This window comes from Aquabacterium commune, assembly GCF_004362855.1.
GTDB lineage: Bacteria > Pseudomonadota > Gammaproteobacteria > Burkholderiales > Burkholderiaceae_C > Aquabacterium > Aquabacterium commune.
Window position 1 is genome coordinate 692,143 of sequence record NZ_SNXW01000001.1, and the last position, 115,343, is coordinate 807,485.

Here is a 115,343-nt window from a genome sequence, read left to right on the forward strand (position 1 = left end):
GTGGGCCGCGGCGTGCAGGTCAACCGCGAACTGCGCACCAGCGTGCCGCACGTCCACGCCATCGGCGATTGCGCCGAGGTGGACGGCCACCTGCTGCCCTATGTGCTGCCCCTGATGGCCCAGGCCCGTGCCCTGGCCGCCACGCTGGCTGGCAAGCCCACGCCCGTGAGCTACCCGGCCATGCCCGTCGTCGTGAAGACGCCGGCCTGGCCCACCGTGGTCTGCCCGCCACCCGCCGAGGCTCAGGGCCAATGGCAGGTCAGCGAAACCGACGAAGCCGTGGAAGCGCGCTTCGTGGGCACCGCCGCCGATGGCAGCGGGCTGCTGCTGGGTTTTGCCTTGCAAGGCAAGGCCGTGTCACAGCGTCAGGCCCTGGCCGCGCAGGTGCCGGCCCTGCTGGCTTGAATGGCAGGCCCGAACTGCGGGCCTGAACTGCCAGCCTGAGCACCACCCCAGCGCCAAGGCCTCAGCCCGACTGGCTTTGGACCTTGACGCGGATTGCGGTAACCTTGAGCCCACTGTCGGCCAGCGCCATCGCCAAGCGAGGCTGAAGCTGGCGCAATTTGGCCGACACGGCCGCATTGGCCGCCAGCAAGGTCCAACCTTCTTCGTCCAGCGGGCCCGCTTTGACGTGCGCTGCCAGCGCAGGTGGCAGGCATCGCTTGACCGCCGCCAGACAGGCCTGTGAAGCCTGCAGGCGTTGCAACAGGCCCGCCAGTGGCGCGGCGCGGTCGAGGGCGCGGGCCAGCGGTGGCACGTCGGGCACCATCGGCTTCAAGGTGGCCGTGGGCGCGATGTAGATGTGGCGGCGATCGGGCCGCGGCGGGTCGCTGGCGCTCATGGTGTCATTTCAGCAAGGACGAGCTGCATGCAGATTCTCATCACGACCAGCGTGCTGTCCAGGCCCCGGGTCGTGCAATTCACCCCCTGGCGCCTGGCCCTGGCCCTCTTGGCCCTCACCCTGCCGCTCATGGTGGTGAGCCTGTTGTTGTACCACGCGCTGCTGCTCAAGGCAGCGCACGAGCACTGGCCCATCATTTCGGAAGCGGTGCGCTTCGTGGAGCGCCAGGAGTTGGCCCAGCGCGACCGCTACATGCGCGAAAACCTCGACGCCATGGCCGTGAAGGTGGGCGAAATGCAGGCCCGCATGATGCGGCTGGAGGCGGTCAGCGAGCGGGTCGCCGGCATGGCCGGCCTCAAGCCGGACGAGCTGAAGAAAATCGAGGCTGAAACGGGCGCAGCAGCCGGTGGCCCCCTGGTCAGCCTGGCCGAGGCCAACCGCGATGAGCGCCGCACCTCCAACCAGCTGCTGCAGGATCTGAACACCCAGATGGACAGCTTGCAGGGCCTGGGCGACCGCCATGGCGACGTGCTCACGCTGATCGAATCCCACCTGTTCGAGAAGCGCCTGGACGCCCTGATGGTGCCCAGCATCGCGCCGGTCGATGGCCCGGTGGGCTCGGGTTTCGGCTTCCGTGCCGACCCTTTCACCCACCGCGCGGCCCTGCACACCGGCCTGGACTTCCCCGCCGAACCTGGCACCCCCATCCTGGCCGCGGCCGGCGGTGTCGTGCTGTCGGCCGAGCCGCATCCGCAGTACGGCCTGCTGGTCGAGCTGGACCATGGCAACGGCCTGGTGACGCGCTACGCACACACGTCGAAGATGCTGGTCAAGCCGGGCGACCTGGTCAAGCGCGGCCAGGCCATCGCGGCGGTGGGCAACACCGGGCGTTCCACAGGCCCGCACTTGCACTTCGAGGTGCTGGTGGAGGGCGTGCAGCAGAACCCCGCGCGCTTCCTGAACGCGGCTTTGGCGGCACCCGCCGCGCCGACTTCACAAAAGAGCAACGCACGTGGGGTAAATTGACGCGATGTTGTTCTCTGGCATGCGCTCATGGCTGTCGCGACGCGGTGCATCCGGTGCACGCGTCTGGCTGCTGCATGCCCTGGCCGCGCTGGTGCTGCTCACGCAGCAAGCCGGTGTGCTGCACAGCATCCAGCACGAGCGGCGCGACGAGGGCGCAGCCACCCACAGCGTCTGCAAAATCTGTCTGGCCTTCCACGCGGCCGACCACACGGTCGCCACGCAGCCCACCACCTGGGTGGGCGCACAGGCCGATCACCTCCTTTCGGAGCACCACGGGCAAGCGCAATGCGCCACCGGGATTTTTGCGGGCTTTCAGCCCCGTGCACCGCCGCACGGCCTGAGCTGAGACACCCGCCTTGAGCACGCTGTGCGGCGCGATGCGCCCACAGCATCCGTGCTCGCCCGTCTGACCTGGCCATCCCCGCTTGTCGCCACGCCCCAGTAGCTTGGCGCGTTTGGCATGGGGGCCAGTGCCCATCCTGAGAGTTTCCGAATGTCCTTCCTCCGACACCCCACCCGGCTGGCGCTCGCCGCCGGCTTGCTGCTGAGCACCACGGCGCATGCCCAGGGCAAAGCACCCACGCTGGACGCCAACGGCCTGCAGCAGTTGCGCCAGCAAATCGACGAACTCAAGCGCAGCTACGACAGCCGCATCCAGGCCCTGGAGTCCCAGTTGCAGCAAGCGCAGCAGCAGCTCACGCAACAGGCTGCGCAACAGCAAAGCACCGCGGCGGCCGTGGCAGCAGCCACGACGTCACTGGCTGCGCCAAACACCACCATCGCCGCAGATGGGGCTGGTGCGGCTTCCGGCGGCGCCAACCGCTTCAACCCGGCGGTCTCGCTCATCCTCACGGGCGGCTATGCGGGCCTGTCCAAGAGCCCCGACACCTGGCAGCTCAGCGGCTTCCTGCCCAACGGCGGCGAGATCGGTCCCGGCAAGCGCGGCTTCGGCCTGGGCGAGTCAGAGCTGACGCTGAGCGCCAACATCGACCACCTGTTCTACGGCGCCGTCACCCTGGCGGTGTCGGGCGAAAACACCATCTCGGCCGAAGAGGCCTTCCTGCAGACCACCGCGCTGCCGGCAGGCCTCAAGCTCAAGGCGGGCCGCTTCTTCGCGGGCCTGGGCTACCTCAACCAGCAGCATGCCCACAACTGGGACTTCATCGACGCACCGCTGGCGCAGCAAGCCTTCCTGGGCGGACGTCTCCAGCAAGAAGGCGTGCAAGCCCGTTGGGTGCTGCCGCTGGAGCGCTACGTGGAGTTGGGCCTGGAGCTGGGCAACAGCAATGGCTTCCCAGGCAGCGAGCGTGACCGCAACGGCACCGGCGCCACACTGCTGTCCGCCCACACCGGCGGCGACATCGGCTTCAGCCACAGCTGGCGCGCAGGCGCGTCCTGGCTGCAGACGCGCGCAGATGGCCGCGAGTGGACCAGCACCGACCCGATCGACTCCGCCACCACGTACACCAACACCTTCAGTGGCCGCAGCCGCATCTGGGCGCTGGACGGCGTCTGGAAGTGGGCGCCCAATGGCAACGGCCGGGTCACCAACTTCAAGCTGCAGGGCGAGTACTTCCGCCGCACCGAGAGCGGCCAGGTCGCGTTCGACACCGCCAGCCTCAACAGCATCGACAGTTACCGCTCGGCGCAATCCGGCTGGCACCTGCAAGGCGTCTATCAGTTCATGCCGCAATGGCGCGTGGGCCTGCGCCACGACCGCCTGGACAGCGGCCGCAACGACTTTGGCGTCAACGCCCTGAGCCTGGCCCTGCCCTCGCACAAGCCCCAGCGCGACACCCTGATGGTGGACTGGTCGCCCAGCGAGTACAGCCGCTGGCGCCTGCAGTTCAGCGACGACCGCGCCCGCCAGGGTGTCACCGACCACCAGATCTTCCTGCAATACCAGATGAGCCTGGGCGCCCACGGCGCGCACAGCTACTGACCGCACACGAAGGACACACCACCATGATGAACAAGACCTCGCTGCTGGGCATGAGCCTCACCGCTGCCCTCGTCAGCATCGCCCTGCCCGCCCGCGCCCTCAAGGTCGTGGCCTGCGAACCCGAGTGGGGTGCGCTGACGCAAGAGCTGGCCGGCGAGCACGCCAGCATCTACGTGGCCACCTCGGCCCTGCAGGACCCGCACCACATCCAGGCCCGCCCCAGCCTGATCGCCGCCGTGCGCAACGCCGAACTGCTGGTGTGCACCGGCGCCGAACTGGAGGCGGGCTGGCTGCCTGTGCTGCTGCGCCAGGCCGGCAACGGTGCCGTGCAAGTTGGCCAGCCCGGCATGTTCTACGCCGCCGATTTCGTGCGCAAGCTGGAAGTGCCCACCCGCCTGGACCGGGCCGACGGCGACGTGCACGCCTCGGGCAACCCACACATCCACACCGACCCGCGCAACATCGCCGCCGTGGCCCCGGCCTTGGCCAGGCGCCTGAGCGAGCTGGACCCGGCCCACGCGGCCGACTACGCCAAGCGCCTGGCCGACTTCCAGGCCCGCTGGGGCCAGGCCACACAGCGCTGGACCCAGGCCGCAGCGCCGCTCAAGGGCCTGCCCATCGTGGTGCAGCACAAAGGCTTCCCCTACCTGGAGAACTGGCTGGGCCTGCAGCAGGTCGCCACGCTGGAGCCCAAACCGGGCGTCGAGCCCAGCAGCAGCCACCTGTCCTCGGCGCTCGGCAAGCTGCAGCTGCAGCCGGCCAAGCTCATCGTGCGGGCGGCCTACAACGATGGTCGCAGCGCCCAGTGGCTGGCCGAGCGCACCCAGCTGCCCGTGGCCGTGTTGCCTTTCACCGTGGGCGGCAGCGAGCGCGCCAAAGACCTCTTCGGCCTGTTCGATGACACCGTGGACACCCTCCTGAAAGCCGCGAAGTGACCCTTGGCATCGATTGGGGCATCGTCGGCCCCGCCCTCATCGCCGGCCTGCTCGTGCTCGCCACCCACGTGCCCCTGGGCCTGCAGGTGCTGCGCAAGGGCATCGTCTTCATCGACCTGGCCATTGCACAAATCGCAGGGCTGGGCGTGATCGCGGCCGACGCGCTGGGCTGGGAGCCGCAAGGCTGGGCGGTGCAAGCCTCGGCCATGACGGCGGCGGTGGCCGGCGCCCTGCTGATGACCTGGATGGAGCGCCGCTGGCCCGACATCCAGGAAGCCCTGATCGGTGCCTTGTTTGTGCTGGCCTCCAGCGTGGGCATTCTGCTGCTGGCCGGCAACCCGCATGGCGGCGAGCACCTGAAAGACTTGCTGGTGGGGCAGATCCTGTGGGTGACGCCCGGTCAGCTCTGGACCGAGGCCGGCCTGACCGCCGTGCTGCTGGCGCTGTGGTTTGGCCTGGGGCCCCGGCTGGGCCGCGTGGGCTTTTACCTCTTGTTCGCCGTGGCCGTCACGGCTTCCGTTCAACTGGTGGGCGTCTTCCTCGTCTTCAGCAGCCTGATCATGCCGGCGCTGGCCGTGCGCCACGCCACCGCACGCTGGCAACTGCCCCTGGCCTGGCTGGGCGGTGCCCTGGCCTACGCCCTGGGCCTGGCCCTGTCTGCCGTGCTCGATCTGCCCTCCGGTGCGGTGGTGGTGCTGGTGATGGCCGGCGTCTGCAGCGGGGTCGCGGTCGGCCTGTCCCTGCGGCGCGCGGCCGCCTGACCCCTGCCCCCAGAAACCCCGTAACCCCCGGAACCGAGGGCTGGCCAACCCTGCCACGCTCTGGTCACCCCCCGGTGCTACACTTTTTGGCTTTGGTTGACTGGGCCACGTGCGTGCCCGCGTCAACCGCGCAGCTTGCCTGCGCACCCCCGACCCGCACCGCACGACCGGATTGACCGCTCCATGTTGCCCAAGCTTCTCACCTCGATTTTCGGTAGCCGTAACGAACGCCTGCTCAAGGAATACCGTCGCACGGTCACCAAGATCAACGCGCTGGAGTCCAGCTTCGAGCCGCTGACCGACGAGCAATTGCGCGGCAAGACCGAAGAATTCAAGCAGCGCATCGCCCAGGGCGAAGCACTCGACGCCATCCTGCCCGAGGCCTTCGCCGTGGTGCGCGAGGGCTCCAAGCGCGTCTTCAAAATGCGCCACTTCGACGTCCAGATGCTGGGCGGCCTGGCCCTGCACAACGGCAAGATCGCCGAGATGCGCACCGGCGAAGGCAAGACCCTGACCGCCACCCTGCCCGTGTACCTGAACGCCCTGACCGGCAAGGGCGTGCACCTGGTGACGGTGAACGACTACCTCGCGCGCCGTGACGCCGAGTGGATGGGCAAGCTCTACACCTTCCTGGGCCTGAGCGTGGGCATCAACCTGCCCCAGATGCCCCGCGAAGACAAGCAAGCCGCCTACGCCGCCGACATCACCTACGGCACCAACAACGAGTACGGCTTCGACTACCTGCGCGACAACATGGTCTATGAAGTGGCCGACCGCGTGCAGCGCGGCCTGAACTTCGCCATCGTGGACGAGGTGGACTCCATCCTGATCGACGAGGCCCGCACGCCGCTGATCATCTCCGGCCAGGCCGAAGACCACACCGAGATGTACGTGAGCATCAACGCCGTGGTGCCGCGCCTGAAGAAGCAGATCGGCGAGGCCGACCCGCGCACCGGCGAGGGCGTGATCGAACCCGGTGACTTCACCGCCGATGAAAAATCCCGCCAGGTCTTCCTGACCGAAGCCGGCCACGAGAACGCCGAAGCCCTGTTGCTGGAAGCCGGCCTGCTGGTCGAAGGCGCGTCGCTGTACGACGCGGCCAACATCACGCTGATGCACCACCTGTACGCGGCCCTGCGTGCACACCACCTGTTCAACAAGGACCAGCATTACGTGGTCCAGCAGGGCGAAGTCGTCATCGTGGACGAATTCACCGGCCGCCTGATGTCGGGCCGCCGCTGGTCGGATGGCCTGCACCAGGCCGTCGAAGCCAAGGAAGGCGTGCAGATCCAGGCCGAGAACCAGACCCTGGCCTCGATCACCTTCCAGAACTACTTCCGCATGTACGGCAAGCTCGCCGGCATGACCGGCACGGCCGACACCGAAGCCTACGAATTCCAGGAAATCTACGGCCTGGAAACCATCGTCATCCCGCCCAACCGCATCCTGGCGCGCAAAGACCAGCTCGACCTGGTCTATAAGACCGCACAAGAGAAGTTCAACGCCATCGTCGGTGACATCCGCGACTGCCACGAGCGCGGCCAGCCGGTGCTGGTGGGCACGACCTCCATCGAGAACTCCGAGCTCATTGCCCAGCTGCTCACCCGCGAGAAGCTGCCGCACCAGGTGCTCAACGCCAAGCAGCACGCCCGCGAGGCCGACATCGTCGCCCAGGCCGGCCGCCCAGGCATGATCACCATCGCGACCAACATGGCCGGCCGCGGCACCGACATCGTGCTGGGCGGCAACGTCGAGAACGACATCAAGCTGATCGAGGCCGACGCGTCCCTGGACGACGCCGCCAAGGAAGCCAAGATCACGGCGCTGAAGGCCGAGCAACAGGTGCTCAACGCCAAGGTCAAGGAACTGGGCGGTCTGCGCATCATCGCCACCGAGCGCCACGAATCCCGCCGCATCGACAACCAGCTGCGTGGCCGTGCCGGCCGCCAGGGCGACCCCGGCTCCTCGCGCTTTTACCTGTCGCTGGACGACACGCTGATGCGCATCTTCGCCGGTGACCGCGTGCGCGCCATCATGGACCGCCTGAAGATGCCCGAGGGCGAGGCCATCGAGGCCGGCATCGTCACGCGCAGCATCGAGAGCGCGCAACGCAAGGTCGAAGGCCACAACTTCGACATGCGCAAGCAGCTGCTGGAGTACGACGACGTCTCCAACGACCAACGCAAGGTCATCTACCAGCAGCGCAACGAGATCCTGGAAACGGTGGATGTGACCGAGTCCATCGTCAACCTGCGCAAGGGCGCCATGACCGACGTCGTGCGCACCTTCGTGCCCGCCGACAGCCTGGAAGAGCAGTGGGACCTGCCCTCGCTGGAGAAGACGCTGGCCGACGAATGGCAGCTCGACGTGGACCTGGTCAAGTGGATCGACGCCCAGCAGGCCGCCGAAGCCGACGACGTGCTGGAGCGCGTGGTCAAGGCCGCCGACGCGGCTTACCAGGCCAAGGTCGAGGCCGTCGGCCGCGAGCAGTTTGTCTCCTTCGAGCGCATGGTGCTGCTGCAGTCCATCGACACCCACTGGCGCGAGCACCTGGCCGCCCTCGACTACCTGCGTCAGGGCATCCACCTGCGCGGCTACGCCCAGAAGAACCCCAAGCAGGAGTACAAGCGCGAGGCCTTCGAGCTGTTCGGACAGCTGCTGGACGTGGTCAAGATGGACGTCACCCGCAAGCTGCTGACCGTGCGCGTCCAGAGCCGAGAAGAGGTCGAAGCCGCTGCCCAGGCCATCGAGCAACGCGGCGAAAGCTTCATCAACGTCACCTACACCCATCCCAACGAGGATGGCTCGGTGGCCACCGAGACCGACCCGGCCACCGCCGCCCAGCCGGTGGCGCGCGTGGGCCGCAACGATCCCTGCCCTTGCGGCAGCGGCCAGAAGTACAAGAACTGTCACGGCAAGCTGGGCTGAGCACGGCGCCTGACGCCCTCGGCTCACACCCACCGACAAGGCCCTCCGCGGGCCTTGTTGTCTTTTCGGGCCGGAACGTGTCGAACCCTGTCGCATTTTCAACCACATGACAAGAGGCGCCAAGACGCGCCCTGACTGGAGCCACCTTGAGCACATCGCGCCCCACCCACCCGCTGGGTTCCTCCTGGCTGAGCCGCCTGACCACCCTGGCCACGCTGGCGTTGCTGCTCCTGACCCTGGTCATCAGCACCGGCGAGATGGTCCACGGCCAATTGCTCAAAGTGGGCGAAATGGTGTTCAACGACCCCGCCCACCAGGTCCAGTACTTCCTGCTGAGGGCCGACCCCGAGAAACCCGCCTGTGACCCGACCGTCAACGTCGATCGGGAGATCGCCCGCCAGGCCGCAGCAGCCGCCAGTGGCGCCACCACCAGCCCCAAGCCGGACGACCTCGACGACCTGCTGGGCGCCAAGACCTTCGACGAGGCCGCGACGCGCGCCTCCTTGTCGGCCACCGTGCAGAACTGCATCGAGCGCCACGCCCTGCACAACAGCCTCGTCGCCCACATCACGCCGCAGCTGAAGGCCTTCCGCGCCCTGGAGACCAGCTTTTTCGGTCTGTTCCAGTTCGGCAGCGACAACCGTCCCCTGATCCTGCTGCTGCTCATGGGCGTGACCATCCTGGCCACCACCGTGGGATACCACCACATCAGCCTGGTCGCGCCCCGCCACCCGCGCGACTTCAAGGTGCAGGCCTGGACCATGCTGGCCGCCTCGTCGCTGTCCATGTGGTCAGCGGTGCGCTACTACCAGATCTCCGGAGACTCCGGCGTGCCCATCGAGGACCCGCACATCCACTTCGGCTGGATGCTGATGTTCGGCTCGCTCATGCTCGTCAGTGCCTGGCAAACCCTGCGCCCCCACCGGCCTGACAACAGCCAGCAACTGGGCGAAGGCAGCTGGCTGAACGCCCTCAAAGCCGTGCCCCTGGCCGGCCTGATGACCTTGAGCTCGGCGCACTACTTCTTCAGCACCGACCACCCCTCAGGCCTGGCCATCTACACCAACGCGCTGATGGAGTTCCCGAACCTCCCGCTGCAGCTGGCCTTGTTCATCTGGGGCGGCATGTTGTTCAAGCAAAGCCGCATGGTGGACGTCTTCATGAACTTGTTGCGGCCGTGGAAGCTCTCGCCCGAGGCCCTGACTTACATCATCTTGCTGGCAGCCGCCATCCCGACGGCCTACACGGGCGGCTCAGGTGCCTTCGTGATGGCCGCAGGCGCCATCACTTACCACGAGATCCGCGCGGTGGGCGGCAGCAGCCAGTACGCCCTGGCGGCCACCGCCATGTCCGGCTCGCTGGGTGTGGTGCTGCGCCCCAGCCTGCTGGTGGTGGCCATCGTCGCGGTCAACAAGGAAGTCACCAGCGACGAGCTGTTCCACTGGGGCTTGTACGTCTTCTTCCTGACCTCGACGCTGTTCTTCGTGGCCTCGCAAATGCGCCGCGAACGCCACACCATCGAGGTCGCTCCCGCACGCCAGGCCCTGCCGGCCATGCTGCGCCAGGTCCCCACGCTGCTGCCCTACATCGCCGTGGTGGCGGCGGTCATCGCTTTCTACGATGGGGTGCTGGACGCTTCACTCAACGAAATCACCGCGCCCATCATCATGCCGGTGATGATGATCTTCATCGTCGTCTTCGACAAACTGCTGCTGGCCCGCGGCTTCGGCCCCAAGTCCGAGCACCTGGCCTTCGCCATGCACCGCGAGAAGGGTGTGAGGTCGTCGCTGGGCGTGGCCACCGTGGAAACGGTGGAGCACCTCGGCGGCTACATGTTCCTGATCCTGCTGTCCCAGGCTGCTGGCGGTGTCATCGAGCGGTCGGGCATCATCCACCTCGCCCCCGACGTCTTTGACAGCGCCTGGACCGCCATGACCTTCATGTCGATCAGCCTGGTCGTGCTGGGCATGTTCATGGAGCCGCTGGGCGCCATCTTCCTGGTCTCGGGCACCCTGGCGCCGCTGGCCTACAAGAGCGGCATCGACCCGGTTCACTTCTGGGTGATGGTGCTGGTGGCGTTCGAACTCGGCTACCTGATGCCACCGGTCGCCCTCAACCAGCTGCTGGCCCGTCAGGTGGTGGGCGACGACCTGATGGCGGCCGCCGACAAAGAGGTGGCCTCGCAATCGTTTTACCGCCGCTACGAGCGCTGGATCCTGCCCTGTGCAGTGATGACGTTGGGGCTGGTCATCGTGTCGTTCGCACCGCTGGCCGTGACGTCCGTCCCCGAGCTGCAGGCATGGTTCAAAGGCTGGATGCTGCCCTCACAACCCTGAGCGCCCGCGCGCCGGGACGGCAGGGGGCCACGCCATGCTGCACAATCGGGTTTCCCCTCCGCAGCACGCCTTGAAGCCCGCACACCATGCCTGTCAACCTGACCGCCCCGAACCCCTCTGACCTGCACCCTGTGCCCGGCGTGAAGCTGGGCATCGCGATGGCCGGCGTGCGCAAGGCCAACCGCCGTGACCTGACCGTCGTCACCCTCGACGAAGGCAGCGCCGTGGCCGGTGTGTTCACCCAAAACCGCTTCTGTGCCGCGCCCGTGCAGCTGTGCCGCGAGCGCCTGGCCGGCCGCACCGACATCCGTGCCCTGCTGATCAACACCGGCAACGCCAACGCCGGCACCGGCGAAGACGGCCTGGTGCGCGCCCGCGCAAGCACCATCGCCCTGGCGCGCCAGCTGCACCTCTCGCCCGAACAGATCCTGCCGTTTTCCACCGGCGTCATCATGGAAACGCTGCCGGTCGAGCGCATCGAAGCCGGCTTGCCCGCCGCCATCGCCGACCTGAAAGCCGACAACTGGGCCGTGGCCGCCGAAGGCATCATGACGACGGACACCCTGCCCAAGGCCGCGTCCCGCCAGATCACGATCGGCGGTGCCACCGTCACCATCACCGGCATCAGCAAGGGCGCCGGCATGATCAAGCCCAACATGGCGACCATGCTGGGCTACGTGGCCACCGACGCCAAGGTCGCGCCCGGCCTGCTGCAGGCCATGGTGACCGAAGCCGCCGACGCGTCCTTCAACCGCATCACCATCGACGGCGACACCTCGACCAACGACAGCTTCGTGCTGATCGCCACCCGCCAGGCCGCCCACGCCGAAATCACCGACCTGAACAGCGCCGAGGGCCAAGCCCTGCGCGCCGCCATCGTGGCCGTGTCGCAGCAACTGGCCCAGGCCATCGTGCGCGACGGCGAAGGCGCCACCAAGTTCATCACCATCACCATCGAGGGTGGCCGCGACAAGGCCGAGTGCGCCAAGGCCGCCTACGCCATCGCCCACTCGCCGCTGGTCAAGACCGCTTTCTTTGCCTCCGACCCCAACCTGGGCCGCATCCTGGCCGCCGTGGGCTACGCCGGCATCGACGACCTCGACCAGAGCCTCATCGAGCTGCACCTGGACGACGTCCACGTGGTCACGAAAGGCGGCCGCCGCCCCGAATACACCGAAGCAGACGGCCAGCGCGTGATGAAGCAATCGGAAATCACCATCCGCGTCGGCCTGAGCCGCGGCACCGCCTCGGCCACCGTCTGGACCTGTGACCTGTCCCACGACTACGTCACGATCAACGCCGATTACCGCAGCTGATGGGCCGCTGACACCGCCGTCCTCAGGGTAAAGCCGCTCAAGCCCGGGCGGCGCGGGCCGATATCCTCGACACGCCATGCTGTGGCGCACCAGGAGACCCCATGTCCCTAGCCCTGACCGACGGCGGTTTCCAGACTGCCAACCCCCACGCCCTGGCCATCATCCTGGAGGCCAGCGAAACCCGGTCGATCATCGCTGCGCGCGACATCTTCGACATCCACGGGATGAAGCTGTGGGCGCGCGACCAGCCGGTCTCCCGCGAGCTGCAGCGCAGGCTGATGGACCGTGCCCTTCAGCATCCGCTGGAGACCTGCCTGATCGCCGAGAACGGCGTCACCGCCGAAGCCCTGCGCCTGGCCGTGCGGCAGCTCATCGAAGAAGAAGGCCCGCTGGCACCGCTGCTGCGCCAACACGCCGCGGCCTTGCAACACGGCGCCGAGGCCGTGCGCCTGCACCCGGTGGCCCAGCTGCTGCTGAGCGCCAGCCAGAGCGCCCGCCCGCAAGCCTTTGCCCACGCCGTGGAGGCCATGGCGGTCGCTGGCGCCCTGATGCATGCCCAGACGCTGACGCGTGGCGCCGACGCCCGCCTGGTCGTGCTGGCCATGACGGCCGGCTTGCTCCATGACATCGGCGAGATGTACATCGCCCCCGAATTCGGCGAAGCCGATGCCGGCAAGGCGCTGGACGTGGCCACCTACCGGCAACTCGTCGTTCACCCGCACATCGGTCAGCTGCTGCTGTCCCAGCTGACCGACTACCCGAAAGACATCGTCCGCGCCATTGCAGAGCACCACGAGCACCTCGACGGCTCGGGCTACCCCCACCGCCTGCAGGGCGATCAGATCTCACCCCTGGGCCGCCTGCTGGCCGCCACCGAGATGGCCCTGGCCGCCTTGCGCCAGCCCGGCGCCAACCTGCACCACGCCAGCGTGGCCCTGCGCGTCGTGCCCGGCGAGTTCGACGAGCACCTGGCCGGACCGCTGGCCGCGGCCGCGCGCATCGTCACGCCCCTGGTGACGCGGCACTCCACCGAAGACCTGCTGCACCACATGGCCCAGCTCGACTTCGCGCTGCAAGGCGCCCTCAATCGCCTGGACACCGCCCTGCCCCCGGACCCCAGCCCCGGCTTGCAACGCGCCGCCGACCTCAGCCGCCACCTGCTGCACAAGCTGCGCCAAGGCTGGAACGAGAGCGGCCTGTGGAGCCCGGGCGCCATCGGCGTGGACCAGATCGCCGAAGCCGAGGCCGTGCAAGACGCCTTGCGCGCCCGCCTGCACACCATCGAACGCATGGCGCGCCTGAGTGCCGGCGAGCTGTCTGCCGACGACGAGGAGGTGCTCGACCAGCTGTGCCGCAGCCTGACCGCCGATGTGAAGGCCGATGCGAGCTGACGCCCCTTGAAAAGCCTCCGCGGCACCCCAGATGACAGATATGTCAGCGGCGGCGGGTCATACCGCCTACAATGGCACTCTCTCCCTGGGGCCGACCTGGTTTCGACGTTGGTGCGGATTCGGGACAGGGCATGTCGAGCACCAGTCAGCTCGTAAATCCATCTGGAAAAAAACCAAACGCCAACGATCAATCGTTCGCACTCGCCGCTTAATACCGGTGAGCCTCGCAACAGTCGGCCCATGGGCTGGGTCTGAGCCGCAAGGCAAGGACTGCGAGGTCACTTTCATGGGCTGGGTCTGCACCGGGTCACTCGGTACAGGTCGAGATTCAGTGACTGGCTGGACTGGTAGCGTGCTGCTGCGCGATCAGGACGGTGAGAATCAAATCAGACAGCTAAACATGTAGATCTGCTCGTTGATGGCTGACGGACGGGGGTTCAATTCCCCCCGGCTCCACCATACACCCGCCTCAAGCACCCCTCTTGAGGCCCAAAAAGCCCTGAGTCACACCGACTTGGGGCTTTTTTCTTGTGGCAAACGCCGCATTGAAATTTCACATCGTGCGCAAATAACGCCTCGCATTACGCGCGTTTCACGAAGAAACACTCCGAAAGATTCGCTTACCGGTCTGCAACACGTTGTTTCCAAATCCACCCCTCAGGACGACCCCATCCCGCACGCAAGTCAAGGCAACTCGGTACAAAGTCTCCCAAAGGCCGCGAATTCGACGGCCTGCATCACGGAGGAAGCCCCATGACCCAGCCCCACTTCTACGAGCTCGTCCGCTCGGTGCTGATTTTCCTGCACCTGGCCTGCCTGATCGCCGCCGGCATCTCGATCGCCTTCGGTGACTACGCCATCCTGAGGCACCGCCCCGTGAACCGGGAACTGATGCTCAAGGCCAGCCGCGCGGTCGCCTGGTCACTGTTGGCCTTGTGGCTGACGGGGCTGTCCGTCATCGCGCTGGACATGTCCACCGTCGCGCTCTCGCTGGCCAAAGCGCCCAAATTGCAGGCCAAGCTGACGGTCGTGGCCATCCTCAGCCTCAACGGCTTCCTGCTGCACCGCTACACCCTGCACGCCCTCGGTGAGACGAAGATGCCCACCGAGTCCGACGTCCGCCTGGCAGCCATCCTGGGAGCCGTGAGCGCCGCCTCCTGGGGCTATGCGGTTTTCCTGGGCATGGCCAAGGCCTGGACGCCCATCCTGGGCTACAACGGCTTCATGGCCCTGTACGTGCTGGCCGTGCTGGCGGGCATCGCAGTGTCGCTGCGCTGGGTGCGTCCCCTGTTGCTGGAACAGACCCCGCTGGGCACCACGAGCGCCCGCACCCACGCACGGAACAAGGGCCTGGCAGCCGAAGACCTCAACGCGGCCATGGGCTGAAGCACCTCGACGAGCATCGACCACCGCACAAGATCCTTCGCTTTTTCCTGCCTTTTGGGCCGTTGGCCTGTCACGCTTGTCATGCCAGAATCAAGGGCATACACAAGACAACAGCCAGGCCATGGACGTTTACCTTGACCGCACGGTGGAGCTGGGGCAGCAACGGCCCTATGGCCCGCCCGACTTCGGCATCGAGCTGGGCGACCACGTCTTCCATGTGGCCGAACCTGGCTCGGCCTGCCGCACCTTGCCCGTGCGGCTGTCGGCGGCGGTCTATTGCGGCATGACCGATGTGCTGTACTTCGTGGCCCAACCCCTGGACGAGGCCCTGGCGGCACGCTGGGTGCAGCTGGCCGACCTCCTGCATGGCCCCTTGGGCGAGCTGCCCCGGCTGGCCTTCGACCCGGAGCGCATCGAGCGGATCGCGCAAGCCAATGCCGAGGCGGCCATCGGCCCGGAGCACGCGCGGCTGCGCGGCTTGTCGGTGACCTCTGGCACCGACGGCCGGCAACACCTGCAGCGCGACCCTCTGGCCCAACCTCGGCTGTTGAGTGGTGTGCGCTCACACGACCAACAGGTGCGCCTGACCGCTGCCAACGCGCAAGGTTTGCCCACGGCCGAGCTGAGCGTCAGCCTGGACGAGCTCACGCCCGACGCCCGCCAGACAGCGCTGGAGTGGATGTCGGCGCGCCACGCGGCTCTGGCCGACATCGACGCCCTGCACGCCTTGCAGCCCGCGCTGCGCGCCATCAGCCGCGCACGGCGCCAACGCAAGGAGCGTGGCAACCCTGACACCGTGACGCACACGATCCGGGAGCACCGCGCTCGCGCGCACGAGGACCTCTCCCGGCTGCTAGACAGCCTGCGCGAGCCTTCGCAGGACTGAGCCCTGGGCCGATCGGCCTGCGCCCGCATCACGGCACCGTCAAACGCCCCGCGCACAGTCCGGACGATCCATCGTCATCGGAGTGCACACCATGGGCCGTCCCAGCCACGTCAAACCGCAACGCACCGGCACCAGCCGCCGCGACTTCTTCAAGCGCTCTGCTGGCGGTGCCGCCATGGTCGTGGCCGCCACGCCGCTCGTGCCCATGGGCGGCCTGTCGGCGGCATCGGCCGACCGCAGCGGCGCCAGCGCCAACCCCGTGTTCCAGCATGGCGTGGCCAGCGGTGACCCGCTGCAAGACCGCGTGATCCTCTGGACCCGCGTGACGCCCCGTCTGGACGCCACCGAGCCGGCGCCGGCAGGGCGCGAGGACGATGAGCGCGAGGACGACGACGTCCGCCGCGACGGCAAAGTCATGGTGCACTTCGTGGTCGCCCTGGACCCTCGTTTCAAGCGCCTGGTCGCCCGCGGCAAATTCAAGACCGGCCCCGAGCGCGACCACACGGTCAAGATTGACGTCACCGGCCTGCGCCCTGACACGACCTATTACTACCAGTTCCGCGCCCAGGGTGTCATCTCGGCCATCGGCCGCACCAAGACCCTGCCAAAGGGCAACGGCAAGGGCGAGGCCCAGCACCTGCGCATGGCCGTGGTGAGCTGCTCCAACTTCGCCTACGGCTACTTCAACGCCTACCGCCAGATCGCCGAGCGCGCCGACCTGGACATGGTCGTGCACCTGGGCGACTACATCTACGAATACGGCGATGGTCAGTATGGCGATGTGCGCCCCTGCGAGCCGGCGCACGAAATCGTCACCCTGGCCGATTACCGGATGCGCCACGCGCAGTACAAGCGCGACGCCGACTCCCAGGCCATGCACCGCCAGCACCCGCTGATCGCCATCTGGGACGACCACGAAACGGCCAACAACGCCTGGCTGGACGGCGCCGAAAACCACCAGGGCGACACCGAAGGTGCCTGGCCCGAGCGCGTCAAGGCCGCTCTGCAGGCTTACTACGAATGGATGCCCGTGCGCGTGGTGGACCCGGCCAACCTGCGCCGCAACAGCCGCAGCTTCGCCTTCGGCAACCTGGTGGACCTGATCATGCTGGAGGAGCGCCTGGCCGGCCGTGCCCAGCAACTCGACGGCAGCATCCCCACGCCGCTGGGCCTGGCCTTCACGCAGACCGGCGCCTTCGCCGACCCGGCCCGGCAGCTGCTGGGTGCCACAGACGAGGCCTGGCTGTTCGACAAACTGCGCACCAGCACCGCGAAATGGAAGGTGCTGGGCCAGGGCGTCATGTTCGCCCAGCTCAAGGTGCGCGGTGCGCCCAATGCCCTGGGCGGCGGCATCTTCTTCAACTCGGACCAGTGGGACGGCTACCAGCCCGCCCGTAACCGCGTCTATGACGTCATCAAGGGTGTGAACGGTGCTAACAACGGTGCCAAGCCCGTGAACAACGTGGTGGTGCTGACGGGCGACATCCACAGCGCCTGGGCCGCCGACCTGACGCAAGACCCGAACAACCCCGAGCCCTCGTTGGGCGGCTACAACCCGCTGACGGGCGAAGGCTCGCTGGCCGTGGAGTTCGTGGGCACCTCGGTGAGCTCGCCCGGCGTGAACGACCCGACCGGCGCCGTGGCCAACAGCCTCAAGCCGGCCAACCCGCACTTCAAGCACATCGACCTGGACAAGCGCGGCTACATGCTGATCGACGCCAACGCCCAACGCTGCGTGTGCGAGTTCTGGCAGGTGGACACCGCCGCAGCCATCAGCAACGTGCAAACGCTGGGGGCGGCCCTCGAGGTACGCGACGGCCTCAACCGCCTGCAGGTGTCGTCGATCACCGCGCCGAAGGCCAACCCGGCCAAGCTGGCGCCCTGAACGAGCCGGCGAGCCGGGGGCGCCGCGCGCGCTCAGGTCTGGTTCAGGCCTTCCACGGGAGCGGCGGTGCCTGCAAGCGGTGGCCGCCGTCACCCGGGACCCGGCCGAACCGGGGCGCGCCGGACTCCCAGTCGGCCTGCGCCCGGACGATGTGCGCCTGGCTGGGTCCGACGAAGTTCCACCACATCACCATGGGATGCGGCCAGGGCTCGCCGCCGATGAGCAGGACGCGGCTGCCCGGAGCCAGCGTCAGGCGAGCCTGATGGGCGCCGGGCGCCAGATGGGCGAATTCGCCCGCCACCAAGCGCTGCGGGCCCTCGGCACCGTCGATGTGCACTTCGCCCTCCAGCGGCAAGAGGCCGTGCTCGAAGTCCGGCCGCAGTGGCAGGTCGATGGGCACGTTCATGGGCGCATTCAGCCCCGAGGCTGGCGGGCCGGCGATGTCCAGCCCGACCAGAGGCGAATGGACCCGCGTGGGCGCCGTGTGCCCGCCCCAGTGGCCCACCAGCAGGGTGACATCGCAGCCGTCCTGCGTCCAGCGGGGCAACTCGGCGTGGTGCTCGAACGCCGGATCGCCCTCGGCGGCTTCCGGGGGCAGCGCGATCCAGAGCTGTGCGGCGTGCATGCGCTGGCCAGGCGCCACCGAGTCTTCCGTGTGCACGATGCCCCGTCCCGCGGTCATGAGGTTGACCTGTCCTGGCCGGATGACCTGGTCGCTGCCCAGGCTGTCGCGGTGCCATATCTCGCCTTCGATCATCCAGGTGAAAGTCTGCAGGCAGGTGTGCGGGTGCGCGCCCACGTGCAGGCCTTGCCCGGGCCCGAAAGCGATGGGGCCAATGTGGTCGAGGAAGCACCAGGCACCGACCATGCGGCGCTCCCGGGTGGGCAGGGCCCGTCGGATGCGCAGGCCCTCGCCCAAGGTCGATTCGCGTGCGGCGATCCGCGCGATGATGGGGTTGTCCATGGCAACTCTCGGGGTGGCGACACCCCATTTTGCATGCCAAGCCGGCACCGGCTCCGGCACCATCCAGCAGCCGCACCTCCCATCCACATCCCGACATGAACGTGCCAAAGCCTTCCCGTCGCCGCACCGGCCCACCCCTGACCCGCCTGCTGGCCGCCTGCGCGCTGGGCCTGATCACGGCCTGCACCTCGGCACCCGAAAACACCCCGCGCAACCGCGGCCTGACCGAGTCCACGCCCCCCGCAGTCGCACGCCTGGACCCCAGCGACACCCTGACGGAGACCTCGGTGATGCTGTCCTTCTCGGGCGGCGGCGCACGGGCAGCGGCCTTCGCCCTGGGCGCCTTGCAGGGGCTGGATGATCTGCCCAACGGCGAGGGCGGCAGCCTGCTGGACCAGGTGCGCTTCATCACCAGCGTCTCCGGGGGCTCCATGACGGCGGCCTACTTCGGCCTGCATGGCAAGGCCGGCCTGCCCGAGTTCCGCCGACTGGCGCTGCTGGGCGACAGCGAGCGCACCCTGCGCACCAGCCTCTTCAACCCGCGCAACATCTGGCGACTGCTCTCCGGCGGCCTCAACGACCGCAGCACGCTGCCGACCTGGCTGGACCAGACGGTGTTCAAGGGCGCCACCTTTGCCCAGATGAGCCAGCAGGGGCGCCCGGTGGTCTGGATCAACGCCACCAACCTGCGCCAGCGCATCGCCTTCCCCTTCCACCAGCGGGCCTTCGACGCGCTGTGCAGCGACCTCTCCAGCTTCCCCGTGTCGGAAGCCGTCGCGGCCTCGATGGCCGTGCCCGTCGTCTTCACCCCGATCGTGCTGGAGAAGCACCCTGAGCGCTGCCAGGCGCCCTTGCCCGACTGGGTGGACGGCTACGGCCTGGCCTTCGGAGAGTCCATGCTGGCCAGGTCGCTGCTGCAGACCCTGCACGATTTCCGCGACCTCGGCACGGGCCGCTACGTCAAGCTGGTCGATGGCGGCCTGAGCGACAACTTCGGCCTCAGCAGCATCCAGCAATCGCGCCTGTTGATGGGCACGCCCCATGCCCCCTGGTCGGAGCGCGATGCCACCCGCATCCGCCACCTGCTCTTCGTGGTGGTCGATGGCGGACAGCAACCGGGCGGGAACCTGAACCAGGCCCTCGACGGCCCCAGCGGCATCGACCTGGCCATGGCCGCCATCGACGCGGCCATCGACACCAATGTGCGCCTGAGCCACGACAACTTCGTGCAACTGGTTCGCCGTTGGCAGGACGACACCGTCCGCTACCGCTGCAAGCTGTCCGAGGAAGAGCAGCGCCACATCCGAACCCAGCAACCCGGCTGGCGCTGCGACGACGTGCAGTTCACTGTGACACGGCTCTCTTTCGGCGACCTGGCGCCTGCGCGCGCGCAAGCCCTCAACGCCATCCCCACGCGGCTGAAGCTGCCTGAGCAGGACATCGACGCCCTCGTCGCGGCCGGCCGCGAGGCCATGGCCCACAGCCTGACGGTGCGCTACTTCACGGCCCGGGCGCAAGGCGTGACGGACAGCTTCTGGCGGCCCGCTCAGGCCACCACGGCACCCACTTCCGCACCACCGATCACAAACGACAACGCCGCGAGATGATCCCCGTGGGGACACCTTCGCGGCGTGACCATGTGCAATCCTGGTCGGGGTGAGAGGATTCGAACCTCCGGCCTCTACGTCCCGAACGTAGCGCTCTACCAGGCTAAGCTACACCCCGATGTCGATCTGCTTGCATTGCATTCCAGCAAACGCACCCGCAGCCGTCAGCTGGAGCGGTGGATCGAATCAAACGACAATTGTAGCAGAGCTTCGCGCCATTCGGACGATGGCAGCGCGCTCAGGCTGCGCTGGGCCTGGTCCACCTGGGCCTGGGCGGCCTCGCGGGTGGCGTCCAGCGCGCCCGTGGCTTTCACGATCTCGACGATCTGGGCCATGCGCTCGACCTCGCCGTGCTCGATGGCGTGGCGGATCAGCGCGGCCTGCTCGGGCGTGCCGCGCTGCATGGCCACCAGCAGCGGCAGCGTCGGCTTGCCCTCGCGCAGGTCGTCGCCGATGTTCTTGCCCAGTTCGGCCGTTGAGCCTTCGTAGTCGAGCAGGTCGTCGATGAGCTGGAAGGCCGTGCCGAGCGCGCGGCCGTAGTCGGCGCAGGCGGCTTCCACCTCGGCAGGGGCGTCGGTGATGACAGCGCCCAGGCGGGCCGAGGCCTCGAACAGCTTGGCGGTTTTGTACTCGATGACGCGCAGGTAGTCGTCCACCGAGATGTCGGGGTCGTGCATGTTGATGAGCTGCAGGACCTCGCCCTCGGCGATCACGTTGGTGGCCTCGGCCAGGATCTCCATCACCCGCATGCGGTTGGTGGAGACCATCATCTGGAAGGCGCGCGAGTAAAGGAAGTCGCCCACCAGCACGCTGGCCGCGTTGCCGAACAGGGCGTTGGCCGTCTTGCGGCCGCGGCGCAGGTCGGACTCATCGACCACGTCGTCGTGCAGCAGCGTGGCGGTGTGGATGAACTCGACCACGGCGGCCAGCTCATGCCGTTCGCTGGAACGGTTGCCCAGCGCCCCGGAAATCAGCAGCAGCAGCATGGGGCGCACGCGCTTGCCACCGGCACTGACGATGTAGTGGGAGATCTGGTTGACCAGCACAACCTGGGATGCCAAGCGACGGTGGATGACCTGATCGACCTCGGCCATGTCGGCGGCGGCAAGGGTGCGGTAGCTGGCGGGGGAGGGGGTGGAGGTCACGCGGTCGGCAAGCGGTAAGCGCCCTGAGAACGCCTCAGCAGCGTCGTCCCGGAGGGGGGACAAGTGCGGATTATAGAAAGCAGCGCCATCCCGACTGTGTCAGTGTCCTCAAAGCACCTCACAATGTGTGGTGCGTGCGACCCGCTGGGGCCCTGGCGCCTGCGTTCGGCGCCCAGCCAGTCGCCCCATGACGCCCCATGACGCTCCATTTGCCCGAGACCTCGCCATGCCCGCCGCCCAGCCCGAACTTCCGCCAGATGCCAGCGCCCCGCGCGCGCCGGCCTCGCCGCCCTTGCGCCTGGCCATCGTCGGCGCCGGCCCTGCGGGCCTGAGCCTGGCCTTGCAGGCCGCGCGCGCCCTGCCCGAGGCCCACATCACGGTGTTCGATGCCCGCCCGGCCGATGTTGACGTCTCCGCCGACGCGCGCACCCTGGCGCTGTCGCAAGGCACGGTGCAAGAGCTGAGCCGCATCGGCGTGTGGGATGCCATCGAGCGCGGCGGCCGCCAGGCACCGATCCGCGCGGTGCACGTGTCGCAGCAACAACCCACCGTGCTGTGGCCGGGCGCCAAACAGCCCGAAGTGCGCATCTCGGCCGCCGAGCAAGGCGTGCCGCAACTGGGCGCGGTGGTCAGCTACGGCACGCTGGTCGCGCCGCTGCAAGCCGCCTGGGTGCAGGCCGTGGCACAAGACGAGCACCGCCTGGCCATGCGCTTTGGCACGCCGGTCAAGGGCCTCAAGCCGGTGGCAGATGGCGTCGAGGTGGACGCCGACATCGCCGAGTGCCATGACCTGGTCGTGGTGGCCGAGGGCGGCGTGTTCGCGCACCAGCCCAAGCTGAGCTGGCCCGACGGCCTGAGCCACGATTACGCACAGACCGCCTGGGTGGGCCAGGTGCTTCTGGCAGATGGCACCTCAGACGCCGCAGACACCGCAGATGACGGCACCGCCTATGAGCGCTTCACCCCGTCAGGCCCGGCCGCCTTGCTGCCCCTGCCCCCCGGCCCGGTCGTGGCAGGGGGCGCCAGCGGTCGCCGTGCGGCCTTGGTGTGGTGCGTGCAATCCGATGACGACCCGGTGCGGGACCTCGACGAGGCCCAGCGTCTGACCCTGCTCAACACGATCTTCCACCCGCGCGTGGGCCGCATCCTGCAGACCTCGCCGCTCCAGGCCTTCCCGCTGGGCCTCAACGCCCACCGGCGCCTGGTGAGCGAGGGCGCGGTGGTGCGCATCGGCAACGCGGCGCAAACATTGCACCCGGTGGCGGGCCAAGGCTTCAACCTGGCGATGCGGGATGTGCATGAGCTCCTGGCCGCGCTGAAAGCCGAGGCCTGGCACACCGAGGCCGATGTCCAGCCACAGGTGCGGCGTGCCTTGAACCGTTTCGAGCGCCGCCGCCAGCCGGACCGGCTGGCCCTGCTGGCCACGACCGATTTCCTGGCGCGCAGCTTCACCTGGCCTGCGCCCATCCTGGCGACGGCGCGCGGGCTGGGGCTGGGCGTGGTGCAGCAATTGGGGCCGCTCAAGCGCCTGGTGGCGCGCAGCATGATGTTCGGCTGGCGCTGAGTGGCGCTCAGCCAGAGGCCTGAGCAGATTCCGGCAGGCCTCAGCGCATCGCCATGGTCTGGGCCGCGAAGGGCCCGGCGGTGAACGCGGTGTCCGCCGAACTGGGGCCGTGCGCCAGGTGCATCGCCCAGACAGCGACGGCCACCAACAGGGTGTGTTGCAGCAGCTTCTTGCGCATGGGGCCTCCTCGGGGTGTCGTGGCTGGGTCGGTGAGGCCATCGTAGGCAAAGCGGCCTGGCGCCATCGCCGGAACAAGCCCTGCGACAGGCCTCATTTCGTGCCGGATTCCGCCCCATTGGCGGGCGCAGCATGGTCTGGCTGCGTGAGCACGTCCAGGCTGGCATCGCAGCCGCTGCCCGCAGAGATCAAGCGGCGCACCCAGGCCAGCCAGACACGGCGCCACCACGGCCCCGCCCGCCAGTCCGGCGCGCCTGGGCCGACCGCACGCAACACCAGGCCGCACTGGTAGCGCGCAGGGGCAGCGCCACTCGCCTCGGACCACACCAACGCATCGCACGCCCCATGCCGCTTGCGGCTGACCAGCATGCCCGCGGGGCAAGGCTCGGCCAGGCAGCACACACCGCAGCCATTGCAAGGCGCGCCCAGCGTCGGCTTGGGCGGGGCCTCGGGGTGGATGTAGATGACTTGGTGGTCGCGGGGCATCAGGGCATCAGGGCATCAGGGCATCAAGGCGGCGTGACGGCGAGGCGAGACAGGACGCCACCGCAGCATAGCGGGTGCAGGGTTGGCCGGGGTTTGAGACAATCGCGGCATGAACACCGCCGCATCCACCTCCGCCTCTGGCTCTGCCTCCGTGGCTTGGTCCGAAGGCCAGCCCCAGTCCGAGTCCCAGTCCATCCCCGACTACATGGACGCCGTGGGCCGTGCCGCCCGCACCGCCGCCACGGCCATGGCCGCCGCCAGCACCGCCGCGCGCAACAACGCCCTGCTGGCCCTGGCCCAGCAGATCCGCACGCACGCTGGCGAGCTCAAGGCGCGCAACGCCAGCGACATCGCGGCCGCACAAGCCCATGGCCTGGCCGCCCCGATGGTGGACCGCCTGCGCCTGACCGACAAGGTCATCGCCACCATGGCCGAGAGCTGCGAGCAGGTCGCCGCACTGCCCGACCCGGTCGGCGAAATCACCCACATGCGCCGCCGCCCCACCGGCATCAGCGTGGGCCAGATGCGCGTGCCCATCGGCGTGTTCGGCATGATCTACGAGTCGCGCCCGAACGTGACGCTCGAAGCCGCATCGCTGGCCATCAAGAGCGGCAATGCCTGCGTACTGCGCGGAGGCTCCGAGGCCATCCACTCCAACCTCGCGCTGTGGAAGCTGGTGCAAGCCGCCTTGGCCGACGCCGGCCTGCCGACCAACGCCGTGCAGTTGGTGCAGACCACCGACCGCGCCGCGGTGGGCCAACTCATCGCCATGCCGCAGCACGTGGACGTCATCATCCCGCGCGGCGGCAAGGGCCTGATCGAACGCATCAGCGCCGAGGCGAAGGTGCCCGTCATCAAGCACCTGGACGGCAATTGCCACACCTACATCGACAGCGAGGTGGACCTGGCCCTGGCCGTGACGGTCACGGACAACGCCAAAACGCAGAAATACAGCCCCTGCAACGCCACCGAGTCGCTGCTGGTGCACAGTGCGCAGGCCGCGGCTTTCCTGCCGCTGATCGGCCGCGTGTTCGCCGACAAAGGCGTGGAGATGCGCTGTGACGCCCGCGCCAAGGCCATCCTGTCGGACGTGGCTGGCGCGCAGGTGGTCGAGGCCACCGAGCAGGACTGGTTCGAGGAATACCTCGCCCCGGTCATCGCGGTGAAGGTGGTGGACTCGCTGGACGAAGCGATTGCGCACATCAACCGCTACGGCTCGCACCACACCGACGCCATCCTGACGACCAACCACCCCAATGGCATGCGCTTCGTGCGCGAGGTCGATTCGTCCAGCGTGATGATCAACGCCTCGACCCGTTTCGCCGACGGCTTCGAGTACGGCCTGGGCGCGGAAATCGGCATCAGCACGGACAAGTTCCACGCGCGCGGCCCGGTGGGCCTGGAGGGCCTGACCTCGCTGAAGTACGTGGTGCTGGGCCAGGGTGAAATCCGCAGCTGACCTGCCTGCGCTTTGCTGGAGCTGACCCCCGCGAACATCGGCCTGATGCTGCTGGCCTCGGCCAGCGCCGGGCTGGTGGACGCCATCGTGGGCGGCGGCGGGCTCATCATGGTGCCCTCGCTGTTCGGGCTGTTCCCGCAGGCGGTGCCGGCCACGCTGCTGGGCACGAACAAGGCCGCTTCGGTGTGGGGCACGGGCTGGTCGGCCTGGCAGTTCGCACAGCGCGTGCGCTTGCCATCGGCCCGCCTGTGGGGCGCCATGGTGGCCGCCCTGATCGGGGCGCTGCTGGGCGCCTGGCTGGCCACGCGCGTGCCTGCGGCGCACTTCCGCCTGGCCCTGCCGCCCGTGCTGGTGGCCGTGTGGGCCTACACCCTGTGGCGCAAGGACCTGGGCCATGCCCACGCCCCGCACCTGTCACACCGGCAGGAGGCGCTGGCGGCCACGGCGCTGGGCGCGGGCATTGGTTTTTACGACGGGGTGTTCGGCCCGGGCACGGGCAGCTTCTTCGTGTTCGCGCTGGTGCGCGGCCTGGGCTGGGATTTCCTGCACGCCAGCGCCGCTGCCAAGCGCCTGAACTTCGCCACCAACGTGGCCGCGCTGGCCTGGTTCATCCCCCACGGGCACGTGGTGTGGGCGCTGGCACTGCCCATGGCCGTGGCCAATGTGGCTGGCAGCGCCCTGGGCACGCGCCTGGCGCTGCGGCACGGTGCCGGCTTCGTGCGCCTGGCTTTCCTGGTGGTGGTGGGGGCGCTGATCCTCAAAACGGGCTGGGACGCAGGCGCACACTGGCTGGCGCCCTGAGTGGCTCACCCAGGAACTCACTTCGGCGGGTAAGCCATCCAGCCCACGCTGTGCGCATGCAGGCTCTGCACGAAGAGCTTGCCATCGGCCTCGGTGGCCGCGGTGGTTTCGGGATAGGCGCCTTGCGGGTCTTGCAAGTCGGCCAGCACCCGGCCGTTGTCATCGAAAGCGATCAGGTGGCCGTAGGCCTTGGGCACGGGCCACAGCGCGCGAGGCAGGCGCAGGGTGATGCTGCGCAGCATCGGGTGCTTGGCCGCGGCGTCGATCACCGGGCTGCGCGGCTTGGTCAGGCCCACCCAGATGCGCCCGCCCTCGCCCCGCGTGAGGTTGTCCGGGTAGCCTGGCAGGTTGTCCAGCAAAACGGTGGCCGCGCCCTGCTGCATGGCCTGGGCCAGCGTGGGCACGCCGGTGTGGCCCGACGCGGTGCGCACCAGCGAGAGCTTGGCCAGATCCAGCTTGAGGATGCGGTAGGTGCCGGTCTCGGACAGCAGCATCTGCTTGCCATCGGCCGTGAAGGCGATGCCATTGGGGAAGCACAGGCCGTCCAGCGCCACGCGGGCTTGCAGGGTGACCGGGTCTTGCGCGATGAGCCGGCCGGTGCAGCTGTGCTCCAGGATGTCGAGCACGCTGGCCTCGAAGGTGCCGCCCAGGTCCTTGGCGCCAAAGCGGCGCGTGGCGTCGGTGAGCCACAGGGTGCCGTCGGGGCCCACTTTGATGGCATCGGCGTAGCGCACCGGGTCGTTGGGCACGGGGTGGGACACGGTGGCCAGCAGCGTTTCGGTCCGGGCCTCGGCGCCCTGGCCGGTCACGCGCAACAGGCCCTTCATGGCGTCGGCCACCAGCAGGCGGCCTTGCGCATCGACGTCCAAGCCCAGTGGGCGACCGCCGGTGTTGACGACCACGCTCTGGCGCTCGCCGCGGGTGTCCAGGCGCAGCACGTCGCCATTGGACAGGCCGCTGTACAGCCAGCCGCCATGCGCGAGGATGTGCTCCGGCCCTGCCTGCCCGGCCCCCAGCGGGATCTGCTGCAGCGGCGTCAGGCGGGTGTTGGCGGCATGAGCCCCGCTGTGGCCCAGGTTGGTGGGCGCGTCCCAGGCCACGGGGGTGACGGGTGTGGGCCAGAAGAGCAGGTAGGCCGCCGCCGCGATCAGGGGCGTGAACCAGGAGGCCAGCCAGTGGATCCGGCCTGAAGCGGCTGAAGTTGGGGTCGGGCGCGCGAAGGCGCTGGGGAACACAGGCATGGATGGACTCCGTTGGACCATGAAGTATTCAACAAAGCCGCGCCGCTGCCATGGGCACGACCCCGAACAGGGGGGCCGATGGCCTGCGCCTATCGGGGTGATGCAGACGCTTGCCTTGCGAAGTGGCCCGCCATCAAGATAATGAGAATCATTCTTGATTGAGAAACAACCCGGAAAGGAGCTCCCCATGGCCAAGACCGCAACTTTCGGCGCCCTCCACGTGGGCACGTCCTTCGGGGTGACCTATGCCCTCACGGGCAACCTCGCGGTGGCGGGGGCCGTGACCTTCGTCGAGCCCCTCGTCAACACCGTCATGCACTACTTCTTCGACACCTACTGGGACCACCCGAAGGTGGCCGCCATGCGGCGTCACTTCTCGACGAAAGCCCGCTCGATGACGTAGTCGCCGGCCTCACCCTGCGAGGGCGAGATCTTGAAGCCGCGGGCGTCCAGGATCTTGCACAGGTCGGTCAGCATGGAGGGGCTGCCGCACATCATGGCGCGGTCGGTGTGCGGGTTCAGGGGCTGCAGCCCCAAGTCGGCGGCCATCTTGCCGTTCTCGATCAGGTCGGTCAGGCGGCCCTGGTTGCGGAATTCCTCGCGGGTGACCAGCGGGTAGTAAAGCAGCTTGTCGCGCACCAGCTCGCCCAGCAGCTCGTGGTCGGGCAGCTCTTGCGAGATGAAGTCGTGGTAAGCCAGCTCGCTGACCGTGCGCACACCATGGACCAGCACCACCTTGTCGAATTTCTCGTAGGTGTAGGGGTCCTGGATGATGCTCATGAAGGGCGCCAGGCCAGTGCCGGTGCCGAACAGGTAGAGGTTGGGCGCGGGCTTGAGGTCATCGACCACCAGCGTGCCCACGGCCTTGCGGCTGACCAAAATCTTGTCTCCCACCTTCAGGTGCTGCAGGCGCGAGGTCAGCGGGCCGTTCTGCACCTTGATCGACAGGAATTCCAGGTGCTCTTCGTAGTTCGCACTGGCGATGGAGTAGGCGCGCATCAGCGGCTTGCCATCGACTTCCAGCCCGATCATCACGAAATGACCACTGGCAAAGCGCAGCGCCGGGTCGCGCGTGGTCTTGAAGCTGAACAGGGTGTCGTTCCAGTGGTGGACGTGGGTGACGGATTCTTGGTTGAACGCGGCCATGGTGTCGGGAGCGCCTGGTGACGGCTTTGGGCTGGGAGGAAACCCTCTATTGTCGCGCAGAACCGGCGCCCACGGTGCGCAGGGACATGCCCCGGATCGCGGTGGGCCCGACGGCCCTCGGCCATGGACTATGCTCTGGCCCATGCTTCCCCCTGTCGCAGCCCCATCCCTGTCGCACCTCGACCCGCGCACCGCCCTGGTGGTGTTTTCCGGTGGGCAGGACTCGACCGTGTGCCTGGCCTGGGCCCTGAGCCGCTACGCACGCGTCGAAACCATCGGCTTCGACTACGGCCAGCGCCACCAGGTGGAGCTGGATTGCCGACCGACCGTGCGCGCGGCCCTGAGCGCGCAATTCCCGCACTGGGCGGCCCGCCTGGGCGATGACCACCTGCTCGACCTGCGTCTGCTGGGGCAGATTTCCGACACCGCCCTGACCGAGGCGCGCGCCATCGAGATGCAGGCCAATGGCCTGCCCAACACCTTCGTGCCCGGGCGCAACCTGCTGTTTTTGACCTTCGCCGCGGCCGTGGCCTACCGCCGCGGTGCCTCGGTGCTGGTGGGCGGCATGTGCGAAACCGACTTCTCCGGCTACCCCGATTGCCGCGACAACACCCTCAAAGCGCTGCAAGTGGCCGTCAGCCTGGGCCTGGACAGCCCCATGACGGTGGAAACCCCGCTGATGTGGTTGACCAAGGCGCAGACCTGGGCCCTGAGCGCGCAGCTCGGGGGCGAGGCGCTCAACGCGCTCATCGCCGAACACACCCACACCTGCTACCTGGGCGACCGCAGCCAGCGCCATGCCTGGGGATACGGCTGCGGCAGCTGCCCGGCCTGCGTGCTGCGGCGCGATGGTTTCGCAGCGTTCAGCCAAACGGTCACAGAAACCGCGGCCAAGCTCTGAAAAAATAGCCTGATCTGCACAAAGAAATTCCGGGAGACACCTTTGGACACCACCATGCTGCTGTTGCTGGGCGCCGTCGCTTTCACGGTGGTCTGGGCCACCGGCGCCTACAACCGCCTCGTGCGCCTGCGCAACGACATCGCCAACGCCTTCGCCCTCATCGACGTGCAGCTCAAGCGCCGCCATGACCTGATCCCCAACCTCGTGGAGGTGGCACGCAAGTACATGGAGCACGAACGTGACACGCTGGAGCGCGTCACGGCCGCACGCGCGCAGGCCATCGCCGCCAACGACCTGGCGCGCAGCAAGCCGCTGGAATCGGGCGCGATCAAGAGCCTGACCATGGCCGAGTCCTCCCTGGCCAGCGCGCTGGGCCGCTTCCAGGTCGTGGCCGAGTCCTACCCCGAGCTGAAGGCCGATGCGCAGATGCGCGACCTCTCCGAAGAACTCACGCACACCGAAAACAAGGTGGCGTTCTCACGGCAGTACTTCAACGACGCCACCCTGCTCTACAACAACGCCGCCGAGGCCTTCCCCACGCGCATCGTCTCTGGCCTGTTCGGCTTCAAGAGCGCCGCCATGCTGCAAGCGACCTCGTCCGAGGCCGAGCGCGAGCCGGTCAAAGTCAGCTTCTGAGCCCTGAGCCCTCCTCGCCATGCAGTTCCGCGAGCACCAGCAACAAGCCCAGGCGCGCACCGTGCGCCTGTTCGCCTGCTTTGCCCTGCTGCTGCTGGCCCTCACCGCTTTCATCAACCTCTTCCTGGCCCTGGCCTGGCGCCTGCTGACGCCGTTCGGCCATGGCTATCCGGCCTTGTTTTTCGAGGCCAACACCGCGGTGGTGATGCTGTTCGTGCTGGGCGGCTGCTGGGTCGAATCGCAGCGGTTGAAGTCTGGTGGTGGCCCGCGCGTGGCGCGCTGGCTGGGCGGCCGGCCCGTGCAGGACGAGGGTGACGCGCTGTCGCGGCGCCTGCTCAATGTGGTGGACGAGATGGCGATCGCCAGCGGCCAGCCCGTGCCCCAGGTCTTCGTGCTGCCCCGCGAAGACGCCATCAACGCCTTCGTGGCCGGCTGGGGCCCGCAAGACACGGTGCTGTGCGTGACCCGCGGCGCACTGGAACGCCTGCAACGCGCCGAGCTGCAAGGCCTGGTCGCCCACGAGTTCGGCCACCTGCAGGAAGACGACCTGCCCCTGACCATGCGCATGCTGGCGCTGGTGTGGGGCCTGTCGCTGGTGCACGGCTGGGGCCAGAGCCTGATGGACACCGACGACGCTGGCCACGTCACCCCCCTGCGCTGGCTGGCCGGCGTGGTGTTTGCCGGCGTGGGCTGGCTGGGCTGGCTGGCCGGGCGCCTGCTGCAGGCCGCGGTCACGCGCCAACGCGAATTCCTCGCCGACGCCTGTGCCGTGCAGTTCACCCGCACGCGCGACGGCCTGGGCGGTGTGCTGCGCAAGGTCTGGTACGACCAGGAAGTGCTGGCCGGCCGCATGCGCCACCCGGCGGCCGACATGGTCTCGGCCCTGCTGCTGCACAACACCGGCGGCAGCCCCTGGCTGGCCACCCACCCGCCCTTGCCGGAGCGCATCCGCCGCATCTGCGGCTCGGCCCTGCCGCCGCTGCCCGCGCCGCTGATCCGACTGGAGGCCACCGAGCCGCGCCGGGTGGTGGTGACATCGCCCGTGCCCGAAGGCGCCCTCGCTGCCGCCACGCCGTTTGCCGCGCAGGCCAGCCTCTCCCCGGGCGAGTTGCGCCGCCAGCAGCTCGCGGCCGACCGCGAAGCCCTGGAGCGCCTGCGGCTGCTGGGAGGCCCGACCGAATTGCGCCTGCTGGTGCTGGCCCTGATGATGGACCCCGACAATGGCCGCGAGTGCAAACTCTGGCGCCAGCTGGCCGATGGCGTCCACCAGAGCGAGCGCATCCTGGCCGATGTCGCCATGCTGCTGCCGGCGCGGCACGTGCCGGAGTTCGAGCGCGTGACAGACCAGGTGCGCGAGGCGCCCATCGAACAGCGCCGCACCCTGGTCGAGCACGCCCGCGACCTGCTGCGCGCCGATGGCAAGGTCAGCCCGCGCGACCGCCTCTGGTGGCTGGCCCTGCGCCACCGCGTGGGCGAGCACCGCCCCACACCGGGACAGATCCTTCGGCCCATCGCGAACCAGGGAGAGGCCCTCAGCGAGCTCAACGCCGAGCAACGCCACCACGCCGCCGCGCTGACGGCCTACCTGGCGCGGCTCGTTCCGTGCGACTCGGCGGAGGCCACACTCCCTGCGGCGAACACCGCCTGGTTCGCCGCCGTGATGAAACGCTGCGGCGCGCTGCACCAGCCCGGGGCCGACCAGCAGATGCCCGACGCCGACGCCCTGGCCCACGCCCTGTCGGCCATCCAGGAGCTCTCGTGGATGCTGCGGCCGCAGCTGCTCAAGGCCTGGGTGGAAGAAGCCTTCAACCACAGCCCGCACGGGGTGCTGTCAGACGCGAGCGCGGACGCACTCAGGTTGACCGCGCGCTTGCTGGACGCGCCCTTGCCACCGATGCTGGAAGCGCATTACCCGCGGGCCTGATCGGCGGATAGGCCATTCAAGCGGCCACTCCAGCAGCCGATCAGTCGCCCGCGCGCGGCAGCCGGGTCAGGCCCAGCAATCCGTTGCGCAAGTCTTCCGGCGCGTTCTGCCCGATGTACATGCGCAAATAGACCTGGAAAGCCAGTTCATCGTTGATGGACAGCGTGTTGCCACCATCGCCCGTGAGGGACTTGCCGTTGTGCGTGGCCATCCAGCCCACGCCGGGCACCCAGTCGAGGTTGACGACGTCGCCCTTGCTGACGCGCTTGACGTTGGCATAAGCCGCGCCGATCTGGCCGATGGGGCCGATCAGGCGCTTGAACTCTTCCTCGGTGGCCGACTGCTTGAAGTCCGCCAGGAAGATCCGCGTGATGGTGGACGAGGTGAACTCGCGCAGGATGTTGAGCTGGATGCGGCGGATGCCGTTGAGCTTGTAGATGGCGTCCGGCGTGGTGCGCTTCTCGGGCAGGTACAGGGCCGTGACGTCGGCCTTGAAGTAGCCGCGCTTGCGCACGCCGGCGCCATTGAGCACCAGCTTCTGGCCGTAGGCCGTCGTGGTCTCGGGCAGCTCCACACCTTCGAGCTCCACCGCGGGCGGCGCAGCCTGAACACTCGACGCCCAGGGCAACAGCGCCGAAGTGGCCGCCGCGCCCAGCAGATCGCGTCGGCTGACACTGGGTGGGGTCAACGTCACATTCAAAGGGTCTTGCTCGGATGGATCCAACATCTTCCAACCTCCTGCCACCATCAAGGCGACATCACAGGGGCTTGGACACGGTCAGCCAGAAGGCCTGACCCTCGGTGCGGTTGCGGGCGCCGAACTCGCGCAGGAACTTGCCCTCGACCATCATCTCACCGCCGTTCATCAGCCAGCCCACGGCCGGGCCGATGGCGTTCACGCTGCTCTTGTTGCCCGAGGTGATTTCCTTGCGCAGGTTGCGCTGCGCGATCTCGGTGCCGGTGAAGCCGCTCAGGTCCTGGGTGTCGCGCGAGAGCTGGCGCACGAAGTAGCCTTGCAGGCCCACACGCCAGTTGTCGCTGACAAAGGCCATGGCCTGCCAGTCGAGGTTGAACATGTTGCCCGAGTAGTAGCCGTTGTCCTTGTTGCGGGTGTTGAAGGACAACACCGTGCGGGCGCCCACGTCCCAGCCATCGCCCACGAAGCTGTACTGCACCGAGGGACGGAAGGTGTAGAAGTTGCCGTAGCCGGTGTTCACGCGGCGGCTGACGTTGTAATTGCCGGTGGGCAACACGACCGTGGGCGCGAAGGTGACGGCCTGGTGGTCGCCGATTTCCCAGTGCAGCACGGGCGAGATTTCGAGGTCGCCGAGGCCGGTCTGGTCGCCGTCCTGGGTGGCATCGACACGGGCGTTGATGCCGGCGGTGACCAGGGGCTGGAAGCCTGCGGCAGAACCCGCGTAAGGCGTGCCGGCGTAATTTGGCGCAGCCGTGAAGTTGGCTCGGCGGTTCATCACCGGCAGCATCACCGTGAAGCCGACATTGGCCCCCAGCAGGCGGTGCGCGCTCAGGTAGGTGAGGCGCGGCAGGAGCGCGTAGGTGTCGGCAGCGATGTCGATGTTCGAGCGCAAACCCGGCTGCGCCGGCACGGGGCCTTGCGCATCGACTGGCGTGGCGCTGGTGGCCTGCTTGCCGTCGTTGCCCTTGATTTTGCTGGCGTGGTAAGCCACCAGCGGCACCTGCACGTACCAGCCAGGCACCAGGGGCGCGGTCATGTCGCTGCCGCCCACGCCAGGGGAATAGCGCTGCAGGCCGTTTTCAGCCGCACCCACCTGCGCGCTGGCCAGGGCCAGGGCAAATGTCAGGGGCAGGGCGATCACCGAGGCGAGGCCGGGGGCGCTGAGGCGCAGGGACGGATGCGAGGAAAGGCGCGGGTGAACCATCTTGGACTCCTGAATGCGTGGCGGCCACCTTGATGCACATCCAACGCTCATCGCGCATCGTGTCCGGCAACCTTGGGGTCAGACTGTGCCAATTTCGCGCAGACCGTGGCGGCGCGCTGTGGCCTGTTCACGACAAACGCGGCACTTTTTGCGGAAGATGACCGCGTTTCACGCCTGAATGAAGGGGGTGGTTGCCCGAGATCGGGCTCACTCGCCTTCGCCGAACTTGTCGTTGATGAGGGCGATCAAGGCCTTCATGGCGTCGTCTTCGCGCTCGCCCTCGCACTCCAGCTCGACGCTGCTGCCCAGGCCGGCGGCCAGCATCATCACGCCCATGATGCTTTTGGCATTGACGCGGCGGTCATTGCGGCTCATGTGCACCTGGCAGGGATAGCTGCTGGCGAGTTTGGTGAGCTTGGCCGAGGCACGGGCGTGCAGGCCCAGCTTATTGCTGATGGTGACGGTGGTCTTGATCATGGGTGGGCTGACTGGCCTGGTTCTGGGGCCGGCTGGTGGCGATCTGCATGACGCCCTGGACGCCACCTGCCACCGCCCGGGTGATGAGGATGTCCAGCGTTTCGGAAGAATAGTTCAGCGCGCGCCACAGCATGGGCAGGTTGACGCCGGTGACCACCTTGGCGTGCACGCCATCGGCCAGGCGCTGCACGGTGTTGCAAGGGGTGGCGCCAAACACGTCGGTGAGGATGAGCACCTCGCCGCGGCTGTCACCGCTGCGGGCGGTCTCCAACATGATGCGGGCCTGGGCCTCCAGCTCTTCGGGCGTCTGCTGGGCGTGCACGTCCAGCGCCTGCAGGCTGGCGGCGGCCTCGGGGAAGCAATGCTGGGCGGCCATTTTCAGGGCGGAGGCCAGCGGCGCGTGCGCGATGATGATGAGGCCGGACATAGGTGCGCGATTATCGGCGCCTCAGCCAGGAAAGTGGAAGCCCCGCAGGAAGGTGGTGACCCCTTCCCGCCCGGAATGCGCACTCGCGGCCTCGCCCGGCTGCCAGACCGAGGCCTGGAAGACCGTGAGTCCGTGGGAAAAATGCGACGCCGTGACGGTCAGGGGCACGCTCGCGCCACCGCCTTCCCCTGGGCGGCGAGCTTCGAAACGCCAGGTGCGGGAGTCCGATTGGGGCGTCATGCGGGGCACGGCGGCGGGCGGCAGCTCGCTGGCACGCACGGCCGGCTGGGCCAGGGGCTCTGAGCCTGCTTGGGCCGAGGCGGCCTGGGCTTGCCTGGCGGCCTCGCGCGAGGCCGCCTCCAGGTTGCCCCGGGTGGCCGCGGCCAGCGCGCGCAGGGCGACGGGCACCAGGCTGGCATCTGGCACGCTCAGGTGGCTCAGCGCCCAGCGGCTGCCGTCGGCCTCGCAGCTCAGCAGGTGGACGGTGACGACATCCGGCAGGCCGGGCAGCGGAACCTGGCGCTGCGCTTCCTGCGGCTTGCAGGGGAAGGTGGCGAGCAGGCCCTCGGCGCCGGCCGGGCGCACCTCGCGCCAGTTCAGGGCCGGAGCGCAGGCCGAGAGCCCGACGGCGCACAGCACCAGCCAGCGGCGGGGCCGGATCGGGGGGATCGGGGGCGTGGGCACGGTGATCCAGGCGCTCAGGCCGAGGCCGGCGCCGCCAGCAACTTCGCCAGCAACGCGTGGAGGGCCTCGAAGTCGGGCTCGCCGACGTAGCGCTTGGCGATCCGGCCCTGTCGGTCGATGACGAAGGTCGTGGGCGTGAGCTGCACGTCGCCAAAGCCCTTGGCGATGCCGCCGTCGTGGTCGATGGCCACGCGGAAGGGCAGCTGGCGCGTCTGGGCGAACTGCATGACGTAGGCCGGCGGGTCGTAGGACATGGCCACCGCGAGGAATTCGAGGCCCTGGGCCGCGAAGCGGCGGTGGGTCGCGACCATCTGGGGCATCTCTTTGACGCAGGTGGTGCAGCTGGTGGCCCAGAAGTTGACGATGGCGACCCGGCCCTTGAACTCCGTGGTGCGGTGCGCGCTGCCATCGAGCTGGGTGAAAGGCAGATCGGGCAACTGGCTGCTGGCCTGGTCAGCGCAGCCGCTCAGCCAGGCGGGTGCCGTGACCAGGCCGCCCAAGCCGCCCCAGGCGATGGCAGCGGGCAGCGCGGGGGCGGACTGGAGCAGGCGGCGGCGGGTGAGCGTCATGGCAAGGCGGCAGCGGGGCGGCAGAGCGGTTCAGGAAGCCCCATTGTCGGTCAGGGCGAAGACCCTTGCGCGGGCTCGGGGCTGGCGTCCGGGCGCGGGCCACCGCCCTTGGCCACCTGCGGGTCGGCCCAGGGGCCAGTGACCCAGAATTCGCGCGTGGCGGCCTCCGACACCTGCTTGCGCAACAGCATCTGCGCCAGGAAGGTGCCCAAGCCGACCACGGGGTTGATGGCGGCATAGGCCAGCGAGGCGGTGCCGGCGTTGATCTCGGGCACCACGAAGACGTGCAGGTTCTGCGTTTCCTTGACCAGGTCGGCCTGGCCCTCCATCAGCACGATGGCCTGGACGCCGCGCATGCGCAGGTTGCGGGTGGTGGCCACGCCCTGGGCGATCTTGACGTCGCCATCGATGCTGTCGAAGGCGAACCCTTGCTGGAAGAGGTCGCGGAAATCCAGCACCAGGCGGCGCGGCAGGGCCTGCAAGCTGAGCACACCCAGCAGCTTGGCCATGCCGGGGTCGGCCTTGAGGAACTGCCCCTCGTTAATCAGCACCTTGACGTCGCCACCCATGCTGCGGATGTCGAGGTCCAGCGGCGAGCCCAACCAGCTGATCTGCCCGGTGAGCGTGCCCTTGCCGCCCTTGACGGCCTGCGGCATGCCCAGGCGGGCCAGCAGGGCGCCGCTGTTGTGCAGGTCCAGCGTGAACGCGAAGGCCGAGCGCGGCTTGCTGCGTGGCACCGCGGCTTGGGCAGACACGGGGCTCTGCGCCGAGGCATTGGGCGTCGCCTGGGCGCCGAGCGCCGTCCAGTTGCCGGTGGCGTCGAGCTGGGCATCGGCATTGCTCAGGCGCAGGCGGGTCATGCGCCACTCGGGCAAGGCCGGGCCGTTGGCCACGGGCACCTGGCGGTTGACGGCCTCGACCTCGATGCGCCCCAGGTTCAGGCCACGCCATTCGAAGCGGTCGATGACGATGTCGAGCGCAGGCAGGGTGGTGGCCTCGCTGCCCATCATTTGCGCCGACGCCTGCTCTGCCAGCGCCTGGGCTTCGGAGGGCGGCACCGACAGGCGCGACAGGCGTGCGACCAGGCGGCTGGCCGCGCCACCGCCGGCCACGGGCGTGCGGTCGGGCAACCACTCGACCTGCCCGGCCAACTGGGGCGACTCGACCTGGGCGCGCCAGATGCCCGGCCCCGGGTGGGCCACGGTCAGCGAGATGTCCTTGAGGGTGCGCTGGCGCCAGTTCAGCGCCGAGCTGCTGATGGCGATGGTGTCGGGCACGTAGCTGTCATCGGCGCTGGTGTCGGCCACTGCGGCGGGGTTGGCGCGCAAGGCGGCGGCCTTCGCGGTGCGCGCAGCGGGCGATGGCGCCAGGTCGAACACCGCGGTCAGGGCCTCGCGCCAGGCATCGACGTCCAGAGGTCCACTGGCCACCTGCACCGCCATGCCTTTGGCCGGCAAGGGCTGCAAGGCCGTGGCGCCGCCCAGCCCGGGCTGCACGAGGCTGACCACGCCGCGCTGCAGGCGGGAGGCCTCGGTGCGGGTGTCGCGGCGCAGGTCCACGCGCAACCAGGGCAAGGTGCTCGACGTCATCTGCGCGACCTGGGGGTTGCCCAGGTCCACCAGCACGGCATCGCTGTGGCCCTCGTCGTCTTCCAGGCGGTAGGTGAGCTTGAACGGCCAGTTGGCCTGCGCCGGTTTGTTCAACGGCACGGGCAGCGCCGCGGCCACCCCGCGCAGGTTGGACACCACGGTGACCTCGGTGCGCGCCGGCTGGCCATTGGGCTGCTTGCCGCCCGCGCTCACGGACACCGTCACCGGCGCCTCGCCGCTCAGGCGCGGCGCCAGGCGGGCGACGAAGGGGTATTCCTCGGCCTGGCGCAGCGCTTCGGCGGTGATGCTGCCTTGCGCACTGAAGCGCAGCAGCCCCTCGGCATTGCGCTGGCCTTCGACGGCCATCTCCTGGCCCCACACCTTGGTGCGTGCCGACACATTGAGCAGGCTCTCGGTGAAGGTGATGCGGCCGCGCACCGCCGTCATGGGCGGGATGGTGGCGCCCAGCTTGAGCGTGGCGCGGTCCTTGTCCTTGAGGTTGACCTCGCCTTTGAGGCGGGTCTCGGCGCTGCGGTTGAGCGGGATCTCCAGCGCCAACTGCATCGCACCACGGCCCTGGCCCTGCGCCTTGGTCAGGACGCTGCCCAGGCGGCTGGACAAGGGCGAGGCGGACAGGTAACTCAACACGTCCTGCAAAGGGCCCTCGCCCTGGCCACTGATTTTGAGCAGCGGGTCTGGGTCGCCCAGGTCGTCGATGCGGCCTTCGACGTTGACCAGCTCGAACTTGCCGCTGGCCACCGTGCCCAGGCGGGCGCGGCCCCGGTGGATGAGCAGGCGCTGTCCTTCGAACACCAGGTCGCCATCGAGCGCGGTGAAAGGCGGCCAACGCAGCTGGGCGTTGTCGCTGCCCATGAGGCCGGCCGGGGCGTAGTCCAGGGCGACGTCGCGCAGCGGCACCTTCACGCGGAAGCGGCCGCCCTTGTCGTCCTTGAAGGGGAATTCGGCGAGCTCGCCCTCGGCCTCGAAGGTGGCGCCCTCGGAACGCCCGCCCTGGATGGCCAGGCGCACGTACTCGCGGGCTGGCGCTCCGATCATCAAGGGCAGGTAGCGCCACACGCGCGAGGCCTCCACCCGCTTGAAGCCACCTTTGAGCGTGAGCATGCCGGGCAGGCGCGCCACCGGGGCCGTGCCGGTGCGCCAGGTCGCTTCCAGCTGACCCGCCACATCTGCATTGGCAAAACGGGCTTGTTTGACATCCACCTTCCACTGCGAGGGCTCGCCCGGCTGGCGGCCCGGCTGCACCGTCCAGTTCACCTTGGCGGCCAGTTCGTCCAGCTCCAGGCGGGGCACCTCGAACACGCCAGGCAGGGCCAACCAGCCGCGCTGGATCTGCAACTCGGCCTTGCCACCGGCCTCGTTGGCGCTGATGGTGACATCGGCCCCCGACAGGCCCGGCCGGCCTTCGGCGGGCGATTCGGCCAGGCTCAGCCCCTTGACGCGGCCTGCCAGCTTGTAGGCCGTGGGCGCGCCCGCCGGGCCATCCCACTGCCAGGACAGCCCTTCGACCACGCCGTGCGGTGAGAGCTCGGCCAGGCGCGCGCGGGCCTGTGCCGCCAGGGGCAGGCGATCGGCCAGGGCGGCCAGCAAGGCGAGGTCCAGGCGGTCGGCGCGCAGGCTGCCGGCCAGGGTGTCCGACCAGGTGCCCGCGGGCCAGCCCTGCGGCCACGGCGGGTGCTGCCAGGACAGGCTGCCGCTGCTGGCCGGCCAGCTCACGCCGTCGTCCAGCGTGAAGGCCAGGCGCGTGTAGGACAGGCTGGCCTTGCGGTCCTCGTTGGCGGCCGACACCTCACCGCTGAGGCGCCGGAACGCCAGCGGCTGCACATCGGGCGCCAGGCGCAGGCGCACGGCCTGCAGGTCGGTTTGCAGGCGCACGCTGTCGATGCGGCCGCTGCGCAGGGCCAGCGAAGCGCTCAAGGCGCCGTGGCCGCTGTCCACCTCGATGGGCAGGCGCACGTGCTGGCGCAGGCGCTGCACATCCACCCTCGGGAAGGTCGCGGCCACCTGGCCCGACCAGGTCTGCCAGTCGGACGGGCGGGTGCTGTCCACGCCCCAGTGCCGCGCCCAGAACACGGCGCGGTCCAGCGCATGCTCCAGCCAGGCCACCGGTGCGGCGGCGGCCATCGCCAAGGCCTGCGGCTCGGCCGGAGCACGCCCCACCAGCCACAGCGGCTGGGACACCGCCCCGTGCAGCTCGAAGCGCTGGCCAAAAGCCTCCGGCGGCGTGGCGGCCACGTCCAGTTCGTGCACGCGCCCGCGCAGGCTGGGCCGGCTGCGCAGCTTCACGTCCACATCGCGCAAGGCCAGGGTCGGCGCGCGCATCCAGTCGTCGCTCCAGCGCACGGTGCCCTGGCGGATCTCGATGCGCGACTGCGACAGCACCCAGTCCAGCCCACCGCCGCTGTCGGCCGATGTCGCCGAGGCCGCCGGCAATTTCAGCCCGGCGATGTGGATGTCACCGGCCGCATCGCGGCGGATGTCCAACGCGGGGCGCACCAGGGTCAGGCGGTCCAGGCGCAACTCGCCATCGAGCAAGGCCTGCGGGCTCAGGGTGGTCAACGACAGGCGCGCATCCACCTCGGGCAGGCTGAGCGCCACACGCCCATCGGCGTCGAGCAGGCGCACGTCTTGCAAGGCCAGGGTGGGCCAGATCCCATCGGCGCGGCCCCGCACCTGGCCGATCTCGACCTTCAGCCCCAATGCCTTTGTGGCTTGCTGCGCCAAGTCAGCACGCCAGCCATCCACACGCGGCAGAATCGCCCACAACAGGACAGCCCAGGCCACCACCATGAGCATGACCAGCCCGCCCAAGCCCCAGGCCACCGCCTTGAACAGGCCGCTGCCTGCCCGGCCCAGCCACCGCGCGGAAGGTTGGCGCGGCGTGGCCGACGGGCTTGGCGATGCGGCCCCGTCGCCGGGAGAAGAAAACTTGTCTGACATGAAATGCGGTGGCGTCCGTCTATTCCCCGACTCGCAGGCACCAGGTGGTGCACTAACATCGGCGCATGGGATTGGCCCATGGGCTCGCAGGCAGCGGGGTTTGACCAGCGCGAACCCTAGCACAGACCTGCCGTCGCACCTTCTGAACGCATGATGGATTCCCTCCCCGACGCCGCTTCCCGCGCACACCCGTCCACCGTCACAGCGGCGCACTCCCGCTACGTCCAGCGCATCCGTCGCCGCTACGAGAGCGAGCTCGCCGATTTCGCTGTGGCCACGCCTGGTCTGCCGCGCAGCGCCGACATCGCCGCCCTGATCGCCCGCCTGCAAACCGGGGGCCGCGACCTGACCAGCGCCCTGCGCGTGGCCCGCCAGCTCGTCATGGAACGCCTGGCCGTGCTCGACGTCGAGCAATCCGCGCCCATGCAGGACGTCACCACGGTGATGACCGAACTGGCCGAAGTCACGCTCGACCACGCCCTCGCCGCCGCCAAGGCCGAGCTCGACCTCAAGCACGGCGCCCCGCTGAACGAACAGGGCCAGCGCATCGACTTCTGGGTCATCGGCATGGGCAAGCTGGGCGGACGCGAGCTCAACGTCTCGTCCGACATCGACCTCATCTACGTCTATGAGGAAGACGGCCTCACCGCCGGCGTCAACGGCCAGCCCCACACCCAGGTGACGGCGCACGAGTACTTCGCCCTGGTGGCGCGCAAGCTCAGCACCCTGATCGCCGACACCACCGAGGACGGCTTCGTCTTCCGCGTGGACCTGGCGCTGCGGCCCAACGGCAACTCCGGCCCGCCGGTGGTCAGCATGGGCATGCTGGAAGAGTATTTCCTCGTGCAAGGCCGCGAATGGGAGCGCTTCGCCTGGCTCAAGAGCCGCATCGTCGCGCCGCGCCACTGCATGCCGGGTGGCGCGCACCACGCCCGCGCCCTGGCCCTGCGCGACCTGGTCATGCCCTTCGTCTATCGCCGCTACCTCGACTACGGCGTCTTCGAAGGCCTGCGCCAGCTGCACCGCAAGATCCGCGACGAGGCCACGCGCCGCGCCGCCGGTCGCGCCGACCGCGCCAACGACGTCAAGCTCTCGCGCGGTGGCATCCGCGAAATCGAGTTCACCGTGCAGCTGCTGCAGGTGGTGCGGGGCGGGCAATTCCCCGAGATCCGAACCCGTTCCACGCTCAAGGCCCTGCCCCGGCTGGTGGCGCGCGGCCTCATCCCCGAGGCCACGGCCACGCGCCTGGCCGAGTGCTACATCTTCCTGCGCCGCGTGGAGCACCGCATCCAGTTCCTCGACGACCAGCAAACCCACATGGTGCCCACGCAGGACGCCGACGTGGACTGGATCGCGCGCAGCCTGGGCCTGCAGCAAGGTGGCACCCACGAAGCCCAAGCCGCCTCGACCGCCGGACACGGCGACTGCCTGACCGCCGCCTGCCAGCTGCTGCACACCCTGTGCGAGGTGCGCGAATTCGTCGCCATGGAATTCGACGCCCTGCTGCACGACGGCCGCGAAGGCGGCAGTGGCAGCAACGGCGGTTGCAAAGGCTGCAATGGCCCCGCCCTGCCGGTGGACCACGAAGATTTCGCCGCGCGCCTGCCCGCCGAGCTGGCCCCGCACGTCACCGAGTTCGCCCGCCAGCCCAAAGTGGCCATGCTCTCTGACACCGCCAAGCTGCGCCTGGCCAAGCTGATCGGCCGCGCCACCAAGCTGGCCCTGAGCACCCCCGAAGACGCCGATGGCGACGCCACCGAGCCCCTGGGCTTGGACGCCGTGCGCCACTTCATCGACTGGCTCAACCCGCTGCTGCGCCGCGACAGCTACCTCTCGCTGCTGGCCGAACGCCAGGAAGTGCTGCGCCGCCTGCTGCGCCTGCTCGGCCTGGCCAAGTGGCCGATGCGCTACCTGCTGCGCCACCCGGGCGTGATCGACGAACTCGCCGACCCGCGCCTGCTCGAAGGACGCTTCGACGCCACCGCCTACCAGCGCGAACTCAACGAGCGCCACACCGCCTGGGCGCGCGCCGGCCAGGCCGACGAAGAAGCCCTGATGGACACGCTGCGGCGCGCCCACCACGCCGAAATCTTCCGCACCCTGGTGCGCGACATCGAAGGCCTGCTCACCGTCGAGCAGGTCGCCGACGACCTCTCCGCCCTCGCCGATGCCACGCTGGAAACCACGTTGCGCTGGTCCTGGCGCGAGCTGCAGCAGCGCCCCGGCAAACAAGGCAAATGGGCGGTGGGCCGCGAGCCGCACTTCGCCGTCATCGCCTACGGCAAGCTGGGCGGCAAGGAGCTGGGCTACGGCAGCGACCTCGACGTCGTCTTCGTCTTTGACGACCAGCAAGACGCCCTCGACGCCGACGGCCAGGCCGACGCGGGCCCCGACACCCCCAGCCCCATCGACGCCTACCTGCTGTTCGCGCGCAAGCTCATCAACTGGCTGACGCTGCGCACCGCCGCCGGCGAGCTCTTCGACATCGACACCGCGCTGCGCCCCAACGGCAACTCCGGCCTGCTGGTGACCTCGTACCACGCCTTCGACGACTACCAGCGCCAGCGCGGCAGCAACACCGCCTGGACCTGGGAACACCAGGCCCTGACGCGGGCACGCTGGTGCGCGGGCGACGCGGGCCTGGCCGAGCGCTTCGAAAACACACGCCGCGGCGTGCTGTCCTCAGGGCGTGACGTGGCCGCGCTGCACGAAGAAGTGGTCGCCATGCGCCAGCGCCTGCGCGACGCCCACCCCTGCCCTCCCGAGCACTTCGACATCAAGCACAGCCCTGGCGGCATGATCGACGTCGAGTTCGCTGTGCAGTTCCTGGTGCTGGCCCACAGCCACGCCCACCCCGCCCTGATGGACAACCTGGGCAACATCGCCCTGCTGGTGCGCGCCGCACAGGCCGGCCTCATCCCTGCCGATGTGGCCGAGGCCGCCGGCCAGGCCTACCGCGAACTGCGCCGCATCCAGCACAGGGCGCGCCTCAACGAAGCACCCACCGTGCTGTCGGGTGACGCCCTGCAAACCGCGCTGCACCATCGGGACGCCGTGTGCACGCTGTGGCGGGCCGTCTTCGGTGATTCAGCGCACTGAACGTTCAGGCCTTCGCCTGTGGTGGGCGCTGTGCCTGGCGCTGGCCCTGCCCACCTTGCTGCTCAACGCCGCACTGCGCACCTGGCTGCCGCAGGGCAGCGTGCCGCTGGACATGGCCGTCACAGGCTGGCCGCCACTGGCCCAGGCCCTGGTGATGCGTCCGGACGCCGGCCTGGCACAGCCCGTCTGGGTCTGGTGGACCACAGCCTGGCTGCACGGCAGCCCCCCGCACCTGCTGCGCAACCTCGCGGGCCTGGCCCTGATGGCCGCACTCGGCACGCTGCTGCGGCCCTCTCGCCCAGCGGCACTGGCCGGGTGGCTGGCCTGGCCGCTCACCCAACTGGGCATGCTGATGCAACCGTCCCTGGGCAGCTACGTCGGACTCTCTGGCGTGCTGCACGCGGGTGTGACCGTGCTGGCACTGCATGCCGCGATGGCACCGTCGCGTCAGCCGATGCCGCGCACCCTGTTGCACCCCTTGCCGCGCACATTGTCGCCATTGGCCCCCTCGGTCACGGGCCTCCGCCTGGGTGGCCTCGCCTTGTTGTCAGCGCTGGCAGCGAAAATCCTCATGGAAAACCCCTGGGGTCAGGCGCTGGTGGCGTCCACTTCGTCGGCTATAAACGTGGCCCCTTGGGCCCATTTGAGTGGCTGCGCGGCAGGCGCGCTGGTCACCGGGCTGCTCTGGGTGCTGGCCGCAGGGAGCCGGTTGGCGCGCCGATGTCACTGAACGACAACGTTGCATGAGCTGACATCTGCGCTGCGTACACTCGTTTGAGTGTCCATGTGTGTTCCGCGGGAACTTCATGGCCGCTTCATGAATCTCGCACAGAAGCCGATAAACCCGGCAACTTTGCATCCTCACCGACCAACCTCCTCAAACCCGACCATGCAACACCGCCTGCACGCCCTTGCCCAACCCCGCGCCCTGCGCCTCCTGGCCCTGCTGCCAGTGGTCGTGGCCGCCACCCTGGCCGCCGGTTGCGGCGACAAGTCCAAGTCCGAGGGCAAGGCCAGCCAGGCAGCTGCCCGCGTCGATGGTTCCGAGATCACCGTCCACCAGATCAACCAGGTGCTGGAGCGCCAGCAAGGCCTGCGTCCCGAGCAGGCAGACGCCGCCGGTCGCCAGGTCCTGGAAGGCCTGATCGACCAGCAACTCGCCGTGGCCAAGGCCGAAGAGCAAAAGCTCGACCGCGACCCGCAAGTGCTGGCCGTCCTGGAAGCCACCCGCCGCAACATCCTGGCGCGCACCTACATCGAGAAGGCCTCGGTCGCCGGCACCACCGCGCCCACCGGCGACGAAATCCGCAAGTACTTCGACGCCAAGCCCGCCCTGTTCTCGCAGCGCAAGGTCTATGCCCTGCAAGAGTTCACGGTGCCCTGCACACCCGCACAGTCCAAGGAGCTGATCGAAAAGCTCAAGACCGTGCGCACCCCGAGCGAGTACGCCCAGGCCATACAGGCTGCCGGCCTGAAGTTCACCACCAACCAGGTGACCCAGGGCGCCGAAGGCCTGCCGATGCCCATCATCGAGCCCCTCTCCAAGGTCTCCAACGGCGAGTCCCTGTTCCTGACCGCCAAGGACGGCTTCAAGGCCCTGCTCGTGATCGCCAGCAAGGACCAGCCCGTGACCTTCGAACAGGCCAAGCCCGCCATCGAGCAATTCCTGACCGTTGAGCGTCGTCGTGAATTCGCCCAAAAGACGGTGAAGGACATGCGCGCCGCCGCCAAGATCGAGTACATCGGCAAGTTCGCCGAGAAGGCCGCTTCGGGCGCAGCCTCGGGCGCCGAAGCTGGTGCAAGCGCTGTCTCGCCGCTGGCACCCATCGCGCCGTCGGCACCTGCAGAAGGTGCCAGCACGGCGCTGGATGCAAACACCCTCAGCAAAGGCCTGAACGGGCTGAAGTAAGCTAAGCCACCCCAGACTGATTGACCAGCCTGGGGTGCAATCACTGCACAACATGAGCTTTACCGACTTCCTTCGCGTCATCCGCGCTCGCTGGGTTCTGGCAACCAGCATCTTTGCCGTTCTCACGCTGGTGGCCTTGATCGGCAGCCTCGTGTGGCCGAAGAAGTACACGGCACAAGCCACGCTCATGATTGACCTCAAGGTCGATCCTGTGGCTGGAACATCTGCAACAGGCGTGATGCCGTCGGCAGCGTTCCTGACCACCCAGGTGGACATCATCGAAAGTCAACACGTCGCGCAGAAGGTCATCGCCAACCTGAAATTGGCAGACGACGACGGCTTCCGCCGCAATTGGGACAAGCAAGGGCGCAAAGGCGATTACGCCTCGTGGCTCGCCGATGCCATCCTGGCAAATCTGAAGGTGGAGGCTGCGCGGGAGTCCAACATCGTCAACATCAGTTACTCGCACACCGACGCCAAGCTCGCGCAAGCCATGGCCAACAGTTTTGCCAAGGCGTACATCGACTCCACCGTCCAGTTCAAGACGAATCCCGCAAGGCAATACTCGGAATTTTTCGAGGAACGCGCCAACCTGGCTCGCCAGAAGCTCGAAAAGGCGCAGGTACGTTTGTCAGAGGCCCAACAAGCCAAAGGCATCCTGGTCACCGACGAGCGGCTGGACGCTGAAACGGTCAAGTTCAACGAACTCTCCAGCCAACTGACCAGCCTTCGTGGACTCCTCGCCGATTCCGGCAGCCGCAGTCGCCAGGCAGTGCGTGCAGGTGACATCGCGCCTGACGCCATGTCGAACTCCCTCGTCACTTCGCTGCGCACCGAGCTTTCCCGCCAGCAGGCCAAACTCGATGAAGCCCTGGAGCGCTACGGCGACAACCATCCCAGCATCTTGGAGACCCGAGCCAACATCGCCTCGATCCAAGACAAGCTGGGTCAGGAAACATCCCGTGTGACCCGCAGTCTGGGCGCAACAGACCAGATCAACCAAGGGCGTCTGGCCGCCATCCAGGCCGCCTTCGACGCTCAGAGGGACAAGCTGCTGAAGCTCAAGGAAGACCGCAACGAGTTGATGGTCATCGAGCGCGAGGTGGGCGCAGCCCAGCGTGTATATGACGCCATCCAGGCACGTCAAAGTCAAATGAGCCTTGAAGGCAGCAATAACCAGAACAATGTGGTCGTTTTGAGCACCGCCACCGAACCCGTGACGCCCTCGGCGCCGCGCGTCGGGGTCAACACCGTGATCGGCGCACTGCTCGGCACGGTGCTGGCTGCTTTCGTGACAATTCTGATTGAGCTGGGAGATCGGACTGTGCGCAGCACCTCCGACATGGTCAACTTGCTGCAGACCCCAGTCATCGGCTACCTGTCAGCACGCCAAACCCGCAGGCGCTGGTGGCATGGTCGAGACGAAGCCGTTCTCTACCCACTTGAGCGCAATGCATATCCTGGCTTGGAAACAGCCAGTTCCCCAACGCCCGGTCGCCTGAGCTGAACCATGGACAACGCCAAGAAGTTTCTCAATTCGGGCTACGTTGCGGGCGACGCCCCCTTCCCCGACACGGCGCAGATGGATCACAGCGAGTCCAGCATCGGCGAAATCATCAGCAAAGCCAACAACCTGTCGCCGGATCAGCTCGAGTCCATCCTCCAGTACCAGCGCGAACACAAGGTTCGGTTCGGCGAAGCCGCCGTCGCCATGGGGCTGGCCAATGCCGACGATGTCATGTGGGCGCTGGCGCAACAGTTCCACTACCCCTACAGCGGCGAGAAAGAAGACACCTGCAGCAAAGAGCTGGTGGTCGCCACGAGCCCTTTCTCAGCCCAGGCCGAGGCGTTTCGCACGACCCGCAGCCACCTCATCATGAAGATGTACAGCGGCAGCACGCCTCGCAAGGCACTCGCTGTGCTGAGTGCCGACACTGGTGATGGCAAAAGCTATTTCGCGGCCAATCTGGCTGCAGCGTTTTCACAGCTTTCCGGACGGACGCTGCTGATCGACGCCAACATGCGCAACCCGCGTCTGCATGAAATCTTCAAGCTGAACAACGCTTCTGCGGGCCTGTCCAGCATCCTCACGGGGCGCGCTGTCAACAACGTCATCAAATCGGTGAAGTCGATGCCAAGCCTGTTTGTGATGCCCGTTGGCACGGTACCGCCCAACCCGCTCGAACTGGCCGAGCGCCCTGCTTTTGGCTTGTTGGTCCGTGAGTTGCTGACCAAGTTCGACCACGTCATCGTGGACACACCCGCACTTTCGCACGGCATGGACGGTGCAGTGATCGCCTCCAGATGTGGGGCTGCGGTGATTCTGGCTCGACAGAACATCACCCGCGTCAACAAATTGCAAGCGGTGGTGGGTGCCTTGCGAATGTCTGAAACCAGCATTGTCGGCAGCATCGTCGTCGATCACTGACATGCGACGGAGCGCTGCGCTGCTGCTGCTGGCTGTGGGCTTTGCGAATGCGGCGCAGCCAGGGCAAGCGCAAGGCGCAGGCAAGGTGGGCGCTCCCACGGCTTTCTCAGGTTGCCCCCCTGGGGCCAGTCAACGCCCTGCTGGCCAGCTCAGTCATCACATTCAGCAAGCCATTCGCAAGGCAGGTCCTGGCGGCATGGTCCGGCTCTCTGGCGAATACACCATTGAACAGACGCTGGAGCTTCTGGACGGCAGCACCTTGTGCTCCGACGAGGGCGCGACGCTGACCTGGGCGGACAGGGGCCGTGGCGGCATGATGATCAGCGCAACGAGCGCGCAAGGCACACGCATACGCAGCCTCGTTCTGGATGGAAGAGGAATTGCCATCAAGGGAGATGGTCACGCCATCGAGGGCAACCTCATACGCAACGTCCAGGCCGACAGCCCTGCCAACAACCGATGGGGTGAACGGCACGGCGTCTTCATCGTGGATCGCGGAACGCACCTGATCATCCGCAACAACATCTTCACGCAGATCGTTGACACGGGGATCATCGGCCACAACGTGCATCGAAGCCAGATTGAGGCCAATGGCTTTGTGGACATGCACGAAGGCATCCATCTGTTTTCGGTTGCGAACACGCAGATCCGTGACAACACAGGATCACGTTTGCGCGCCATGTGCATCGAAATCCAGGGAGACAACCTTCCCGGTCTGCTGGTGGAGCGCAACCGATTCAGCAAGTGGCATCCAGCGCACAGCAGCAAGGCCTACGTGATGTCGGTTGTCGCAGGGCTGGGGGCTGTGATCAGAGGCAACGTCATCGAGGGCAGTCCGGACATGTCGGCAGGCTTGGAGGTCGGCGGCGATGGTCCTCAGGTCATGGACAACACCTTGTGGGATGCAAACTTGGTCATCGCCGATGCACCGGACGCGCTCATCAAGGGCAACAAACTTGTGCGGGCCTCCATCCTCAAGGACGTGAATCGCGTCACTCGCGGCAGCCTTCTGATCGAGGGCAACACCATTGAGGACGCGCCGCGGGTCGCCCTGTTCGCTGATGAATGGGGGGGCTATGAGCAGGTGACGATCAGAGGCAACCTCATCCGCAAGAAACTGACGGAAAGCACCATCGATTTCGCGGCCATCGTCGCCTCACCGTTCCGCAAACGACCCGTGGTCATTGCCGACAATGTGATCCGGTTCGAGCTCGCTGGACGCAAGCGCCCGGTTCGTGCTGTGTGCATTGCGAACGCGGGTTATCAAGGCAACTTGCAAGGCATGCAAGTCAACGGCAACACCTGCGACGGCGCAGGCGTGGCCCTTTTTGGTGACAGCAACTCCTTGGGCGGGCACATCGGCGTGCGCTACCAGCGCAACAAGTTGATGAACCTGCAGAACACCATCACAGGCCACACAGATGGCTTGCAAGCCACTGGCAATGAATTGTCGGGAGTGGCAGCAGACCATGGCAAATTGAAAAATCCATGAACACTGCTCACTCGGTTGCACCGCCTCGCCACCCCGTTGGCCGCCACACGCACCACCTCGTCATTCTGTGCTTGCTGGCGTGGCTGTGCCTGCATGGCGTCGCATTCACGGATTTCCGCGAATTCAAGCTGCTGCTGGCCCCCTGGAGCCAAGTGACCCTGCCACCGGAAAAGCAGTACCTTTATTCATCGCCTTGGCTTGCAGGCCTCGGTCGCCTTGTTTCCACCTTGCTGAGCCCTTCTCTGTCCTACGCGGCGCTGTGCGCCCTGGGCCTGCTGCTGCTCGCCTCGGTGCTCCACAAGAGCTTCTTGCGCGAACACGGTGAAAACGAGGCATGGATCGCATGGCTCTTGCTGATGGCCACGCCCTTGCCCATGGTGTGGCTGCAATGGATTGGTAAAAGCGACACGTATCTGCTGTCCGCATGGTTGCTCATGCGCCTGACGAACAGGCCCGTCATTCACGCAGCACTGGCAATGGTCATGGTGCTCTGCCACCGTGAACTGGCATTGCTCATCCTGATGATGGATGTCTTGCTGTCACGACGTCTCCGCCCCGGAACACTCGTGGGTGCGTTGACAGGCATCGGATTGATGGCGTTGTATCACCACGTCGTGCTGGAAGCGGCACCGATGGGGCGCATTGCGTATGCCACTCAGGACCGGTGGTCCATCCCTCTGGGCAACCTCTCTGTGTGGCCCGCCATGCTGGCGTGCAGCATGTCCTGGTTCTGGATCACGGCGATCGCTTTTTGCCGGCCGGGCTGGCGTGACGCCATCGTCCTGCTGGCCTGCATGGCGGTGGCAGCCATGACGCTCGATTTCACCCGCGTCTTTGGCTTGCTGAGCATGCCCTGGATACTCGACCTTCTCCAGCGAGGTGTGCCCGCAGCGGCCCACGCTGCACGCACGTCTCGTCTTTGGCATGCCGGCATCATCCTGCTGGCCATCATGCCCTCTGCACAGCTGATCAACTTCGAGGTCAAAGGCTCTCGCAGCCTGGACAACATCACGATGATGTTGGGCGCCGTTCACAAGACACCTTGACCCCTCAACGCAGCGACCACGTTTGACCGGATCCGACGACTTCCGAAACATCTTCCAGCGTTCGCACCCTGCGGTCTGCCCGCTCCATCACACCAGCGCCCAACCACGCCAAGAGCAGACCCAGGCTCAATGAAACAGGCACGTAATAGGCAAGCTTGGGGAACCAGCTGTCGGTGGGCATGGTCGCTGCGCTCATCAGCCGAACATCGGCACGAGGTGCCTCCCGGTTCAGTACTGCAATTTCTGCGTTGGTAAGCGCCTCCTCGTACCGTTCGCCTGCGCTCTCGACACCTTGCCGAGATGCTTCGTAGGACAGTCGACGTTGTTCACGCTCCAGCAGTGTCGATCTTGTGTCCATGTCGTTGCCACTCACCGAGCGGGCCACATCGCCACGAATCTGCACGCCCAGCGCCGACGCTGCCCTCCGTTTTCTCTCATGCGCCTCAATGGTCGCCTCTACGGCTCGGATAGAGGCGTCCAGCGCCTTGACCACGGGATGACCATCGCCCATGTTGCTCTTGGCCTCGGCACGCTGCCCCGTCAGCACGGTCAATTTCTGACGTTGGGTGTTGAGAAAACCATCGTCCAGCAAACTGCCAGGATCACGCCCTTGATCAAGCACCCGTTGCTGCGCCTGGCCCTCCAGGTGCGAGCGGACGAAGGCCGATGTTTGCCGACTGCCACTGAGGAAGGCCCTGATGCCTGGATCGGTCAAGCCCTCACCCAACAACTCTGCGCTGCCACGCTGCCTCAGCGCCTCTTGAGCTGCCTTCAGTTCCACGCGCGATCTGGCCTGTGCCGACGCAAAAGCCTGATCGGCAAAACGGTCGGACCCCTTGTTCAAGAGATCGGAAACGCGGATCAAAGCATCGGCGTAGGCATTCGCCAGGGCCTTCGCTGGCTCAGGCGTTGTGGCTGCATACCCAATCTTCAAAACCATGGAGCCCCGAGAGCCATCCGGGACGATCCCGGCCATCACAACGCTCTGAAGCCACTGCTCATAAGACATTCCCGCTGGCGCACCGGTCTCCCAGTTCTCCCGCATCACATCGCTGCGGTCCAGCCCAGTGGTCCTGATCACCTCCTCGGCAACCAGGCTGCTGGTCAGCAAGCTCACTTTGGCGGCCAGGACATTGGCACGCTCATCGTTCGCCACCAGGCGTGTGGGCGATGGCCCTGGATCCAGCAGCACCACCGCTTGCGACAAGTACTGATGCGGCAGCATGAACCAGCAGGCCACGGCCATCCATTGAGAAAAGAAAAAAATGAAACCGGCCAACCAGCGCCGGTGCTGCAAGGCCTGCCAACTCATCAATGCCGTCTTCGAATGCTTCATGACCGCCCCTGCATGGTTGCCTTGGTCGCTGCCACACCCTGCCGCAGAGCCTGCCACACGCCATCGGCACAGCGCTCCCAAGACAGGTCCGATGTGATGCGATGGTGCGCTTGCGAACTCAATGCCTCGCGCTGCGAAAGCGTCCAAGGAGCATCGCAAAGGCGATGCATGGATTGCCCAACCTCGTCAGAGGATTGGGGCGCGACATGGTGCGCCAAACCTCCCGTGACCTCCTTCAACACACCGAGGTTTGAGCAAAGAACCTGTGTACCCACACGCAATGCCTCAATGGGCGGGTAGCCGAATCCTTCCATCAAGGAAAGGAACACAAAGAGGTCTGCGTGCCGGTACAAGGCCAGCAATGCTTTCTCAGACACCCGGCCCACCGGCAGCACACCGCTCTGGCGGACATCACTGGCGCCGCACAGAACCAATGGCAAGGCACGGGCACCCGCCAACCGGCAATAAGCCGCATAAGCCGCGAGCACACCTTGCTGATTTTTGTGCGGCAGCCCTGATGCCATGGCAAAAATGAAGCGCCCCTCAACGCCCGCGGGCAAGTCTGAACGCACGGCCTCCACCGCCTCGGCAGCGTCAACGCCATTGAGCACCACGCTCACGCGTCGAGACGGAACACCGTGCTCAGCCAGTGCACGGCCGGTCTCTTCGGAAATGGCGATCAGGCGGTCGGCACGCCGGAAAGCGTGCTCAAACGCACCTGACACCAGCCAGCTTTCCAGGCGACCGAAGTACCCGGGCCACTGTTTGAAATACCAGAAAGGAATGAGATCGTGGATCACAGCGACTCGCGCCACCCCGCGTGGCCATGCCGTGCTCCTGGGGATGAAGCCTTTGGGAGACAGATAGACATCGGCACCCATGCGACGCAGGCACAGCGCTGCGCCCAGCCTCATCCACCACTGACGCCAGATGTGCCCTGGCATGCGCGGCTGAATGCACACCACGGAGCCCTGCCCAGGCACCACCCGCCTCTGGAAATCAGCCAGGTTGTCGCCGTTGCAGACCAACACCACGTGATCGTCGGGACCACACCGCCTCACCAGCTCAGAGAAAAGACCCAAGGCATAACGGTAAATGCCCACGCTCTTGGCGGAAACCGGGGTCAACTCACTGGCGTCAAACAGGAGTTTCATACCCTCCTCCGCTGAGCAAGCGGCTGCAAAGGCACCGTCAACTTGCCAGTCACCACCATGAACTCCACCAGGGCCATGCCAGCCACGAAGTAGTACATCGATGCAATCGAGGGCGTTTCGAAAATGGGCTCCGAGAGGCTGGTCAGCAGGTACATGCCCATCAAGATGACGCTCCAAGTGGCCACACCTCTGTAGTGGCCGTTGTCGGATTCGCTGACCGGCGCACGCTTGGCCCCCCTCGCAGCTGCAAAAAACGGTATCAGCACGATGTACGCCCACAGGCAGAAGTACACCAGCCCCCCTCGGGACAAGCTTGAAACAGCGCTGTTGTGAGGTTCACGAACAGCCACACCTTCCCCGTAATCGCCACCAGGTGAAGAGAAATTGGTCAGTGCCTGGCCGTAGCCTACGCCGAACAGGATCGTTTCAGGGGATGCGCTCCACTTGTCAAGAGACGACATCCACCAATCGAGACGCTGGTTCACGCCGTGCGCACCCGCCTCGTCACCATGCTTGCCTGACAACGTCATGGCCCGATCGATCATGGCCGACAAGGTCACCTCGTTGATGCGCCCGGGGATCTTGATCCCGAAAACCTCCACCACACCCAGCCCAGCCACCAACAGCACCACCCCCACCATCGTGGACACGAAAGCCTTGCGGTAGCCGAAGTACGCGAGCACCAATGGCAGCCCAAGGAAAATGGCGTAGTAATTGCGAGACTGCGACACGGCCACCATGATCAATGCGTTCAACATGAGCAGCACCACAAACGGGTACTTGAGCCAGGCACGCTGGGGGAAGAGATGCGGCAAGGCGAACCAGGCCGCAACGGCAACGGCCGAATTGAATGCTGCGGTCAGCATGTGGCCGAGAACCGGCACCGTTTGTTGGTAACTCTGAAAACCCGGGGACAGCGCACGGATGTAGGGCGAGATCGGACTGAGCAGGCCATAAACCACACCCATCACGATCCACAGGGTCAACAGCCGGTTGCGCCAGGACACCCACTTGCCTTGCGACAGGCCATACACCGTGACCGCCAAGCCACCCATGAAATAAATCAGATCAACCACAGACAAGATGTCGCGCACCGCAGACATGCCATGGCGCTGCATGTCGCCATACAGATGCACCGCAATGGGCACGGCCATGGCAACCAAACAGACCCAGAAGGCCGGTATCTTTTTGAGCACGTGGATTGTCTTGGGCAACAGGAAAAGCAGCCCCAGGAACACCGACAGTTCGGCCACCGTGACTTTGGCGCCGCCCGCACCAACCACCATGTTGGAGAACCCGTAGTTGAGGATCGCCTGCCCCAGGATCACGCTCATCACGGCGCGCACGTACCACGGCGCATCGGTGCTCACGAAATGGAAAGCGGCCAACAGCACCACGCCGACAACGATGAAGCGCAACACCATCAGCACCGTGAAGGGGCTGCTCACCATCCAGAAATTCACCAGCAAGGGAATCAGCACACCCAGCACGAGGGTCAATGAGATTCCCAGCAGGTTTGCTCTGAGCCACATGAGTCGCTGGAGGGCAAACGAACCGGCGCGGACAGTCAAAGTTCCCATCTCACCTCCTGGGCATGAAGCGACGACCGAATTTCACCCCCGGCATCTCGACGGTACGGTGCAGAAACGCAGACACCGCCAAGACGATCACCGTGCAAACCGGCGCGGCGATCGCAAAGCGCTGTGCAGGGCTGAAAGCAGAGAGCCTCCAGTGCTGCTCAAGCCACCACAAGACAGGAAACACCAGGAATATATGGACGAGGTAAATGCCATAGCTCCAGTCCCCCAGTTTTCCGAACACGCGGCGTGAAAAAAACGCAGCCAGTTTGGAGTTCGGTGAACTCAAAAGGTACATGAACAAGGCCAAGAACATCCACACCTGCGGCCGCGAAGTGAGCAAAGAGACCGCCACCAACACCACAGTTGACAGCGCAGCCCCATCCCAACGCGCCCCGCGCACATGCCACGCTGCCACCAGCATGCCCGCCACAAACACATTGAGCTTGAACAGGATCATGCTTGGCTGAACGAAGTGGTACCAGGCGCCAGGCTCGGCATAACGGCCAAAGTAGGCAGGAACCACCCAAGATAGCACTGCGCTGGTCACAACCAATGCGACACGGCCGACGGGATGCTGCCAGGCCCAGGGTGCCATCAAGGGGAAGAGCAGGTAGAACTGCATCTCCAGTGAGAGGCTCCAGTCCGGCAAGGGCACCGAATTGACCAGCGACGGGATCAAACCAAAGGCGAAGGTCAGGTGCGCGACGACCCCAGGCCAGCTGGCCAGCCCCGTCATTTCCTCGTAGGCAACGGCATGGGGGCCGTGCAGGGCCTGGTGCCACTGTGTGCGCAGCTGGTCCCACTCCGCGGCCACCGGTGCACAAGCAAGCAGCGTCAGGTAGTAGAGGGGCGCGATCCTGAAAAATCGCCCCAGATAAAAAATCCAGGCGTTGCGCACAGTGCTTGCTGCGCCCAGTGTCTTGCGGGTCGTGTAAACCATCAAGAAACCCGATACCAGCATGAAGCAGTCCACAGCCGAACCTGGGGTGGCCAGCACAGGTACATGCCAATCGCAGAAACCCGACAGGTGCCCCAAGAACACCCACATGGCCAGTCCAGCGCGCAGGGCGTCCAGGTATGCCAGCTTGGCGTTTTCACCGCTCATGCAATGCCTCATAAACAGCTGTCACTTGTCGATCCCAGGTCAAACGGCTCGCTTGATCCAAAGCAGCACGGAACATGGTGCTGCGGTCCGCATCGCTTTTGGCGGCATGAGCCACGATCGCATCAGCCAGTGCACTCACCAGATCAGCCCGGCTTTTACCTTGGGAATGCACGATCACACCACATTGGTCATTCACGAAACAGGCTGGCCCCCCCAGGTCCAGACAGATCACCGGCAAGCCGCGAGACAGAGACTCCAACACCACATTGCCACTCGAGTCGTGCAGGCTCGGGAACAAAAACGCATCGGCTTCTTGGTAGAGCTGCATCAACTCTGACTGGGGCACGCGGGCGCGCAACTCGAACCGATCGCCCAACCCGTTCCTGGCCGCTTGTGCGAGGATCACCTCGCGCAGAGGCCCGTCCCCCACCGCCAGCAACGCCACATCCGCCCCGCGTCTGACTGCCTCGGCCAAAGCATCCACGGCGAGATGCAGCCCCTTGAATGGGATGAGACGACCTGCGAAAAGAAAGCGCGTGCGTGCTTGCGCTGGGCGCGTTGGACGCTCCACAACAGCAGGGGCGCCGATCTCCATGCAGACCTTGGCCTTGCGCGCCAAGTGGGGCGGCAAGAACTCTGCCGTGTCCTGGGTCTTGCAAAAGATGTGCTCAGCGCGCGCGAGGGCAAACTGGGTGAGCGGATCCACCTTGAATGACCAGAGCACCAAATCTCTCAGTGTTTCCTTCAGGCGCTGCTTGACGGGCAAACCGGAGAAAAAGCGGGCAGGCGCCCGTTCACCGCCGCCCAAGGGCCCGACGATGAAGCGCGCACCCAGCATGCCCAGCCAGCTGGGATATCGGATCGTGCCCCAAGTCAAATGGTGAACCACATCAAAACGCTCGCGCCGGTGCAGTGCTTTTGCGAACGCAAGCACCTTCCATTGCCACCAAGCGTAGTAAATCTGACTGTCCAGGTGCGCTCGCGTGAAGGTGCCAGCAAGCGGGTCAACACCGAAATAAACCACCTTCAAGTTCGGCTGAGGGCATGAAGCCAAAGCCCGCTCCACATCGTCTTTGAACCAGGCATGGGTGAGCACGGTCACATCGTGGTGCTTTGCCAAGATCTGTGCCCAATGCCAGCCCACGCCGCATTCAGAGCCAAGGATGGGAGAGTAGGCAAATGCAGACAAAAGGATTTTCATGCTCGCTGCTCCTTGGCGACGCAGCGCAGGTCTCGGCGAAACGCCACAACATGCCACAGCGCTGGCACCAAAACGCCAATGTTGGAAAGCCAGACCGCGCCCAGCAATCCCCACTGAGGGATCATCACAGGCGCCAATGAAAACGAGAGGACGGTTCCCACGACATAGGCCCAGAAAACCTGTTCAGTGCGCCGAATGACCAAAGCGCCAGCCTGCGACACCAGAGTGAACATCGTCAGCAACTGCCCCACCGCTGCATGAGGCAACAGCGCCACCGCTTCACCAAAGCGCGCCCCAAACAACAGGTCCACAAGCACCTGACCAAACCCCACGAGCACCACCATGATCAACACAGACAAGCCCAGAATCCAGGAGGCGGACTTCCACAGATACGCCTGCAATGCCTCGGCGCCACCCTCTTGAAACTTGCGCGCAGCCGCGATGGGCAGATGGTTGCCCAACGCCTGTCGGATGACATTGAGTCCATTGAGGATGGACCCTGCTGCGTTGTACTGAGCCACCCAGATCGGCTTGCCCCACTCCGCAATCTGGAAGGGCACGAGCATGAACGAGCCAAACATGAACAGCTGACTGAAGCACACCCAACGGGACTCCCGCCAATGCTCCGTAGCGGCGCTTCGCGTTGCGGGCCAATTGGGCCAATGGGCATGGCGAGCCCCGAGAGGAAGGCTGACATAGACCAGCCAGGCCGACACGAAGAAGGGGACGGAGGCAAGCAGCAACAGCAAGGCGAGCGGTGCCGTCTCATCGGCGAACCAACCCCACCAAGCCGCCACCATCAGTTGCCCGCCATAGGCCAGACCGTCCAGCGCACTCACTCGCCGCATTCGGCCCAACACAAAGAGCATCCGCCTCATGGTTTCCTGCAGCAAGAAGGCAGACGTGAAGACCGATGCTGCCACTGCCACAGCCATCGACGGCAAGTATCGCAAAGCCACGCCCATGAAGAGCAAGGCCACCACAGGCCAGCCAAGAAACTGCAACAGCAGCACCTTCTTGAGGCGCGCGCCCCACGCCTCTGCGGATTCACCGACCGCCGCAATGGCCAGAGGTTGCGTCAGGTACGACCGGTGGATGGCGCTGACGAACCACAACAGGATGGTTGTCAACCCATAGGCAGAGAAATCGTCCAGCGTGACGCAGCGCGCAACGAGCAACGTCATCGTGAAATTCCCCGCCGACACCAGGACCTGGTCGCCCAGAGCCCAAATCGCAGGCGACCTGAGCACGCGCACCCAGCTCACTCGTGGTAGTCGTAGGCTTGAAACCCGGCCTGCTTGACCAGGTTGTCGCGCTTGGCCGAGGTGTAGTCGCTGATGACCATCTCCTTGACCAGCTCGGCCAGGGTGGTCTTGGGCGTCCAGCCCAGCTTGGCCTTGGCCTTGCTCGGGTCGCCCAGCAAGGTCTCCACCTCGGTCGGGCGGTAGTAGCGCGGGTCCACCTTGACGATCACATCGCCCACCTGGCACTTGGCCAAGATTTCGGCTTCGCCCTTGGCGTTGGTGATGGGCTCGATCTTCGTGACGCGGCCCACTTCGGCCTCGCCTTCGCCTTCGAAGCTCACCGTCACGCCCAGCTCTTTCGCTGCGAACTCCACGAACTGGCGCACGCTGTACTGCACGCCGGTGGCGATGACGAAGTCTTCGGCGTGGTCCTGCTGCAGCATCAGCCACTGCATTTCCACGTAGTCACGCGCGTGACCCCAGTCGCGCAGCGCGCTCATGTTGCCCAGGTACAGGCAGTCCTGCAGGCCCAGCGCAATGCGGCTGATGGCGCGGGTGATTTTGCGGGTGACGAAGGTCTCGCCGCGCACCGGGCTCTCGTGGTTGAACAAGATGCCGTTGCAGGCGTACATGCCGTAGGCCTCGCGGTAGTTCACCGTGATCCAGTAGGCGTACATCTTGGCCACGGCGTAGGGGCTGCGCGGGTAGAAGGGCGTGGTCTCCTTCTGCGGGATTTCCTGCACCAGGCCGTAGAGCTCGGAGGTGGAGGCTTGGTAGAAGCGCGTCTTCTTCTCCAGGCCCAGGATGCGGATGGCTTCGAGCAGGCGCAGCGCGCCCAGGCCATCGGCGTTGGCGGTGTACTCGGGCTCTTCGAAGCTGACGCCGACGTGGCTTTGCGCGGCCAGGTTGTAGATCTCGTCAGGCTGGACTTTCTGGACGATGCGCACCAGGGAGGTGGAGTCGGTCAGGTCACCGTAGTGCAGCACGAAGTTGCGGTTGTTGACGTGCGGGTCCTGGTAGAGGTGGTCGATGCGGTCGGTGTTGAACAGCGAGGAGCGGCGCTTGATGCCATGCACCTCATAGCCCTTGCCCAGCAGGAACTCTGCGAGGTAAGCGCCGTCCTGCCCTGTCACGCCCGTGATCAGGGCCACTTTATTTTTCTGATTCATGGTGAGTTACATCAGCTCCGGCCGAAGAGGCGCGGACGTTGCTCAGGAGACATCGCACGCTCAAGGTCGCGCATGAACTCCTGCTGGAGGTTGAACTGCTCGGCCTCGTCTGCACCGAACGATGAGATGCGAACCAGGAATCCGTCCACGATCATGCCTTGCAGTCCATAACGAATCTGCTGGAGCTTGCGGCTCAGTCCTGGCGTCGCCGCAGAGTCGTGCAGCGTCACCCAGTAAGTGATCGGCTCATGGAGGCCACCCCGGTCAGCAGCCAAACGAATCACTTCGATGCCATGACCATTCAACTCCAACCGCCCCTTGCCGCGCTCATTCACAACGAATCCTTGCGCCCGGTAGCAGAACTCGGGGCGATGCGCCGCGGTGTTCCATGAGTTCTGGTTCTTGCCGTACGCCAAGGCCAGCATCATGGATTGGCCCTTGCTGTTCGTGTAAGTCGCATTCAAGGTTTGTGAATAAACCTGCTTGAGGGTCGCTTCCACGGTGGGGTCAAAGATCACCGCGGGTCCAGACCGATTGACGCGCCAATCTCCGAACTGCTCCGGCAGCAAGGTTGGCATGGCGATGGGTGAGAGCTCCTCGGCGACAACGCGACGGGGCTTCATCCATTCGGACAGACCGAGCGCGCACAGCATCAATGCTGCAGCAACCAGCACCGCCACAGGCAGCTTGAATCGGTGAAGTGTTCGATCAGCGATGGCCACGAGCGCCTCCTTCGTCATCAACGAAACGTGCGAGCACCCTGTCAAAACCGTAGGTCAAAACCAGCGCCACCATGAACAGCACCATCCCTGCAAAGTCATGCGCAAAGCCTTGCCCCGCCTCATCGCCGTAGTAGTAGGTGATCAACACCAGAACGATGACCCGCGTGATGTTCGAAATGAATGAGATCGGCACGATCATGATGGCCAGCGCGATGTTGCGCGCACGGGACTTGTAAGCCATCAGGTTCATGTACAGCAGACCGAGCGCTTCCAACGTGAACAGGGAGTTCAAACCCGAACAGGCGTCCGCGACAAGCAGCTGGTACTGGCCGATCGTGAGCGTGACGCCCGTGCGCGCAATGGGGTAGCCCAATTGGTGAAGGATTTCCTCGGCAACCACGGACACTGCGCTCTTGAGAGGCATCGTGATGGCTTGAACAAGCGAGCCGGGCAGCGGCACAACAAACAACAAGAATGCCAGCGGAAACCATGCAAGCTTCAATGCACGCTCGCCCTGGAGCAAAACCAAGCCACCAGCCAGCACAAGGATCTGACTGAACGTCTCAATTTCGATGACCGACTGCGACCGGCCCACAACGAACATGGTCAGCGCCGATCCGATGAGGGCGAAACCGAGCCATGGCGCAGGTTGCGGATTGCCGTCAAAGATCTCGTCCTTCTTTGTCCAAAGCAGCCATGCAGATGCCGCCAGGATGAGCGGCCCGTGACCTTGCTCATCGGTGGACCAGACGGTGTGGGCCAGCTGGATGTAGGTGCCGGCGTACAGCGCAACAAACGCCAGCATGAACACAACGATGGCAGGCAGCGCCTGGAACATGCCAGCAGCGCGGTGGACGCGATCGCGGTCAGAGTCAGGTGGGTGTGCAGGGACGGTCATCGGAGGCAATAGGCGAGGGGAAGGCAAGGCAAGGGCGGACAGTCAATCCGTCCCCCTGCGCCTGTAGAACGCCTTTCATTGTGGCGCATACCGCCCATAAGTTCCGTGCAACGGCAGCAATTGGGGAAGAACGCCAGCCGCACCCCTGCACCCACGGGGTGCCGCACAACCTCGCACCGAGTGCGCCCCCTCCAACGTCACCGGGCCTCGGTGCGTTTTGCCCGAACCAGGGGAACTCCCGCAGCCCCAAAGTGCGCTCACTGACGCTTTGTGACATTTCACACCGCGCTTGGGGGGATCATCCGACGGACCGAGCGCTTTCCCTGAACTTTGGCGAATAACGCGACTCGTAAACTTGCTTCCATGGCTCGTCGGTCCGGTGACCGATGGCAACACCAGCATCCCCGAGGTGGGTGGTATGAGACATCCTGATCCCAATTTTGGTTACCCGACACTGTCTCTGACCGAACGCGAACGTATGCTCGCGGGCGTCAAACAGACCACTCCTAGCAAGGCCTTCATGCGTCGCGGCGCAAACGTTCTCGACTCGCACATCGATGCTGCCTCCTGGGAGGAAGCCATCTCGCGCATCGCGGGATGGGCTGCGCATCGTCAGTCGCGTTTCGTGGCGCTGTGCAATGTGCACTCTGTCGTCACGGCCAGCCAGGAAGCCGAGTTCAACCACGTGATCGCACAGGCCGACCTCGCGCTGCCCGATGGCGCGCCGGTGGCCTGGGCCCTGCGCCGCGAAGGCTTCCCCAACCAGCAACGCATCAACGGGCCCGACCTGATGTGGCGCTACCTGGGTGTGGCGGAGCAGCTGGGCCAGTCGGTGTTCTTCTACGGCAGCAGCAACGACACCCTGGACCGCCTGATGGTCCGCATCAAAGCCGCATTCCCGAAACTGAAAATCGTCGGCCTGGAGTCGCCCCCCTTCCGCGCGCTGACGGCCGAAGAGGACCAAGCCTACGTTGACCAGATCAACAAATCAGGCGCCCATGTGGTGTTCGTCGGCCTGGGTTGCCCCAAGCAGGAAGGCTGGATGGCCAGCCACCGCGGTCGCATCAAAGCCGTGATGCTGGGCGTCGGTGCCGCTTTCGATTACCACGCAGGCACCATCGAGCGCGCCCCGCTGTGGATGCAAAAGATCGGCATGGAATGGCTGCACCGCCTGATCAGCGAGCCGCGTCGGCTGGCCAAACGCTACGCCGTGACCAACAGCGTGTTCATCTACCGCATGGCGAAATCCATGTTGTTGGGTCACAGCACTTCGCAGCACGAAGAAACACGCTGACACGCAGGGCTTCCGGCACGCGCCGGGCTTGCCGCCACACAACGCCGCTCGATGAGCGGCGTTTTTCATGGCACGTTGAACTGCACCACCCCGCTTGAGGGCGCCGAGATCGGGGCCTCTGCATCCCGCGCAGGGCAGTCGAAGTGTCATCTTCCGTCGATACACTCGCCGCCAGAGTCCTTTCGGACTATCCTGAGACCCGCCCATCCAAGGGGTAACCCGGGAACCTCGCCGGGTTTTCGGGCTCAGAGAGGGGCCCTTCAGGATTCAACCGCAAACGCAGACATGCTCCCAAATTCCAAGATTTTCGTGGCCGGGCACAAAGGCATGGTGGGTTCAGCCATCGTGCGCCGACTCCAGGCCGCCGGCTTTGCGCAGGTCATCACACGCGATCGCAGCGAACTCGACTTGCTCGACCAGCGCGCCGTGCACGACTTCATCCGCGCCGAGCGCCCCGACCACGTCTTCATCGCCGCAGCGAAGGTGGGTGGCATCCAGGCCAACAACGTCTATCGCGCCGACTTCCTCTACCAGAACCTCGTCATCGAGGCCAACCTGATCCACGCCTGCCATGTGGCTGACGTGCAGCGCCTGATGTTCCTGGGCTCCAGTTGCATCTACCCGAAGATGGCGCCGCAGCCGCTCAAGGAAGACTACCTGCTGACCGGCCCGCTGGAGCCCACCAACGAGCCCTATGCCATCGCCAAGATCGCCGGCATCAAGCTCTGCGAGGCCTTCAACGCCCAGCACGGTCGCCAGTACATCAGCGTGATGCCGACCAACCTCTACGGCGTCAACGACAACTACGACCTGAACAACAGCCACGTGCTGCCAGCGCTCATCCGCAAGGCCCACGAAGCCAAGCATCGCGGCGACAAGAGCCTGGTCGTCTGGGGCACGGGCACGCCCATGCGCGAGTTCCTGTATGCCGATGACCTCGCCGATGCCTGCGTGTTCCTCATGCAGCAAGGCTACGACGGCCCGCTCGTCAACATCGGCACGGGCACCGACGTGACCATCCGCGAACTCGCCGAAACGGTGGTCAAGGTGGTCGGCTTCCAGGGCGACCTCAGCTTCGATGCCAGCAAGCCCGACGGCACGCCACGCAAGCTGATGGACGTCTCCCGGCTGCATGGCCTGGGCTGGCAGGCCCGCACCGGGCTGGAAGATGGCATCGCGCTGGCCTACCAGGACTTCCTGGCGCGCCACCCCGATTCGCACTGATCTCATTCGATCGCACTGAAGCAGGACCCCCCATGTCGCTTGAATATGTGTTTGCCGTGCTGCGGGCACGCTGGCTGATCGCCACCATCACCCTGGTGGCCGTGTTCGGCGCAGTGGCTGCCTATACCTGGATGATGCCGCGCAAGTACATCGCCACCTCCTCGGTGGTGCTGGACATCAAGAACCCCGACCCGATCGCCGGCGCGGCTCAGGCAGCCATGGGCTCGCCCACCTACATGCTCACGCAGATCGAGGTGATCACCAGCACGCGGGTGGCCGAGAAGGCCGCGCGCATCCTCAAGCTGGACCAGGTGCCCGAGTTGCGCGCCAACTGGCAGAAGTCCACGGGCGGCATCGGCAGCTTCGAAGCCTGGGTGGCCAACGTCATCAAGGCGGGCCTGGAAGCACGTCCGCTGCGTGGCTCCAACATCATCACCTTCATCTACACCTCGGAAGATCCGAAGTTCGCGGCGGCCGCGGCCAACGCCTTCATGCAGGCCTACCTGACCACGGCGGTCGAGTTGCGGACCAACCCGGCCAAGCAGTTCAACGAAGAGTTCGACGCCAAGGCCAAGGAACTGCGAGAGAAGTACGAAGCCGCACAACGCCGCTTGTCGGCGTTCCAGCAGGAGCAAGGCCTGGTGGTGACCGATGAACGCGTGGACATCGAAACCAACCGCCTGAGCGCCCTGTCGGCCGACTACCTGCAAATGCAAGGCGTCATGGCCGATTCGAACAGCCGCCAGAGTGCTGCTCGCTCCAGCCCCGACCAGTCGCCCGACGTGATCTCCAACAGCACAGTGTCTGGCATCCGCAGCGACATCATCCGCCAGGAAGCCGCGCTGGAACAGCTCAGCTCGCGCCTGGGTGACCAGCACCCGCAGGTCATCGAACTGAAAACCAACCTCGCCGAACTGCGACGCAAGCTGGACACCGAATCCAAGCGCATCGTGGGCAGCGTCTCGGTGGCCAACAACGTGACCTCCGCCCGCCTGGCCCTGATGAAGGCCGCGCTGGACGAGCAGCGCACCAAGGTGCTCAAGCTCAAGTCCATCCGCGACGAGGCCTCCATGATCCAGCGCGATGTGGAACTCGCCCAGCGCTCGCTGGACGCCGTGACCGTGCGCATGCAAAACGCCACCCTGGAAAGCCAGGCACCGCAGGCCAGCGTGGCGCCGCTGGAATACGCCACGCCGCCAGGTGGCCCGAGCAGCCCGCGCGTGGGCTCCAACCTGGCACTGGGCGGCGTGCTGGGCCTGGTCATGGCCATCGCCCTGGCCTTCCTGATCGAGCTCTTCGACCGCCGTCTGCGCACCGCCACCGACATCGAGGCCCTGCTTCTGCTGCACAGCATGGGTTCGGTGCCTCGCTTCAAGAACAAGCCCGCCAAGGCCGGTGGCCTGGGCAGCCGCCTCCGTTTGGGCAAGCCGGCCCTCAACGCCCCCGCCCCGTGAGTGGAGCCCGCATGAACCCAGCATCCCAAGCCAACGAAGTCGCACACGCCCTGGAAGTGGCCCGCCAACACACGCAGGGCGGCTCGGGCAAGGCCGATGTCAACGCGTCCATGGGCGACATCCTGCGCCGCACCAAAGGCCTGTCGGCCGAGCAGGTCAACCAAGCGCTCGAGTACCAGACCAGCAAAGGCGTGCGCTTCGGTGAAGCCGTCGTGGCGCTTGGTCTGGCCAAGCCGGAGGACGTGTTGTGGGCTCTGGCCCAGCAGTTCCACTACCCCTACAACCCGCAGCAGGCCGAGCACCGCCTGAACGAAGAGTTGGTCGTGGCCAACGACCCGTTCAGCCCCCAGGTTGAAGCCTTCCGCGACCTGCGCACCCAACTCATCCCCTTGATGATGGGCGACGAGCAGCAACGCCACGCCATCGCAGTGGTCAGCGCCGAAGTGGGTGACGGCAAGACCTTCATCACCGCCAACCTCGCAGCCGCATTCAGCCAGTTGCCGGGGCGCACCCTGCTGGTGGACGCAGACCTGCGCACACCGCGCATGCACGAGCTGTTCGGCGTTGAGCCGGGCACGGGCCTGTCGGGCATCCTGGCCGGTCGCGCCGAGCCCAACGTCATCAAGCCGGTCGAGCACCTGCCCAACCTCTACATGCTGCCGGCCGGCATCGTGCCGCCCAACCCGGCAGAGCTGCTGCAGCGCGCCTCGTTCAGCCTGCTGATGAAAGAGCTGCTGGAGAAGTTCGATTACGTGTTGGTGGACACCCCTGCTGCCTCGCTGGGCTCAGACGCGCGCGTCATCGCTGGGCACTGCGGTGCTTGCATGGTCGTGGGTCGCAAGAACAAGAGCCGCACGCCCGCTGTGCAAAGCCTTGTCAAACAGCTGACCAAATCGACCGTCAAGATCAGCGGTTTCCTGATGAACGACTACTGAGCGCCACACCATGCAAACACCAAAGAAGGTCGCCCTGATCACGGGCGTGACCGGCCAAGACGGCGCCTACCTCGCCGAGTTCCTGCTGGGCAAGGGCTATGAGGTGCATGGCATCAAGCGCCGCTCCTCGCTGTTCAACACCGACCGCATCGACCACCTCTACCAGGACCCGCACGTCAACAACCGCAACTTCGTGCTGCACTACGGTGATCTGACCGACTCCACCTCCCTGGTGCGCATCGTGCAGAAGGTCCAGCCTGACGAGATCTACAACCTGGCCGCGCAAAGCCATGTGGGCGTGAGCTTCGAAGAGCCCGAGTACACCGCCAACGCCGACGGCCTGGGCGCGCTGCGCCTGCTCGAAGCCATCCGCATCCTGGGCCTGGAGAAGAAGACGCGCTTCTACCAAGCCTCGACCTCCGAGCTCTACGGCCTGGTGCAAGAGATCCCGCAGAAGGAGACCACGCCTTTTTACCCGCGCAGCCCGTATGCCGTGGCCAAGATGTACGCCTACTGGATCACGGTGAACTACCGCGAGGCCTATGGCATGTACGCCTGCAACGGCATCTTGTTCAACCACGAGAGCCCGGTGCGCGGCGAGACCTTCGTCACCCGCAAAATCACCCGCGCCATCAGCCGCATTGCGCTGGGCCTGCAGGACTGCCTGTACCTGGGCAACATGAGCGCGCTGCGCGACTGGGGCCACGCCCGCGACTACGTGGAAATGCAGTGGCTGATGCTGCAGCAGGACCACGCCGATGACTTCGTCATCGCCACCGGCGTGCAGTACAGCGTGCGCCAGTTCGTGGAGTTCGCAGCGAAAGAGCTGGGCGTGACGGTGACCTTCGAAGGCGAAGGCGAGGCCGAAGTGGGCCGCGTCACGAAGATCGAGCCCATCACCAACGCCAAGGGCGAAGCTGAAATCCTGGCCAAGTGCCAGGTGGGCGACGTCATCGTCAAGGTGGACCCGCGCTACTACCGCCCCACCGAGGTCGAGACGCTGCTGGGCGACCCGAGCAAGGCCAAGGCCAAGCTGGGCTGGACGCCCAAAACCACCCTGGCCGAGCTGGTCAAGGAGATGGTCATCAGCGACTACACCTCGGCCAAGCGTGACAACCTGGTCAAGCAAGCAGGGTTCCAAGCCTATGACTACCACGAGTGATGTGAGCGGCGTGCCCGCCACCAAGCCCGCCCCCCAGTTGCTGCCCCTGGCCAGCAATGTGGTGGTGCTGATGCTGGGCCTGTTCGGCATGTTCGCGCTGACGCTCCATGACCTGTTCTTCAGCGTCGATGCCGGCCTGTGGAACAAAGACGAGCACAGCCACGGCCCCATCATGCTGGGCCTGGCCATGTGGCTGATGTACCAGCGCTGGCAAGAGTTCGACGGCAAGACCGATGGCACCGCCCCCGGCGCCTGGCTGGCCTGGGTGATGTTCACCATCGGTGTCGTTTTCTACGTGCCGGGCCGTGCGCTCAACATCATCTACTTTGAAGTCTTCGCCTTCCTGCCCATGATCATCGGCGTGGTCGCCCTCATCGGCGGCTGGCCCTTGCTGAACAAGCTGAAGTTTCCGCTGTTCTTCCTGGTCTTCATGGTGCCCATCCCTGGCTTCGTGCTCGACCCCATCAGCCACTTCGTCAAGCTGCACATCTCGGTCACCGTCTCCGAGATCCTGTGGTGGCTGGGCTACCCCATCTCCCACACGGGCGTGGTGCTGAGCATTGGCCAATACCAGCTGCTGGTGGCCGATGCCTGCGCCGGCATGCGCACCCTGTTCATGCTCGAAGCCATGGGCATCTTCTACCTCAACGTGGTGCGCCACAGCTCGATGCTGCGCAACGTCATGCTCGCGCTGCTGATCGTGCCCATTTCCTTCCTGGCCAACATGCTGCGCGTGCTGTTCCTGGCACTGCTGACCTACCACTTCGGTGACGAGGTCGGCCAGGGCTACCTGCACGGCTTCGCCGGCATCGTGCTGTTCGTCATCGCGTTGGTGCTGACCATCTCCACCGACGGCCTGCTGCGCTGGATCTCTGACAAGCGCAGCACGCCTGCACCCCAAGGAGCCGCATCGTGATCTTCAAGCCCCTGACGCTGAAGCCCGCCGTGCTGCTGGTCAGCCTGGCCATCATGTTGGGCTCGGTGGCCGTTGCACAGCACCTCAAGCCCAGCAAGTACTGGGCAGACCACACGGGCGAGCCCGACTACGAGAAGCTCATCCCCCACCGCTTCGGCGAATGGGAAGAGGTGCCCTACGCCAACCGCGGCGTGGTCAACCCTGTGCAGGAAGAGAACCTGCGCCGCATCTACAGCCAGACCTTCGCGCGCACCTTCGTGCACAAGCCCACGGGCCGCGGCATGATGCTGTCGATCGCGTACGGCCGCGACCAGACCAACGACACGCAGCTGCACACGCCCGACCAGTGCTACCCCTCGCAGGGCTTCCGCGTGGAAAAGCGCGAAGACATCGATCTGGCCTCGCCGGTCGGCCCGCTCAAGGCGGTGCGCCTGGTCACCATGCTGGGCACCGAGCGCAAAGAGCCGCTGACGTACTTCATCCGCGTGGGTGATGCCGTGACGCGCGGCTCCAAGGAACGCAACCTGGAGCGCATCAAGCTGGCCCTGCGCGGCTATCTGGTCGATGGCACGCTGTTCCGCGTGTCCGAAGTGACCCGCCGCGAAGACCCGTTCCCGCTGCAAGACCAGTTCATCAACGACCTGCTCAAGGCCATGCCCGCGAACGACCGTGGCTACATCGTCGGCCAGCGTGAAAGCTGAGCCAAAGGCCGTCACGACCATGAGAGTTGTCCTGTCGGTGATCGGCAAGTTCCACACCTTCGACCTGGCCCGATCCCTGCACGAGGCTGGCAACCTGGCCGCCATCTACACCGGCTACCCGCGCTTCAAGTTGCGCGACGAGGCCCTGCCGGCATCCCTGGTGCACACCTACCCGTGGCTTCACACGCCTTTCATGGCGATGTCGAACAAGCCGTGGATGACGCGCCGCGTGGCGGACGAATGGCAGCACCTGTCACGCGTGCTGTTCGACCGGCACGTGGCCGCACACATGCCGCCCTGCGACGTGTTCGTGGGCCTGTCCAGCTGCGCCACCCGCAGCGGTCAGCAAGCGCATCGCCAGGGCGCCAAGTACGTTTGTGACCGGGGCTCCACCCACATCCGAGAGCAGAACGCTCTGCTGCAGGAAGAGCACGACCGCTGGGGCGTGCCCTACACCGCCATCGACCCGCGCACGGTGGAGCGAGAAGAAGCCGAGTACGCCGAGGCCGACGTCATCACAGTGCCCTCCCAGTTCAACAAGGCCAGCTTCGTCAAGCACGGCGTGCCCTCTGAGCGCGTCCGTGTGCTGCCCTACGGCGTCAACCTCGGCCGCTTCCATCCGAGCGGCACACCCGACCCGAAGCACTTCGACGTGATCTTCGTGGGTGGCATGAGCGTGCGCAAAGGCGTGCCGGACCTCGTCAAGGCCTTCATGGACTTCCGCCACCCCGGCAAGCGCCTGAGCTTCGTCGGTTCGCCCTCCCCCGAGCTGATCGAAGACCTGCGCGCACGCGGCCTGTGGTCCGACGATTTCCGCGTGCTGGGCCACATCCCGCAAGAGCGCCTCAAGGACATCATGAGCCGCGCCCACGTGATGGTGCTGCCCAGCATCGAAGAGGGCTTGGCCCTGGTGCAAGCCCAGGCCATGGCCTGCGGTTGCCCCATCATCGCCACCACCAACACGGGCGCGCAAGACCTGTTCGAAGACGGCGTACAAGGCCACATCCTGCCCATCCGCCGCCCCGACCTGATCACCGAACGCCTGCAAGCCCTGGCCGATCAACCCGAGGTGCGGGACGCCATGGGCCAACGCGCGCTGGCACGGGTGCAGCAAGCCGGCGGCTGGAAGCAGTACGGCGAAGCGGCCATCAGCCTCTATCGCTCGCTGCTGGCCCAGCCCGCGAAGGCGTGACATGGCGCAGTCCAGCCCTCTGCGCGTGACCCTGTCGGTCGTCGGCAAATTCCACACCTTCGACCTGGCGCAGGAACTGAACCAACGCGGCCACCTCGCGGCCATCTTCTCGGGCTACCCGCGCTTCAAGCTCGCGGACAACAACGTGCCCAAGCACAAGGTTCACACCTTCCCCTGGTTGCGCGTGCCCTACATGCTGCTGTCGCAGTCGGGTGCGCTCTCGCACCAGCAACAGGGCTACCTGGACTTCCTCTGCTACAGCACGCTGGACCGCTACACCGCCTGGCAGATGCCCCCCTGTGATGTGTTCGTGGGCCTGTCTGGCGCCGGCTTCCTCTCCGGGAAAAAGGCCCATCAACTCGGTGCCCGCTATGTCTGCGACACCGGCTCCAGCCACATCCGCACGCAGAACGAGTTGCTGACCCAGGAGCGCGACACCTGGGGCGGCGACAGCGAGGCCGCGCATCCGCGCGTCATGGCGCGCGCCGAAGCCGAGTACGCCGAGGCCGACATGATCACCGTGCCCTCGTCCTTCAGCGCACAAAGCTTCGTGGCAAAAGGTGTGTCGGCCGCCAAGTTGCGCATCCTGCCGTATGGCGTCAGCCTCGGCGCCTTCCACCCGGACGGCACCCCCGACGCCGATCACTTCGACGTGCTGTTCGCCGGTGGCGCCTGCCTGCGCAAAGGCGTGCCCTACCTGCTGAAAGCCTTCCAGAAACTGCAACACCCGCGCAAGCGCCTGTGGTTCGCAGGCGCCTTCCCCAAGGACCTGATCGTGCAGATGCGCCGCGCCGGCCTGTGGTCTGACAACATCCACTTGCTGGGCCACCTCAACCTGAGCCAACTGCGCCAGCGCATGAGCCGCAGCCATGTGCTCGTGCTGCCCAGCATCGAAGACGGCTTTGGCCTGGTGATGGCGCAAGCCATGGCCTGCGGCTGCCCCGTCATCGCCACCGAGCACACCGGAGCCGCCGACCTGTTCCAGCATGGCGAGGCCGGGTTCATCGTGCCCATCCGCCGCGCCGACCTGCTGGCCGAACGCATGCAGCAACTCATGGACGAGCCCGCCACGCGACAGCAGATGTCACAGCATGCCCTCGCACGCGTCAGCGCCCTGGGCGGCTGGCAAGACTACGGCGACCGTGCCGTGCGCGCCTATGCTGCACTGACCCAGGACACCCCATGAGCCAGCGCATCCTCTACGTGGGAGACGACTCGCCGGCCAGCACCTCCCGGCACCGTGCCGACGCCCTGCGCCGCCTGGGCCACGAGGTCACCCACATCAACCCCTACCGCGACCTGCGCAAGCACCTCACGGGCTGGCGCATCATCATTCACTACCGCACGGGCTACCTGTTCATGCAGGGCGCCGTCCAGCGCTGGCAGCAGGCCCAGCAGGCCCGACTGGCGCCAACGGGTCGTTTCGATGTGTGCTGGGTCGATGGCGGCGAGTTGCTGGGCCGCCAGGTCACCGACGGGTTCCGCCAGATGGCCGGCAAACTGGTGCTGTTCAACCACGACGACCCCACCGGCCACCGCGACGGCAACCGCTTCCTGACCATGCTGCGCACCATTCCCCGCTACGACCTGTGCGTGGTGGTGCGGCCCTTCAACGTCGATGAATACCGCCAGCGCGGTGCCCGCGACGTGCTGCGCGTGTTCATGAGCTACGACGAGGTCCGCCATGCCGCTCCGCCGGACGATGGCAGCGTGCCACCGCAGTTCGACACCGACATCGCCTTCATCGGTCGCAACATTCCCGGCGAAGGGCGCGATGTGTTCCTGCACGAACTGGTGAAGGCCGGCCTGAAGCCTGCCATCTGGGGCGACAACTGGCAGACCTCACCGGTCTGGGCCGCGCTGCAGCCCTTCTGGAAGGGCCCATCGATTTCAGGCACAGACTACGTCAACGCCATGCGGCACGCGCGCATCTGCCTGGGCATGCTGTCCAAGGGCAACCGCGACGAGCACACCACCCGCAGCATGGAAATTCCCTACGCGGGCGGCCTGCTGTGCGCAGAGCGCACCAACGAGCACATGGCGCTTTACCGCGAGGGTGAAGAAGCTGTGTTCTGGCGTGATGCCGCCGAGTGCGCAGACGTCTGCCGCGCGTTGCTGGCCGACCCCGAGCGCATTGCGCGCATCAAGGCGGCAGGGCACCAGCGTGTGCGTGCCAACCAGGTGGGCGCGGAGGATGTGGGGCGTGCGGCGCTGCAGCGGCTTCTGGCTGACGGAAAGGCATTGACATGACCAAGGCACCCAGCATCAGCCCTCCGGCCATGGCGCTGCTTGCGCTGACCATGGGCGTGATCCAGCTCATGGGGCATGCCTATGCGTGGCCTTTCTGGGGCTCGATGATGGTGTTGACCGTGATCGGCTTCTGGGGCCTGGCGCGGCTGATTTTCGTACCTTCCTTTGTCACCGCGTGGACGGTGTATGGCGTGAGCCTGGCGCTGGCCTACGGCTTTGGCACACTCAACACCATGACCAGTGGCTATGTGGATGGCTCGGCCATGTACATGGTGAACTACGCGGGTCCCAGTGCGCTTGGGCGCGCTGAAGGTCTGATGCTGCTGATCGTGGCAGCCATGCTCTACATCGGCCACATTGACCCGAACAAGACGATCCCCACCGAACCCTTCACAGACACTGAACGATCCGCAACGCTGGTGCTGCTCATCGTGGTTTGCGCAGGTACGTTCATTGCATTGGCTACTGGACAGCTAGGGTTCCAGGGTGTGCAGAACGGTGCAGGCGACTCGGCCTTGGTATCCCCGCTGGCATCGCTGGTCACGTCCTGCCTGACCCCTGCCACTGCGCTGGCCATCCTTGCTTATGGAACCCAACCTGGTTCACGCACGCGTTCGTTGGTCATCTTCCTTTGCCTGCTGCTGGCACTCACGCAAATGACCCAAGGGCGTCGCCTGCTGATGTTCAATGTGCTGACTCTGCTCATGGCCTTTTTCGCTGTGCGGAGTGCCAAGGGCTTCTTCTCACCCAAGGTCATCGTGGCACTACTGGTGACCGTGGCTGTCGTGGCCGGTGCATCTCGCTTCTTCGTGTCCATGCGCATCGCGAGTTACTCACTGCCGGTCGATGCAACTTTGGCCGAACGCGTCGAGGGCGCTGTGGACGTCATCACCCGCCCTGAGCAGTCTGGCCTGAACGAACATCTGGAGCAAAACCAGAGCACCCGCACCTTCGTCTTGGGCTATGTGGGGGAGCTCATTGAGGCCTACGACAAGACCGGCCGCACCACACAAGGTGACCTGCTCACACTCAACGTTGCAGCAGCCATGCCCACGGCCATCTGGCCGGGTAAATGGCGCATCATCAGCCAAATTGGCTCCGATGAAACCGCCTGCCACGCCAAGCTGGGCATGCCTGCCTGGGATGCAGCCAACACGGTCATCACCGAAGGACTGTGCGATTTCGGCTGGACGGGCATGCTGCTGTATCCCATCGCCATGGCTGGCTTGATGACGCTGGCCGTCGTTGCCGTGCGACGCACCAACATCCTCATCCGCGCTTTGGTCGGGTTCGCCACCATCAAATCCCTGCTGGGCGTAGAGGGCGTGCTGACGGGCTACATCGTGGACCTGCGCAACACGGCGGTACTGGCCATTGCTGCGGCTTTGCTGGTTGCCATCTTCAACTGGTACCAAAAGCAGCCCCTTGTGATTCACCACCGAGAACAACGTGCCTTGCGCAAACAGCGCCTGGCCGAACTGCGCGCAGGCAGGCCGTGACAGCGCCCGAAACACATTCTTGACACATCGCGGCCACACAATCTGTCACTTCTTTGCCCGACCAGCCCACCATGACCCCCGTCTCGGTCCTCATCCTGACCAAGAACGAAGCCCAAGACCTGCCCGGGTGCCTGGACAGCGTCGCGTGGTCGGACGACGTGCACGTGCTGGACTCGGGCAGCACGGACGAAACGGCAGCGATTGCCACCGCCCGCGGCGCCAAGGTGTCGGTTCGGCCTTTTGACGGCTACGCCTCGCAGCGCAACGCGGGGTTGAAGCTGCCCTTCCTGCACCCATGGGTGCTGGTGCTGGATGCCGACGAGCGCATCCCGCCTGAGTTGGCCCGTGAAATGGGCGGGTTTGTCGCCAAGGCGCCCGCGAACGTGGCGGGTGGTCGCATCCGCCGCCGCGACATCTGGTGGGGCACCTGGCTCAAGCACGCGCAGATTTCGCCCTTCTATGTGCGCCTGGTGCGCGTGGGCCGCGCCCACTACGAGCGCGAGATCAACGAGGTCATGGTCGTCGATGGCGACATCCTCGACCTGGGGCAGAGCTTCGACCACCACCCCTTCTCCAAGGGCCTGGACCACTGGATCGCCAAACACAACGTTTACTCGCGCATGGAGGCGCAGGTCATTGCCAGCGGCCAGCGCGGCCAGCCTTCATGGCGCGAAGCCTTCTTCAACCCGGACTTCAACGAGCGCCGGGTGCACCAGAAAGGCTTGTTCTACGCCATGCCGGGCCGCCCCTTCATCAAGTTCGCCTACATGGTGCTGGCGCGCCGGGCCTTTCTGGATGGCTGGGCCGGCATCCGTTACGCCATCCTGCAATCCATCTACGAATACTTCATCGTCCTCAAGACCAAAGAGATGCGTGAAGGCCAGGGGTCCGGCTCATGAAGATCGTCCTCTACAGCGCCAACTTCGCACCCGAGCCCACGGGCATCGGCAAGTACTCGGGCGAGATGGCCCGCTGGCTGGTGAGCCAGGGCCACCAGGTGCGCGTCATCTGCGCGCCGCCCTACTACCCGAACTGGAAGCTGGCCGAGGGCTATGAATCGCCCACCTGGCGCCGCGAGTCCTGGCAGGGTGTGGACGTCTGGCGCGCACCGCTGTGGGTGCCGGCCAACCCGGGCGGCCTCAAGCGCGTGCTGCACCTGCTGAGCTTTGCCATCACCTCGCTGCCCGTGGCCCTGTGGCAGGTGCTGTGGCGCCCCGACGTGGTGGTGTGCGTGGCCCCGGCCCTGGTCAATGCGCCGGCCGCGCACGCCGTGGCGCGCCTGTCGGGTGCCCGCGCCTGGCTGCACATCCAGGACTTCGAGGTCGATGTCGCCTTCAACATGGGCCTGCTCAAAGGCGCCCGCCAGCGCCGCGTGGTGACCTGGCTGGAGCAACGCCTGCTGCGCCGCTTCGACGTGGTCTCGTCCATCTCGGAGCGCATGGTCGAAGGCCTGCGCCTCAAGGGCGTGCACGAAGACCGCATCCGCCACTTCCCCAACTGGGTGGACATCGGCCACATCCAGACGCTGAGCCGGCCCAGCACCTACCGGGCCGAGCTGGACATCGCGCCCGACACCCAGGTCGTGCTGTTCTCCGGCACGCTGGGCGGCAAGCAGGGCCTGAGCGTCATCCCCCAGGTGGCTCGCCTGCTGGCCCACCGCAGCGACATCCTCTTCGTCATCGGTGGCGACGGCGTCATGAAGCCGCAGCTGCAAGCCGAGGCCGAGGGCCTGGCCAATGTGCGCTTCCTGCCCCTGCAGCCGGCCGAGCGCCTGGGCGAATGGCTGGGCCTGGCCGACATCCACTTGCTGCCGCAAAGCCCCGAGGCCGAAGACCTCGTGCTGCCCTCCAAGCTGGCCGGCATGCTGGCCAGCGGCCGCCCGGTGATCGCCACATGCCGCGCCGGCACCGAGCTGGCCAAGGTGGTGTCGCAGTGCGGCGCCGTCGTGCCACCCGAAGACGCCCCCCGCCTGGCCGAGGCTGTTCTGGCCCTGGTGGACGATGCCGAGCGCCGCAGCCGCCTGGGCGCCCTGGGCCGCCGCCACGCCGAAGACCACCTGGCCCTGGAAGGCGTGCTGGGCCAGTTCGAACAAAACTGCCAGGAACTGCTGCCCACACCCGCCGTCACCCGCGTGCGGCAGTGAGGGGCGCGCCGTGACCGTGAGTGCCCACGCCGACCATGGCGCCACCCTGCGCCGCCTGCGCCGGGTGTTCTCGGTCGGCATGATCGGCAACGGCCTGACGCTGCTGACCAACTTCCTCATCCCGCCGCTGTTCATCGCCGCGCTCGGCACCGAGCGCTATGGCGCCTGGCTCTACCTGTTCACCATCCCCACCTCGCTGGCGATGTTCGACCTGGGCGTGTCGGCGGCGTTCTCCACCGACGTTTACAAGCACCACGCCTCGGGCGACAACGCCCTGGCCGCACGCTCCTTCAAAACGGGCGTGAAGGTCATCGGCGGGCTCATGGGCCTGGTGTTGCTGGTGGCCGCAGGCCTGGTGGGTTGGCGCTATGCCGCGGGGCCACAGGGCCCGGTCGATGTCGAGTTCCACGTCACGATGCTCCTGCTGTGTGCCTACGTGCTGTCGGGCTTCTTCTCGGAGCTGATGTCATCGAGCTACAAGATCGCGGGCCGCTACGACCAGTTCCAGCTGTTTGGCCTGGTCAGCAAGGCGGTGGAAATCGGCGTGCTGCTGGCGCTGATCCCGCTCAATGACTTCCGCCTGATGGCCCTGGCCATGCTGGGCGTGCGCGCCCTGACCATGTGCGCCACCACCGTGCAGGCCTTGCGCCTGACGCCAGAGCTGGCGCGCGGCCCGTGGCGCGGCCACATGCCTTTCAAGCACCTGGTGCTGCCCTCTCTGATGTACGCGGTCAACCCGCTGATCATGTTCATCGCGCTGCAAGTGCCCCTGCTGGTGATCGCGCCCTCGGCGGGCCTGACGGCGGTGGTGGCCTACACCACGGTGCGCACCCTGTCGCGCCTGCCTCTGCAAGTCAGCTCACAGATCAGCTTCTCGCTCTACACCGAGTACACGCGCCTGCAGGCCGCAGGCGAGCACACCACCGTGGCGCGCCTCTACCGCAAGGGCCAGTGGATGATCGCAGCGCTGTTCGCCGCCTACGCCCTGGGCGGCATGCTGCTGGGCCCCACCGTTTACTCGCTGTGGCTGAAGCACCTGCCACCGGAATTTCACATCCTGTTCGCGATCCTGCTCTTGGATGCGGTGTTCGAGTCCTTCATGCGCCACCGCATCTGCCTGAGCTCGTCCACCAACCAGCACAGCCGCGACACCAGCTTCCAGCTGTTCGCCGTGGGCCTGGCAGTGGCGTCCATGTGGGCGGTGTCGCACTGGACGCAGCAACTCAGTCACCTGCTCCTGCCCGCTTCGGTCGTCACCCTGTGCGCCCTGCTCTGGAGCCTGTGGCGTGACCGCCGTGCCCTGCCCTCGACCTGAACACACCATGCCTTTCCAGCCCCAAGACCTGCAGGTCGTCTTCATCACCTACAACCGCTCGCACCTGCTGGCGCAGTCGCTGGAGCGCATCCGCCAGCAGCCCCAACTGCAGGGCGTGAAGGTGATCTGCTCGGACGACTGCAGCACCGAAGAGCACCAGGCCGCCATCGCCCGCATGGGCTTTGACCGGGTGGTGAGCGCCCCCAAGAACGGTGGCCTGGGCCGCAACAACAACAAGGGCCTGCGCGCCTGCGACAGCAAGTACCAACTGATGGTGCAGGACGACTGCATGCTGCTCAACGTGCAGGCTGTGCTGGACTCGGTCGCCATCCTGGAAGCCGACCCCAGCGTGGGCATGGTGCGGCTGCATGGCAACCCTTCCCACTTTCCTCTGATTGAGCGCGAAGTCCATGGCGTACGCTACTGGGTTGCCGATCACACAGCACCTGCGTACGAAGCACAGAAAGGCACGTTGCCACGACGCCGCGTGTACTCGGACCAGCCGCATGTGCGTCGTCGCGAACTGCACGAGCGCGTGGTGGGTTACTACGCCGAAGGCATCCAGATGGAGCGGACCGAGCGCGATTACGAAGACCGCATGGACGCCCAATCGGAGCTGTTCGTGGCCTTCCTGCACCCCACCGAAATCAACACCTTCGACCACCTGCAGCATGGCGAAAGCATCCGGCTGGCGTCGGCCAAGAACCGCATGGATCGGATGATCCTGAATGTGCTGGAGCCGCTCAAACTGCGCGACACCTGGCTGTACAAAGGCCTACGCAGCCTTTACCGCAAGGTACAGGACGCACTGGAAAACGCTGGCTTGTTGAGATGAGCATGGACGTTCCGCACCTCATCACCAAAATGGCAACCCTGCAGCGCGGCGCTGCGCTGTTCGTGCTGGCCTGGTTGTTGGTGCAAGTGCTGGCGCGCACCCCGTTCCTGAACGCACCGCTGCAACGCTTCTCGCGCGCCGTCACACCCATGTTGCCCTGGTGGCTGCTGGCCTGTGCAGTGCTGTATGCCGGGGCCTACCTGGCCTACCCCACCCATGCAGACCACGTTGAAGCCTCGGTGCTGGTGCTGGGCGAGCACGTGCGGCGCGGCCTGCCCCTGTACCCCACCGACCTGGGCTACACCATGGACGGGCTGCTCTATGGCCCCCTGCTGGCCGTGCTCAATGCCTTGGTGCTGAGTCTGTCCATCGATGCCTTCCTGGGCAGCAAGCTGCTGGCCCTGGCCAGCACCGTGGTGGCCGTGGGCCTGTGCGCCACGCAACTGCGTGACCGATGCGCCCTGCTGTACCTCGGCTTCCTGGGCGCGTTCGACCTGCTGTTTTTCAACCGGGCAGAGCCTCATCTGTTGTTGCTCACCGCCCTGGCTTGCCGCTGCATGGGCATGAGCGACGCAGGCCGGCGTGCCTGGCTGCTGGGCTTGCTGGCCGGCCTGGCCGCCTCGCTGAAGGTGCATGGGGTGCTGTACATCGCCGCGGTGTACCTGTGGGCGCAGCCTGATGGCCTGCGCCGACCGGCCCTGCTGCTGCGCGTGGCTGCGGGCGCCCTGGTCACAGCCCTGCCCTGGTTCCTGCTGCCCGGCATCAGCCTGCCCGGCTACCTGCACTTCCTGAAGCTGGCCAGCCTGCACGGCATCGAGCCGCGCATCCTGCTGGACAACGGCATCTTCCTGCTCGCCTTGTGGCTGCCGCTGCTGGTGCTGCGTTGCCCCTGGCGCAGCGTGCTCGGCATTGCCGCGCTGGAGTTGCTGGTGGCGGTGTTGGGTGCCAAGAAAGGGGCGGGCTGCTGGCACCTGCTGCCCTTCGTGGTGCTGCATGCCCACATGCTCGACGCCTTGCTCAGCCAACGCAGCCCAGCCAACCGCCACCCTCGCGCCGAACTCATGGCCTTGCTGCCCATGCTCAGCCTGGCAATGAGCACCGCCTTCGCCTTGGCGCCCGGCATCCGCCACCACCTGCAGCAGCGCGACGACATCGCCCAGGCGAGGGTGGCGTTGCGCGAACTTGCAAGCAGCCACCCCGGCCTGGTGCTGGCCACGGGCGCTGAACAAGGCTATGAACTCAGCTACCTGCGCATCGACCTGGAGCAGCTGGGCGTGCGGCAAATCGATGTGCCCGCTTTCATCGACCTGCAATGGGCTGGCGTTCAGGATGCCCCCCTGGCGGAGGCCCTGGGCCAATGCCGCATCCCTCACCTCGCTGTGCCGAGGGGCGAGCCGGCTTTCGCCAACCTCAGCGGCTACAGCGGGCGCCCCTTGTTCAGTGATGCCGTTCGCCTGGCCTTCGCTGCCCGCTTCGTGCGTGTGGTGCAGACCGCTCATTTCGACCTTTACCGCTGCCAGGCACCCACATGAACGCCCCTGCCACACCCCGCCTCCACCTCCAGGCGCTCGACATCCTGCGCGGCATGTCGGCCCTGGCCGTGTACGTGGCTCACCTCACACAGCAGTTCCTGCACCCCGACGCCATGGGCTGGGCCGGCCAGGCGCTGGAGCTGCTCGGCGTGGTGGGTGTCGCCGTGTTCTTCGTGCTCAGTGGCTTCCTGATCCACATGGGCGGGCTGCGCGAGCGCGAACGCTCGGGGCAGCAGGACTGGGCCCAGTACGCGCGCCGCCGTTTCCTGCGCATCGTGCCGGCCTATGTGCTGGCGCTGGTGGTGTACGCCCTGGCCAGCCCGCATGTGCACTCCAACATGATCACCGAAGCCACCTGGCGGGGCTTCGTGTCGCACCTGTTCTTCGTCAGCAGCTTCGTGCCGGGTGAGTACCAGTCCATCAACGCCATCTTCTGGACGGTGGTGGTCGAGCTGCACTTCTACGCCCTGTACCCGCTGCTGCTGCGCCTCACACGCGGGTGGCAGCCTTGGGCGGTGTTTGGCAGCACTTGGCTGCTGGGCATGGTGTTCTTCTTCGGAGCATCTGCGCTCACACAGGCCGGCGACGTGCGGGTGATGTGGCAGCACATGGCGCCCGGCCTGTTCTGGAAGTGGACGCTGGGCATGTTGCTGGCCGAGATGGCTGTGCGCAGCCATGCACCGTGGCTGCGCACCTTGCTGTCGCGCACATGGCTGCTGCCCGCCGTGCTGCTGGGCATCTGGGCAGGCACCTTCCTGTGGCAACAGCCTGCGCTGGCCTTGAACTACAAGCGCTTCGTGCTGCCTTTCTTCTGCGCAGCGCTGGTGGGCCTGTTCCTGTTCTCAGGCCTGCGGCACTGGCGTTCGGCCCTGGGTGAATGGCTGGGCGACATCTCGTACTCGGTTTACTTGTGGCACCCGCTGGCGCTGGCCGCAGCCGCCGCACTGCCGCTGCCCAACTTCGGCACACAGGTGTTGGTTTCGCTGGGGCTCACGCTGCTGGTGTCCCACCTCAGCTTCAAGTGGGTTGAGCAACCCATGATGCGGCTGGCACGCACAGCCCCACCCGCCGTTTCGCACACACGTCCCAACCTTTCTGAGACCCGGTCATGACACACCGCGCTTTGCTTGCCAAATTCAAGGGCCCCCTGCTGGCCCTCAGCCTGCTTTGGGTCGCCGGCTGGCTCTGGTTCACCTGGGGTTACTGGGAAGACGACGCCTACATCCACCTGGAGTACGCGCGAAACTTCCACGATGGCCGAGGCTTCATGTTCAACGGCCTGGTCAGCAATGGCGACACCTCACCCCTTTGGGTCGTGCTGCTGGCGGCTGCCCTGGGCACCGGCCTGGCCTGGCTGGTGGCGGGCAAAGTCCTGACCATCTTGTGCGCGGCCTTCACCATGATCATGCTGTGGCGCTTTGCCAGCCGCCTGCGCGAAGACGCTGAACTGGATGCCAACAGCCTGCCGGCCTGGATGCTGCTGATCTTCGTGGCCAGCCCCTACTTCTGCTACTGGGCCTTCTCGGGCATGGAGGCCGTGGGCGCAGCGGGCTGGCTGATGATGCAGTCCATGCTGCTGATGCCGCGTCGCGCGAGCCTGGGCACCCTGATGGCCGCGGCTCTGAGCATCGGTTTGGGCCCCGTGATCCGACCGGAAATGGTGCTGATGTTCGCCGCCGGCGGCCCCTTCCTGCTCTACCAGTGGTGGCAGGTCACGCAAGGCATGTCGGCCGCGCGCCGCGGTGCCGTGTTCCTCACTGCGGCAGTGCTGCTGGCACTGCCTCTGGCGGTATGGAGCGCTTACGCCCTCCAGGCTTTCGGCTACGTCATGCCCAACACCAACGCCGCAAAGCGGGCTGCGCCTGACAGCTCGGTCGTGCTGCGCATGCTCAATGTGTTCGGCTTGGGCTTCCCCGGCGTGCTGCTGGCACTGGCTGGCTTGGCAGCAGCGCTCGGTGTGCCCGCATTGCGTGCAGCCACCGCCGGTACACCGTCGCGCACCCGCATGCTGCTGGGCATCCCAGCCAGCGCGGCGCCCATGGCTGCCTGGCTGGCCTTGGTCACGCTGTTCTATGTGTTCAACCAAACCTATGTGCAGACGCGCTATGCGCTCGTCATGGCGCCAGGCCTGACCTGCCTGCTGTGGGTGCTCGCGCTTCGCCACATGCGCAGCGGGCTGGTCAATGCGCTGTCGGTGACCACGGTGGCCTTGTGTGTGGCTGGCAGCCTGTGGATGGCACGCCCTCACCTTCGCAACAAGATGGAAGTGATCTCAGCCATCGACCAGATGGCGCGCCACATCCAGGCCACCGTGCCGGCAGGCCAGGGCATTGCCGTGTACTCCATCGGGCAATACGGCTTCCAACTGCGCCAACACCCCCTGATCGACATCGGTGGCATCACCCGGCCCGAAGCCAGCAAATACCTTTTCGAAGGCGGCGACAAGATGCTGGCCTGGGCCAAGCGCGAAGGTGCTCGCTACTACATTTCTGGCGAATCGCCAGAACCTGGCGCAACCCTGCTGTACGAAACACAAGGTCGTGTGACGGGTTGGTACTTCCAAACAGGGGCTTACGACGCGCCGGCCATGCACCGGCTATGGCTGCTACCAGCCACCGCGCCTTGACTTGACCCAGGTGGCGGCACCCTGTCAGCGGGGCAGGCTTTGCAAGGGCCGCCCCAGTGCCTGTTCATAAGCCGTGTCATAGAGCACGCGCGGCCCGATGTGCACCGCGCCATGCTGCGTCAGATGCACCCGATCAGGTGTCAGCAGGTGGCCTTGGGCATCCGTGATGGGCATGCGCCATTCGCCCACCATCACCCGATCGTAGATTGACACGAAGTGGCTGGGGGGCACCTTGCCCTTCAACGCCAACTCCTCATCGCGCGCCACTTTGACCACCGCGTTCGATTGATTGGCTCGCTCTGCCGCCGGCAAGCGCACCACCCAGTTCAGGTTGTAGCCAAAGTGCTTGCCCCCCATGTAAAAAATGGCCTTGCCAGCTTTGTGAGCCGCCGCGATGTTCTCGGTGACGCACCGGATGCGGGCCCCGCCACTGGCATAGACGATGACGTCTGCCTGCCGCAACAAGGTGGCGTGCACCCCCGTGACCTCGCCCAGGCACTCGGGGAAATCGTCGCGGTACACGAACTCAAGCTTGGCCTGTTCGAAGGCCTCCAGGTTCATGTTGACGAAGTCGCGGGCATAGCTGTTGCCCTGCACCAGCACCTTGCGCACACCGGGCACATCGCTGCGCGGGAAGGCATCCAGCTTGCGCTGAAAGATGCGCTGGTTGTAGCCGATGTACATGCCGGGCTGCTGGGCCACTGAGGCATCGAACATGCGCTCCGGCATGCCCTGGCGCAGTTGCACGTAGCCGCCCACGGCCACGAAGCACAACGAACCCACCAGCGCACCGCCGAACACCATGGCCCGGCTGACCCGGCCCTTGGCCCGGAAAGGGGCCTCGATGAAACGCCAGCTCAGGTAAGCCAGCAGCAAGGACAGCACGCTGAGGGCAAGCATCAAGCTGGGCGTTGGCGCCTCTGCCTCAAGGATGCGCGCGAACGCGAACAAGGGCTGGTGCCAGAGGTAGGCGCTGTAGCTGATCAGCCCGATGGTGACAGGCACCTTGCTCGCCAGCAGGCGCTGCACCCAGGTGCCCGGCGTGGCACACACGATGATCAGCACCGCCCCCAGCGTGGGCAACAAGATGAGCAAGCTGGGCGATGGCACGGACTCGTCGAACGTGAGAACAGACACCACGATCATGGCCAGGCCCGCCAGGCTCAGGCCTTGGCGCAACCCGGCAGACAGCACCGGCTGCGGGCGCAGCAAAGGAAGGGCCGCGGCCATCGAGCCCATCAACAGTTCCCAGGCACGGGTGGGCAGCAGGTAGAAGGCCGCATTGGGCCAGGCGCGTGAACCCCACTCTGCCGCCACCAGGCTGCACAGCGCCAGCAACGCGAACAGGGCCATGAGCGCCGCGGGGCGCCAGCGCCGGCACAGCATCAGCAACAAGGGGAAGAGGATGTAGAACTGCTCCTCCACGCCCAGGCTCCATGTGTGCAGCAGGGGCTTGAACTCGGACGCCAGCGACCAGTAACCCGAGGTCACCATCAACAGCACGTTGTTGGCAAACAGCGAGGTCGCCACCAGGGACTGCCCGAAGTTCTTGAACTCGTTGGGCAGCATGCCCCAGTAGGCGACGGGCAGGCACGCGGCCATGACCACGAACAGCGCAGGCAGGATGCGCCGGGCCCGGCGCTCGTAAAACGTCAGCAGGCTGAAGCGCCCTTGCGATGTCTCGGCCAGCAGGATGGAGGTGATCAGGAAGCCGCTGATCACGAAGAACACGTCAACGCCCACGAAACCACCGTGGAAGATCTTGAAGCCAGCGTGCGAGAGGATCACGGGCAACACGGCCACCGACCTGAGGCCATCGATTTCGGGGCGGTACTGCATGTGTGAGGTGTGAGGGGCTTGCATGGACAGGTCGCGCAGGAGATCACCCAACGGTGTGCGGCTCAGAAGCCGGCCAGTGTGTCAGGAAGTGACGGCAATCCCATGACGCACCGCCCTTGATCTCGGGGATCCTCGCCCGACACACACACCCTTCAGTGGGATGCATGCCCGCCATGGTTTGGCTAAGGTGCCCCCGACCGCCCGGCAAGGGGCCGCGGCGGCCACCCACGCAGTACAACGAAAGACAGAGATGAGCCAAAACTTGATCCAACTGACCCTCACCGCAGAGGACTACGCCGCCATCGACGGCGCACTGACGACCCTGGAAACCCGCCTGGCGACCCTGATCGACCTGAGCGTTGAAGAGCGCCGCGGCCTGGTCCGCATGGGCGAGAAGTCCGAAGCCTTCTGCCGCCAGACGCTGATGGCCATGAACGAGAACCGCAACTTCATCCCCGCCAGCGTGGGCCTCGACGACGCCCAGGCCGACCTGGACCAACTCGACGCCCTGCGCCGCCGCACCCTGCGCCTGCAACGCCTGGCGGGCCGCTGCGAAGACACCACCACCGCCCTGGGCAGTGACGTCATGAGCACCTCGCTGGAGGGCTACAGCCTGTTGAAGATGCTGGGCAAGGGCAGCGGCCTCGCACCGCTGCGCGAAACCATCGCCAGCCGCTTCAGTCGCCGCAGCCGCAGCGCCACCGATGACACCGCCACCGCGGAAGGTGGCTCGTCCGGAGCGATCTCTGCGCCAGCCAGCGCTGGCAACGCCGCGTAAAGCGCGAGCCTTGGCGCGCGCAAGGGTCAAAGTCGTCGCTTTTCACGACAAGCCTGGCCCCAGGCGACGCGATTTTTGAGTCGCTTCGCGCAAACGACGCCCCTTTTTGGGGCGTCGTTGTCGTTCAGGCTGGGCAACTTCGGCGCACAAAGCGCGAACAGAGGCGCAGGGCGACAAAAAAGATCGCTTGCGGAGGGGGAAAGACGGCACTTAAAGCGCCACGGCATCCAAGCCTCAGTCTCGCGGCACCTTGTAGATCAAAGCTTCGACACCGCCGTGAAGAAGCGCTCGAACGGCTCGCGGGAGGAGCCCACGTAATGGTCAGCTTCTGGCGCCCTCGTTCTCGGCGTCTGGTTGCTCGGTTTGTTCAGCATTGGCTTCGGCTCAACAGATCGCGTGACACGCTGGATCAACGCTTGGCTACCATCTGGCCTGGTGCGACAACTCGGGTTGCTGACCTTCCCTCTGTACTTGCTGCACAACAACGGTGGTCTGCTGCTCAAAGACGCGTTGCGCGGCCAAGGCGTGCCCAACAACAGCGCGACCCTCATCAGCGTGACAGCCATCCTGGTGATGGCAACGGTCATCGCAAGGCACATCGAACCACCGTTGGCCCAGTGGTTGAAGACGCGGTTGCAGCCACTCGCGCACCGCCCGTGACTCAACGCCCCCGAGAACCGGGTGTGGGGTCAACGCCCCGGGTGAAAGCACTTGCCCCATCCCCCGACGCCTTCCAAGCCGCAGGCAACACCCACGCCAGCATCGTCACCTCCACCAGCAGCAAGGCCGCCAGCAACCCTTGCATGCCGCCCCAGTTGCCAGCCAACGCCGCCAAGCCCAGGCCCACGGTGTTCGCCCCCAGGAAGACCACGCTCAGGCGCACATGGGTGTTGGTGGCCGTCAGCACGATGGAGCTCACGTTCCACACCGCCGACACCCACGACACCGCCAGCAACCACAGCAGGGTGCCCTGGTCGTGGTGGCCGTGGCCCAACCACGCTTGGCTGATCCACGGGCCCAAGAGCCCCAGCGCCCCACAGGCCAGCAGGCCCAGGCCAGCGGTGAGCGCCCAGGCGGTGCGGTGCAGGCGCCGGATCTTGCCCAGGTCGCCCTCGCCATGCGCGCGCGACACCTCGGGCGACACGGCGTTGTTCAGCACATTGGTGAGCTGCACCGGCAGGCGCGCCAGCGTGCGCATGGCCGAGAACACCGCCACCGCTGCGCTGCCGTACAGGCTGCCAATGAGCAGGATGGGGCCTTGCAAGGCCAGGGCATAGGCCACCGGGAAGGCCATGAAGGCCAGCGAGGGCCACAGCAGGCGGCGCAGCATGTGGGGGTCGGCCGGCACGGCGGGCTGGAACAACCAGGCGCAGCGCCGCCGCAGCAAGGCCCACTGCCACACCAGCATCAGCGCGCGCACCGCCAGCGTGGCCGCGCACAGCGTCAAGGCCGATTGGCCCAGCCCCAAGGCCAGGGCACAGGCCAGGGCCTCGGCCAGCCGGGCCAGGTTGGCCCAGGTTGTGCCCAGGGCGTTGAAGCCGGCACAGCGGAAGCCCGCTTGCACCACGCTGCCCGAAAAGCCCAGCGCCACCTGCAAGCTCAGCATGAGCAGGATCAGGGCCGCGTCATGGCCCGGGATGTGCGACAGCGCTGGCCACCCCAGGCCCATGCAGCACAGCGCCAGCACCACGCCGAGCAACACGGCCAGGGCCGCAGCCATGCGGGCCACGCTGCGGGCGCCGCGGAAGGTTTGCTGCGCACCGACCAGGTTGCCCGCGCCTGCGCGCATGGCCATCTCGTTGCCGGCGGCGGAACTCACGCCCAGGTCGGCCAGCGCCAGGTAAGCCGGGATGGCCGAGAGGATCAACCACTCGCCATACAGGCCCGCGCCCCAATGGTGGAAGTACAGCGGGGTCAACAGCAGTTGCGTGCCGATGGTCACGAGCTGGCCAAAACCGTTGGCCGCCAGGGCCGCGACGATGCGTTGCTTGGCCGACATGCTGTTCAAGCCACCCGCCGCAGCGCAGCCAGGGCACGCTCGGCATCGGCCTCGGACTGCCGCGCAAAACCCGCTGCGCCCTGCCGCTGCAGCCAGTCAGCCACAGACTCGCCCGACGCCAGCAGGCGCAAGGCCACCACGGCTTTGCCGTTGCGTTCGATGTCGATGCGGCGCGGGTAGAGGCACTCGGTGCCCACGGTGCTGCCGAAGTCGAGGAAGGCATTGCCCGCGTAAGCGGCAGCGTCGTAGGGATCGAAGTGGGGCTGCTGGCCGAACTCGATCACGCGCAGGCGCTCGGTGCGCTGGGCCAGCAGCGACAGGGTGTGCTGGCGGTGCAGCAGGTTGAGCACATTGAACAGGCAGGCCCACTCGGGGGCGTGGGTGGCGTTTGGCACGGCTTGCACGGCTTGCACGGCTTGCAAGGCCTGCGCTGCACGCTGCAGCTGGGTCACGGCTTGGCGGATGCGGGCCTGGGCCCGCGCCGGTTCGGTGCGCCAGGGCAGGCCGATGAGGTCGTCCAGCTCGGCGCGCAAGGCGGGCAACCGGGCGCCGCGGAAGCTGTCGTCCAGCAACATGCGGTTGTGGCGCACGGCCCCACAGAACACCAGGCAGCCGCCTTCTGACAAGGCCCGGTGGGCCGCTGGCTGGCGCAGCCGCTGCACGCAGGGCCTCAGGGTGCGGCGGGCCCAGGCGCGCCAGCGCACGTTGGCAGGCATCGGGAAGGCTGCAGCCTGGGGCAGGCCCGCGTCACCGCGCGGGTACAGGGGCTGCGCACCCGCAGGCATGGCAGCCTCGGCTTCGGGCAACTGCCCCACGTACAGCACCTTGGGGGCAGCCTTGGCGGCGTTCGCTGCTTGCAGGGCTTGCCACTCGATCAGGCTGTTGAGCCCGTCCCACAGCACCACGTGGGTGGCCGGCCCGGACCAGGGCAAGCGCGCGCCGCCGTTCAAGGCGATGCTGTCGGTGAGGCGGGGTTCAGGCGCATCGGCCAGCAGGCGCTGCCGCAACCCGGGGTGCACCCGCAGGGCTTCCAACGCCCAGCGCAGGCGGTTGAAGTCGCTGAAGGCCAGGTGCACCGGCTGGTGCGGCGCTTCGGGCAGGGTGATGCGGCAGGCGTCCATGGGATGTCGTGCCAGGCGGGGCCCCGGCGGTGCGACATCCTAACGTGGGCACATCACGCCTTCATGAAGCCCAGGTCGGCGCTGCCGAAGCGGCTGAGCGTGGGGAACACATCGGCCAACTGTGTGCCGCTCAGGCCGAACCAGCGGCCCAGGGTGGCGCCCATCTGCACCGCAGACTGTTTGGGCAAGAGCACGCCGTTGTAGAGCTGGTCAGGGCTGCCCGGGAAGTCGTTGTTCAGCGTGTTCTTGGCAGTGAACACCGGGAAGGCGCCGTGGATGTCACCGCCCTTGACGGCGCCACCCATGACGAACTGGTGGCTGCCCCAGCCGTGGTCGGTGCCATCGCCATTGCTGGTGAAGGTGCGGCCAAAGTCAGAAGCGGTGAAGGTGGTGACTTGGTTGCTGACACCCAGGGACTGCAGCACGGTGTCGAAATAGGCCAGGCCGTGGTCAAGCTGCATCATCAGCTCGGTGTGGCGGTTGTTCTGGCCGCTGTGGGTGTCGAAGCCAGGCAGCGTGACGAAAAACACTTGGCGCTTGAGGCCCAGCTTGGGCGCCGCTGCGATCATGCCTGCCACCATGCGAAGCTGATGCGCCAGGCCATTGCGCACCTTGCCAGAGCCAAGCAACTGGACATCCATCAACGAGGCCGGGCCATAGGGCGCAGCTTCCACGTCGGGCAGGGCACCGGCCAATTGGGCTTCGGCCTGGATGCTGGCCTGGTGGATGGCCGCGAGGTCTTTCATCAGCACATGGTTGACGCCTGGCTGGGTGGCTTGTCGTTTGATGGCAGCAGCTGCCTCAACACTGCCGCCAATGCGCTCGATGCCTGCGGCATCGCGGGAGAAGCCGTACTTGATGGCACCGAAGGGGTTGATGCTGTACTGCCGCACCGTTCTGCCCGACAGCCACACCGCATTGCCCGCCACCGACACAGCGGTGAAGAGGGACTGGTTGTTGTCGGCAGCGAAGGCATCGGCCAGACGGCCGCCCCAGCCCTGCGATGCACCCTCGCGCGCCATCGCCAGCCACTGGCTGGCCTGATCGTTGTGGGAGAACAGCGGATCGGGCAGCTTGGCTTTCCCTGCCACGTAGGTGGCCTTGTCCACCGGCTCGTCCAGGGTGCCCACATTGCTGAGGATGGCCAGACGCTTGTCCGTGTTGAACAAGCGCTGCATCTGCCCCAGGCTGGGGTGCAGCGCGAAACTGCGCCCTTGGGTGGTGGTGGGCTGCAGGGCGCGCACGCCGCCCAGCCAGGCGGGGGTGGCAGGCACCGCAGAGGTGTCGGGGGCCACGTCCTTGAGCAGGGAGATGCTGTCGTTGCCAGCCTTGCGGGCCGCCTTGTAGAAGTTCCAGCTGTCGGTATCGGTGGCCAGGACGGTGTTGTAGGCATCGTTGCCACCGGTCAGGAACACGCACACCAGGGCTTTGTAGTCGGTGGCGCCTGCGGCAGCAGCAGGGCCGAGCGCTGCCAGGTTGAGCGCCATGGGCGCCGCAGCGCCAAGGGTGCCGAGGGCTGCGGCTTGCTGCAGGAACAGGCGACGAGAGGCTTGGGAAGGATGGGACACGGTCAGGGAACCTCTCAGCGCTGGACCAGGAACTCTGGCGACGTCAGGATGATGTGCACAGCCTTGGCGAAGCGGTCGGGCTGGCGAATCTCAGGGTGGGGGTCGGTGATGGACTTGACCACTGCAAGCACGTCCTGGCGCAGGCTGGCGGACATGGTGCCGTACATGAGCCGCTGGTTCAGGGTTTCGACCAACTGCTCCGGGGTGTCGGTCAGGGTGCGCCAATTGCTGCTGGCGTTGCGCTGACCGTCCACATAGACATCTGGCAACTTCACACCATTCAGACCTGCCCCGAAGTTGGGGATCGAGCCCTGCCCGTAAGTCAGCAGCCCGAGCATGTTGTTGGCGTAACCCGCCACCGAGGTTTCGTTGGCGATTTGCAGTTCAGGCGCCACCAGGCCGCGCGCAGCACTCAGCGAGCCCGGTGCCGCATAACCGGGGCGGAAGAAGTTGAACACCGAGGGGGCCATCAGCGGGGCCTGGTTCAGGCCACGGTCAGGCTCGGGCGTCCAGCCCACCATGAAACGGCCCGTCATGGAGCGCCCGTCCAGGGCACGCAACGCAGCCGTCATCCGCAGGATGGGTTCACGCACTTTGCCGAAGCTGTCGCTGGCCAGGGCGTTGGCGGTGTTGCGTGCCTCCGGGTCCATCAGCACGGCCTGCACCGTGGTGCCGATGTTGCCCTTGGAGTTGTTGAAGGCCGCCGCCACGCGCGCCACATAGGCCGGGCTGGGGTTGCTGGTCACCAGCCTTTGGATGAGCTGCTTGCCCAGGAAGGGCCCGACGTTGGGGTGCGCCGCCAGCGTGTCGAGCGCAAAGCGCAGGCTGGCCCAGGCGCTGGCGGTGTCTTGCGCCGCAATCGTCTTGCCCAGGAAGGTTTTGGGCAAGGTGGAGTGGAATCGGTCATAAGCCACCATGGGCTTGATCCACTTGTCCGGATCGGGGCCCGACCCGGCTGTGCCCAGCGTGAAGCACACATCCTCCATGGGTGAGGGGCAATTCCAGCTGAAGCCGGTGAACACGCGGGCCAGGCCAGCGATGTCGCTGGGACCATAGGTGGGCACCGGCGCACCGTTCACGATCACGGGTGTGCCATCGGGGTTGAGCTGGTACAAGCCGATGGAGAACAGCTGCATGACCTCGCGCGCGAAATTCTCATCGGGCACTCGGCCCGTGGTGGCGTCGTCCTTCTGGTTGCCCACATGGGACAGGAAGCAGCCCATGATGGGGTGCAGGGTGACGTCCTGCAGCAGCTGACGAAAGTCGCCCAGCGCATTGCGCTGCAGCATGTCCATGTAGGAGGCGTAGCCGCGGCCGAAGGGGTTGCACGTGTCGTTGAGCGACACCACGAAGATTTCCGACAAGGCCAGGGCCACCCGCTGGCGGAGTTGGTCCTCTCCCACCAGGGCATTGCGCCAGATGGGATCGGTGATGTCGGTGGGCCCCGCACGCCCCCCGCCCCCAGGCAGCGCCATCCACTCCGCGTTGCGCATGTCGAAGTACGACACATAGCTTTGCGCCGGCAGGGGCTTGGCGAGCTGCGACTTGAACCACTCGGTGTACCCCAGCGCCTTGACGTTGGCCACGTCCGCTGGCGTCGGCCCGAAGGTGGCCTGGGTGAGGAAGCGTGCGGCGTCTTGGTCAGAGATGGGGCCGATCTGGGCCCATTGCGCCGTCGAGGTGGACGCGATGGACGACGTCAGGCCCGTGATGGAGCGCAGACGGGCCGAGTCCACCTCGCCACTGCCCGATAGCGCGGCGGCACTGCTGGTGTCGGTCGCGGCTGCGCTGCCGCCGCCACCACCGCCGCCGCAAGCCTGCAAGACCAAGGCGAGGGGCACCGCGTACCACCACCTTTTGACATTCGAACGCACAGTCATGATCACTTTCACCATCCGATACCTGCATCGTCGGTGAGTTTCCAACATGTGAACAGGCGAAAATTCACAGCCAGCCCAGGCCTTACCAGTTCTTACACGCACGTCACCGTCATGCACCCACCAAGCCCCCCCGCCTTGAGCGCCCAGCGCAGCGCGTTCCTGAACTGGTTCTGCACACAGGCCATGCCGCTGTGGACCACCGCGGGCGTGGACCTCGCCCAGGGTGGCTTCGCAGAGAAGCTCGACGTGCACGGGCAGCCGGTCGATGAACCGCGTCGCACGCGGGTCGTCGCGCGCCAGCTTTACGTCTGGGCCGTTGCGGAAAACCTGGGATGGCCCCACGACACCTCGGGCCTCATCGCCCACGGCCTGGACTTCCTGCTGACCCGCCTGCTGCAGGCCGATGGCACCTTCGCTTCCTCGGTGACGCCGCAAGGCCAGGTGGTGAACGCGCAGTTCGATTTGTACGAGCAGGCCTTCGCCCTGTTCGCCATGGCCACGGTGTACCGCCGCCGCCCCGAGGCGCACGCCGAGCTGCTGGCCGTGTCCACCCGCCTGCTGACCGCCCTGCGTGCCGGCTGGGGGCACCCTCTGGGCGGCTTCGAGGAAAGCCAGCCGCCCACCCTGCCCTTGCGCGCCAACCCGCACATGCACCTGTTCGAGGCCGCGCTGCAGTGGGCCGAGGCCCTGCAAGGCGCCCAGGCCGACCAGGCCGTGCAAGCCCCGTGGTGGGCCCTGGCCGACGAGATCGCCGAGCTGGCGCTGGCGCGCATGGTGGACGCCCCGTCCGGCCTGCTGACCGAACTGTTCGATGGCGACTGGCGCCCCATGCCCGGCGCCGACGGCACCCTGGTCGAGCCCGGCCACCAGTTCGAGTGGGGCTGGTTGCTGGTGCGCTGGGGCCGCCACCGTGGCCGTGCAGACGCCCTGGCAGCGGCGCAGCGCATGGTCGAACTGGCCGAGGCCCGCGGGGTGGATGCCCAGCGCGGCGTGGCCATCAACAGCATGGGCACGGACTGCGCCTGGCGCGATGCCAACGCCAAGCTGTGGCCGCAAACCGAGCGCATCAAGGCCTGGGCCATCATGGCGTCACGGGCATCGGATACAAGGGAAGCGTCGCGGTCTCTGGACCACTGCAGCGCCGCCATCGCGGGCCTGATGGGCTACCTGACGCGCCCGCTGGCGGGTGGCTGGTACGAATCCCTCGATGCCCAGGGCGCCTGGAGCGCCGAGCCGGTGCGTGCCAGCAGCCTGTACCACGTCGTGTGTGCCCTGGAGACCGTGGCCCACACCGCCGCTTGAAGATCACACGGAACCTGCATGACCGCCACCTCGCCGACCGCCACCCAGCCCCGCACGGTCGTGATCTACCGCCTGGGCAGCCTGGGTGACACCCTGGTCGCCCTGCCCTGCTTCCACGCCATCGAGCGCGCCACGCCTGGCGCCCGTCGCGTGGTGCTGACCAACTTCCCCGTGAGCGCCAAGGCCGCGCCGCTGGAAGGCATCCTGGGGGGCAGCGGCCTCATCGACCAGGCCCTGGCCTACCCGGTGGGCACGCGCTCGCTGAAGGCCCTGTGGACCCTGCGCAAGCAGCTGCGCACGCTGGGCGCCGACACCCTTTACTACCTGACCCCGGCGCGCGGCATGGCCGCCGTGTGGCGCGACATCCTCTACTTCAAGCTCTGCGGCTTCAAGCACATCGTGGGTGCGCCCAGCACGCCCGCGCTGCAGACCTGGCAGGTCGTCAACGCCCAGGGCGAGCTGGAGCCCGAATGCGCGCGCCTGGCCCGCAGCCTGTGCGCCGATGGCAGCGTGCCGCGCATTGATCTGCACGACCGCAGCCTCTGGGACCTGCGCCTGAGCCCCACCGAGCTGGCCAACGCAGACCGCATCACCAGCCACCTGGACGGCGTGCCGCGCCTGGTCATCAACATGGGTGGCAAGGTGGCCGAGAAGGACTGGGGCGAAGGCAACTGGATGGCCCTGCTCAATGGCCTGGCCCATGCCCACCCCAACCTGGGCTTGCTGGTGGTGGGCGCGCAGGAAGACAGCGAACGCGCCCGCCGCGTCACGGGCCAATGGCCTGGACCGGTGGTGGACGCCTGTGGCCGCCTGAGCCCGCGCGAGAGCGCTGCGGCCATGCGCCGCGCCAGCCTCTTCATCGGCCACGACTCGGGCCCCATGCACCTGGCGGCCAGCGTGGGTGTGCCCTGCGTGGGCCTGTTCGGTGGCTACAACCGCCCTGTGGTGTGGCACCCGTTTGGCCAGGGCCACCGCGTCATCCACCGCATGAGCGGTGTGCAGGACATCGGCGTCAACGAGGTGCTGACGCAGGCTCTGCAGGCGCTGGCTGACCTGGCAGAGACACCGACTGCGCAAGCATCGCGTGGATGAGTGACTCGGCCGCACGGTCGATGCGGAAGCGCGCGTTGAAGCAGGCCTGCGCATTGCTGCCCATGGCCCGCCACTCGGGCTGAGGTGTGGACAGCCACTGCGTGAGCAGCGCTTCGGTGGCGACCTGGGTGTCGTCGCCCACCAGGCCAGCCCGGTCGGCCTCGATCTCGCGCCAGATGTTGACCTGGTTGCTGATGAGCACCGGCACACCGCAGGCCAGGGACTCGGCCACCGAGATGCCGAAGTTTTCCTGGTGCGAGGGCAAGGCGAAGGCGTCCGCACAGCGGAAGGCGCCCCACTTCTCCGCGCCCGAGACCATGCCCGTCCACACGGTGATGTCGTTCAACCCCAGTTGCGTGGCCAGCTGCTGCATGCGCTGCCCGTAATCGTCATTGGCGGGGCCAGCCATGACCAGGCGCACGCCCTCGGTCAGCGCGGGCTGGCGGGCGCGCACGGCAGCCAGGGCCTGCAGCAGCAGGTCCACGCCCTTTTTTTCGTGCAGGCGCCCCAGGAAAAGCAGGTTGCGCGTGCTGGCCAGCTGAGGGAAGCGCGCGAGGAAGGCCTGGCGCTGGGCCTCGACTTCACCGGGCGGCACGCTGGTGCCGTAGTTGACGACCACTTCGTTGCACCGGTAGAGCCAGAAGGACTGACGCGCCAGACGGCGTTCGTCTTCCGAGGTGAAGAGCACGGCAGCGGCATCGCGCAGCAGGCGGTATTCGGCCCAGGGCCAGAACAACCACTTCTTGAGGTGCTTGAGCGGGTAACGGCGCTTGAACCAGGGGTCCAGCATGCCGTGGGTGTAAACGAAGTAGGGCGTGCTGGTGCCGCTGAGCGCCCGCCACGCCGCGAAGGCGTGGTACTGCCAGATGCCATTGACGATGACAACGTCGTAACGGTGGCGGTTGGCCTGCAGCCAGGGCACCAGGCGCGGGCTGTAGCGGTAGTTGCCGATGTGGCTGGGGCCCATCGCATGGCAGGGCAGCGGGCAGCGCCGCACCCACTCGGCCTGCGGGTCGTCAAGGCTGGCGACTTCGATCTGGTGGCCGTGTGCCCCATTGACGCGGGCCAACTGCACCAAGCCCTCGATCGGCCCCCCGCCTTGGGGGTTCACAGAAGAAATGACGTGGAGGATGCGGAGCGACATGGAACTGGCCGGTTTGCACATTTGTTGCGGACTATAGCGCCCGAGATGTACGCCTTTGTGACCGGTTTCCCGTGGCTTGTAAGCAAAGCCATCGGCCTGCCACAAGCATGACATCTGCCGGGCGTCCAATCTCGGCTGTTCGTCAGTTCGCACCATCCATCATGACCAAAGCCATGATCCTGGCCGCCGGCCAGGGCACCCGCATCCGTCCGCTCACCAAGGGCATGCCCAAGCCCATGATTCCCATCCTGGGCAAGCCTGTGCTCGAGTTCATCATCGAGCAACTGGCCCGCCACGATGTGCGCGAGATCATGGTCAACGTGGCCTACCACCACTGGAAGATCGAGAACTACTTCGGCGACGGCCACCGCTGGGGCGTCGAAATGGGCTACAGCTACGAAGGCCGCCGCGAACACGGCGAGATCGTGCACAAGCCGCTGGGCTCGGCCGGCGGCATGCGCCACATCCAGGATTTCTCCGGCTTCTTCGACGACACCACCATCGTGTTGTGCGGTGACGCCATCATCGACCTCGACATCACCGCCGCCCTGGCCGAGCACAAGGCCAAGGGCGCCATGGCCAGCGTGGTGACGCTGGAGGTGCCGCGCGACCAGGTCAAGAACTACGGCGTGGTCGTGGCCGACGAGCAGGGCCGCGTGCTGAGCTTCCAGGAAAAGCCCAAGCCCGAAGAGGCGCTCTCCACCCTGGCCTCCACCGGCATCTACATCTTCGAGCCGGCCGTGCTGGAGATGATCCCGCGTGGCCGCGAGTTCGACATCGGCAGCGAGCTGTTCCCGATGCTGGTCAAGCAGGGCCTGCCCTTCTACGCCCAGACCCGCCCCTTCCACTGGATCGACATCGGCCGCGTGAGCGACTACTGGACCGTGCTGCAGCGCGTGCTGTCGGGCGAAGTGGCCGACATGCGCATGCCTGGCAAGGAAGTGCGCCCGGGCGTGTGGACCGGCCTGAACACCCAGGTGGACTGGGACACGGTCGAGATCACCGGCCCGGTGTACATCGGCTCTGGCTCGTGCGTGGAACCTGGCGCCAGGATCGAAGGCCCGGCCTGGCTGGGCAATGGCTGCCTGCTGCGCGCTGGCAGCAAGCTGACGCGCTCGGTGCTGTTCGACTACACCCGCGTGAACGCCGGCTGCGAGTTCAAGGAAGTGATCGCCTCGCCGCAGTACGTGGTGGACCGCGACGGCCACACCTTCTACCAGGGCGAAGAGGGCACGACGCTGCGTTGGGGCGATGCGCGCGCTTGAGCGCCAGCGCCTTCGCGCCCACCCGCTCGGTACACTGACGCCATGACCTTGTCGCTCGTGATGCCCACCTACAACGGTGGTGAATTCCTGAAGGAAGCCGTGCGCTCGGTGCTAGCGCAAACGCACACCGACTGGAAGCTGCTCATCAGCGATGACGGCTCCAAGGACGGCACGCGCGAGTACCTCGCCTCGCTGTCCGACCCGCGCATCCAGGTCTTCTTTCAGGAAAAGAACCTCGGCATCTTCGGCAACCTGAACTTCCTGTTCCAGCAGGTGCGCACGGACATCACCCAGATCTTCTGCCAGGACGACTGGCTGGTCGATGAGGGTGCGCTGGCGCGCTTGGTGGCCACCTGGCAGCAATTGCCTGCCGACGTCGCCTTCCTGCGCGCCAACCATGGCGCCGAAGAGGGGGGCTCCAGCCTGGCTCGGCTGGAGCGCGACGTGCTGCCGGACGTCGTCACGCCCGACAAGTCAGACCTCTATTTCTTCCTGTTTGGCTGCATCCCGGGCAACCTCTCGAACGTCAGCCTGCGCACGCGCATCGTGGCCGAGCACGGCTGGTTCGACCAGCGCCTGCCCTACGCGGGGGACTTCGAGTTCTGGAGCCGCGTGGGGCACCGCGAGCGTTGGGCGATTTCGCCGGTGAAGGTGGCGACCATCCGCGTGCACGCGGGCCAGGCCTCGGCCACGCTGAACAAGGCCGGCGAGCTGATGCCGCAGATGGCCTCGGTGCTGGGCACCCTGTACGACCGGCTGACTGCACAAGGCGTGTCGCCGCTGCGGCTGCAGACGGTGGCCTCGGTCTGCTACATCAGCACGCACCGCTGGCAGGGCCTGCAATGGCTGCGCAAGTCGCGCTCATGGCGCTACCTGGACATGGTCAACCAGCACCTGGGGCGGCAGCGCTTTGCACTCGGCTTCCTGTCGGGCTGGCTGGCCTTCCTGGCCACCGCGGGTGGCCGCCTGTGGCGCCTGCAGGCCGCGCGCTGGCTGCTGGCACACTGACGGCCAAGCCACCCAGCGCACCGATGTCCACCCCCGACCTCATCACCGACCGCAAGGCCTTCGATGGCCCGACCTTCAGCCTGGCCAACCGCCTGCGTCGCCTGGCGTGGTCAATGACCTGGTTGCTGCTGGCCCGCTGGACGCCACCCCAGGCCCGGCTGTGGCGCCTGGCCTTGCTGCGGGCGTTTGGCGCCAAGGTGTCGTGGCAGGCGAACGTGTACGCCAGCGTGAAGGTGTGGGCGCCCTGGCACCTGGAGATGGCGCCACTGGCCGCGCTGGCACCGGGTGTGGAGGTTTACAACATCGCCCCGGTGAGCATCGGCGAGAAGGTGGTGGTGTCGCAAGGCGCCTACCTGTGCACCGGCACCCATGACCACCGCGACCCGGCCTTCCCGCTGTACGCGCGGCCCATCGCCATCGGGCGGCGTGCCTGGATCTGTGCCGAGGCCTTCGTGGGCCCCGGTGTGATCGTCGGTGAAGGCGCTGTGCTGGCCGCACGCGCCGTGGCGTTCAAGCCGCTGGCACCGTGGACGGTCTATCAGGGCAACCCGGCAGTGGCGGTGAACACCCGCCCGGAAATCAAAGCTTGAGCTTGACGAACACGAACTCGGGGATGTGCTTGATGATCAGCATGATCAAGCGCCAGAAGCCCGGCGTGTAAACGATGCTGCGGCCCTTGTCCATGCCACCCACGATGTCGCGCGCGACCTGATCGGGCTTGGCCCACAGCGGGCCGCCCTTGGGCAGGTGGGCCGTCATGGGGGTATCGACAAAGCCCGGCTTGATGGTCACCACCGACACGCCGACCTTGTGCAGGCGCTGGCGCAGGCCCGAGGCGAAGGCCGAGACCAAGGCCTTGGCGCTGCCATAGACGTAGTTGCTCTGGCGACCGCGGTCACCCGCCACCGACGAGATCACGCCGATGCAACCCTTGCCCTGCTGGCCCAACTGCTCGCCCGCCAGCGTCATGAGCGCCACCACCGAGCTGCCGTTGATCTCGATTTCCTTGAGCGCGTAAGGCACGTCCTTCTGGGCGCGGTCCTGGTCGGACAGCGTGCCGTGCGCGATCAACACCGTGTCCAGCCCGCCCATGGCCTGGGTGGCATCGGCCAGCAGCGCGGCGTGCTGCTCGAACGCGGTGGCATCGAACACCTTGAAGCCCGCGAACTTGGCGCCGCGGGTGCGCAGGTCGTCGGCCACGGCCTTGAGTTGGGCCTCGCCGCGAGCGGCCAGGAAGACACGGTCGCCGCGCTGGGCCCAGACGCGGGCGCAGGCTTCGGCGATGGCCGAGGTGGCCCCGATGATGAGGACGTTGTTCATGGGTTCTCCGCGGCATGGCCGCTGGTTTGGCCGCTGGTTTGCCCCGTCACCCGGCGCCAGAAGCCAGAGCTGAAACGGGGATCGACAAATTCTGAAAAAGCCCGCCATTGCGGGTGGCCCGCCTGGAAGATGGCCGCGCCGATGCGGCCGTCCTTGGCGGGGTAGAGGCGCCCACCGGCGGCCAGCACGATGCGGTCGAGCTCGTCGAACAGGCGCATCAACTTCGGACCGCTGTTGGGGAAGTCGAGCGCCAGCGTGGTGCCCGGCTGCGGGAAGGACAGCATGCCGCGCGAGCGGGGCTCACCGAACTGCTTGAGCACGGCCAGGAAGGAGCCCATGCCGCTGTGCGCGATGGTTTGCAGCATCTGGCGGGTGGTGGCCAGCGCACGTTCGGGCGGCACCACCGACTGGTACTGGTAGAAGCCTTTGGGGCCGTAGATGCGGTTCCACTCCAGCAGCGCGTCCAGCGGGTAGAAGAAGGGCCGGTAGTGCACCAGGCCGCGCTCCACATCGTTCCACTGCTTGTGGAAGTACAGCGTGTTGAAGGACTTCAGCGACAGCGTGTTGATCAGCGAGATCGGCGGCGTGAGGGGCACGCGCTTGGCGGTGTCTGCCAGGGTTGCAGGCAGCCCCTTGGGCAGGCGCGAGGTGTCGATGACGGCGGGTGCGTGGTTGGCCCGGTTGAACAGGCCCCGGCCCAGGCGCTTGCCCTCGAAGGCGCAATCGATCCAGGAGACGGTGTATTCGAAGTCGCGCTCGGAGGCCGCGTTCAACTCGAAGAACTCCTCCAAGCTGCGAAAGCGGATGGACTCCGAGTCCATGCAGGGGTTGGCCACGCGCTTGAGCTGGATTTCCGCCCAGGTGATGAGGCCCGTGAGGCCCAGGCCACCGATGGTGGCGTCGAACCACTCGGTGTGCTCGGTGGGCGAGCACAGGCGGCGCGTGCCATCGGAGCGCAACAGCTCCAGGCAGCGCACGTGGTTGCCGAAAGAGCCCGCCAGGTGGTGGTTCTTGCCATGCACGTCGTTGGCGATGGCACCGCCCACGGTGACGAACTGCGTGCCCGGCGTGACCGGCAGGAACCAGCCCTGCGGCACGATGAGCTTGAGGATGGTGTGCAGCAGCACGCCGCCCTCGCAGCGCAACACGCCGGTGGCGGGGTCGAAGTCGATGAAGCGGTCGAGCTGGGCGCCCAGCAGCAAGGCGCCGCCGGGGTTGAGGTTGCTGTCGCCGTAGCTGCGGCCGTTGCCGAAGGGCAGCACCGTGCCGCCCGAACCCGTCGGCATCGGCAAGGGCGCGTGGCGGCTGCTCAAGCCCAGGGCTTCGTGCGGCTCGCGCAGCACGAAGCCCCATGACTGGAAAACCTGGGTGGCCATGGAGGGCTGCAGGCCTCAGACGGCCAGGGCCAGCACGACCGCCGCCATGGCGCCCGTGATCAGGCTGACGCGGTCTTTCAGGGCATAGACCAGCGGGTCGTCGTGCATGTTGCCGCGGTGGGTCTGCATCCAGATGCGGCTGACCCAGTACAGCATGATCGGCACCAGCAGCCACACCAGCTTGGGCTGGTGGTACATGCGGGCGATGTCGGGCGTGTTCAGGTAGAGCGCCAGCACCAGGATGCTGAGGTAGCCCGAGGCACCGCCCAGGCTTTGCAGCAGGCTGAGGTCTTCGACCTGGTAGCCACGGCCCTGGGCCTTCAGCTTGCCCTGCACCTTCATCTGGTGCAGCTCGGCGTAGCGCTTGACGATGGCCAGGCTCAGGAAGATGAAGATGGCGAACATCAGCAGCCAGAAGGACAGCGGGATGGCCGTGGCCGCGGCACCCGCGACGATGCGCACCGTGTAGAGGCCCGCCAGCGTCAGCACGTCGATCATGACCATGCGCTTGAGCGAGAAAGAGTACGCCAGCGTGACGACGTAGTAGCCCGTGAGCACCAGCAGGAACTTGGCCGGCAGGCACAGCGAAATCAGCACCGCCGCGACCAGCAGCAGCGGCGCGGCCATCAGGCCGAACAGCAGGCTCAGCGTGCCCGCAGCAAAGGGCCGGTGGCACTTGCTGTGGTGTTGGCGGTCGGCCGCCAGGTCGAGCATGTCGTTGAGCAGATAGACCGACGAGGCGCACAGGCTGAAGGCCACGAAAGCCATCAGGGCCTGGCCAATCACGGCCACATCGCCCAACTGATGCGCCGCAGCCACCGGCACGAAGATGAGCGCGTTCTTGGCCCACTGGTGCACGCGCAAAGCCTTGAGCACGACCTTCAGGCCGGCCGGCTTGAACGGGTACTGGCCCAGCACCTGGGTCACGCGGGCGGCCGCGGCCGCGAGGGGCGCGCTGGCATTGACCACGATGGCACCGCGCGCATGCGGCCACACGCGCAAGTCCACCTTCTCGTTGCCGCAGTAGTCGAAGCCCTTCTCACCGAACTTGGCCACCAGGGCCGCAGCCTTGTTGCTGCCCGAGAGGTTGGTCTGGCCGTTGCTGGCCAGCACGCCATCGAAGAAACCGAGGTGGTCGGCCACGGCGCGCGCCAGGCTTTCGTCGGACGCCGTGCACAGCCAGAGCTGGCGGCCCGCGGCCTTCTGCTCCTGCAACCAGGCCACCAGGGGCTTGGTGTAGGGCAGCGCCGAGCCATCGAGCTTCACGCGCGAAGCGATTTCGCGCTTGAGCCGGGCCTTGCCGCCCAGCAGCCAAAACGGCACCAGCAGCAGATAGAACGGGTTGTCCTTGATCAGCAGCAGGAAGGACTCCAGCAGGAGGTCACTGTGGATCAGCGTGCCGTCGAGGTCCACGCACAGCGCAACGTTGTCAGACATTCGGTCCCTGTTCAGATGTCAATGCAGATTCGTTCACCAGGCCAACTCAAGCCAACTCAGGCCCGCTCATGCCGCAGCAGCCACACGCAGGCCCAGCCAATCAGCACGGCCAACCACAGGGTCAGCACGCGGCAGATCAGCGTGAGCAGGATGGCTTGCGGCGTGGAAAAGCCGTGCGCGTAGAGCAAAGCGGCCATGACGGCCTCGGTGCTGCCCAGGCCGCCCGGCAGGAAGGACAGCGCCCCCACGATGATGGCGATGGCGTAGATGCCCATGGCGCCGGGCACGGTGAGCTTGTCGGGCGAGAGGATGTCGGAGATGAGCTTGAGGCCAACCGCTTCCGCGCCCCAGGCCGCCAGGCCCAGCAGCATGCCGGTCAGCAAGATGCTGGGCGACAGGAACATGCGCGCACTGGCCAGCATGCGGGCCACCGGCGCCACCCACTTGACCAGACCGGCCGCGTCGCGCCGTGCGCCCTGCTCGGCCACAGACGCCCAGGGCACCAGGGCCACCGAAGCCAGCAAACCGCCCACCAGGCCGACGGCCACCCACAGGAACTGGCGGTAGGCCTGCAACTCGGCCAGCACCACCACGGCCAGCAGGATCATGACGACGAGGTCGAGCAGGCGCTCGATGAAGAAGGCGCCCGTGACCGAGGCCAGCGGGATGCCGTGCGGCTGGTAGTAGCGCGCGCGCACCATTTCACCGAGCTTGCCCGGCGACAGCGTGAAGGCAAAGCCCGCCATGAAGGTCAGGCTGACGAAGCGCCAGGGCAGCGTGTGCCCCAGGCGCCGGAGGTACATCTGCCAGCGCACCACGCGCAGGGCGTAATTGAAGAGCGACAAGGCGCCAGCGGCCAGCACGAGCAGCCAACCCTCGGCCACGGGGCGCAGGTCGATCTGGGCGATGTCCTTGCGGAAGGCCATGGCGCACCAGACAGCGAACACGGCGAACACCCCGTACACCAGGGTGCGCCGCCACAGAGGCGATGCGGGCGGCGCCACGCTGTCAGGGAGTGCTTGTTCGCTCATGGCCGGGATTATGGTCTTCCCTCATGGACGCCATGTGTCAGCTCTGTGCACTGCTGACGACAAAACACCCCGCAAACGAGGCCTTGAGGATGAAGGCCTGGGCGCTCAAACGGCAAACGGCGCCCACACGGGCAACTCGGTGGCGGCACGTTCACGGGCCTGCGCCAGCGTCACGGCTTGGGCGTCTTTGGGCGCCACGATGGCGATCCCACCGTTGAGGCCAGCCAGCGGCCACTCGATGCCGATGGCCGGGTCTTGCCAATGGAGGCTGCGCTCGCAGTCACGGGCATAGACGTCGGTGGTCTTGTAGAGGAAGTGGGTGTCGTCGGCCAGGGACAGGAAACCGTGGGCAAAGCCTTCCGGGATCCACATCTGACGGCGGTTGTCGGCGCTCAGCTCCACGCCGACCCATTGGCCGAAAGTGGGCGAGCCCACGCGGATGTCAACGGCCACATCGTAAGCAGCGCCCTGGGTCACGCGCACCAGCTTGCCTTGCGGATTCGGCGGCAGCTGGTAGTGCAGGCCACGCAGCACACCGGCTTTGCTGCACGAATGGTTGTCCTGCACGAAGGCGCGCGGTGTGGGCAGGCCCAGCTCGCGCAGGCCGGCATGGAAGCGCGGCTCGTTGAAGGTCTCCATGAACCAGCCGCGCTCGTCGGCGAACACAGCGGGCTCGACGATGACGACGTCGGGGATGCGGGTCTGGGTGAGTTTCATGGGGGAGGTCCTGGGGTCAATAGACCTTGTCGTTGAGCACCTTGAGCAGGTACTGGCCATAGCCATTCTTCAACATGGGCTGGGCCAGCTTGTTCAGCTGCTCGGCCGAAATCCAGCCAGAGCGGAAGGCGATTTCTTCCAGACACGCGACCTTCAGGCCCTGGCGCTTTTCCAGGGTGGCGATGAACTGGCCGGCTTCCAGCAGGCTGTCGTGGGTGCCCGTGTCCAGCCAGGCGTAGCCGCGGCCCATGATCTCGACGCTGAGCTGGCCTTGCTTCAGGTAGGCCGCGTTGACGTCGGTGATTTCCAGCTCGCCGCGCGGGCTGGGCTGGATGCTGGCAGCGATGTCGCAGACCTGCGTGTCGTAGAAGTACAGGCCGGTGACGGCGTAGTTGCTCTTGGGGGCCTTGGGCTTTTCTTCGATGGACAGGGCGCGCTTGTCGGCATCGAACTCGACCACGCCGTAGCGCTCCGGGTCGGTCACGTGGTAGGCGAAGACGCTGGCGCCGTCGGTGCGCGCATTGGCGCTCATCAACTGGCGCTGCAGGTCGTGGCCGTAGTAGATGTTGTCGCCCAACACCAGCGCGCTGGGGTTGTTGCCGACGAAGTCACGGCCGAGGATGAAGGCCTGCGCCAGGCCGTCCGGGCTGGGCTGCACGCAGTAGCTCAGGTTCAGGCCCCACTGGCTGCCATCGCCCAGCAGCGCCTGGAAGCGCGGCGTGTCTTGCGGGGTGCTGATGAGCAGGATGTCGCGGATGCCCGCCAGCATCAGGGTGCTCAGCGGGTAATAGACCATGGGCTTGTCATAGACCGGCAGCAACTGCTTGCTGATGGCCAGGGTGGCGGGGTGCAGGCGGGTGCCCGAACCACCGGCGAGGATGATGCCTTTGCGTGTCATGTCTCAGCGTCCCAGGATTTCCGTCAGCATGCGGCTGACACCGTGCTGCCAGTCGGGCAGCTGCAAGCCGAAGGCCTGCTGCAGTTTGTCGGTGGCCAGGCGCGAGTTCAGCGGGCGCTGCGCCGGCGTGGGGTACTCGGCCGTGGGGATGGGGCGGATGGCCTCGGGCGCCACCCGGATGGGCTGGCCGGCGGCACGCGCCCACTCGATGACGAAGCTGGCGTAAGCGTGCCAGCTGGTGTGGCCGCTGGCCACCAGGTGGTAGAGGCCCAGGAGCTCGTCGCGGCGCGGGCCTGCCGGCGCACCCTGCACCACGCGGATGGCATGGGCCGTGACGTCGGCCAGCAGGTCGGCCCCGGTGGGTGCGCCGACCTGGTCGTCGATGACGTTGAGCGCGTCGCGCTCGGCCGCCAGGCGCAGCATGGTGCGGGCGAAGTTGCCACCGCGCGCCGCATAGACCCAGCTGGTGCGCAAGGTCAGGTGGCGGCAGCCGCTGACGGCGATGGCCAGCTCGCCTTCGCGCTTGGTCTGGCCATAGACGCTCAAAGGCGCCGTGGCGGCATCCTCGTCCCGCGGGGCCTGGCCACTGCCGTCGAAGACGTAGTCGGTGCTGTAGTGCACCAGCAGGATGCCGCGCTGCGCCGCTTCCTGGGCGATCAGGCCCGGCGTGGTCGCGTTGATCAGGCGGGCCAGTTCGGGCTCGGCCTCGGCCTTGTCCACCGCCGTGTGGGCCGCGGCATTGACGATGACGTCGGGCTGGACGATGCGGATGATCTCCAGCACCTGCTCGGGCTGGGTGAAGTCGGCGCGCAGGTGCGGCGCGGCGTCGGGCCCAGGGCTGTGGGCGTCAAACGCGTGCAGCGCACCCAGTGGCGCCAGGGCGCGTTGCAGTTCCCAGCCGACCTGGCCACCGCTGCCCAGCAGGAGGATGTTCATGCGCGGCCGCCGTAGTTCTGCGCGATCCAGTCGCGGTAGCCGCCGGAGCGCACGGTGTCGATCCACTCGGTGTTGTCGAGGAACCATTGCACCGTTTTGCGGATGCCAGACGCGAAGGTCTCGGCCGGGGTCCAGCCGATCTCGCTCTGGATTTTGCGCGGGTCGATGGCGTAGCGGCGGTCGTGGCCCGGGCGGTCGGTCACGTAGGTGATGAGGCTGGCGTAGGGCTTGCCGTCGGCACGCGGGCGCAGCTCATCGAGGATGGCGCAGATGGTGTTGACCACGTCGATGTTCTTGATCTCGTTGATGCCACCGACGTTGTAAACCTCGCCCGAGCGGCCCTTCTCCAGGACCTGGCAGATGGCTTCGCAGTGGTCGCGCACGAACAACCAGTCGCGGATGTTCAGGCCGTCGCCGTACACCGGCAGGGGCTTGCCTTCCAGCGCGTTCAAGATCATCAAAGGGATGAGCTTTTCCGGGAAGTGGTAGGGCCCGTAGTTGTTGCTGCAGTTGGTGGTCAGCGTGGGCAGGCCGTAGGTGTGGTGGTAGGCGCGCACCAGGTGGTCGCTGCCGGCCTTGCTGGCCGAGTAAGGGCTGTTGGGCGCGTAAGCCGTGGTCTCGGAGAAGGCCGGGTCGGTGTCGGACAGCGAACCATAGACCTCGTCGGTGGAGACGTGCAGGAAACGGAAAGCGGCCTTGTCGGCCTCGCTCATGGCGCTCCAGTAGGCGCGCGTTTCTTCCAGCAGGCTGAAGGTGCCGACCATGTTGGTGTGGATGAACTCGCCCGGCCCGTGGATGGAGCGATCCACGTGGCTCTCGGCGGCGAAGTGCAGGATGGCGCGCGGCTGGTACTGAGCCAGGGCCTGGCGCACGGCCTCGCGGTCGGCGATGTCGGCCTGGATCAGGGTGGCCTGACCCGACTTCAGCTGCGGCGCGATGGTGTGCGGGTTGCCCGCGTAGGTGAGCTTGTCGAACACGACCACGGGCTCGGCGCCCGCTTGCCGCTCGCACCAGTGGTGCACGAAGTTGCCGCCAATGAAGCCGGCGCCGCCAGTGATCAGGATCATGGGTGTGCTGCTGTCCAGAGAAGGCGCCGATGAACCGACGCAAGGGACACATTATGGCGAGCACTTCGTGACGAATCCTCGGTCCCTGGTGTCGCCCGGCCCTCACCACCCTCCATTCGGGGGCATGCTGACCGCGCTGGCCAGGGAACTTTGCCCTGCCTTGCGTCATCATTGCGTCACACGCCACAAAAACAGCCGAAAGACCCGATATGGCAAAAGCGATGATCCTGGCCGCCGGTCAGGGCACCCGCGTCAGGCCCCTGACCAAGCAAACGCCCAAGCCCATGGTGCCCATCCTGGGCAAGCCGGTGATGGAATACATCATCGAGCACCTGGCCCGCTATGGCGTGCACGACATCATGGTCAACGTGGCGTTCAACCACTGGAAGATCGAGAACTACTTCGGCGACGGCCACCGCTGGGGCGTGGAGATCGGCTACGCCTTCGAGGGCGCGCGCGAGCACGGTGAAATCGTGCCCCGCCCGCTGGGCTCGGCCGGCGGCATGCGCCGCATCCAGGATTTCTCGGGCTTCTTCGACGACACCACCATCGTCCTCTGCGGCGACGCCATCATCGACCTGGACCTGCAGGCCGCCCTGTTCGAGCACAAGACCAAGGGCGCCCTGGCCAGCGTGGTGACGCTGGAGGTGCCGCTGGACCAGGTCAAGAACTACGGCATCGTGGTGGCCGACAACGAGGGCCGGGTCACGTCCTTCCAGGAAAAGCCCGAGCCCGAGGAGGCCAAATCCCAGCTGGCCTCCACCGGCATCTACATCTTCGAGCCCAGCGTGATCGACCTGATCCCGCCCGACCGCGAATTCGACATCGGCAGCCAGCTTTTCCCCCTGCTGGTGGAAAAGGGCCTGCCCTTTTACGCCCAGAGCCGCCATTTCAACTGGATCGACATCGGCCGCGTGGCCGACTACTGGGCCGTCTGCCAACGCGTGCTGGCCGGTGAAATCGCCCAGATGGACATGCCTGGCAAGGAAGTGCGCCCTGGCGTCTGGGTGGGCCTGAACACCCGCATCGACTGGGACACGGTGAAGATCAACGGGCCGGTGTACATCGGCTCGGGCAGCTGCGTGGAGCCGGGCGTGACCCTGGAAGGCCCGTGCTGGATCGGCCATGGCAGCCGCCTGCGCCAGGGTTGCAGCGTCAAACGCAGCGTGTTGTTCGAGTACACCCGGGTGTCCGAGAACACGGTGCTTGAAGACGTGGTGGCCTCGCCGCAGTACTGCGTGGACCGCCACGGCAAGACCACCTACCAGGGCGACGAGACCACCTCGCTGCGCTGGGGAGATGCGCGCGCTTGATGCACGCGCTGGACCCGTGGCGCCTGATGGCCCGCGCCTGACGGACAATACCGGCATGCGCAAGATTCTGATCACCGGCGCCGCCGGCTTCATCGGGATGCACGTGTCACAGGCGCTGCTGGCGCGCGGCGACACCGTCATCGGTCTGGACAACCTCAACGACTACTACGACCCGCAGCTCAAGCGGGACCGTGTGGCCTCGTTGCAGGCGGGTCCGGACGCCGGCCGTTTTCAGTTCGTGGAAGCCGACTTGGTGGACATGGCCGGCCTGAACGCCCTGTTCGATGCCCACGGCTTCGACGGCGTGGTGCACCTGGCCGCCCAGGCCGGGGTGCGCTACTCGCTGACCCACCCGCACGCCTACGCCCAGTCCAACCTGGTGGGCTTCGTGAACATGCTGGAGGCCTGCCGCCGCCACCGCACGGCGCACCTGGTCTATGCCAGCAGCTCCAGCGTGTACGGCGGCAACACCCGCATGCCGTTCTCGGAAAACGACGCGGTGGACCACCCCGTCAGCCTGTACGCGGCCACCAAGAAGGCCAACGAGCTGATGGCCCACACCTACAGCCACCTCTACGGCCTGCCGACCACCGGCCTGCGCTTTTTCACGGTCTACGGGCCCTGGGGCCGACCGGACATGGCGCCGATGCTGTTCACGCGCGCCATCCTGGCCGGTGAGCCCATCAAGGTGTTCAACCACGGCAAGATGCAGCGCGACTTCACCTTCATCGACGACATCGTCGCCGGGGTGGTGGCCACGCTGGACCGCCCGCCGGTGGCCGATGACGCCTTCGACCGCGCCGCGCCCCAGGCATCGGGCTCCTGGGCGCCCTACAAGGTGTTCAACATCGGCCACAGCGAACCCGTGCAGCTGATGGACTTCATCCGCACCCTGGAAAGCGCCCTGGGCGTGAGCGCGCAACTCGATCTGCAACCCATGGCCCCCGGCGACGTGCCCGCCACCTACGCCGACGTCAGCGCCCTGCAGGCCTGGACGGGCGTGGCGCCACACACCGGCCTGAGCGAGGGCATTGGCCGCTTCGTTGCCTGGTACCGGCAGTACCACCGCGCCTGAGGCCCCCGGCCATCTGTCAGAATCTCCCCTTCCCTTCACATTCCACAGATCCACCACCATGAAAGTTTCTGTTGTCGGCACCGGCTACGTCGGCCTGGTCACGGGCGCTTGTCTCGCCGAAATGGGCAATGACGTGCTGTGCCTGGACGTGGACCCGAACAAGATCCGCATCCTGGAAGAAGGCGGCATCCCCATCCACGAGCCGGGCCTGGACCTGGTGGTCGCCCGCAATGTGAAGGCCGGGCGCCTGCACTTCACCACCGACATCGAACGCGCGGTGGCGCACGGCACCATCCAGTTCATCGCCGTGGGCACGCCCCCCGATGAAGATGGCAGCGCCGACCTGCAGTACGTGCTGGCCGCGGCCCGCAACATCGGCCGCCTGATGACGGACTACAAGGTCATCGTGGACAAGTCCACCGTGCCCGTGGGCACCGCCGACAAGGTGCGCGCCGCCGTGGCCGACGAGATCGCCAAGCGCGACACCGACGCCAAATTCGCCGTGGTGTCGAACCCCGAGTTCCTGAAAGAAGGCGCGGCAGTCGACGACTTCATGCGCCCCGACCGCATCGTGGTGGGCGCCGACGACGAGCAAGCCATTTTGCTGATGCGCGCCCTGTACGCGCCCTTCCAGCGCAACCACGAGCGCCTGGTGGTGATGGACGTGCGCAGCGCCGAGCTGACCAAGTACGCCGCCAACGCCATGCTGGCCACCCGCATCAGCTTCATGAACGAGCTGGCCCTGCTGGCCGAGAAGATGGGCGCCGACATCGAGCAAGTTCGCTTGGGCATCGGCTCGGACCCCCGCATCGGCACGCACTTCCTGTACGCCGGTTGCGGCTACGGCGGCAGCTGCTTCCCCAAGGACGTCAAGGCCCTGATCAAGACCGCTTCGGACGAAGGCCAGGACCTGAAGGTGCTCAAGGCCGTGGAAGCCGCCAACGACCACCAGAAGCACGTGCTGATCGAGAAGGTGACGCGCCGCTTCGGCGAAAACCTGGCCGGCAAGCACTTCGCCGTGTGGGGCCTGGCCTTCAAGCCCAACACCGACGACATGCGCGAAGCCACCAGCCGCGTGGTGCTGGCCGAGCTGTTCCAGCGCGGCGCCACCGTGACGGCCTACGACCCGGTGGCCATGGCCGAGGCCCAGCGCATCTTCGGTGACGAACCGCGCCTGACCTACGCCGAGAACCCCATGGGCGCGCTCGATGGCGCCGACGCGCTGCTGATCGTGACCGAGTGGAAGGAATTCCGCAGCCCGGACTTCGACCGCATCAAGGCCACGCTCAAGAGCCCCGTGGTGCTGGACGGCCGCAACCTGTACGAGCCGGGCCTGGTCCAGCAGTTCGGGCTGGATTACGAGGGCATTGGCCGCGGGCTGAAGGGCTGACCACCGCTCAGGCCGTCGGCAGGCTCAGCACGAACCGGCTGCCGCCGCCCTCGCGCGCTTCGCAGCGCACCTGCCCGCCGTGGCGGTGGGCGATCTGGCTCACCAGGCTCAGGCCCAGGCCGACCCCGCCTGCGTGTTCGGCATGGCCGGGCAGGCGGTAGAAGGGCTCGAAGATGCGTTCGCGCTGTTCCACGGGCACGCCCGGGCCGCGGTCCAGCACGGCCAATTCCAGCACGCCAGGCGCTGTGGTCAGGGCGAGCGCCACCTCGGGGCCACCGTAGCGGCGGGCATTCTCCAGCAGGTTGCGCACGGCGCGGCGCAGCAGGCGGTCGTCGCCGGTGTAGGGCTGCAGCGGGAAGTCATCGCCCACGATGACCTCGGCACCCACGCGGTTGGCCTCTTCCGTGGCCAGGCCGAGCAGGTCCACCGGCGCGCGCTCCACCTCGCTGCGGGCGTCCAGGCGGCTGGCCAGCAGCACCTCTTCGACCAAGGCGTCGAGCTCCTTGATGTCCTGGTGGATTTCGCTGCGGATGCGGGCGGCGCGCTCGGGCGGGGCCTCGGCCATCAGCGAGACGGCCATCTTCAGGCGCGCCAGGGGCGAGCGCAGCTCGTGGCTGGCGTTGGCCAGCAGGCTGCGGCTGGAGGTGACGAGGTCTTCGATGCGCTGGGCCGCCTCGTTGAAGCTGCGCGCCACGGCGGCCACCTCGTCGGCGCCCTCCACGGCCACGCGGTGCTGCAACTGGCCCGAACCGAACAGCTCTACGCCTTGGCGCAGCGCCGTCAGGCGGCGGGTCAGGCGGATGACGACGGGCCAGGCGCCGATGGCCACGGCCACGAAGAGCAGCACCAGGGTCAATGCCAGGGCGGGCACGCCTTCGGCCAACCAGGGCGGCATCATCCAGGCCAGGGGCGACAACCAGGGCTGGGCGCGCGGCGGCGGTGGCAGCGCCGGCATGCCCGAGGGGCCACCGCCATTGGCGGCATGGCCCGGTTCGACCTCGCGAGGGGGCGGCGGCCCCATGCCAGGACCACCTGGACCGGGTCCGGGCAGGCCGTTGGCCATGCGCAGGCGCATCGTGCCCGGGCGCATCACCCACAGGGTGCGACCATCCGACAGGCGCGACTGCTGCATCTGAATGCGCAAGTCCGGCCAGCGGCGCAGGCGCTCGTCCATCAACTCCGACGTGGCGATGCGCTGGCCCCTGGCGTCGTCCAGGGCCATGGGCATGCGCAGGCGGTCGGCCCAATCGAGGAAGACACGGGCCTGCTCCTGACGCGGCTCGCTGGCGGGCGGCAGGCTGTTTTCAATCAGCTCGGCCCAGGCCGCGGCACGCTCGTTCCAGGCGGTGACGGACTGCACCTGGGTGCGTTCGTGCTCGAGGTTGCGCTGCGCCAGCCAGCCCGACACGAGGGCGAAGACCAGCAGCACCGTGACCACGGTGAGGTAGATGCGCAGTGCCAGCGTCTTCATGCCGGGCGCGTCAAGTCACGGGCACGTCGGCCGCACAGCTCAGGCGGCATCCTGCTCGGCGTCCTGCTTTTTGGCGAACACATAGCCCACGCCCCGCACGGTGAGGATGCGGCGGGGCTCTTTCGGGTCGTCCTCGATGGCGGCGCGGATGCGCGAGATGTGGACGTCGATGGAGCGGTCGAAGGCTTCCAGCGGATGGCCCTTGAGGGCGTCCATGATCTGGTCGCGGCTGAGCACGCGGCCCGGGTGCTGGGCCATCACGCTGAGCAGGTCGTACTGGTAGGAGGTCAGGTCGCAGGGCTCATTGCCCAAGCGCACCTGGCGCAGGCCGGTGTCGATTTCCAGGCGGCCGAAGCGCCAGACGTCGGTGTCGTCCGGATGGGCCGAGGTGCGCCGCAGCAGCGCGCGCACGCGGGCCAGCAACTCGCGCGGCTCGAAGGGTTTGGTGAGGTAGTCGTCTGCACCGATTTCCAGACCGACGATGCGGTCGGTGGGCTCGCCGCGGGCGCTGAGCATCAGCACCGGCAGCGTGCGCGTGCGGGGCGAGGCGCGCAACTCGCGGCAGAGGTCGAGGCCATCGCCATCGGGCAGCATCAGGTCCAGCACCAGGGCGTCCACCGCCTGGCGTGCCAGCAACTCGCGCCCGGCGCTCAGGGTGGGCGCGGAAGAGACCTGGTAGCCGTGGCTGTGCAGGTAGTCACCGACCATGGCGCTCAGGCGCAGGTCGTCGTCAATCAGCAGGATGTGCTCGCTCATGTCCGACATTGTCGCGCGCTCCGGGCTCAGCGGTCCATACCGGGTTTTGCGTGGCGCTCGCGCCTCGCCTTGATCAGCTCGGCGGCCTTGGCGCGCTGCTCGGGCGTCAGCACGTTGCCCACGTCCAGCATGGCCTGGGTCATGCGCTTGCTGACCTGGTCGTGCTGGGCGAGCATCTGCTGGCGCAGCTGCTCGGCTTCGGCAGCGTCCAGCTTGGGCGCCGTCCACAGGGCTCGGGTGCGCTCGTGCAGGCCCTTGCCTTGTTCGTGCAGGGCCTGGACGTCGGCGCGGGCCTTGTCGGTGAGCTGCTTGATTTGCTGGCGCTGGGCGTCGCTGGCCTTGACCTCGGTGAGCAGCCGGTCGAGGTGGCGGCCACTCGGCATCATGCCCATGCCACCGTGGTCACCATGCGACATGCCGGGCTGCATGCGCGGGGCCATCCCGGGTGCCATGCGGGGGGCCGATGCGGCGCTGGCTGTGGCGGTGGCGGTGGCTTTGTCGCCCACCTTGTCAGCGGCGAAGGCCGGAGCACCGGCGCCCAGGCTGAGCGCGACGGCGGCCAGCGCCAGGGCCGAGGCGATCACGGTGGTGCGCAGGGTGCGCGGGCCGGTGTGGGTGGCAGCTTGGGGGGCGGGTGTGGGCAGGTGGGTCATGGGTGTCTCCGTGCGGAACAGACCGGGGGTGGCCTGAACATGGAGACATCTTGCGCGCCGGCCGTAAAGCCAGGGTGGCGCGGCGGTAAAGAACTGTGTCGCTCCCGCCCCTGCTTTGCGCCAGGTCAGCCCGCCCGGCTCAACCGGTGTTGCGCAGCGCCGCCGCGATGCCGTTGATGCTGATGTGGATGCCGGTGCGCACCCGCTCGTCCGTCTGGCCCGCCCGGTAGCGACGAACCAGCTCGACCTGCAGGTGGTGCAGCGGGTCGATGTAGGGGAAGCGGTGGCGGATGGAGCGCGCCAGGGCCGCGTTGTGCGCCAGGCGCTGCGGCTCGCCCGTGATGAGGGCCAGGGCCTCGGCGGTGCGCTGCCACTCAGCCTCGATCTGCGTGAACACTTTCTTGCGCAGGCGGGCGTCGTCCACCAGGCTGGCGTAGCGCGAGCCCAGGGCCAGGTCGCTCTTGGCCAGCACCATGTCCATGTTGGACAACAAGGTGCGGAAGAAAGGCCACTGGCGGTGCATCTTCTGCAGCAGGGCCAGGGCCTTCTTGCGGCCCGCCTCGCCTTGGGCCGCGTCGGCGTTCAGGAAGGCCTGCACGGCCGAGCCAAAGCCATACCAGCCCGGCAAGGTGATGCGGCTCTGGCCCCAGCCGAAGCCCCAGGGGATGGCGCGCAGGTCCTCGATGCCCTGGAGCGCCTTGCGCGAGGCCGGGCGCGAGCCGATGTTGAGCTCGGCGATTTCGCGGATGGGCGTGGCCTGGAAGAAGTAGTCGGCGAAGCCCGGTGTCTCATAGACCAGGGCGCGGTAGGCGTCCATGCTGGCCTGCGAGAGCGCAGCCGCCGCTTGCAGGAAGGTGGGCGTGGCCACCTGTGAGGTCTGTGCGGGCTGCAGCAAGGTGGCCTCCAGCGTGGCGGCGACCAGCGTTTCCAGGTTGCGCCGGCCGATTTCCGGGTTGGCGTACTTGGAGCCGATCACCTCGCCCTGCTCGGTCAGGCGGATCTGGCCACGCACGGTGCCGGGGGGCTGGGCCAGGATGGCCTGGTAGCTGGGGCCACCGCCGCGGCCCACGGTGCCACCGCGGCCATGGAACATGCGCAGCTGCACGGCCGTGGCGGGCACGCCGGCCTCCTTCAAGCCGTGCTGGGTCAGCTCGTCGAACAGGGCCACCAGGGCGATTTCGGCGCGGTAGAGCTCCCAGTTGCTGGTGAAGATGCCGCCATCCTTGTTGCTGTCCGAGTAGCCGAGCATGACGTCCTGCTCGGCACCGCCGCGCTGCACCAGGGCCGCCACGCCGGGCAGGCCGTAGAAGGCGCGCATGATGTGCGGCGCGTTGCGCAGGTCTTCGATGGTTTCGAACAGGGGCACGACGATGAGGTCGGCCAGGCCGCCCTCGTCCAGCGTGCCCGACATCAGGCCCACTTCCTTTTGCAGCAGCAGCACTTCCAGCAGGTCGCTGACGGTTTCGGTGTGGCTGATGATGTAGTGGCGGATGGCGTCGGCGCCGAAGCGCTGGCGCATCTCGCGGGCGCGCTCGAAGATGGCCAGCTCGGCCACGGTGTGCTTGCTGTAGGCCGCAGTCGGCACGCGCAGCGGGCGGGCGTCGTTGAGCTGGCGCAGCAGCACGGCGCGCTTGTCGTCTTCCGACAGGGCGCTGTAGCCGGGCGCGATGCGGGCGGTGGCCAGCAACTCGGCCACGACGCGCTCGTGCTGGTCGGAGCTCTGGCGCAAATCGACGGTGGCCAGGTGGAAGCCGAAGACCTCGACGGCGCGCAGCAGCGGCTGCAGGCGCGGTGTCACCAGCACATCGCCATGGTGGGCGCGCAGCGAGGCTTCGATGGTGCGCAGGTCGGCGAGGAACTCGGCGGCATCGGCGTACGGGTCTTGCGGCTCGACGGCATGGCGCGCGGCCTCTTCGCCCGTCAGGCCGAGCAAGGTGGCGGCCAGGCGGGCATAGACGCCGATGAGGGCGCGGCGGTAGAGCTCGTCGCTGCGGTGCTCGCTGCGGTCGGGCGAGCGTTGCGCCAGGGCCCGCATCGCATCAGACACATCGACCAGGCGCTGCGATTGCGAGAGCTCGGCGCCCAGGTGGTGCACCTCGGTCAGGTAAAAGCGCAGGGCGACTTCGGCCTGACGGCCCAGGGCGTGCGAGAGCGTTTGCGCCGAGACGTTGGGGTTGCCGTCGCGGTCGCCACCGATCCACTGGCCCATGCGCAGGAAGCTGGCCACGGGGTGGGCGCCGAGTTCGCGTTCCAGGTCGGCGTAGAGCTTGGGGATCTCGCGCAGGAAGGTGGACTCGTAGTAGCCCATGGCGTTCTCGACCTCGTCGGCCACCGTGAGCTTGGAAAAGCGCAGCAGCCGCGTCTGCCACAGCTGGGTGATGCGGGCGCGGATGGCGGCCTCGTTGGCGGCCAGCTCACGCGGGCACAGGGCGTCTTGCGGGTTGATGGCCTGGCGGGCGCGCACGGCGTCGCGCTCGGTGAGCAGGCGGGCGATGTCGCGCTCGGCGTCGAGGATGCTCTTGCGCTGCACCTCGGTCGGGTGGGCGGTGAGCACGGGCGCGACGTACGCGGTGGTCAGCGTTTGCGCGATGCTGCGCGGCGCGATGCCGGCATCCCGCAGGCGCTGGAAGCAGGCCTCGATGCTGCCTTCGTGGCTGCGGCCGGCGCGCTCATGCACCTCGCGGCGGCGGATGTGGTGGCGGTCTTCGGCCAGGTTGGCCAGGTGGCTGAAGTAGGTGAAGGCGCGCACAACGCTGACCGTCTGGTCGGCGCTCAGGCCCTTGAGCAGCTTCTTGAGCGCCTTGTCGGCGTCCTGGTCGGCATCGCGGCGGAAGGCCACGGAGAGCTTGCGCACCTGCTCGACGAGTTCGTAGGCGGGGCGGCCTTCCTGTTCGCGGATGACATCGCCCAGCAGGGTGCCCAGGAAGCGGATGTCTTCGACCAGGGGGGCTTCGGTGTCGGTCTTGCGTGAAACGTTCATGGACATGCACCGCCGGGATCGCCAGCGGTGTTCAGTTCAGCGAGCCGGCGCCTCGGGTAGGGGCGGTCGGCTCAGGGTTGAGACGGAGGCACAGTGCCGTCGCCAATATAAACCGCGCCGCATGCGCGATCGCTCAACCCGTGACAGCCACCGATGCCACGTCGGCCGCGATGCCCA

The 115,343-nt window shown here is 66.7% G+C and carries 98 protein-coding genes, 1 tRNA gene and 1 other RNA gene (2 of these 100 only partly in view); 57 read left to right on the forward strand and 43 right to left on the reverse strand.

Annotation, left to right across the window (positions count from 1 at the left end):
• A protein-coding gene (locus EV672_RS03115) for an NAD(P)/FAD-dependent oxidoreductase (protein WP_133606104.1) crosses the window boundary here: on the forward strand, positions 1 to 405 show its final stretch. The gene continues 783 nt to the left of window position 1, outside the view; only the last 405 of its 1,188 coding nucleotides appear in the window; the start codon falls outside the window, past its left edge; its stop codon occupies positions 403 to 405.
• A 61-nt stretch (positions 406 to 466) separates the two neighbouring features.
• On the opposite strand, the gene EV672_RS03120 is transcribed toward EV672_RS03115, so the two are convergent.
• On the reverse strand, positions 467 to 841 hold the full coding sequence (locus EV672_RS03120; RefSeq protein WP_243738480.1) for a DciA family protein: 375 nt from the start codon (positions 839 to 841) through the stop codon (positions 467 to 469).
• 27 nt (positions 842 to 868) lie between these two features.
• On the opposite strand from EV672_RS03120, the gene EV672_RS03125 reads away from it, so the two are divergent.
• The 13 genes from EV672_RS03125 (at position 869) to EV672_RS03185 (ending at position 17,633) form a co-directional block, all read left to right on the forward strand.
• Positions 869 to 1,867 (forward strand): M23 family metallopeptidase, encoded by a 999-nt coding sequence (locus EV672_RS03125; RefSeq protein ID WP_133606106.1) that lies wholly within the window; start codon positions 869 to 871, stop codon positions 1,865 to 1,867.
• 19 nt (positions 1,868 to 1,886) lie between these two features.
• Entirely contained in the window at positions 1,887 to 2,213 is a 327-nt protein-coding gene (locus EV672_RS03130) for a hypothetical protein (protein WP_133606108.1), read from the forward strand.
• Between the two features lie 147 nt (positions 2,214 to 2,360).
• Complete coding sequence (locus EV672_RS03135; RefSeq protein ID WP_133606110.1) at positions 2,361 to 3,809, forward strand: hypothetical protein; 1,449 nt, start codon at positions 2,361 to 2,363, stop codon at positions 3,807 to 3,809.
• Between the two features lie 23 nt (positions 3,810 to 3,832).
• Positions 3,833 to 4,744, forward strand: a complete 912-nt coding sequence (locus EV672_RS03140) for a metal ABC transporter substrate-binding protein (protein WP_133606112.1) — start codon at positions 3,833 to 3,835, stop codon at positions 4,742 to 4,744.
• Entirely contained in the window at positions 4,741 to 5,505 is a 765-nt protein-coding gene (locus tag EV672_RS03145) for a metal ABC transporter permease (protein ID WP_133606114.1), read from the forward strand. Before EV672_RS03140 ends, EV672_RS03145 begins: the two co-directional genes overlap by 4 nt.
• Positions 5,506 to 5,688: 183 nt before the next feature.
• Positions 5,689 to 8,433, forward strand: a complete 2,745-nt coding sequence (gene secA, locus EV672_RS03150) for a preprotein translocase subunit SecA (RefSeq protein ID WP_133606116.1) — start codon at positions 5,689 to 5,691, stop codon at positions 8,431 to 8,433.
• A gap of 146 nt (positions 8,434 to 8,579) precedes the next feature.
• Entirely contained in the window at positions 8,580 to 10,769 is a 2,190-nt protein-coding gene (locus EV672_RS03155) for a TRAP transporter large permease subunit (protein WP_133606118.1), read from the forward strand.
• A gap of 86 nt (positions 10,770 to 10,855) precedes the next feature.
• Positions 10,856 to 12,085 (forward strand): bifunctional glutamate N-acetyltransferase/amino-acid acetyltransferase ArgJ, encoded by a 1,230-nt coding sequence (gene argJ, locus EV672_RS03160; protein WP_133606120.1) that lies wholly within the window; start codon positions 10,856 to 10,858, stop codon positions 12,083 to 12,085.
• Between the two features lie 101 nt (positions 12,086 to 12,186).
• Positions 12,187 to 13,476, forward strand: coding sequence for an HD-GYP domain-containing protein (locus EV672_RS03165; RefSeq protein ID WP_133606122.1), 1,290 nt, complete (start codon positions 12,187 to 12,189; stop codon positions 13,474 to 13,476).
• 87 nt (positions 13,477 to 13,563) lie between these two features.
• Positions 13,564 to 13,935, forward strand: a transfer-messenger RNA (tmRNA) gene (gene ssrA / locus EV672_RS03170).
• A gap of 294 nt (positions 13,936 to 14,229) precedes the next feature.
• Positions 14,230 to 14,862, forward strand: a complete 633-nt coding sequence (locus EV672_RS03175; RefSeq protein ID WP_133606123.1) for a hypothetical protein — start codon at positions 14,230 to 14,232, stop codon at positions 14,860 to 14,862.
• Positions 14,863 to 14,983: 121 nt separating this feature from the next.
• The gene (locus EV672_RS03180; RefSeq protein WP_133606125.1) at positions 14,984 to 15,748 is read left to right on the forward strand and encodes a hypothetical protein; all 765 of its coding nucleotides are present in this window, start codon (positions 14,984 to 14,986) and stop codon (positions 15,746 to 15,748) included.
• Positions 15,749 to 15,839: 91 nt separating this feature from the next.
• Positions 15,840 to 17,633 (forward strand): alkaline phosphatase D family protein, encoded by a 1,794-nt coding sequence (locus tag EV672_RS03185; protein ID WP_133606127.1) that lies wholly within the window; start codon positions 15,840 to 15,842, stop codon positions 17,631 to 17,633.
• A gap of 43 nt (positions 17,634 to 17,676) precedes the next feature.
• Here EV672_RS03185 and EV672_RS03190 read toward each other — a convergent pair whose 3' ends face one another.
• Positions 17,677 to 18,597 carry a pirin family protein gene (locus EV672_RS03190; RefSeq protein ID WP_133606129.1) on the reverse strand — a complete coding sequence of 307 codons (921 nt, stop codon included), beginning with the start codon at positions 18,595 to 18,597 and terminating at the stop codon, positions 17,677 to 17,679.
• 101 nt (positions 18,598 to 18,698) lie between these two features.
• Between EV672_RS03190 and EV672_RS03195 the strand changes: the two genes are divergently transcribed.
• Positions 18,699 to 20,204 carry a patatin-like phospholipase family protein gene (locus tag EV672_RS03195; protein ID WP_243738481.1) on the forward strand — a complete coding sequence of 502 codons (1,506 nt, stop codon included), beginning with the start codon at positions 18,699 to 18,701 and terminating at the stop codon, positions 20,202 to 20,204.
• 41 nt (positions 20,205 to 20,245) lie between these two features.
• Here the strand turns inward: EV672_RS03195 and EV672_RS03200 are convergent.
• Both EV672_RS03200 and ispB read right to left on the reverse strand, forming a co-directional pair.
• Positions 20,246 to 20,322: transfer RNA gene (locus EV672_RS03200), tRNA-Pro, on the reverse strand.
• Between the two features lie 46 nt (positions 20,323 to 20,368).
• Positions 20,369 to 21,349, reverse strand: coding sequence for an octaprenyl diphosphate synthase (ispB, locus tag EV672_RS03205; RefSeq protein WP_279536167.1), 981 nt, complete (start codon positions 21,347 to 21,349; stop codon positions 20,369 to 20,371).
• Between the two features lie 226 nt (positions 21,350 to 21,575).
• Between ispB and EV672_RS03210 the strand changes: the two genes are divergently transcribed.
• Positions 21,576 to 22,913: an FAD-dependent monooxygenase gene (locus EV672_RS03210; protein ID WP_133606131.1), complete on the forward strand. Its 1,338-nt coding sequence runs from the start codon at positions 21,576 to 21,578 to the stop codon at positions 22,911 to 22,913.
• Positions 22,914 to 22,953: 40 nt separating this feature from the next.
• Here EV672_RS03210 and EV672_RS18655 read toward each other — a convergent pair whose 3' ends face one another.
• Positions 22,954 to 23,091: a hypothetical protein gene (locus EV672_RS18655; protein WP_166643424.1), complete on the reverse strand. Its 138-nt coding sequence runs from the start codon at positions 23,089 to 23,091 to the stop codon at positions 22,954 to 22,956.
• Positions 23,092 to 23,183: 92 nt separating this feature from the next.
• Entirely contained in the window at positions 23,184 to 23,576 is a 393-nt protein-coding gene (locus EV672_RS03215) for a hypothetical protein (protein ID WP_133606133.1), read from the reverse strand.
• 205 nt (positions 23,577 to 23,781) lie between these two features.
• On the opposite strand from EV672_RS03215, the gene EV672_RS03220 reads away from it, so the two are divergent.
• Both EV672_RS03220 and EV672_RS03225 read left to right on the forward strand, forming a co-directional pair.
• The gene (locus EV672_RS03220; RefSeq protein WP_243738506.1) at positions 23,782 to 25,035 is read left to right on the forward strand and encodes a glutamate-5-semialdehyde dehydrogenase; all 1,254 of its coding nucleotides are present in this window, start codon (positions 23,782 to 23,784) and stop codon (positions 25,033 to 25,035) included.
• A 45-nt stretch (positions 25,036 to 25,080) separates the two neighbouring features.
• Positions 25,081 to 25,836, forward strand: coding sequence for a sulfite exporter TauE/SafE family protein (locus EV672_RS03225; RefSeq protein WP_133606505.1), 756 nt, complete (start codon positions 25,081 to 25,083; stop codon positions 25,834 to 25,836).
• 17 nt (positions 25,837 to 25,853) lie between these two features.
• On the opposite strand, the gene EV672_RS03230 is transcribed toward EV672_RS03225, so the two are convergent.
• Positions 25,854 to 27,077, reverse strand: coding sequence for an SMP-30/gluconolactonase/LRE family protein (locus tag EV672_RS03230; RefSeq protein WP_133606137.1), 1,224 nt, complete (start codon positions 27,075 to 27,077; stop codon positions 25,854 to 25,856).
• 187 nt (positions 27,078 to 27,264) lie between these two features.
• On the opposite strand from EV672_RS03230, the gene EV672_RS03235 reads away from it, so the two are divergent.
• Positions 27,265 to 27,480: a DUF2061 domain-containing protein gene (locus EV672_RS03235; RefSeq protein ID WP_133606139.1), complete on the forward strand. Its 216-nt coding sequence runs from the start codon at positions 27,265 to 27,267 to the stop codon at positions 27,478 to 27,480.
• Here the strand turns inward: EV672_RS03235 and EV672_RS03240 are convergent.
• Positions 27,447 to 28,223, reverse strand: coding sequence for a ferredoxin--NADP reductase (locus EV672_RS03240; protein ID WP_133606141.1), 777 nt, complete (start codon positions 28,221 to 28,223; stop codon positions 27,447 to 27,449). The two genes, EV672_RS03235 and EV672_RS03240, sit on opposite strands and share 34 nt — an antisense overlap.
• Before the next feature lie 142 nt (positions 28,224 to 28,365).
• Here EV672_RS03240 and queC point away from each other — a divergent pair, with 142 nt between their 5' ends.
• The 3 genes from queC to EV672_RS18795 are packed head-to-tail and all read left to right on the forward strand — an operon-like array spanning position 28,366 to position 31,684.
• Complete coding sequence (gene queC, locus EV672_RS03245; protein ID WP_133606143.1) at positions 28,366 to 29,124, forward strand: 7-cyano-7-deazaguanine synthase QueC; 759 nt, start codon at positions 28,366 to 28,368, stop codon at positions 29,122 to 29,124.
• A gap of 54 nt (positions 29,125 to 29,178) precedes the next feature.
• Positions 29,179 to 29,760, forward strand: a complete 582-nt coding sequence (locus EV672_RS03250; RefSeq protein WP_133606145.1) for a LemA family protein — start codon at positions 29,179 to 29,181, stop codon at positions 29,758 to 29,760.
• 19 nt (positions 29,761 to 29,779) lie between these two features.
• Positions 29,780 to 31,684, forward strand: coding sequence for a M48 family metalloprotease (locus tag EV672_RS18795; RefSeq protein ID WP_208110689.1), 1,905 nt, complete (start codon positions 29,780 to 29,782; stop codon positions 31,682 to 31,684).
• A 40-nt stretch (positions 31,685 to 31,724) separates the two neighbouring features.
• Here EV672_RS18795 and EV672_RS03260 read toward each other — a convergent pair whose 3' ends face one another.
• The 7 genes from EV672_RS03260 to EV672_RS03290 form a co-directional block, all read right to left on the reverse strand.
• Positions 31,725 to 32,411 carry a chalcone isomerase family protein gene (locus EV672_RS03260; protein ID WP_166643425.1) on the reverse strand — a complete coding sequence of 229 codons (687 nt, stop codon included), beginning with the start codon at positions 32,409 to 32,411 and terminating at the stop codon, positions 31,725 to 31,727.
• 31 nt (positions 32,412 to 32,442) lie between these two features.
• A complete protein-coding gene (locus tag EV672_RS03265) occupies positions 32,443 to 33,585 on the reverse strand; it encodes a SphA family protein (protein ID WP_166643426.1) in 1,143 nt (380 codons plus the stop codon).
• A 207-nt stretch (positions 33,586 to 33,792) separates the two neighbouring features.
• Positions 33,793 to 34,062 (reverse strand): HPr family phosphocarrier protein, encoded by a 270-nt coding sequence (locus EV672_RS03270; protein ID WP_133606151.1) that lies wholly within the window; start codon positions 34,060 to 34,062, stop codon positions 33,793 to 33,795.
• Complete coding sequence (locus EV672_RS03275) at positions 34,031 to 34,489, reverse strand: PTS sugar transporter subunit IIA (RefSeq protein ID WP_133606153.1); 459 nt, start codon at positions 34,487 to 34,489, stop codon at positions 34,031 to 34,033. Before EV672_RS03275 ends, EV672_RS03270 begins: the two co-directional genes overlap by 32 nt.
• A gap of 21 nt (positions 34,490 to 34,510) precedes the next feature.
• On the reverse strand, positions 34,511 to 35,173 hold the full coding sequence (locus tag EV672_RS03280) for a hypothetical protein (protein ID WP_133606155.1): 663 nt from the start codon (positions 35,171 to 35,173) through the stop codon (positions 34,511 to 34,513).
• A 14-nt stretch (positions 35,174 to 35,187) separates the two neighbouring features.
• A complete protein-coding gene (locus EV672_RS03285; protein ID WP_133606157.1) occupies positions 35,188 to 35,742 on the reverse strand; it encodes a TlpA disulfide reductase family protein in 555 nt (184 codons plus the stop codon).
• A gap of 50 nt (positions 35,743 to 35,792) precedes the next feature.
• A complete protein-coding gene (locus EV672_RS03290) occupies positions 35,793 to 40,289 on the reverse strand; it encodes a YhdP family protein (protein WP_133606159.1) in 4,497 nt (1,498 codons plus the stop codon).
• Between the two features lie 153 nt (positions 40,290 to 40,442).
• Between EV672_RS03290 and glnE the strand changes: the two genes are divergently transcribed.
• The 7 genes from glnE to EV672_RS18955 all read left to right on the forward strand — a co-directional run bounded on the left by glnE (position 40,443) and on the right by EV672_RS18955 (position 50,263).
• Positions 40,443 to 43,388 carry a bifunctional [glutamate--ammonia ligase]-adenylyl-L-tyrosine phosphorylase/[glutamate--ammonia-ligase] adenylyltransferase gene (glnE, locus tag EV672_RS03295; RefSeq protein WP_133606507.1) on the forward strand — a complete coding sequence of 982 codons (2,946 nt, stop codon included), beginning with the start codon at positions 40,443 to 40,445 and terminating at the stop codon, positions 43,386 to 43,388.
• Positions 43,372 to 44,118, forward strand: a complete 747-nt coding sequence (locus EV672_RS03300) for a rhomboid family protein (protein WP_133606161.1) — start codon at positions 43,372 to 43,374, stop codon at positions 44,116 to 44,118. Before glnE ends, EV672_RS03300 begins: the two co-directional genes overlap by 17 nt.
• 159 nt (positions 44,119 to 44,277) lie before the next feature.
• Complete coding sequence (locus tag EV672_RS03305; RefSeq protein WP_166643427.1) at positions 44,278 to 45,297, forward strand: EpsD family peptidyl-prolyl cis-trans isomerase; 1,020 nt, start codon at positions 44,278 to 44,280, stop codon at positions 45,295 to 45,297.
• A gap of 52 nt (positions 45,298 to 45,349) precedes the next feature.
• The gene (gene epsF, locus EV672_RS03310) at positions 45,350 to 46,804 is read left to right on the forward strand and encodes a chain length determinant protein EpsF (protein WP_133606165.1); all 1,455 of its coding nucleotides are present in this window, start codon (positions 45,350 to 45,352) and stop codon (positions 46,802 to 46,804) included.
• A 3-nt stretch (positions 46,805 to 46,807) separates the two neighbouring features.
• Positions 46,808 to 47,725 carry a polysaccharide biosynthesis tyrosine autokinase gene (locus tag EV672_RS03315; protein WP_133606167.1) on the forward strand — a complete coding sequence of 306 codons (918 nt, stop codon included), beginning with the start codon at positions 46,808 to 46,810 and terminating at the stop codon, positions 47,723 to 47,725.
• 196 nt (positions 47,726 to 47,921) lie between these two features.
• A complete protein-coding gene (locus EV672_RS03320) occupies positions 47,922 to 49,217 on the forward strand; it encodes a right-handed parallel beta-helix repeat-containing protein (protein WP_166643428.1) in 1,296 nt (431 codons plus the stop codon).
• Positions 49,214 to 50,263, forward strand: coding sequence for a hypothetical protein (locus EV672_RS18955; protein WP_243738482.1), 1,050 nt, complete (start codon positions 49,214 to 49,216; stop codon positions 50,261 to 50,263). The genes EV672_RS03320 and EV672_RS18955 overlap by 4 nt, the downstream gene beginning before the upstream one ends.
• Before the next feature lie 4 nt (positions 50,264 to 50,267).
• Here EV672_RS18955 and EV672_RS03330 read toward each other — a convergent pair whose 3' ends face one another.
• From EV672_RS03330 to xrtB (EV672_RS03370), 9 genes are all read right to left on the reverse strand, one after another.
• Entirely contained in the window at positions 50,268 to 51,599 is a 1,332-nt protein-coding gene (locus EV672_RS03330; protein ID WP_133606173.1) for a GumC domain-containing protein, read from the reverse strand.
• Complete coding sequence (locus tag EV672_RS03335) at positions 51,596 to 52,753, reverse strand: glycosyltransferase family 4 protein (RefSeq protein WP_133606174.1); 1,158 nt, start codon at positions 52,751 to 52,753, stop codon at positions 51,596 to 51,598. Before EV672_RS03335 ends, EV672_RS03330 begins: the two co-directional genes overlap by 4 nt.
• Positions 52,750 to 54,333: an O-antigen ligase family protein gene (locus EV672_RS03340; protein ID WP_133606176.1), complete on the reverse strand. Its 1,584-nt coding sequence runs from the start codon at positions 54,331 to 54,333 to the stop codon at positions 52,750 to 52,752. Before EV672_RS03340 ends, EV672_RS03335 begins: the two co-directional genes overlap by 4 nt.
• Before the next feature lies 1 nt (position 54,334).
• The gene (locus tag EV672_RS03345; protein ID WP_166643430.1) at positions 54,335 to 55,438 is read right to left on the reverse strand and encodes an acyltransferase family protein; all 1,104 of its coding nucleotides are present in this window, start codon (positions 55,436 to 55,438) and stop codon (positions 54,335 to 54,337) included.
• Complete coding sequence (locus EV672_RS03350) at positions 55,428 to 56,639, reverse strand: glycosyltransferase family 4 protein (RefSeq protein ID WP_133606180.1); 1,212 nt, start codon at positions 56,637 to 56,639, stop codon at positions 55,428 to 55,430. Before EV672_RS03350 ends, EV672_RS03345 begins: the two co-directional genes overlap by 11 nt.
• Positions 56,636 to 57,823 carry a polysaccharide biosynthesis protein gene (locus EV672_RS03355; RefSeq protein ID WP_133606182.1) on the reverse strand — a complete coding sequence of 396 codons (1,188 nt, stop codon included), beginning with the start codon at positions 57,821 to 57,823 and terminating at the stop codon, positions 56,636 to 56,638. The genes EV672_RS03350 and EV672_RS03355 overlap by 4 nt, the downstream gene beginning before the upstream one ends.
• A gap of 77 nt (positions 57,824 to 57,900) precedes the next feature.
• Complete coding sequence (gene gmd, locus EV672_RS03360; RefSeq protein ID WP_133606184.1) at positions 57,901 to 59,052, reverse strand: GDP-mannose 4,6-dehydratase; 1,152 nt, start codon at positions 59,050 to 59,052, stop codon at positions 57,901 to 57,903.
• 11 nt (positions 59,053 to 59,063) lie between these two features.
• Positions 59,064 to 59,774, reverse strand: coding sequence for an exosortase-associated protein EpsI, B-type (gene epsI / locus EV672_RS03365; protein WP_166643431.1), 711 nt, complete (start codon positions 59,772 to 59,774; stop codon positions 59,064 to 59,066).
• Positions 59,761 to 60,612, reverse strand: a complete 852-nt coding sequence (xrtB, locus tag EV672_RS03370; protein WP_133606188.1) for an exosortase B — start codon at positions 60,610 to 60,612, stop codon at positions 59,761 to 59,763. The genes epsI and xrtB (EV672_RS03370) overlap by 14 nt, the downstream gene beginning before the upstream one ends.
• Before the next feature lie 580 nt (positions 60,613 to 61,192).
• Here xrtB (EV672_RS03370) and EV672_RS03375 point away from each other — a divergent pair.
• From EV672_RS03375 to EV672_RS03460, 18 genes are all read left to right on the forward strand, one after another.
• A complete protein-coding gene (locus EV672_RS03375; RefSeq protein WP_133606190.1) occupies positions 61,193 to 61,966 on the forward strand; it encodes a WecB/TagA/CpsF family glycosyltransferase in 774 nt (257 codons plus the stop codon).
• Between the two features lie 285 nt (positions 61,967 to 62,251).
• The gene (gene fcl, locus EV672_RS03380; RefSeq protein ID WP_133606192.1) at positions 62,252 to 63,190 is read left to right on the forward strand and encodes a GDP-L-fucose synthase; all 939 of its coding nucleotides are present in this window, start codon (positions 62,252 to 62,254) and stop codon (positions 63,188 to 63,190) included.
• Between the two features lie 32 nt (positions 63,191 to 63,222).
• Entirely contained in the window at positions 63,223 to 64,644 is a 1,422-nt protein-coding gene (locus EV672_RS03385; RefSeq protein WP_133606194.1) for a chain length determinant protein EpsF, read from the forward strand.
• An 11-nt stretch (positions 64,645 to 64,655) separates the two neighbouring features.
• On the forward strand, positions 64,656 to 65,579 hold the full coding sequence (locus EV672_RS03390; protein ID WP_133606196.1) for a polysaccharide biosynthesis tyrosine autokinase: 924 nt from the start codon (positions 64,656 to 64,658) through the stop codon (positions 65,577 to 65,579).
• 10 nt (positions 65,580 to 65,589) lie between these two features.
• Entirely contained in the window at positions 65,590 to 66,741 is a 1,152-nt protein-coding gene (gene gmd / locus EV672_RS03395; protein ID WP_133606198.1) for a GDP-mannose 4,6-dehydratase, read from the forward strand.
• Complete coding sequence (gene xrtB / locus EV672_RS03400; protein ID WP_133606200.1) at positions 66,725 to 67,657, forward strand: exosortase B; 933 nt, start codon at positions 66,725 to 66,727, stop codon at positions 67,655 to 67,657. The genes gmd (EV672_RS03395) and xrtB (EV672_RS03400) overlap by 17 nt, the downstream gene beginning before the upstream one ends.
• A complete protein-coding gene (locus EV672_RS03405) occupies positions 67,654 to 68,358 on the forward strand; it encodes an exosortase C-terminal domain/associated protein EpsI (RefSeq protein ID WP_133606202.1) in 705 nt (234 codons plus the stop codon). The genes xrtB (EV672_RS03400) and EV672_RS03405 overlap by 4 nt, the downstream gene beginning before the upstream one ends.
• Positions 68,359 to 68,377: 19 nt before the next feature.
• Positions 68,378 to 69,550 carry a glycosyltransferase family 4 protein gene (locus tag EV672_RS03410; protein ID WP_133606204.1) on the forward strand — a complete coding sequence of 391 codons (1,173 nt, stop codon included), beginning with the start codon at positions 68,378 to 68,380 and terminating at the stop codon, positions 69,548 to 69,550.
• Position 69,551: 1 nt separating this feature from the next.
• Positions 69,552 to 70,736, forward strand: a complete 1,185-nt coding sequence (locus tag EV672_RS03415; RefSeq protein ID WP_133606206.1) for a glycosyltransferase family 4 protein — start codon at positions 69,552 to 69,554, stop codon at positions 70,734 to 70,736.
• Complete coding sequence (locus tag EV672_RS03420) at positions 70,733 to 71,800, forward strand: CgeB family protein (RefSeq protein WP_133606208.1); 1,068 nt, start codon at positions 70,733 to 70,735, stop codon at positions 71,798 to 71,800. The genes EV672_RS03415 and EV672_RS03420 overlap by 4 nt, the downstream gene beginning before the upstream one ends.
• Positions 71,801 to 71,829: 29 nt before the next feature.
• Entirely contained in the window at positions 71,830 to 73,299 is a 1,470-nt protein-coding gene (locus EV672_RS03425; protein ID WP_133606210.1) for a hypothetical protein, read from the forward strand.
• A gap of 71 nt (positions 73,300 to 73,370) precedes the next feature.
• On the forward strand, positions 73,371 to 74,198 hold the full coding sequence (locus tag EV672_RS03430; RefSeq protein WP_133606212.1) for a glycosyltransferase family 2 protein: 828 nt from the start codon (positions 73,371 to 73,373) through the stop codon (positions 74,196 to 74,198).
• On the forward strand, positions 74,195 to 75,442 hold the full coding sequence (locus EV672_RS03435; RefSeq protein ID WP_133606214.1) for a glycosyltransferase WbuB: 1,248 nt from the start codon (positions 74,195 to 74,197) through the stop codon (positions 75,440 to 75,442). The genes EV672_RS03430 and EV672_RS03435 overlap by 4 nt, the downstream gene beginning before the upstream one ends.
• 10 nt (positions 75,443 to 75,452) lie before the next feature.
• Positions 75,453 to 76,757: a lipopolysaccharide biosynthesis protein gene (locus EV672_RS03440; protein WP_133606216.1), complete on the forward strand. Its 1,305-nt coding sequence runs from the start codon at positions 75,453 to 75,455 to the stop codon at positions 76,755 to 76,757.
• Positions 76,758 to 76,764: 7 nt separating this feature from the next.
• Positions 76,765 to 77,592 carry a glycosyltransferase family 2 protein gene (locus tag EV672_RS03445; RefSeq protein ID WP_133606218.1) on the forward strand — a complete coding sequence of 276 codons (828 nt, stop codon included), beginning with the start codon at positions 76,765 to 76,767 and terminating at the stop codon, positions 77,590 to 77,592.
• Between the two features lie 2 nt (positions 77,593 to 77,594).
• Entirely contained in the window at positions 77,595 to 79,124 is a 1,530-nt protein-coding gene (locus tag EV672_RS03450; protein ID WP_133606220.1) for a hypothetical protein, read from the forward strand.
• On the forward strand, positions 79,121 to 80,236 hold the full coding sequence (locus EV672_RS03455; RefSeq protein ID WP_133606222.1) for an acyltransferase family protein: 1,116 nt from the start codon (positions 79,121 to 79,123) through the stop codon (positions 80,234 to 80,236). The genes EV672_RS03450 and EV672_RS03455 overlap by 4 nt, the downstream gene beginning before the upstream one ends.
• On the forward strand, positions 80,233 to 81,750 hold the full coding sequence (locus EV672_RS03460) for a hypothetical protein (protein ID WP_133606224.1): 1,518 nt from the start codon (positions 80,233 to 80,235) through the stop codon (positions 81,748 to 81,750). The genes EV672_RS03455 and EV672_RS03460 overlap by 4 nt, the downstream gene beginning before the upstream one ends.
• A gap of 24 nt (positions 81,751 to 81,774) precedes the next feature.
• Here the strand turns inward: EV672_RS03460 and EV672_RS03465 are convergent, their stop codons facing one another.
• Positions 81,775 to 83,613 carry an acyltransferase family protein gene (locus EV672_RS03465; protein ID WP_133606226.1) on the reverse strand — a complete coding sequence of 613 codons (1,839 nt, stop codon included), beginning with the start codon at positions 83,611 to 83,613 and terminating at the stop codon, positions 81,775 to 81,777.
• A 226-nt stretch (positions 83,614 to 83,839) separates the two neighbouring features.
• On the opposite strand from EV672_RS03465, the gene EV672_RS03470 reads away from it, so the two are divergent.
• Both EV672_RS03470 and EV672_RS03475 read left to right on the forward strand, forming a co-directional pair.
• The gene (locus EV672_RS03470; protein ID WP_133606228.1) at positions 83,840 to 84,367 is read left to right on the forward strand and encodes a hypothetical protein; all 528 of its coding nucleotides are present in this window, start codon (positions 83,840 to 83,842) and stop codon (positions 84,365 to 84,367) included.
• A gap of 396 nt (positions 84,368 to 84,763) precedes the next feature.
• Complete coding sequence (locus EV672_RS03475) at positions 84,764 to 85,027, forward strand: hypothetical protein (protein WP_133606229.1); 264 nt, start codon at positions 84,764 to 84,766, stop codon at positions 85,025 to 85,027.
• A gap of 1 nt (position 85,028) precedes the next feature.
• Here the strand turns inward: EV672_RS03475 and EV672_RS03480 are convergent, their stop codons facing one another.
• The 4 genes from EV672_RS03480 to EV672_RS03495 are packed head-to-tail and all read right to left on the reverse strand — an operon-like array spanning position 85,029 to position 90,896.
• A complete protein-coding gene (locus EV672_RS03480) occupies positions 85,029 to 86,366 on the reverse strand; it encodes a lipopolysaccharide biosynthesis protein (protein WP_166643432.1) in 1,338 nt (445 codons plus the stop codon).
• A 5-nt stretch (positions 86,367 to 86,371) separates the two neighbouring features.
• Positions 86,372 to 87,487, reverse strand: a complete 1,116-nt coding sequence (locus EV672_RS03485) for a hypothetical protein (RefSeq protein ID WP_133606233.1) — start codon at positions 87,485 to 87,487, stop codon at positions 86,372 to 86,374.
• Between the two features lie 53 nt (positions 87,488 to 87,540).
• Complete coding sequence (locus tag EV672_RS03490) at positions 87,541 to 89,055, reverse strand: DUF1501 domain-containing protein (protein WP_243738483.1); 1,515 nt, start codon at positions 89,053 to 89,055, stop codon at positions 87,541 to 87,543.
• 14 nt (positions 89,056 to 89,069) lie between these two features.
• Positions 89,070 to 90,896 carry a DUF1800 domain-containing protein gene (locus tag EV672_RS03495; protein WP_166643433.1) on the reverse strand — a complete coding sequence of 609 codons (1,827 nt, stop codon included), beginning with the start codon at positions 90,894 to 90,896 and terminating at the stop codon, positions 89,070 to 89,072.
• A 150-nt stretch (positions 90,897 to 91,046) separates the two neighbouring features.
• Here EV672_RS03495 and EV672_RS03500 point away from each other — a divergent pair, with 150 nt between their 5' ends.
• Complete coding sequence (locus EV672_RS03500; protein WP_133606236.1) at positions 91,047 to 92,237, forward strand: AGE family epimerase/isomerase; 1,191 nt, start codon at positions 91,047 to 91,049, stop codon at positions 92,235 to 92,237.
• Positions 92,238 to 92,255: 18 nt separating this feature from the next.
• On the forward strand, positions 92,256 to 93,329 hold the full coding sequence (locus EV672_RS03505) for a glycosyltransferase family 9 protein (protein WP_133606238.1): 1,074 nt from the start codon (positions 92,256 to 92,258) through the stop codon (positions 93,327 to 93,329).
• Here EV672_RS03505 and EV672_RS03510 read toward each other — a convergent pair.
• Positions 93,250 to 94,473, reverse strand: coding sequence for a glycosyltransferase (locus tag EV672_RS03510; protein WP_133606240.1), 1,224 nt, complete (start codon positions 94,471 to 94,473; stop codon positions 93,250 to 93,252). The genes EV672_RS03505 and EV672_RS03510 overlap by 80 nt on opposite strands.
• Before the next feature lie 161 nt (positions 94,474 to 94,634).
• Here EV672_RS03510 and EV672_RS03515 point away from each other — a divergent pair, with 161 nt between their 5' ends.
• From EV672_RS03515 to EV672_RS03525, 3 genes are read left to right on the forward strand one after another with little or no spacing between them, the layout of a single operon-like run.
• On the forward strand, positions 94,635 to 95,738 hold the full coding sequence (locus tag EV672_RS03515; RefSeq protein ID WP_133606242.1) for a nucleotidyltransferase family protein: 1,104 nt from the start codon (positions 94,635 to 94,637) through the stop codon (positions 95,736 to 95,738).
• A 42-nt stretch (positions 95,739 to 95,780) separates the two neighbouring features.
• On the forward strand, positions 95,781 to 96,746 hold the full coding sequence (locus EV672_RS03520) for a glycosyltransferase family 2 protein (RefSeq protein ID WP_133606244.1): 966 nt from the start codon (positions 95,781 to 95,783) through the stop codon (positions 96,744 to 96,746).
• Between the two features lie 23 nt (positions 96,747 to 96,769).
• Positions 96,770 to 97,336, forward strand: a complete 567-nt coding sequence (locus tag EV672_RS03525; RefSeq protein WP_133606246.1) for a putative colanic acid biosynthesis acetyltransferase — start codon at positions 96,770 to 96,772, stop codon at positions 97,334 to 97,336.
• On the opposite strand, the gene EV672_RS03530 is transcribed toward EV672_RS03525, so the two are convergent.
• The 8 genes from EV672_RS03530 to rfbB all read right to left on the reverse strand — a co-directional run bounded on the left by EV672_RS03530 (position 97,326) and on the right by rfbB (position 105,528).
• Positions 97,326 to 98,066 (reverse strand): SDR family oxidoreductase, encoded by a 741-nt coding sequence (locus EV672_RS03530; protein ID WP_133606248.1) that lies wholly within the window; start codon positions 98,064 to 98,066, stop codon positions 97,326 to 97,328. The genes EV672_RS03525 and EV672_RS03530 overlap by 11 nt on opposite strands.
• A complete protein-coding gene (locus EV672_RS03535; RefSeq protein ID WP_133606250.1) occupies positions 98,063 to 99,442 on the reverse strand; it encodes an FAD-binding oxidoreductase in 1,380 nt (459 codons plus the stop codon). Before EV672_RS03535 ends, EV672_RS03530 begins: the two co-directional genes overlap by 4 nt.
• A 15-nt stretch (positions 99,443 to 99,457) precedes the next feature.
• Entirely contained in the window at positions 99,458 to 100,879 is a 1,422-nt protein-coding gene (locus EV672_RS03540) for a UbiA family prenyltransferase (RefSeq protein WP_133606252.1), read from the reverse strand.
• A gap of 56 nt (positions 100,880 to 100,935) precedes the next feature.
• The gene (locus tag EV672_RS03545; RefSeq protein ID WP_133606254.1) at positions 100,936 to 101,910 is read right to left on the reverse strand and encodes a lysylphosphatidylglycerol synthase transmembrane domain-containing protein; all 975 of its coding nucleotides are present in this window, start codon (positions 101,908 to 101,910) and stop codon (positions 100,936 to 100,938) included.
• A 105-nt stretch (positions 101,911 to 102,015) separates the two neighbouring features.
• A complete protein-coding gene (gene rfbC / locus EV672_RS03550; protein ID WP_133606256.1) occupies positions 102,016 to 102,627 on the reverse strand; it encodes a dTDP-4-dehydrorhamnose 3,5-epimerase in 612 nt (203 codons plus the stop codon).
• A 16-nt stretch (positions 102,628 to 102,643) separates the two neighbouring features.
• Complete coding sequence (rfbA, locus tag EV672_RS03555) at positions 102,644 to 103,525, reverse strand: glucose-1-phosphate thymidylyltransferase RfbA (RefSeq protein ID WP_133606258.1); 882 nt, start codon at positions 103,523 to 103,525, stop codon at positions 102,644 to 102,646.
• A 3-nt stretch (positions 103,526 to 103,528) separates the two neighbouring features.
• Positions 103,529 to 104,461 carry a dTDP-4-dehydrorhamnose reductase gene (gene rfbD / locus EV672_RS03560; RefSeq protein WP_133606261.1) on the reverse strand — a complete coding sequence of 311 codons (933 nt, stop codon included), beginning with the start codon at positions 104,459 to 104,461 and terminating at the stop codon, positions 103,529 to 103,531.
• Positions 104,458 to 105,528 (reverse strand): dTDP-glucose 4,6-dehydratase, encoded by a 1,071-nt coding sequence (rfbB, locus tag EV672_RS03565; protein WP_133606263.1) that lies wholly within the window; start codon positions 105,526 to 105,528, stop codon positions 104,458 to 104,460. The genes rfbD and rfbB overlap by 4 nt, the downstream gene beginning before the upstream one ends.
• 221 nt (positions 105,529 to 105,749) lie before the next feature.
• On the opposite strand from rfbB, the gene EV672_RS03570 reads away from it, so the two are divergent.
• Genes EV672_RS03570 through EV672_RS03580 form a run of 3 tightly spaced genes read left to right on the forward strand, consistent with a single transcriptional unit; the run spans position 105,750 to position 109,306 of the window.
• Positions 105,750 to 106,841, forward strand: coding sequence for a nucleotidyltransferase family protein (locus EV672_RS03570; RefSeq protein WP_208110705.1), 1,092 nt, complete (start codon positions 105,750 to 105,752; stop codon positions 106,839 to 106,841).
• Between the two features lie 55 nt (positions 106,842 to 106,896).
• Positions 106,897 to 107,916, forward strand: coding sequence for an NAD-dependent epimerase (locus EV672_RS03575; RefSeq protein ID WP_133606267.1), 1,020 nt, complete (start codon positions 106,897 to 106,899; stop codon positions 107,914 to 107,916).
• Between the two features lie 58 nt (positions 107,917 to 107,974).
• Positions 107,975 to 109,306: a UDP-glucose dehydrogenase family protein gene (locus tag EV672_RS03580; RefSeq protein WP_133606269.1), complete on the forward strand. Its 1,332-nt coding sequence runs from the start codon at positions 107,975 to 107,977 to the stop codon at positions 109,304 to 109,306.
• A gap of 7 nt (positions 109,307 to 109,313) precedes the next feature.
• Here EV672_RS03580 and EV672_RS03585 read toward each other — a convergent pair whose 3' ends face one another.
• From EV672_RS03585 to eda, 5 genes are all read right to left on the reverse strand, one after another.
• Positions 109,314 to 110,777 (reverse strand): sensor histidine kinase, encoded by a 1,464-nt coding sequence (locus EV672_RS03585; RefSeq protein ID WP_133606271.1) that lies wholly within the window; start codon positions 110,775 to 110,777, stop codon positions 109,314 to 109,316.
• Between the two features lie 39 nt (positions 110,778 to 110,816).
• The gene (locus tag EV672_RS03590; protein WP_133606272.1) at positions 110,817 to 111,533 is read right to left on the reverse strand and encodes a response regulator; all 717 of its coding nucleotides are present in this window, start codon (positions 111,531 to 111,533) and stop codon (positions 110,817 to 110,819) included.
• A 26-nt stretch (positions 111,534 to 111,559) separates the two neighbouring features.
• A complete protein-coding gene (locus EV672_RS03595; RefSeq protein WP_133606274.1) occupies positions 111,560 to 112,186 on the reverse strand; it encodes a Spy/CpxP family protein refolding chaperone in 627 nt (208 codons plus the stop codon).
• Between the two features lie 139 nt (positions 112,187 to 112,325).
• Complete coding sequence (gene ppc / locus EV672_RS03600; protein WP_424923105.1) at positions 112,326 to 115,166, reverse strand: phosphoenolpyruvate carboxylase; 2,841 nt, start codon at positions 115,164 to 115,166, stop codon at positions 112,326 to 112,328.
• 133 nt (positions 115,167 to 115,299) lie between these two features.
• A protein-coding gene (gene eda, locus EV672_RS03605; protein WP_133606278.1) for a bifunctional 4-hydroxy-2-oxoglutarate aldolase/2-dehydro-3-deoxy-phosphogluconate aldolase crosses the window boundary here: on the reverse strand, positions 115,300 to 115,343 show its final stretch. The gene runs 619 nt beyond the window's last position; 44 of the gene's 663 nt are visible here — the last part of the coding sequence; the start codon falls outside the window, past its right edge — the gene reads right to left on this strand; the stop codon is at positions 115,300 to 115,302.

Coding starts and splice junctions, on each gene's coding strand:
- EV672_RS03120 (WP_243738480.1), bottom strand. CDS start 841: ATGAGCGCCAGCGACCCGCCGCGGCCCGATCGCCGCCACATCTACATC.
- queC (WP_133606143.1), top strand. CDS start 28,366: ATGCTTCCCCCTGTCGCAGCCCCATCCCTGTCGCACCTCGACCCGCGC.
- EV672_RS03215 (WP_133606133.1), bottom strand. CDS start 23,576: ATGCCCCGCGACCACCAAGTCATCTACATCCACCCCGAGGCCCCGCCC.
- ppc (WP_424923105.1), bottom strand. CDS start 115,166: ATGAACGTTTCACGCAAGACCGACACCGAAGCCCCCCTGGTCGAAGAC.
- EV672_RS03520 (WP_133606244.1), top strand. CDS start 95,781: ATGACCTTGTCGCTCGTGATGCCCACCTACAACGGTGGTGAATTCCTG.
- EV672_RS03345 (WP_166643430.1), bottom strand. CDS start 55,438: ATGAGCGGTGAAAACGCCAAGCTGGCATACCTGGACGCCCTGCGCGCT.
- EV672_RS03285 (WP_133606157.1), bottom strand. CDS start 35,742: ATGACGCTCACCCGCCGCCGCCTGCTCCAGTCCGCCCCCGCGCTGCCC.
- xrtB (WP_133606188.1), bottom strand. CDS start 60,612: ATGTTCCAGGCGCTGCCTGCCATCGTTGTGTTCATGCTGGCGTTTGTT.
- EV672_RS03500 (WP_133606236.1), top strand. CDS start 91,047: ATGCACCCACCAAGCCCCCCCGCCTTGAGCGCCCAGCGCAGCGCGTTC.
- EV672_RS03140 (WP_133606112.1), top strand. CDS start 3,833: ATGATGAACAAGACCTCGCTGCTGGGCATGAGCCTCACCGCTGCCCTC.
- EV672_RS03535 (WP_133606250.1), bottom strand. CDS start 99,442: ATGGCCACCCAGGTTTTCCAGTCATGGGGCTTCGTGCTGCGCGAGCCG.
- EV672_RS03470 (WP_133606228.1), top strand. CDS start 83,840: ATGAGCCAAAACTTGATCCAACTGACCCTCACCGCAGAGGACTACGCC.
- EV672_RS03165 (WP_133606122.1), top strand. CDS start 12,187: ATGTCCCTAGCCCTGACCGACGGCGGTTTCCAGACTGCCAACCCCCAC.
- EV672_RS03175 (WP_133606123.1), top strand. CDS start 14,230: ATGACCCAGCCCCACTTCTACGAGCTCGTCCGCTCGGTGCTGATTTTC.
- EV672_RS03390 (WP_133606196.1), top strand. CDS start 64,656: ATGAACCCAGCATCCCAAGCCAACGAAGTCGCACACGCCCTGGAAGTG.
- EV672_RS03545 (WP_133606254.1), bottom strand. CDS start 101,910: ATGAGCGAACAAGCACTCCCTGACAGCGTGGCGCCGCCCGCATCGCCT.
- EV672_RS03420 (WP_133606208.1), top strand. CDS start 70,733: ATGAGCCAGCGCATCCTCTACGTGGGAGACGACTCGCCGGCCAGCACC.
- EV672_RS03465 (WP_133606226.1), bottom strand. CDS start 83,613: ATGCAAGCCCCTCACACCTCACACATGCAGTACCGCCCCGAAATCGAT.
- EV672_RS03530 (WP_133606248.1), bottom strand. CDS start 98,066: ATGAACAACGTCCTCATCATCGGGGCCACCTCGGCCATCGCCGAAGCC.
- EV672_RS03575 (WP_133606267.1), top strand. CDS start 106,897: ATGCGCAAGATTCTGATCACCGGCGCCGCCGGCTTCATCGGGATGCAC.
- secA (WP_133606116.1), top strand. CDS start 5,689: ATGTTGCCCAAGCTTCTCACCTCGATTTTCGGTAGCCGTAACGAACGC.
- epsF (WP_133606165.1), top strand. CDS start 45,350: ATGAGCTTTACCGACTTCCTTCGCGTCATCCGCGCTCGCTGGGTTCTG.
- EV672_RS03375 (WP_133606190.1), top strand. CDS start 61,193: ATGCGTCGCGGCGCAAACGTTCTCGACTCGCACATCGATGCTGCCTCC.
- EV672_RS03290 (WP_133606159.1), bottom strand. CDS start 40,289: ATGTCAGACAAGTTTTCTTCTCCCGGCGACGGGGCCGCATCGCCAAGC.
- EV672_RS03240 (WP_133606141.1), bottom strand. CDS start 28,223: ATGGCCGCGTTCAACCAAGAATCCGTCACCCACGTCCACCACTGGAAC.
- EV672_RS03455 (WP_133606222.1), top strand. CDS start 79,121: ATGAACGCCCCTGCCACACCCCGCCTCCACCTCCAGGCGCTCGACATC.
- EV672_RS03340 (WP_133606176.1), bottom strand. CDS start 54,333: ATGGGAACTTTGACTGTCCGCGCCGGTTCGTTTGCCCTCCAGCGACTC.
- EV672_RS03180 (WP_133606125.1), top strand. CDS start 14,984: ATGGACGTTTACCTTGACCGCACGGTGGAGCTGGGGCAGCAACGGCCC.
- EV672_RS03450 (WP_133606220.1), top strand. CDS start 77,595: ATGGACGTTCCGCACCTCATCACCAAAATGGCAACCCTGCAGCGCGGC.
- EV672_RS03350 (WP_133606180.1), bottom strand. CDS start 56,639: ATGAAAATCCTTTTGTCTGCATTTGCCTACTCTCCCATCCTTGGCTCT.
- EV672_RS03525 (WP_133606246.1), top strand. CDS start 96,770: ATGTCCACCCCCGACCTCATCACCGACCGCAAGGCCTTCGATGGCCCG.
- EV672_RS03315 (WP_133606167.1), top strand. CDS start 46,808: ATGGACAACGCCAAGAAGTTTCTCAATTCGGGCTACGTTGCGGGCGAC.
- EV672_RS03305 (WP_166643427.1), top strand. CDS start 44,278: ATGCAACACCGCCTGCACGCCCTTGCCCAACCCCGCGCCCTGCGCCTC.
- EV672_RS03135 (WP_133606110.1), top strand. CDS start 2,361: ATGTCCTTCCTCCGACACCCCACCCGGCTGGCGCTCGCCGCCGGCTTG.
- xrtB (WP_133606200.1), top strand. CDS start 66,725: ATGACTACCACGAGTGATGTGAGCGGCGTGCCCGCCACCAAGCCCGCC.
- EV672_RS03510 (WP_133606240.1), bottom strand. CDS start 94,473: ATGTCGCTCCGCATCCTCCACGTCATTTCTTCTGTGAACCCCCAAGGC.
- EV672_RS03435 (WP_133606214.1), top strand. CDS start 74,195: ATGAAGATCGTCCTCTACAGCGCCAACTTCGCACCCGAGCCCACGGGC.
- EV672_RS03415 (WP_133606206.1), top strand. CDS start 69,552: ATGGCGCAGTCCAGCCCTCTGCGCGTGACCCTGTCGGTCGTCGGCAAA.
- EV672_RS03225 (WP_133606505.1), top strand. CDS start 25,081: ATGCTGCTGGCCTCGGCCAGCGCCGGGCTGGTGGACGCCATCGTGGGC.
- EV672_RS18655 (WP_166643424.1), bottom strand. CDS start 23,091: ATGCGCAAGAAGCTGCTGCAACACACCCTGTTGGTGGCCGTCGCTGTC.
- EV672_RS03320 (WP_166643428.1), top strand. CDS start 47,922: ATGGTCCGGCTCTCTGGCGAATACACCATTGAACAGACGCTGGAGCTT.
- EV672_RS03445 (WP_133606218.1), top strand. CDS start 76,765: ATGCCTTTCCAGCCCCAAGACCTGCAGGTCGTCTTCATCACCTACAAC.
- EV672_RS18795 (WP_208110689.1), top strand. CDS start 29,780: ATGCAGTTCCGCGAGCACCAGCAACAAGCCCAGGCGCGCACCGTGCGC.
- EV672_RS03590 (WP_133606272.1), bottom strand. CDS start 111,533: ATGAGCGAGCACATCCTGCTGATTGACGACGACCTGCGCCTGAGCGCC.
- rfbB (WP_133606263.1), bottom strand. CDS start 105,528: ATGATCCTGATCACTGGCGGCGCCGGCTTCATTGGCGGCAACTTCGTG.
- EV672_RS03130 (WP_133606108.1), top strand. CDS start 1,887: ATGCGCTCATGGCTGTCGCGACGCGGTGCATCCGGTGCACGCGTCTGG.
- gmd (WP_133606198.1), top strand. CDS start 65,590: ATGCAAACACCAAAGAAGGTCGCCCTGATCACGGGCGTGACCGGCCAA.
- EV672_RS03425 (WP_133606210.1), top strand. CDS start 71,830: ATGGCGCTGCTTGCGCTGACCATGGGCGTGATCCAGCTCATGGGGCAT.
- EV672_RS03220 (WP_243738506.1), top strand. CDS start 23,782: ATGGACGCCGTGGGCCGTGCCGCCCGCACCGCCGCCACGGCCATGGCC.
- EV672_RS03480 (WP_166643432.1), bottom strand. CDS start 86,366: ATGTCGGCCAAGCAACGCATCGTCGCGGCCCTGGCGGCCAACGGTTTT.
- rfbA (WP_133606258.1), bottom strand. CDS start 103,525: ATGACACGCAAAGGCATCATCCTCGCCGGTGGTTCGGGCACCCGCCTG.
- EV672_RS03580 (WP_133606269.1), top strand. CDS start 107,975: ATGAAAGTTTCTGTTGTCGGCACCGGCTACGTCGGCCTGGTCACGGGC.
- fcl (WP_133606192.1), top strand. CDS start 62,252: ATGCTCCCAAATTCCAAGATTTTCGTGGCCGGGCACAAAGGCATGGTG.
- EV672_RS03460 (WP_133606224.1), top strand. CDS start 80,233: ATGACACACCGCGCTTTGCTTGCCAAATTCAAGGGCCCCCTGCTGGCC.
- EV672_RS18955 (WP_243738482.1), top strand. CDS start 49,214: ATGAACACTGCTCACTCGGTTGCACCGCCTCGCCACCCCGTTGGCCGC.
- glnE (WP_133606507.1), top strand. CDS start 40,443: ATGGATTCCCTCCCCGACGCCGCTTCCCGCGCACACCCGTCCACCGTC.
- EV672_RS03485 (WP_133606233.1), bottom strand. CDS start 87,487: ATGGACGCCTGCCGCATCACCCTGCCCGAAGCGCCGCACCAGCCGGTG.
- EV672_RS03595 (WP_133606274.1), bottom strand. CDS start 112,186: ATGACCCACCTGCCCACACCCGCCCCCCAAGCTGCCACCCACACCGGC.
- EV672_RS03585 (WP_133606271.1), bottom strand. CDS start 110,777: ATGAAGACGCTGGCACTGCGCATCTACCTCACCGTGGTCACGGTGCTG.
- EV672_RS03540 (WP_133606252.1), bottom strand. CDS start 100,879: ATGTCTGACAACGTTGCGCTGTGCGTGGACCTCGACGGCACGCTGATC.
- EV672_RS03190 (WP_133606129.1), bottom strand. CDS start 18,597: ATGGACAACCCCATCATCGCGCGGATCGCCGCACGCGAATCGACCTTG.
- EV672_RS03430 (WP_133606212.1), top strand. CDS start 73,371: ATGACCCCCGTCTCGGTCCTCATCCTGACCAAGAACGAAGCCCAAGAC.
- EV672_RS03185 (WP_133606127.1), top strand. CDS start 15,840: ATGGGCCGTCCCAGCCACGTCAAACCGCAACGCACCGGCACCAGCCGC.
- EV672_RS03230 (WP_133606137.1), bottom strand. CDS start 27,077: ATGCCTGTGTTCCCCAGCGCCTTCGCGCGCCCGACCCCAACTTCAGCC.
- EV672_RS03385 (WP_133606194.1), top strand. CDS start 63,223: ATGTCGCTTGAATATGTGTTTGCCGTGCTGCGGGCACGCTGGCTGATC.
- gmd (WP_133606184.1), bottom strand. CDS start 59,052: ATGAATCAGAAAAATAAAGTGGCCCTGATCACGGGCGTGACAGGGCAG.
- EV672_RS03275 (WP_133606153.1), bottom strand. CDS start 34,489: ATGTCCGGCCTCATCATCATCGCGCACGCGCCGCTGGCCTCCGCCCTG.
- EV672_RS03125 (WP_133606106.1), top strand. CDS start 869: ATGCAGATTCTCATCACGACCAGCGTGCTGTCCAGGCCCCGGGTCGTG.
- rfbC (WP_133606256.1), bottom strand. CDS start 102,627: ATGAAACTCACCCAGACCCGCATCCCCGACGTCGTCATCGTCGAGCCC.
- rfbD (WP_133606261.1), bottom strand. CDS start 104,461: ATGAACATCCTCCTGCTGGGCAGCGGTGGCCAGGTCGGCTGGGAACTG.
- EV672_RS03505 (WP_133606238.1), top strand. CDS start 92,256: ATGACCGCCACCTCGCCGACCGCCACCCAGCCCCGCACGGTCGTGATC.
- argJ (WP_133606120.1), top strand. CDS start 10,856: ATGCCTGTCAACCTGACCGCCCCGAACCCCTCTGACCTGCACCCTGTG.
- EV672_RS03265 (WP_166643426.1), bottom strand. CDS start 33,585: ATGGTTCACCCGCGCCTTTCCTCGCATCCGTCCCTGCGCCTCAGCGCC.
- EV672_RS03355 (WP_133606182.1), bottom strand. CDS start 57,823: ATGACGTTGCTCGTTGCGCGCTGCGTCACGCTGGACGATTTCTCTGCC.
- EV672_RS03235 (WP_133606139.1), top strand. CDS start 27,265: ATGGCCAAGACCGCAACTTTCGGCGCCCTCCACGTGGGCACGTCCTTC.
- EV672_RS03330 (WP_133606173.1), bottom strand. CDS start 51,599: ATGAAGCATTCGAAGACGGCATTGATGAGTTGGCAGGCCTTGCAGCAC.
- EV672_RS03570 (WP_208110705.1), top strand. CDS start 105,750: ATGATCCTGGCCGCCGGTCAGGGCACCCGCGTCAGGCCCCTGACCAAG.
- EV672_RS03270 (WP_133606151.1), bottom strand. CDS start 34,062: ATGATCAAGACCACCGTCACCATCAGCAATAAGCTGGGCCTGCACGCC.
- EV672_RS03210 (WP_133606131.1), top strand. CDS start 21,576: ATGCCCGCCGCCCAGCCCGAACTTCCGCCAGATGCCAGCGCCCCGCGC.
- EV672_RS03260 (WP_166643425.1), bottom strand. CDS start 32,411: ATGTTGGATCCATCCGAGCAAGACCCTTTGAATGTGACGTTGACCCCA.
- EV672_RS03335 (WP_133606174.1), bottom strand. CDS start 52,753: ATGAAACTCCTGTTTGACGCCAGTGAGTTGACCCCGGTTTCCGCCAAG.
- EV672_RS03250 (WP_133606145.1), top strand. CDS start 29,179: ATGCTGCTGTTGCTGGGCGCCGTCGCTTTCACGGTGGTCTGGGCCACC.
- EV672_RS03410 (WP_133606204.1), top strand. CDS start 68,378: ATGAGAGTTGTCCTGTCGGTGATCGGCAAGTTCCACACCTTCGACCTG.
- EV672_RS03515 (WP_133606242.1), top strand. CDS start 94,635: ATGACCAAAGCCATGATCCTGGCCGCCGGCCAGGGCACCCGCATCCGT.